The sequence below is a fragment of the Mesonia aestuariivivens genome (genome assembly GCF_019311235.1).
Lineage (GTDB): Bacteria > Bacteroidota > Bacteroidia > Flavobacteriales > Flavobacteriaceae > Mesonia > Mesonia aestuariivivens.
Window position 1 is genome coordinate 1 of sequence record NZ_JAHWDF010000014.1, and the last position, 84498, is coordinate 84498.

The following is an 84498-nucleotide window of genomic DNA, read 5'->3' on the forward strand; positions in this document are numbered from 1 at the left end:
TGCTGCCGTAAAAACCTCGAGTAAGATCATAGAGAAAATCTAAGTTTAAGGCTTCTTTCAATCGGCGGTAGAAATTTGTGGGCGGTACGCGGTCACTCAACCGAAAACTGTTGAATAACTGCTCTTGCTATACTTTTTTGCCTTGCATATCATGAAATTAATCTTTTTTAGTAAATTGTGCAACAGGCACAATGGCTATAAGTAATTGCTTGTTCTCGCCTACTTCTGAAAATCCTTGAGGTTTTCAGTTTGGTGTGTACTTGTTAAGTTAACTACTAAATCCCGCAACTACTCATAGCTGAAACAGTTAGCTGTAATTTAACTAATCTTCGGAGTTCTTTTTTTGAGATTTTTTCCCTAAAACGAAAACTGAAACTAAATTTACAACTGTTCCTCCTGCTATTATGCCTCCAACCACATCTTGACCTATTGAAGCAAGATAAGTTCCACATCCTATTCCCGCCAATCCAATAATCAGCCCAAAAACTTGACCTAATTTACTTTGAGATGATTGACTTGAAACTAAATTACTTTCAATTGAAATTCTATGATTTTGCTGATTTTCAGCCATTTTCATAATTCGGTCTGCTCCTTCTGGAATAACGGAATCGTATCTAATAAGTGTTTCCGCATCTGGCAAAGGACCTGAATGAGATTTTCTTGAATTAAAGTGAAAGATAAACTTTGTAAAATTTCAAGTTTTTAATTTTTTGGTAAGCCTTCAAAAACTTTTGGATTAATGTTTTTAAGCTTCTTCTTCTAATTCCTGTAATTCTTCTGGGATTTTTACTTTCGTCGGCTTATTATTCTGTTGTTTATTGCTCAATTTAAAGTTACTTTAGACAAAGTTTGTTGGAATTCTTTTTTTTAAATACTTTTTTTGCGGATTTGAAATCATCACCAACATTCATCCAATCTGAAATTAAAGCCTTCTTATCAGCATCCGCTGCTGATTTAGAATAGTTATAGTCAAAATAAGAACCCGCAATATTTAAAACACTTCCCATACCCACCAAAAAATCATTTTTAGGTAATAAAAAATCAGTTTTATATTCTATTTTTCAACAATGACGTGAAAATTTAGACAAATTTAGTACTTAAAAAAACTACAGCTAACAAAGAACTGAGGTGAAAACCAACTTTTTTCTACAATAAATTTGAGACATAAATTACCTATGTCAAAATCTTTATAAACAGATTTTAACTGTACATCTATTTCTTGATCTACCCTTTTGTTAGAACAGATACATAGTTTTCATCATAAGGCAATCCTGATTTAGCAATAGCGAAGGCTTTTTTTAAAAACTTGTTGGCTACTGCTATCAAGGCTAGTTTCTTATTGGTGTCTTCCTCTCTTTTATACCTCCAAATTAAGATGGCTGGCAGTACACTACAGGATGGAAGACTTTCTCTTAAAAATTACATTTGAAAAGCTTTAATAGATGTAACAAAATTTAAAATGGAAAAAACTTTTCAGTACGTAGACTATCTCTGGGATGAAGCGAAAGCTGCCGAATTGGGTGACGATCAGGTAGCTTTATTTTTATACCGATCGAATATATTAGGTGCCGATCTAAGAATCACCAATTATGGCGGTGGAAATACCAGCTGTAAAACCATCGAAAAAGATCCACTTACCAATGAAGATGTCGAGGTGATGTGGGTTAAAGGCTCTGGTGGTGATATTGGTACGCTTACCCGAAAAGGAATTGCCGGTTTATATACGGAACGCCTTAGAAACTTGAAAAATGTTTACGGTGGTTTAGAAGATGAAGACCGAATGGTAGGACTTTTTAATCACTGTATCTACGATCTGGATAGTAAAGCACCTTCCATCGATACACCCTTGCACGGTTTATTGCCTTTTAAACATATCGATCACCTACACCCCGATGCGCTTATCGCGGTTGCAGCTGCAAAAGATAGTGAACAGGTGACCAAAGAAATTTGGGGAGATACCATGGGTTGGGTACCCTGGCAGCGTCCTGGTTTCGATTTAGGGCTTCAGCTAGAAAAATGTTTGGAAGAAAATCCCGGAATTCGTGGAATCGTATTGGGTAGCCACGGTTTATTTACTTGGGGCGATACTTCTTACGATTGCTACATAAATAGTCTGGAGGTTATTGAAATGGCTTCTGAATATATTGAAAAGAAAATCAAAGAAAACGGAGAAGTTTTTGGCGGACAAAAACTAAAATCTTTACCTGCGGAAGAACGTAAAGAAAAGGCTGCCGAGTTAATGCCGTTACTACGTGGACTGGCTTCTTCAGAAAATCAAATGATCGGCCATTTTACCGATAGCGATACTGTCTTACATTTTATTAATAGTAATGATCTGGACCGATTAGCACCAATGGGAACTTCCTGCCCCGATCATTTTCTGCGCACAAAAATTCAGCCGCTCATCCTAAGCTTAGATCCATCAGATGAGGTGACCGATACCGAAGCTACGCTGAAAAAATTAGAGCCTTCTTTTGAACAATATCGTGAAGAATACCGTCAATATTACGAAAATCATAAACACGATAATAGTCCGGCAATGCGTGATCCTAATCCGGTGATTATCATTTATCCCGGCGTAGGAATGTTCAGTTTTGCCAAGAACAAGCAAACCACCCGTGTAGCTAGTGAATTTTATGTAAATGCCATCAACGTAATGCGTGGTGCTGAAGCGATTACTGAATATACTTCTTTACCAAGACAAGAGGCTTTTGATATCGAATATTGGTTGTTAGAAGAGGCTAAATTACAACGAATGCCTGCGGAAAAACCACTTTCACGTAAAGTAGCCGTTGTTACAGGTGCCGCCGGTGGAATTGGTAAAGCAATTGCCGATAAATTAATTCTCGAAGGAGCTAACGTAGTGCTCACCGATATTAGTCAGGAGAATTTAGAGGAAGCTTTATCGACTTACAAACGTGACGAAGCTGCGATTGCCATTTGCGATGTTACCAATGAAGATTCAATAGAAAAGGCCTACAAAGAAGCAAATCTTGCCTTTGGAGGGGTAGACATCGTGGTGCATTCAGCAGGATTAGCGATTTCAAAATCCTTACTGGACACAACACTGAAAGATTGGGAACTATTACAAAACGTATTGGTAAAAGGGCAATTCTTAATGGCGCAAAAAGGCGTTGAAATTATGCGCAAGCAAGGTTTAGGTGGCGATATCGTAAATATTGCCAGTAAAAACGGACTCGTTTCTGGACCTAACAATGTAGGCTACGGAACGGCAAAAGCGGCGCAACAACATATGACGCGCTTATTAGCTGCGGAATTAGGTGGCGATCATATTCGTGTGAATACCGTGAATCCAGATGGAGTAATCGTAGGTAGTAAAATATGGGAAGGCGATTGGGCTGAAGGTCGAGCAAAAGCTCACGGAATTAAAGTGGAAGATCTTCCGGCGCATTACGCTAAAAGAAATTTATTAAATGAAATTATCTTACCAGAAGATATCGCTAACGGCGTATTCGCCTGCGTGGGTATTCTGGACAAAAGTACCGGAAACACCATTAACGTTGATGGTGGTATGGCAAATGCGTTTGTGAGATAAGATTTAGAAGAGAGTAATTGGATTTTAGAGTATAGATGCTAGAATATAGATTTTAGAACTTAGAGAATAGACAAGAGAAGTAAGAAACAAGATTTTTGTTTCATCCTGAATTTATTTAAGGATCTCATCCAGCTGAGATCGTGATGAGGTTCCGTGTCAAGCACGGAATGACAAAAGAAAAAGCTTTAAATTGATAATATTGTCCTACTTTTTTGTTACTTTTTTTGGGCAATGAAAAAAAGTAGGGAAAAGTAAATTGAATTGAATAAGAAATCAATAAACCTCACAGTTTTTAGAAACCTGTGAGGTTTACAAAAAAATCTAAATTCTAAAAGGCGAAGCGATCTAAAATCTTAAAATAATAAAGATGAAAATAAATACTGATCAACTATCAGAATTCAATAAAAAGCAAAACGATTCGTTTGAAAACGAAATCGATTTCTTAGAAAATAAGTTTGCCAAAAAAGGAATCTCGATAGCTAAAATAATACAAAAATTAGCCGATTTTCAGGTGGCGATACCGAGTTGGGCTTTAGGTGCCGGTGGTACGCGATTTGGTCGTTTTTCTTACGGAGGAGAACCTTCTTCTTTAGAGCAAAAGTTAGACGATATTGGCATTTTACACGCGCTCACCAAAACGGCAGGCGCGGTTTCATTACATATTCCGTGGGATATTCCTGAAGATGTAAATGCGATTAAAGATATTGCTAAAAGTCACGATATTGTTTTTGATGCGATGAATTCGAATACCTTTCAGGATCAACCTGATGCGAAAGAAAGTTATAAATTCGGTTCACTCAACAGCATTAATAAAGCTTCTCGTGAATATGCGGTGAAACATAATAAAGAGGTGATTCGCATTGGACAACAATTGGGTTCTAAAAGCTTAACCGTTTGGTTAGCTGACGGAGCAAGTTTTCCGGGGCAATTGAATTTTCAAAAGGCTTTGCAAAATACCGAAAAAAGCCTGAAAGAAATCTACGTTTCAATGCCGGAAGACTGGAAGCTTTTTATCGAATACAAACCTTACGAACCTAACTTTTATAGCACGACCATTCAGGATTGGGGAACTTCATTTATGCTAGCCAATGCTTGTGGAGATCGTGCTTTCACGTTGGTCGATCTAGGTCATCATTTACCAAATACCAATATCGAGCAAATCGTAGCGACTCTAATGTATAAAGGAAAGTTAGGTGGATTCCATTTTAACGATAGCAAATACGGAGATGATGATTTAACGGTTGGTTCCATCAAACCTTATGCGTTATTTTTAATTTTTAATGAATTGGTGTACGGAATGGAAAACAATCCGCAAAATCCATATCCCGCCTGGATGATCGATGCCAGTCATAATATTAAAGATCCGTTGGAAGATTTATTACAATCACTGGAAGCTATTTTGATTGCTTACGCTCAGGCGCTGTTAGTCGATCAAAAAGCATTAAAAGAAGCGCAGCAAAATAATGATGTTACTAAATGTCAGGAAATTTTGCAAGACGCCTATAGAACTGATGTTCGACCGATAGTAAAAGCAGCAAGAGCGAAAAGCGGTGCAGCGGTAAATCCAATTGACGCTTATCGTGCGTTTGATGTTCGTAATACGCTTATTGAAGCTCGCGGACTGAAAACGGTTGCAACGGGACTTTAGACTTTAGTTAGTATTGAGTAATGAGATTTGAGATATTAGAGCTTAGATGCTAGAATGTAGAAAATAGAGTAGAGAAATTTGAAACTTGAAAATGTGTTGATTTGAAAATGAAGGCGAACTGTCACTTCGATTGATTTTATTGAAGCGCAAGCGGAAATAAAATTGTATCGAGAAGTAATTAGGAATGAAATTTTAGAAATTAGACTTGGAGAAATTAGAATCAGGAATCAAGACGTTGGAAAAAAGACAATCGTCATCCTGAACTTCTTTTAGGATCTCATCCAATTAAGAACGTGATGAGATTCCGTGTCAAGCACGAAATGACGAAAGAAAATCTAAATTCTAACAGCGAAGCGATCTAAACTCTAGTATCTAAAATGCGCGAGGGATTGAAGCGAAAATCCCGGATTGCGACCGTAGGAAGCAAACGGAATTGTAGCGTAAAGCCCGACCTGAAAGGTGGCGCCCAAAAAAACTAAAAGTTTTCTCTGGGAAAGTCCGAGAGATTAAATACTACTAATTTAACTTCGAATAGTTTCAGCATTGAAATGAAAAAGAAGTTTTAAATTCTCGATGATCGAGATGAATAAAAAGAAAGTAACGGCTGTTTTTGATATTGGGAAAACCAACAAGAAATTTTTCCTGTTCAATAAAGATTATCAGGAAGTTTTTCGGGATTATACGCGTTTGCCGCTAACGGTAGATGAGGATGGTTATCCTACCGAAGATATTACGCTTTTACGGCAGTGGATTAAAGATACATTTCATTCGATTTTAGAAAGTGAAGAATATGAAGTAAAATCGATCAATTTCTCGACGTATGGGGCGAGTTTGGTGCATTTAGATCATCACGGAAATGTGTTGACGCCTTTATATAACTACACGAAACCGATTGAGAAGGAAATTACCGATGAATTTTATGCGAAATACGGTGGCGAATTGAAAATTGCGGTAGAAACAGCATCACCACAATCGGGAATGTTGAATTCTGGACTGCAATTATTTTGGTTGAAGAAAAAATATCCTGAGATTTTTAATAAAATCAAGTATACGCTGCATCTTCCGCAGTATTTATCGTTTTTATTTACTGGTATTCCGGTAAGCGAATATACCTCGATTGGTTGCCACACCAATTTGTGGAATTTCGATAAGGAAGATTATCACGATTGGGTTTATACGGAAGGTTTCGATCAATTATTTGGTCCTATAGTTCCAACCGCGAGTAGTATTAACACTTCTTACAAAGGGAAAAAGATAAAAATTGGTGTTGGGATTCACGATAGTTCTTCGGCATTATTACCCTATATTTTAAGTAAGAAAAAACCGTTTTTACTGCTTTCTACCGGAACCTGGAGTATTTCGTTGAATCCGTTTAATGAAGAGAGTTTAGGAGAACAAGATATTAAAAATAATTGCCTGAATTACCTGCGTGTCGATGGAAAGCGTGTAAAAGCTTCTCGTTTTTTTATGGGGAATGAATATCGAATTCAGGTGGAGAAACTAGGCGAATACTACGGAAAGGAATATGGTTATCACCGCGAAGTGAAATTTGATCAGGAGTTGTATATACGGTTGATAGAAAAGCCTTCGATTTATTTCAAATTTGAAGGAATATCCTTACAACGAAAAGAATTACACCAAACCGATTTAAAGCCTTTCCCTACTTTTGAAAAAGCCTATCATCAATTAATGATTGAGTTGATGGAGTTACAGATTCATACGATTAAAAATGCTATCGGAAATTCACCCATCTATAAAATTTATATCGATGGTGGTTTTACCGATAATGATGTGTTTATGAAATTAATGGCACATCATTTTAGTGAATTTAAGGTTCTATCGACGCATTCACCTTTAGGTTCAGCCTTAGGTGCGGCGATGGTGATTTCCAACAAAAAGGTAGATGCTAAATTTTTAAAAGAAAACTATCGAATGAAAAAATTAGTTCCGCTATTGTTAACGAAGTAGTTCTTAGTATTGAGTAGTTAGAATTGAGATTATAGAATATAGAAAATAGACGAGAGATTATAGAAGCAAGAATCAGGAAACATCTAAATTAAAAATCAAGTTCGTCATACCGGACTAAGTGTAATCTCATCAATCAAGCGCAGGATAAGATTCTGAAACAAGTTCAGAATAACAATAGTAGAATAAAACAAAAGCTAATAGCTAAATGCTTTAAGTTATAAAAAACAACCCTATGGCCTTTCCTTTTAATACCGAATATCCGTCGATTGAGTCTTTACGTGAGCGCGCTCAACAGCGTATGCCGCGTTTTGCTTTTGAATATCTGGACGGAGGCTGTAACGAGAATATCAATATCAAAAGAAATACCGATGAAATTAGGGAAATTCAGCTAAAACCCAGATACCTCAAAAACTACAGTAATTCAAAATTAGAAACCGAGCTGTTCGGTGTAAAATACGATGCCCCTTTTGGCATTTCGCCCATCGGTTTGCAAGGCTTAATGTGGCCCAATGCCCCGGAAATTTTAGCCAAAGCCTCTTTAAAACATAACATTCCTTTTATCTTAAGTACCGTAACCACCACTAGCATCGAGCGTGCCAGCGAACTCACCGAAGGTCGCGCCTGGTTTCAGTTATATCATCCTACCGAAGATTGGTTGCGTGACGATATTTTGAAACGAGCTGAAGCGGCTGAAGTTCCGGTTTTGGTGATTTTATGTGATGTTCCCACGTTTGGTTATCGTCCTAAAGAAATTAGAAACGGACTCGCAATGCCGCCACAAATGAATTTTAGAAATGTATTGCAAGTAATGGGAAAACCAGCTTGGGCAATGCAAACCCTAAAACACGGTGCCCCCAACTTTGCCACGATGAAAAAATATATGGAAAAAGGAATGAGCATTAAACAGCTTGGTGCTTGGATGAATGCTACTTTTTCCGGTCGGTTAAACGAAGAAAAAATAAAACCACTCCGCGATCTTTGGAAAGGTAAATTAGTATTAAAAGGTGTCGTTTCCTATGAAGATGCTGAAGAAGCCATTCGTTTAGGTTTCGACGGAATTATCGTTTCTAACCACGGCGGTCGCCAATTAGATGCCGGCGAATCGACTATTAAACCCCTTGCTCATATCGCTGAAAAATACAAAGATCGCATCACTGTAATGATGGATAGCGGAATCCGTTCTGGTCCCGATATTGCTCGTGTAATGAGCAGCGGAGCCGATTTTAGCTTTTTAGGACGATCGTTTATGTACGGCGTTGGCGCGTTAGGTGATGAAGGTGGCGACCATACCATCGCAATGCTAAAAATGCAACTACAACAAGTATTAGAACAAGTCTGCTGCGAAAAAGTAACCGATTTGCCGAAGTATTTGGTGAAGAAGTAACTACTAGTAGTGAGAAGTTAGAAAAGAAAGCGTCAAGAGCTAAGAAACAGGACAATATATATTGAAAACTAAACAGTAACAGCGGCTGAGTGATTGCGAGGTAGGAGCAATTGTATCGAAACCAAAGCGGAAATTGAAGTGAGAAAAGAGAGAAGAGAAAATAGACTATAGAAATGAGATAATTTGAAAATGTGTTGATTTGAAAATGTGTTGATTTGAAAGTGAATAAACAAGGTCCTACTTTTTAATTCCGTAGTAATTGTAGGGAAATAGTGCAGCGATGGATGGAGGAGCAAGGGACTAGTGCAACGGTTTCCCTTGCGCAGGATAAACTATTTTTCTAACAATTCAAGGAAATAAAAATAAGACTAGACTTTTTTGCTACTTTTTTTGGCAATGAAAAAAAGTAGGGATAATAAGATTAGAATTGAGGATGTAGAATGAAAAACTAAAAATAAGGAACCAAGACAACTGTCATCTCGATCATTGAATGAGATAACAGTTTTAAAACCTACCCACTTTTACGAAAACGATTAAAAAAAAATATTAGAAAAACAACAGCTACAAGCTGATAGCTAAAAGCTTAAAATAGAAAAAATGAGTCAGGCACAAATTGAAGAAGAAGTATTAACCGAAGAAATTTCGGGAGAATTTGAACGCGAACGTGTACCAGAATCCAAGCTAAAAAGCTGGAAAAGCTTTTTAGGAATGTATGCCGGCGAACACGCCGCAGGAACCGAATTTGTCATTGGTCCGCTTTTTTTAACCACCGGCGTAAGTGCTTTCGACTTAATTATCGGATTGCTTTTAGGAAATTTAATGGCCGTGTTAAGCTGGCGTTTTCTTACGGCAGAAATTGGTACCAAGTTTAGATATACACTTTACTACCATCTAGAAAAAATCTGCGGAAAACGTTTGGTTACGGTTTATAATTTGGCCAACGGAATTTTATTCTGCTTTTTAGCTGGAGCAATGATCACTGTTTCTGCAACGGCAGTTGGTGTTCCTTTTGATATGGAAATGCCCAAACTCACCGATACTATGCCTAATAGTGCGACTTGGGTAATTATTGTATTAGCCATTGGTGGCGTTATATCTATTGTGGCAGCAAAAGGTTACAGTACGGTGGCCAAAGCTGCCAATTGGATGAGTCCGATTATTGTAGCTGCTTTTGTGATCTGCGGAGTAGTTTCCTTGGTGAATTTAGACGTACATAGCTTTTCCGATTTTTGGAATATTTGGGGCGAAGGAAGCGAGCCTTTCCCCGGACAAATAAAATATACGTTCTGGCACGTGTTTTTATGGTCTTGGTTTGCCAATGCCGCGATGCATATTGGGATGTCAGACCTTTCCGTGTTTCGATTCGCTAAAAAGGCAAGTTCAGGTTGGACTACCGCTGCCGGAATTTACATTGGTCATTATATCGCGTGGATTGCCGCAGCCTTATTGTATGCGGTATATTTAAAATCTCCCGAAGCCCAAGCTGTTTTAGCCAGCGGTGAAGCACCTTCGGTAGCGCCCGGACCTTTAGCTTATAATGCGATTGGTGTCTTCGGAATTATCGCGGTCATTCTTGCCGGATGGACCACAGCCAACCCCACCATTTACCGAGCCGGATTGGCTTTTCAGGCCATTATTCCGAAAGTCTCTACCGCCTGGGTCACCATTATCGCCGGAACCGTCGCCACCATCGCCGGATTATTCCCTGCTTTTGCAATGAAATTATTAGGTTTCGTAGCCCTTTACGGATTTATATTAGCCCCCATTGGCGCCATTATTGTTTTTGAATACTTCTTCGGAAAAAAATTCGGCATCCAATCTTTCTACGCTGAAAAATCGGGTACTAAATTTAATCAGGCTGTCTTTTGGGCTTGGGTAATTAGCTTCGGTGTTTTTTACTTCATCTCCGTTCAATTTGATGTTTTCTTGTCTTTTGTAACGCTGCCTGCTTGGCTATTGTGTGGCGTTTTGTATTTGGTGTTTAGTAAAGTTATGCAGAAGAAGAAAAGGTAGATTACAACTTTAACAGGTAAGTACAGGATGTATTTAAAAATCATTGATGCTAATATTGTTTTATTCAATTATATTTTTTCTCATTTTAACTAAAACTTTTCAGAATTACGGTTTTAGTCTTAAACCATCACTTGGTGTGATGGTTTTTTTATTCAGGTATGTACAGGATAGAATTTTACTTGATTTCTTAGATCTTAGCGTAAAACTAATTTCATTCATGAAAAATCAAATTTTAACGATCTTTATCCTAATTATAGTACTGGTTTCCTGTAAAGAAAATACGAGGGTAGATAAACCTAATTCAGGGAAAATTTCAACAGCAAGTTTTGAACCAGATTGGATTGCTAAGGTAGGGGCTAAAGCTTTTCAGGTGAAAGAAAAAACCTATTGGGTAAACGATTATGGCGTTAAGAACGATACTACCGTTTTAAATACCACAGCTATTCAAACAGCAATTGACGATTGTGCTAAAAATGGGGGAGGAACGGTGAGTTTTCAACCGGGAGTTTATCTGTCGGGTTCTATTTTTGTAAAAGAAGGCGTGCATTTAGAAATCCCGAAAAATGTTGAAATTCGCGGAAGTGAAAATATCGAAGATTATCCTGAAATCGATACCCGTATAGCCGGCATCGAGATGAAATGGCCAGCGGCTTTGATAAATGTACGAAACCAAAAAAATGTAAAGATAGATGGGGAAGGTTTGGTTAACGGACAAGGAAAGGTGTTTTGGGATTACTACTGGAACTTACGTAAAGAATATGAACCAAAAGGTTTACGCTGGATTGTAGATTACGATGCGAAACGTCCGCGGACCTTTTTAATCGCTAATTCTGAAAATGTCTTTTTAGAAGATTTGAACATTCAGAAAGCCGGTTTTTGGACGGTACAGGTGCTCTATTCAAAATATATCACTGTAGATGGATTAACAATCAGAAATAATATTGGCGGCCACGGCCCGAGTACCGATGGTGTCGATATCGATTCTTCTCAATGGATTTTAGTGCAAAATTGTGATATCGATTGTAATGATGATAATTTCTGCTTAAAAGCGGGACGCGATTGGGATGGGCAGCGTGTGGATAGGCCTACTGAATATGTAGTGATTCGTGATTGTATCGCTCGCGCCGGTTCCGGACTTTTTACCATTGGGAGCGAAACCGCCGGAGATGTTCGTCACGTCTATGCTTCAAATATTAAAGGTTTAGGGACTAAAAACGGACTTAACGTCAAATCGGCCATTACCCGTGGCGGAACGGTGGAAGATGTGTATTTAGAAAATATCGAGATGGATAGCGTGCGTACGTTTATTGAGGTTTCGATGAATTGGAACCCGAGTTACAGTTACTCTAAATTACCAGAAGGCTATGATATCGATTCGGTACCACAACGTTGGCGAACTTTACTGAAAGAAGTAAAACCTGCCTCAAAAGGAATTCCGACCTTTAAGGATATTTCATTGCATAATATTAACGTTAGAAGAGCTAAACGGGCGATTAATGTGAATGGTTTGGAAAATTCTTACATCACCAATTTTAATTTAAAAGATGTCCACATTCAAGCAGCTACCGCCGGACAAATTAATTACAGTGAAAATTGGAATTTAGAAAATGTAAGCCTAAAAACCGAAGATAATTCTAAGGTGAAAATAGAGCATTCGCCGGGCGTAAAATTACCAGATTCGCTTTATATTCAATAATCTCAGATACTTTTTTTATGCGGAGTGTTCTAAGAAACATTAGCTTATTTATACTTTTTGTTTTTTCAATAGGAGTTGTTGCACAAGAAAATTATTGGCACAACCAACCTCGAAAAATCCATTACCAACCCAACGGAAAGGCTTTCGAGTTGGTCAACGGCACTCGAAAATTTAATCGGGCACTTTATGGAACCAATACCGGATTTCGGGTAGAAGCCGGTGATTTACCAGAGTTTGCGATGTATATGCCGGGAATGGGCGGTAATTTTCAATTGGGAATTTTTGCTGCGGAAAATAGCAAATGGATCACCGAAGCCGATAAGATAAAGACATCCTATATTCCCGGAAGAATGGAATATACGATTGAAGACGAAATCTTGAAAGGCGGAAAACTTCAATTACAAATCCTCGCTTTAGCCGATGCGGAAGGTTTTATTTTAAAAGTAATTCCTGAAAATATTCCTACGGAAGTCAATTTGGTTTGGTTCTATGGAGGCGCTAGCGGAAAGAAATTTCATCGAGATGGCGATATTGGCGCCGATCCTGAATCTGTTTTTTACTTGCAACCCGATTATTGCGAGCATAATTCTTTTAAAATTGCTGAAAATTCGTTTCACTTAGATTACGCCTGGGATAGCAAAAAAAACGAAACCCAAAAAGTAATGAAGGGCGTCTTTCCTGATTCGGAAGTAAAATTAGCCAATGTAAATCATTTGGAAAATCCTATCAATTTATGGAATTCCACTGCGGAAGATTTACCAGTGTTGGCAGGAAAAATTTCCAATTTAGAAACTGAACTTTATTGGGAAATCGGGAATCAATTGCAGGTTGGAAATAACTCGCAAGCCGATCTTCAACAGGATTTTGAAAAGGCTTTATCGAAGGCAGAAGAATTAGCCAATCGAGTACAACTAAAGACACCTGATCCTTATTTGAATACTTTGGGCGGAGCTTTAGCTACTGCTGCCGATGGTATTTGGGAAGATCCTGCTTTTTTACACGGTTCGGTGGCCTGGCGAATGCACCTCAACGCCTGGCGTGGCGCGTATGTAGCCGATCCGCTAGGTTGGCACGATCGAGCGAAAACACATTTTTCAAGCTATGCCAATTCACAGGTTTTACAACCTGAAACCGGTCCGGTAGTTCCCGATACGTCGAGACATTTTGCTCGGCAAAAAGAGAAAATTGGGACTTCGATGTTTAGTCGTGGCTATATTTCCAGAAGACCTAATAACAACACCATAGCGCATCATTACGATATGAATTTGGTGTTTTTCGATCAGTTACTTAAGCATTTTCAATGGAGTGGCGATAAAGAATATATCAAGGAAATGTGGCCGACTTTAAAACGGCATCTTGCTTGGGAAAAGCGAAATTTTGATACCGATGGCGACGGACTTTACGATGCTTACGCCGCTATTTGGGCGAGCGATGCCTTGCAATATGCTGGTGGTGGCGTGGTCTACACGTCGGCTTATAATTATAGCGCCAACAAAATGGCTGCGAAACTGGCGAAAATTGTTGGTGAGAATTCACAAGCTTATGATGAGGAAGCTGAAAAAATTATGAATGCACTTCAGCAAAAATTGTGGATCAAGGAAAAAGGAATTTTCGCGGAATATAAAGATCTACTAGGCGAACAAAACCTACACGAACAACCCGGAATTTGGAGTATTTATCACACCATCGATGAAGCAGTTCCTTCCCAAAAACAAGCTTTGCAAATGCTGAATTATGTTTCGACTGAAATCCCACACATTCCTGTAAAAGCTGAAGGTTTAGATCGAGAATTAGAACTTATTTCTACTACCAATTGGCAACCTTATACTTGGTCAGTGAACAATGTGGCGCTAGCTGAAAACCTACATATGGCTTTGGCCTATTGGCAAGGCGAAAATCCCGAAAAAGCTTATGATCTTTGGCAAAGTGCGCTGGTGGAAAGTATGTATTTAGGCGCTTCTCCGGGAGGATTTCAGCAGCTTTCTTTTTACGATGCGATTCGTGGAGAATTGTACCGTGATTTTGCCGATCCAATCGGGATGGCGGCTCGCAGTTTGGTGGAAGGTTTATTCGGAATTCACCCTGATGCCCTAGAAAATGAATTGAAAATTACTCCCGGTTTTCCTGAAGATTGGAATGAAGCCTCTTTGCAATTGCCTAATATTTCGGTGGAATTTCAGCAGAATGGGAAGTCGAAAATCTATAAAATTCAACAAGATTTTACGAAGGAATTGGCTCTAAAAATGGAAGTGGGAATTACTTCAGAAAAAGTGGAAGAAGTGTTGGTCAACGGAAAATCAATTCCGCTCAACTGGAAAAAAGAAGCCTATAATTCACCAAAATTAATCATTGAAGTTCCTTATGCTGAAAATTATACCATTGAAATCAAGCAAAGCGGAAATAACTTAGAAAAACCTGAATTTCCTGACAAAGTCGCTTCCGAAGAAACTTTAGAATTAAAGCTGAATAAAGCTAAAATTATTGCCGTTGACGATCCGCAAGAGATCATTAAAGACTATGATTTAAATTCGGATGAATTTCAGCTCAATTCTGTTACCGGGAATAAAAGCTTTTTTGTGCAATTACAACAAGGTGAACAACGCTGGTGGAAGATAATTCCTATAGAGATCTTACCAAAATTAGAGGTCATTGAACAAAGAATTACAGGAAATCAATTGCAGCTGAGTTTACAAAATCATACTTCAAAAACTATTGATGCTCAATTAATACTGAATTCCGCGAAAAAGAGTCAGCAAGATTTGAAACTTAAAGCTCAATCAACAGCTATTGTTGAAGTTCCGTTAGCCTATGCAGTTTCAGGAAGCAATCAGCTTCAATTAGTATCAAAAAGCGAAACTTATCACTTAGCTATTCAAAATTGGGAAGTAAAAACTTCAGCAAAAGCTAAGTTTGAAATGGTTGATTTAAGTTCCGTTTTTAATAGTAACGTTAGTGATATTTTTACCGATCAATACCAGGAGCCGCGACCCTTACGACCAACCTTGCAATTACCCACCACAGGAATTGGCAACTGGTGTTACCCGTGGATCGCTGAAGAAGTGCATATCGACGATTCCGGTTTGCGTAAAAAAGCAGGCGAAAAACAGCAACTATCGACTCCGCAAGGTATTCCGTTCAAAACCCCTTCCGCAGAAAATAAACAGAATATTGCTTTCGTATCCCAATGGGAAGTTTATCCCAAAGAACTTGAAATTCTGCTTTCAGGGAAAGCTTCACACGCCTATTTGATGATGGCAGGAAGTACCAATCCGATGCAAAGCAGGTTTGTAAATGGGGAAGTAATTGTCACTTATCAAGACGGTTCAACAGAAATTCTGAAACTCAAAAATCCGGAGAATTGGTGGCCAATAGAGCAGGATTATTTTGTAGATGATTACGCGTTCACCACCGATGCGCCCAGACCACCGCGTGTTTACCTAAAAACTGGAGAAATTACGCGTGATTTTAAAGATTATCACAACATTCACGGCTATTCTGACAAAGGAATTGATGGCGGCGCAGCTACGATTTTAGACCTTCCACTTAACCCGAAAAAAAAGTTGAAAAGTCTCTCTTTTAGAGCAAAAGCGAATGATGTGGTAATTGGCTTAATGAGTTTAAGTTTAAAACGGAAGTAATGAAAAGAAGAACTTTTGTACAGCAAAGTAGTTTAGCGGCTATTGCAAGTTGTTTGCCTTGGCAGTCGATGTTGAGTTATGGCAACGATCCTGAGTTATCGACTTTCGAAAAGCGGTTAAGTCCGGTAGGAAGAGCTTTAGAGTTTGAAGATCAATATGTTTGGTGCAATAGCCCGATAGAAGGACCCGATGGAAAAATTCACGTATTTTATTCTTGTTGGCCAAAAAGCGAATCGATGAGTGGATGGACACACAAATCGGAAATCGCTCACGCAGTAGCCGAAAAACCGGAAGGCCCTTACGAATATGTTGATACAGTTTTGTATCCGCGAGGCAAAGGTTTTTGGGATGCGACAACTTGCCATAACCCAAGCATTCATTTTGTAGACGGGAAATATGCTTTGTTTTTTATGGGGAATTCGAATGGTAAATTGAACACGCAACGCATTGGTTTGGCAACAGCAGATTCACTTTACGGTCCTTGGGAACGACCGGATAAGCCACTTTTATTTCCTGGGAAAGCTGGAAGTTGGGACGATCACTGTACAACCAATCCTTCCTTTTTAAAGTTTGAAGATAAATATTGGTTGTATTATAAATCTTTTGATTCAGAAGGTTATTTATATCCAAAATTCAGTATTCGGGGTAACCGAAAATACGGGTTGGCGGTGGCCGATCGATTAGAAGGACCGTATAAAAAATATGAAGGCAATCCGGTCATCGATTTTTCAGGAATGGGAAATAACGAACAATGTGAAGATGCTTTTGTCTGGCGTGAAAATGGTAAATTTAAAATGCTCGCACGCGATTTAGGAACTTTTGGAATTGATAATGGTTTGTATATGGAATCTGAAGATGGTAAGCATTGGAACGATCCAAAAATAGGATACCAACCTTTAGACAAATATGTGAAGCAGCCACCTGCTCCTAAACATTTAAATAGATATGGTAGGGCAGAGCGACCGCAAATCTTATTTCAGAATGGAAAACCAACGTATCTGTTTACCGCTTCACAAGGTGGGAAATATGAAACCGCTTCCTCTTTTATTTTTAAAATTGATTAAAATAGTTAGCAGTAAACAGTTGGCCGTATTTAGTAAAAGTCACTTCGAGTGATGTTGTTGAAGCGATAGTGAAATAACATCGTATCGAGAAGCATGAGGAAGAAGATCTCGATACAAATTTCAATTCAGGAATTGAAATTCACTCGATCTGACTGGAAACTATAAATTATAAAATAAATGATAAAAGCAAAACGCGTGACCCAGGATTACATCACGAAAATCTAGCAGGATGAGATTCCGTGTCAGGCACGGAATGACGAACGAAAAGTTACTTCGAGTGATTTTGTTGAAGCAATAGCATAAATAAAATCGTATCGAGAAGTCAATTTAAAAATTGAAACTCACTTGAGCTGGCGGGAAGTTGGAGAATAGATAGGAAGCTCGAATAAGGAAATAAGAAACAAGACAACTGCCTTTAAGTAGGCCGAAAATGATGAAATTATATAAATGAGCCGAAAATAAAAACCTAATAACCTTCTCTCTATGAAAAAATATATCTCTTTATTTTGTTTAAGTCTGTTGTTCTTTAGTTGTGCTGAAGAACAAAAAACAGAAGAAGCATCTTCGGAGGAACAACCCTCTAAAATCGACCGAAAGGCCGTGATTACCCGAAATAGTGTACACGTGAATCAATTAGATACGTTAGCCTCGTTAAGTGTTGGAAATGGAAGTTTTGCGTTTACCGTTGATGGTACGGGATTGCAAACTTTCCCGGATATGTATCAATATGGCGTTCCATTAGGAACGGAATCGGAATGGGGTTGGGATTCGTTCCCGAATACCGAAAATTACAAGTTTGAAGAAACCATTGAAAATTATGACCAAAATGGACGTAAAGTCAGCTATTCGGTACAGCGGAAAGGACCAAGAGCCAAAAAAGCGGTGGATTATTTTAGGTCGAATCCGCATCGTGTACAATTAGGGAATCTCGGTTTTGATTTGATCAAGAAAAATGGAGAAAAAGTGCAGCCGCAAGATATTACCGATATTCAGCAAGAACTAAACGTATGGACGGGTGAAATTACCAGTACATTTAAGGTGGAAGGAATTCCGGTGGAAGTCAAAACCCTTTGTCATCAAGAAGAAGATATTATTGGAGTTGAAGTGAATTCTGAATTAATTGAAAACGAACAATTAAAAATAAGACTTCGATTGCCGTATCCTACCGGTGGTTGGACCGATTTGGGAACAAAATGGGAAGCTGAAAATTTAAATTATCCCAGTGAAATTTCAACAGATGAAAAAAATCACGCCGTAGTCACTCGACAGATGGATTCGCTCAAATACGACATCGGTTTTAACTGGAAGGGCGAAGCGAAATTCGAAAAAAAAGAGGATCAATATTTTGAATTGATTCCGCAGCAAAACAACTTCTCGTTTACGTGTCAGTTTAGCAATGAAGCGATCAATAAAGAAGCTGATTTTACTTCCGTAGAAAAAAGCAGTAAAAACGGGTGGTCAGCATTTTGGAATAGCGGTGGCATCGTCGATTTTTCTGAATGTACCGATGAGCGTGCCCCGGAATTGGAACGTCGGGTGGTGTTATCTCAATACCTGACCAAATTGCAATGTACCGGAGAAATTCCACCCCAGGAAACCGGATTAACCTATAATTCTTGGTATGGAAAACCGCATTTAGAAATGCACTGGTGGCACGGAGTTCATTTTCCGTTATGGGGAAGACCAGAATTGCTCGGGAAGAGTTTACCTTGGTATGATCGTGTTTTTAAAAAAGCAAAAAAATTAGCAGAGCGACAGGGTTTTAAAGGAGCGAGATGGCAAAAAATGACCGATCCTTATGGGGATGAAGGTCCATCTTCTGTCGGCGCATTTTTACTATGGCAACAACCACATTTTATTACCTATGCGGAATTGATGTATCGTGCCGATTCAACTTCAGCAACTTTAGAGAAATATAAAGAACGCGTATTTGCCACGGCCGATTTTATGGCTTCGTTTGCCCATTTAAATGAAGAAGGAACTTACGATTTAGGTCCGGGAGTGATTCCGGCGCAAGAGCGTTTCCCGAAAATGGAAACGTTTAACCCAACCTATGAGTTAGCCTACTGGAATTGGGCACTCACCACCGCTTTAGAATGGAAAAAACGCTTAGGAGAAGAACAACCTGAAGCATGGAAAAAAGTAGCTGAAAATTTATCGCCACTTCCCGTTCAGGAAGATTATTATTTGGCTACCGAAAGCGCAACTGATTCTTATACCAATCCGGAATATTTAACCGATCATCCTTCGGTTTTAGGAACTTACGGAATGTTACCGGTTACCCCACTGCTTGATAAAGAAATTATGAACAATACCTTTAATAAAGTTTGGGATATCTGGTCCTGGGAAGATACCTGGGGTTGGGATTTCCCTATGACGGCAATGGCTGCGGCGCGATTGGGAAAACCTGAAAAAGCAGTGGATGCACTTTTTATGGATGTACAAACCAACACGTATTTAAAAAACGGACATAATTACCAAGAGGAGCGTTTAACTTTATATATGCCAGGGAATGGAGGTTTATTAACCGCAGTAGCGATGATGTGTGCCGGTTGGGATGAAACTACAGAGAAAAACCCCGGTTTCCCTAATAATGGCAAGTGGAATGTGAAGTGGGAAGGCTTGAAAAAAATGCCTTAACAGGAATGCACAGGATACCGAAATGGTTTAGAAAGTCTAATTTTCATTTTTAGAAATGGCGTCATCCCGGACTTGATCCGGGATCACATCAAAGTAGGATAAAATGCTGAATCAATATTTCAACTTTGCTCAGTGTGACATTTAAACCTGACAATCGTGTCAGCAGTCACTTCGAGTGATCTTATTGAAATTCACTTAATCTAACGAAGGTTGGAATTTTAAAATTTGGTTACAAATTAATAAAGCTAGAAATGACAAAAAAACGATCTACCTATTTACTAATTGCTTTTTTAGTAACGTTTCCAGTTTTAATTTCTTGTAAAGAAAAAACTGATAAAAGTGAAAAATCAGCTTCAGAAGAAAAGAAAGATGCTATTCCTGTTTTAATGACGGGTGAAGGAAAAATGCCTTCGACTTGGATCGATAAAACAACCGGACATCAGCTTAAGAAATTAACTTCCGAAGGAGATAATCGAAGTTTTTACTTTCATAACAATCCGTTTGTGAAAGCTAAAAATAGTCAAGACTGGTTAATGATTTTTTATAAAACTACAGAAAGCGGAAATCAGCTGTATTCTTTAAATTTAACCACGCAAGAGCAAAAAGCCATCACTACCCAACCGGGCAAAAAACGTGGCGAGATTCTGGGAACTCAATCAAGAAAAGTATTTTACACGTTAAATGATAGTGTTTTTGCAAGTCATATTGATACACAGCAAACCGATTTTATCAAAAAACTTCCCGAAGGCGTAAGCGTAGGCACTAATACCTTAAATGCTTCGGAAGAATTGCTGGGCGGAGTGGTCGCTACGGAAGAAGAAGCGGAACTATTCAAAAAAAATCCAAAAAAGTCAGATTACTTCAACTTAATCTATGAAGCACATTTGCCTCGGCATTTAATGACGATTGATGTAGAGAACGGAGAACTTTCAAAACTATATCGTGAAAATGCCTGGCTTAATCACGAACAATTTTCACCTACAGATCCTAATTTATTAATGTATTGTCACGAAGGTCCTTGGCATAAAGTAAATCGTATTTGGACGTACGATTTATCGACTGGCGATACGACGCTAATTCATAAAAGAACGGTACATCGTGAAATTGCCGGACACGAGTTTTTTAGTCCCGATGGAAAAACCATCTGGTTCGATTTGCAAATTCCACGGGGAGAAACATTTTACTTAGCAGGGAAAAATATTGACACTGGCGAAGAAACACGCTACCAATTAGAAAGAGACGAATGGTCTATTCATTACAATATTTCACCTGATATGAAAACATTTGCCGGTGATGGAGGCGATAAATCTCAGGTAGCGCACGCTGAAGACGGACAATGGATTTATCATTTCACCCCTAACGGAAAAGAGTTGGATTCTGAAAAACTCGTAGATATGAGTAAACATAATTACGATTTAGAACCCAACGTGCATTTTTCACCTGATGGAAAATGGATTATTTTTAGAGCTAATTTTGAGGGAAGTACTCAAATTTATGCCGTAAAGATAGAAAAACACAAAGCTTAAGCATGAAGAAATTACTTATACTTAACTTATTATTATTATTAATAGGAAGCACTGCTTTCGCACAAAACTCTTTTTCGGGATTACCGGAAATGACCAATATCCAAAAACCTTGGACGCGTTGGTGGTGGATGGGAAATGCGGTTGATAAAGAAAATTTACGTGATAATTTAATTCAGTTAAGTGAAGCCGGGATAGGTGGCGTTGAAATCACTCCGATCTACGGCGTAAAAGGTGAAGAAGAAAAATTTATCGACTATTTATCTCCGAAATGGATGGAAATGTTGGATTACACCCTCCAAACTGCAGATAGTTTAGGCATTCAGGTCGATATGGTTTTAGGAACCGGTTGGCCGTATGGTGGTCCGCAAGTTTCCCGCGAAGATGCTGCTACTAAATTGATCGTAAGAAAATATGAAGTAAAGAAAAACGAGCGGATCAAAGAGAAAATTCAACCTAATGACAAAGAAGATTATGCAAATTTGAAATATCTCGTGGCTTATGGTCACCAAGGAACTTACTTGGATTTAACCGATGAGTTAGAGGGTGATGAACTGAACTGGAAAGCTAAAAAAGAACATTTTACGCTTTATGCTATCTTTGTAGGGAAAACCGGGCAGCATGTGAAGCGGTCCGCACCGGGAGGAAAAGGCTTTACTTTAGATCATTATTCAAAAAAGGCCTTTGAAAATTATGCACAACCTTTTGATGAGGTTCTACCACCTTTTAAAAATAGAATCCGAGCGATTTTTAATGACAGTTACGAAGTTTACGGTAGTAATTTTACTCCCGAATTTTTTGAAAAGTTTGAAACATACCGCGGTTACGACCTTAAAAAACATTTACCGGAACTTTTTAGTCGAATGAATACTGAACTTGCTAATCGCGTAAAAGGAGATTACCGAGAAACATTATCAGATTTATTGTTGAATGATTTTAATAAACCTTGGACGGATTGGACGAATGGTTACGGATTTAAAACCAAGCTGCAAGCACACGGTTCTCCTGGGAATTTAATTGATTTGTACGCTTCTGCCGATATTCCAGAATGTGAAACCTTTGGTTCGATGCCATTTGATATTCCCGGTTTACGCAGAAAAGCTGAAAACATTAGAAATGGCGATGCCGATCCAGTTATGCTAAAGTTTTCTTCTTCCGCAGGGCACATTGCTGGCCGACCTCTGATCTCTTCCGAAAGCTTTACGTGGTTACGCGATCATTTTAAAACCGCTTTATCGCAAACCAAACCCGAGGCAGAAGAATTGTTGCTGAATGGCGTTAACCATATGTTTTTTCACGGAACAACCTATTCCCCTGAAAGAGCCGCTTGGCCGGGTTGGAAGTTTTATGCTTCGGTAAATATGAGTCCGAATAATACCATTTGGGAAGACGCGCCAGAAATGTTCTCCTATTTAGCCAACTCGCAGCAAATTTTACAAGCCGGAAATCCTGATAATGAAATTTTAGTGTATTGGCCTATTTATGATGTTTGGAACCGTCAGTTAAACAATCAATTGTTCTTTCAGTTTAAAATACATTCATTGGAAGAATGGTTACACGGCACTTCTTTTTATGAAATAAGTACCAATTTGATGAAAAAAGGCTACGGAATCGATTTTATTTCAGATGCGTTTATTGCGGAGGCGAAAGTGAAAAATGGGGAACTTCAGTTACCCGGCGGAAGTTTTAAAGCGTTAGTCGTTCCGGAAGCGAAATACATTCCATTGGAAACGCTTGAAAAATTACTTCAACTTAAAAAAGAAGGCGCCACTATTATTTTTAAAGCTTTGCCTCAACATGTTCCGGGGCTAAAAGATTTCCGCAGTAAAGAAAAGCAACTCGTTCAATTACTAAAGTCGAATCGAATTCAGCCTCAGCAAAATATAGATGAAGCTTTACAAGCAGCGAATGTGAAGCCAGAAGCATTGGTAAATACCGGATTAAAATATATTCGAAGGGAATTGAACGGAGAAAAACTTTACTTTTTGGTAAATCATACCGCTAAGAATGTCGATAAGTTTATTTCTATCCAGCATCATGCGAATCAAGTCACATTATTTGATGCGTTGAATAATATCAAAGGAAAAGCGAGAATTCAGCAAGATGGAACAATTACGAAAGTTTGGGTGCAACTGGAACCAGGTGAAAGTATATTCTTAAAAACTGGTCGTGAAGATGATATAGAAGATTGGTTATATGTGGAAGAAGAAAACGAAAGTTTTGAACTCACCGGAACATGGAAGATTGATTTCTTACGAGGAGGGCCAACATTACCGTCTTCTGGAGATATGAAAACGTTAACCTCTTGGACAAATTTAGGGACCGATGCTGAAAATTTTTCGGGAACGGCAAGTTATGAACTGGAATTTGATGCTCCAAAATCTAACGTAAAGCTTTGGAGATTAGATTTAGGCGAAGTACGTGAAAGTGCTAAAGTTTGGTTGAATGGGGATTATGTAGGAAGTAGTTGGTCGATTCCGCACCAATTGATTTTGAAAAATTTAAACGAAAAAAATAATACCCTAAGAATTGAAGTCACCAATTTACCGGCTAATCGAATTCGAGCTAAAGAGAATCGGGGAGAAGAATGGAAAATTTTCTACGAGATCAATATGGTCAACAAAGATTATAAAGAATTCGACGCCACCCAATGGGAGGTAACGCCATCCGGATTGGTCACTCCTGTCAAATTAATTCCGCTTAAAAAGAAATAATTTATATAAAATGAAGAGATTATATTTTGCTTTTGTATTACTATTTGTTTCAACGATATCGATTGCGCAATCTACCATTGATAGAAAACAAGTTTTAGAAGAAATGATGTTGGCTAATCAATATTTTATGGATAAATGGCCTGATACCGGGAAAACCATTATTACGAATAAAGAACGGCCAAGTAATATCTGGACGCGTGCGGTTTATTATGAAGGTCTAATGGCTTTGCATGAAATTTATCCCAAAGAAGAATATTATCAATATGCCTTAGATTGGGCAAATTCTCATCATTGGGGTTTTAATGGAGGTAACACGACGAGAAATGCCGATAATTATTGCGCGGCACAAACGTATATTGATTTATACAATTTACAACCTAATCCAGAAAAGTTAAAGAATACCCGAGCTTGTATGCAGAAGTTTTTAAACACCCTACAAAATGACGATTGGGATTGGATTGACGCCATACAAATGGGAATGCCGGTCTTTGCTAAAATGGGTGTTTTAGAGAAAGATGAGCGTTATTTTGAGAAAATGTACCAGATGTATATGGCTTCTCGAAATGAAATAGGAGAGAAGGGGTTATTTAATGAGAAAGACGGACTTTGGTGGAGAGATGCTGACTTCGATCCGCCTTATCAAGAGCCCAACGGAGAAGATGCTTATTGGAGCCGTGGGAACGGTTGGGTAATTGGTGCGTTGGCAAAAACGCTTTCAATAATTCCTGAAGATGCTCCGCATCGCAAGCAGTATATCGACGATTTAAAAGCAATGGCAGCTGCTTTGAAGAAAGTACAACGTAAAGATGGGTTTTGGAATGTGAGCTTGCACGATAAAAAACACTTTGGCGGAAAAGAACTATCAGGCACCGCTTTATTTGTTTACGGAATGGCTTATGGGGTCAATAATAATTTATTAGATCGAGATGAATATTTACCGGTTATACTAAAAGGTTGGAATGCGATGGAGGAAGAAGGTTTACACGATAATGGCTTTTTAGGTTATTTACAATCTACCGGAAAAGAACCAAAAGACGGTCAGCCTCTTTCTTACGACAAAATTCCAGATTTTGAAGATTATGGTTTAGGCTGCTTTCTATTAGCGGGCAGTGAGATATATCGATTAGAGTTTTAAAACTTTTTAATTGATTTTTTAGATTTGGTTTGAAGTCCTGTTTTTCTACGATGAGAACAGGGCTTTTTTTGTATAAAAAATCCTTCAGTTCAATTGAACTGAAGGATTTTAATTTTAAAACTTAAAGACTTTTATTCTACTATTAATTTTTCGATTTTTATAGCATTTCCTTTTTTAAACTGAATTAGATACATTCCTGATTTCAGTGAAATATCAATTTGATTTTCTTCTTCTCTAAGCTTAAAGTTTTGTAATTGTTTTCCCGTTAAATCTAATATTGTGATGCCTTCTAATTGCTGAGTATTTTCAATAAATAATTTGTTCAAAGCAGGATTAGGATAGAAAGTAATTTTTTCTAATTCAATTTTATTTATATCCATAGCTTCGCAGTCTACAGGATCATAAAGTACTTCACCCAAACTGCTATCATCAGGTTGATGAAAGATTACACTTTCAGCATCTGCAAGCGTATTTTCCTGTCCTTCAATCCAACAGTTGTGTAAGGCCGTGATCGTATTTGGTGTATTATTATATAAGGCGTAAGTTACTCCGCCATTTTCGTTATTGGCAAAAACATTACCGCCGGGATTTTCATCGTTATCACCTAAATTGATAGAAGCTTCACCAATAACAGTAATTCCCCACAAATTTCCTCTAACTTCATTATTGGTAGCTATAATTTCTTGAGTATTAGAAGATGAATTTAAAGAAATTCCGCTACCGCCAAGATTGGGAATTCCTTGCGTATTGTTATCTTCAATTATATTATTTCTGAGGTAAGCAAAAGAATTTCCGCCTACTATAGTAATTCCATAGCGATTATTGGTAATAGTATTGTCGTCTATAATACACCTAATTTCAGATCCTGTTAAGTTTGCAACAGCAATACCGCCAACTTGATCTAATTCAGGATCTCCTATAATTGTATTTTGAATAATTTTTAAGGTATCAATACCAGAAGGTCCCATATTAATCTGAGGTCGGTTTTGGTTACTTTGTCCATTACCTTCTAAATAATTACCAGTAATAATTGCTGAAACTTCTTGATTAGCTCCAGAAGCCACCGCAGGTAAATCATTTTCAATAAAGGTGTTGTTTTTAATAATTGGAGAACCATAAGAAACAGAAACCACGGCTCCTGTGGTAGCTCCCGTCACATTATAGGCTAAATAACTATTGGTTAAAGTAAAATTATCGGTAAGTACACGTAAACCGCCACCATTTTTAATTACTGTATTATTAATATTTATTTCTGAATTGTCTTCAAATCGAAAGCCTTCATATGGAGTTAAACTATCGGTGGCTGTAATCACCATTTCTCCTGTAGCTGGATGACTCGAAAAATATCCAAAAACTTGAATAAGCACATTTTCGTCTATATATAATGACTCAGCTGAAGAAAGCTGAAAAGAATCGTTCTCCGCTATAATTAAATCATCCGTTAAGGTGTAATTTGTTCCGTCAAAAATAAGAGGAGAGTTCGTTGTATTAAGTAGGTCTGTGAGGGTCCAACTGACCCCTGTATTTGGTGTGGTGTATTGTGCTTTACTTCCTATAAAACATAAAAAAGCAAATAAGGCGAGGGTAATTTTTTTCATAATTATTCTATTAAGGTTTGTGTTGAAAAACTTTGATAATTAGAAAAATACTTAAAATCTTTTGAGATAAGAAATAATCTTAAATAAAAAAAGCTCCTCGAAAAGAGAAGCTTTTTTGGTGCGGGCGGGGAGACTCGAACTCCCACACCTTGCGGCACTAGATCCTAAGTCTAGCGTGTCTACCAATTCCACCACGCCCGCATTAAAACTTAGCAACAAACTTAGGATAGTTTGCTAAGCGGTTGCAAATATAAATAAACATTTTAATATTCAAAGAAAGTATCCCATAAAATTTCAATTTTTAAAAACATCTTGTTATCTTGTCACTTGAACAAAAAAAAGTTTTCATGAATAAGAGCAGAGCTTATATAGAAGAGCATAAAGAACGTTTTCTACAAGAACTCATAGAGTTATTGAAAATCCCTTCCATAAGTGCAGATTCAGCCTACAAAGCAGATGTTATTAAAACGGCAACAGCTGTAAAAGAGAGTTTAGCAAGTGCGGGTTGCGATCTAACAGAAATTTGTGAAACTCCTGGCTATCCAGTAGTTTACGGAGAGAAAATGATCGATAAAAATTTGCCAACGGTCTTAGTTTACGGGCATTATGATGTGCAACCTCCAGATCCTATTAACTTGTGGGATTCTCCGCCATTTGAACCCGTAATTAAAAAAACCGAAACTCATCCCGAAGGTGCTATTTTTGCACGAGGTGCCTGCGATGATAAAGGGCAAATGTATATGCACGTGAAAGCCTTAGAATACATGGTAAAAAATGATGATTTACCATGTAATGTGAAGTTTATGATTGAAGGCGAAGAAGAAGTAGGAAGCGAAAATTTAGGTTGGTTTATTGAACGCAATCACGAAAAATTAAAAAATGATGTGATTTTAATCTCAGATACGGGGATGATTGCTAAAGATGTACCTTCAATTACTACTGGTTTACGCGGATTAAGTTATGTAGAAGTAGAAGTTACGGGGCCAAATCGTGATTTGCATTCTGGACTTTATGGAGGCGCTGTCGCTAATCCTATTAATGTCTTAAGCAAGATGATTGCTTCGCTTCACGATGAAAATAACCATATTACGATACCAGGCTTTTACGATAAAGTAGAAGAGCTTACGCAAAAAGAGCGAGCAAAAATGGGTGAAGCTCCTTTTGACTTAGAGAATTATAAAAAAGCCTTAGATCTTCATGATGTGTATGGTGAAAAAGGATACACTACTAACGAGAGAAACTCAATTCGTCCAACCTTAGATGTGAACGGAATTTGGGGTGGTTATACAGGTGAAGGTGCTAAAACCGTTATTGCTAGCAAAGCGTTTGCAAAGATATCTATGCGTTTGGTCCCTCACCAAGACTGGAAAGAAATTACTGAGTTATTTAAAAAACATTTTGAAAGTATAGCCCCAAGTGGAGTTACGGTAGATGTGAAACCACACCATGGCGGGCAAGGTTATGTAACCCCAATCGATGGAATTGAATACCAAGCCGCCAGTGAAGCTTATCAAGAAGTTTTTGGGAAAGAACCTATACCACAGCGCAGCGGCGGTAGCATACCTATTGTTTCTTTATTTGAAAAAGAATTACAAAGTAAAACCATCTTAATGGGCTTTGGTTTAGATACCGATGCGATTCACTCTCCCAATGAACATTTCGGAATTTGGAATTATTTAAAAGGAATAGAAACCATTCCTTTTTTCTATAAACATTTTGCGAAATTGAAAAAATAAGTTTATTAAAAAACCTCTTCCAAATTTTGAAGAGGTTTTTTAGTTATAGCATTTTTTTAATTGAAATTTAATTTCCTTTAAGTCTCGACCATAATTCTTCAACTAACTTTTTAGCTTGTTCAGTGTCTTTTTCTTTTTCTGTGATAATAACATTTCCGTTTTGTTTTTGCAATTGAAAACTAAAAGCGAAATTTTTAGCTGAAGGAGAAAAGCCTAATAAACCAAAGCGTAAATCATTCAAATATAATTTATCGTTTTCTTTGCTAATGGTGTACCAACCTTTAGTAATATTAATAAGTCGTTGTACTTTTTCTTTATGTTTAAAATCTCCCAGCCATTCGTGGTGTTTAGGGTAAGCGGTAAATTGTATAGGCTGAGAATCGAACAATGAATAATGACCTATTAGATAAGCACTCTCTGTATCGACATTTGCTGTCCACAAAATAGTATTGAAGGGAGAAGGTTTGGTCTCCATTTCTATATATGAAATGTGTTGTTGCTGAAGCGCATCTTCAAATTTTTGATAGGTAATCCATTTAAACATCAGAGTGATCATCATATAAGCTGAACTGACGATGAGTCCCAGATTATTTAATTTTCTTCGTTGAGCAGAACCTCTTTTTTGCCGCATGGCTAATATCACAAAAACCAAAAAAGGTAAGGTGTATAGGGGATCGATCACGAAAATATTCTTGTAAGCTAAGCGCAGATCGAGTGGCCAAAATAATTGTGTACCCCAAGTGGTGTGTGCATCTAAAAGCGGATGCGTGAGAAATCCCCAAAAAAATAACCAAGCCCAAGCTTTCCAGTTTGCTTTGGTTTCCCATAAAGAAACAAGCCAGCCAAATATGGGGGCAAAAACAATAGAGAATAAAATAGAATGGGTAAACCCACGATGAATTTCTAAGGCGGTTACCGTATCGACGAAATAGGAAGCAAAAGTATCCAAATCTGGAATTGTTCCAGCAATAGCTCCGTAGAGCATCGCTTTATTGCCAACTTTTTTACCAAGAACCGCTTCACCAACGGCAGCACCCAAAACAATTTGCGTTAAAGAATCCATTTAAATAAGTTTTTCTCCTACAATTCCTATTAAAAAACCTAAACTAGCTCCTAAAGAAGTAATGTAGTTATTATCGAGTTTACTTTCAGGTATAATTTCTTGAATTAATAAATACAAAATACCACCACTAGCAAATGTCATTAAATGGGCGGTAAGGCTAGGAAAATCTCTTAACACAAAATGACCTAAAAGTGCGCCTAGAATTCCGCAAAAACTTAAAAAGAAAAAAATAATTAATGTTTTTTGAGCAGAATAGCCGCTTTGCACCATGTCTCTATAGGCATTAAAAGCTTCGGGTAAATTTTGAAGACCAATGAATACGGCAAGTAAAGTTCCCATGTTGGGGTTAATGGCAAAAACGGCCCCTAGTGCAATAGCTTCAGGAATAAAATCCATAAGCATGGCTAAAAGCGTAGCGGTCTGGCCTCCTTTTTTAGATAAGTACCTGTCAATGAATAAAAAAACTAGCGTTCCTAAAATAAAAGAAAAAGCCATTTCAGAAAGACTTAAATCTTCCATTCCTGTGGGGATTAACACCAATGCGATGGCTGATAAAATAATGCCTGCTCCAAAAGACATGAGAAAATGTATGATTTCATATTTTACTGGAGTTTCTTTAATGTGATGATTAAAGAAATTAGCTAAAATGCCTCCCAGAAAAACGGTAAATCCAGCAAATGCTGAATGTAGAATTAATTTAATTAACATAGCATAAAAAGTTATTCATCTACAATATTCATTTTTCTTAGCAAAAAGGAAGCATTCATATTTTGGCAAATTCCATCTTTAAATTTGTAATCAAAATGTAATTCATCGTTAATGATTTCTGCATCAAAATAATGATTTTTTACCTGAGGTAATTCATTCGCTACTTCGCATAAACTCAAATCGTGCGTGGCAATAATTCCGGTAGAGTGGGAGTTAATGAGTTTTTCTACAAACTTTCTAGAGCCAATTGCTTTATCGGTAGAGTTGGTTCCTTTTAAAATTTCATCAAGAATAATAAAATATTTGTCACTCTTAATTTCATCTACAATAAATTTTAGTCGGCTTAATTCTGAATAGAAATAAGAAGCTTCATCGGCAAGCGAATCTACCGTTCGCATACTGGTAATGAGTTTTATGGGCGAATATTCACAAGTTTTTGCACATACAGGAAGCCCTATATTTCCCATGACGAGTTGCAGAGAAACTGTTCTTAAAAATGTACTTTTTCCTGCCATATTAGCGCCAGTAATGATAAAAAATTCTTGCTCATCAATCTGGTAATCATTCTTCACCGCATCTTTAGGATTAATCAATGGGTGTACCGCTTCTGTAGTTTTTAAAATAACATCATTTTGCTGAATACTAGGATAGGTGTAAGATTGATGATTAAAAGCAAAACCACCTAACGAATTATAAGCATCAAAATAATCAATCGCTTCAAACCAGTTTTCAGTGCGATTAGCATATTTTAAGATCCATTGTTCAAGCTCGTAAGCTTTCCACAAATCCCAAAGCATAAAACCACTTATTACTTGACCAAAAATCATAAAATTCTTACGTTCTAGCCCGTCTATAATTTTTGAAAATTCTTTCACTAGGTTAGATGCCTTTTTAGCTTTAATTTCAATTTGTTTTTGATGATTTTTATTAAGTTCAGCTTTAAAATCTTCATTTTCAATTAAACCTAATAATAAATGATATTGCTGAAAAGTACTTTGTATTTCACTTACATAGCCCGAAAGTTCATTTACCTTCTTAGCAAATCTGCTAATAATAATCCACCCGATAATAAACCAACCTGCTAAGTAAAACCAAGGTATATAATCTAAGGATAAAGCGATAAATAAAACTAACGAAACAGCAGAAAATACTTTGGGTAACCACTTAAAAACCGAAGGGACAAATGTTTTATAATCTTTAAACCATTGCAAAATAATCGGAGCTTTAATCTTTGCTTTTGCCATTTTAGCGATGGCAGTAAACTCTTGTCTAAAGTTTAATTTTTCTGCAAGCTCTTGAATGCTATGTTGCTTTTTTTCAATATGCTCAATATTGTTACCACTTAATAAATTAGCTAATTTTTGTTTACCTGAAGCCAATGCGGTACGGTTGAGGTATTGAAAAAACGAACGCTTACCAAACAAATCGATATCTTGACTGAACTCGTGCTGCGGGTCTACAAATTCTTCCCCATTAGGCAAGTGATGAAAATTACGATTTAAAACGCTTATTTCTGTTTCATTTAATTGAATGAGTTGTTTTAGCTTTTCTTTATCCTGTTGAAGATCGGTATGTCTAGATACTAAATAAAGAAAAGAAGCAATTCCTAAAAAGACAAAAAGTAATACTAACGATGTAATGCTCGAATAGAAATAAATTAAAAAGGCAAAAAGTAAAAAAGCCGTTAACCGAAGCATACTCGATGCAAATAGTTTTTTCTTAAGACTGTTTAGTGCCGTTTGGTGTTGCTCAATTTTATCTTGATAAACCGATAAAGGTGATTTCATGAATTTCTTATTGAAAGTATATGTAGTGCTAAAATACAGAACTTCTTTAAGAATTTAGGATTGCATTTCTTTTAATTCTTGCTTTTGTTTTTGGGTAAGTTTACTTACTACCAATTCGTAGCTATGCGTAATAAAATGCTTAAGTTGTTGGTCGTTGAGTTGCGAACCATTAACGATTACCGTATTCCAATGTTTTTTATTCATATGGTAACCGGCGTAAATTTCTTCTGGATATTTTTCGCGAAGTTCTAGCGCTTTTTCAGGATCGCATTTTACATTAATAGCCGGTTCTCCTAATTCCCATTTTTCTAACGAGACTAACCCAAACATTTTCCCCATAACTTTAAAAACCAAGGTGTCTTCATTAAACGGGAAGTCTTCTGTGGCTCCTTTAAAATTTAAAAAATATTCGCGTAGTTCTAAAATATCCATTATTATTTTTCTATTTCTTTTTTAAATTTAGCTGAAGACAATTGTTGCGGATTACTATTAATTTCTAAAGCCGAATAGTCTAATTTCCAATTGATAGTTTCTACTAATTTTTCGATGAGATGAATGGTTTCTAAGGCTTGCGAAGAAGCTTCTTTTAACAAACCGCTGTTTGGTATTTTATCTACAATATGTTGCTTGGCTTCACGGTTAATATCGGTTAAATCTGAAGAAGTAAAAGGGTTAGCCCAGCCTTCACGTTTGTCGTAATATTTAAAATCGGTTTCTATCGTTAAGAGTTCTGGTTGTGGGAAGTTGCTTAAGAAAATAGTTTTCTTTTCAACATCAGAATTTAATTTTAATTTGGTTAAATCAAAGCCTACGTGGGCTTTCGCTTCAATGAGGATAAGTGCTTTTTTACTCCCTAAAAACAAATTTAACCACTTATCTTTCATATTGTGGTAATGGTAAATTTCAGAAAAGTCACCTTCAACGGTAATAAATTTACAAACTGCTCTTATTTTTTCCATCAATACGATAGATTGATGTTCTTCATTCTCTTTTCGCTTCGATTTATTAAAGAATGAATATATAAAATATGCTACAATTGCGCCGGCAGCCAAGCCTATAAATAATAATTCCATAGTTAATTTCCTATTTCTCCCAAATGTGTAAATTTAAAACCTTTTTTCAATTTAAGGCCATAACCGAGAATTCTATCAAAACACGAGTGAGAAAAAAACACAATCCCTAGCATTTGAATGATTTCAGAAGTTATTAAAATTCCGAAGAAATAAATAGTAATTGCCACAAATTTATGATGTAATAGGTTGTACGTTATTGCTCCAATTTTTTCGTTTAAAACATAGCCCAGCATTCCAATATCAGGTGCAAAAAATAAAGCCACAAACCACCACCAAGAGAGTTCAAGTTGATAAAATAAAAATACGCCAAGCATTAACATTGCGAGTTCTTCAAGTTTCAGTGATGTTTTTATGTTAGATAATTTTTAAATAGAATACTCAAAAGAACGCTTTGATAAGATTAATATGACAATTCTTTAAAAAGTTTAGACTTCAACTTCAATTTTAGAGTATTTTATAAAGCACGGGTTTACTAGGTGTAGCATCATTTTTTATTGAAGCAATTTGTAAATTAATTAAATAATTACCGTCTTCAATTTTATTAGAAACGTAAATAAGTTCAGTAATGGTGGCATTTAGACGTGTGTTTTCAGGATAATTCCAAAAGGCACGATGGGCTAACAACTCTCCGTTATCTTTCTCTTTATCTACCGAGGGTAAATCTATTAAAAGATGATTTATTCCACATTCTCGAATGTAAATAGCAGCTTCTTCTAATAAGTAAGGCCAATTGGTGTGGCTGTATTTTTGGTGTCTTTTCGCTTTGGTGTTAGGTAGGGTTCTAATCACTAAAGCCTCGGCTTCATTTTTGGTTAAATAATGTTGTAATTGTTTTTTAGAAATGGCAAAGTCTTTTTTATAGTTTTCGGGTACTAAAGAAATGACTTTAGCTTTAAAGAAAAATTGTTTTAAGGCTTTATTTACGCTATAAAATTTTTCAGAAATATGTCCTACAGATTCGGTGTGGGTTCCGTGAGCGTGAGGGTTAAATTGAATATTATTAAAGTTTACAGAAGCACCTTCTGAGACTTTGGCGATCCATTTTCCATCTTTTACCGGTTGTATAGCGGGCTGATCTACATACCAAGCAGTAGGATTATTTTCATCTCCGCTTAGTGTGATAGAAATATCTAGCGGTTGAGATAAATCTACGGTAATCTCATCTTTTTCGAGCTGAATTTTAGCAATCATAAGCGTAATTTGGTTTAGCTCTAATGTAAATAATTCAAACTAAAACAATCTGAAACTTGGGTTGTTTTAGTGTAAAGAAGTTTTAATCAGAAAGAGAATACCTATAAAGGCTAAAAACCCTATTAAAATTAAAAAACTCCATTTATAATATTTTTTGTGAAGTTTGGCATCTTTGCGATAACTAATCACCATGATGATGGTAAAAGCAATCACAAAAAAAACAGCGAACATCCATTGGCCTTCGGTAAACATTTTTTCTATTTTTAGACAAAATTAATCTATTATTATGAAGAAACGTATTGACGCTGTAAAAGAATTTCATACCGCTTTTGGTTTAGGCTATCAAGAAGAGTTAACCGCTAGTTTGGGAAAGGCCAAAAATTTACTTCGCTTTAATTTAATGAAAGAAGAAAACGAAGAATATTTAGAAGCTGCGAATAATGAAGACCTAGTAGAAGTTGCCGATGCCCTTGGCGATATGCTTTACATACTTTGCGGTACGATTATAGAGCATGGTATGCAGCATAAAATAGAAGAGGTTTTTGAAGAAATACAGCGCAGCAATATGAGCAAACTAGGCGCCGATGGAAAACCTATTTATCGAGAAGACGGTAAAGTTTTAAAAGGGCCAAATTACTTTAAACCCAATATTAAAGAGATATTAGAAAAGTAAAATAAGGTGTTGCCTACGGCCGGGCTATCTGTTGCAAGTCCGCAGTAAAAACTTCAAAAAACTAAGCGTCTAAAAAGCTTCTTAGGTCGCTCTTTAGACGCTTGTTTTTTGATAAGTTTATTTCTTTACGGGCTTTCCACGACTATCCCTAACACAGATGTAGAGGGCTATAGCTTTAACTTTAAAAATACCTGTTTAGATTACCTGTATTCTAGAATATGAGGTTCGCGGTATTCATATTCATCTAACCTAAATAAGTTATCAAAATTACCATCGAAGCGCATGATATTTTCTCCTCTTCCGGGAACTTTCGGGAAAAATGAAAAAGAGAGCTTTATACTTTCAAAAACAAAATAATCATTACTAATTAAAAAGCCGAAACCAAATCTCGTATACAAATCATTTTTAAAAAATGGTTGAGGTGCTTCACCAATAAAACCTAAATCAAACCCAATAAACGGACTCATACGAAAACCCCACCAACTAAAGGGAACATAAGATTGAGTCTGAAAGTTAAAGACAAACTTTCGGGTCCCAAAAACTTCATTGCTATTAAAACCATCTATACCATAATAGCCGCCTAAATTTAAACGATCTTTAATAATATCTTTTCGATTAATCCCAACGGTCATATTTGTTTTTACAAATTGACGCATATACCAATTGCCAAAATGAAATATAGGAGTAAAATAGGTGCCTTGGGCTTTAAATAATGATTGTCTAGTTTCACCATTTCTAAAATAACTTCCGTATTGTAAATTAGCAGCTAAGTAACCAAAATCTGCAAAATAATTGGTAAGCGTGAGGTCTACTCCTAAGTAAAAATTATTTTCACCATTTTGACTTTGTACTCCAGAATTAATAAAATAACTGTGTCCCACACCAATATCTTCAATATCTCCGTTTCTAAAAATATAACGATCTCGAACATAGTTTACTTGTCGAATACCAATAGAACCCAATTTGATGTTTTGATTAGAGAAAAATGCAACTGAATCTACTTTTTCGTCAGGTTTTTCTAAAAATTTCTGAGTAGAATAGCGTGCGGCAATAATAATGTTGGTAGGTAAATCTCCTTTTTCTGTTCTTTTTTGAAGTGGAATCGCAAGGCCTCCCCAGGTATCAAGCCCCTCTGTCTTAATAGGTTTTCTAACAATAGTATCTAAAACTTGATTATAAAAATTTTCATAGTATTGGCGTTTATATAAACTTACTTCTCCCGCCCAACGTGTGTAGGGAGAATAAAAATTTCTATTTATTCTAGCCGTATTAAGGTAAGATTGATCTACTTCTACATCTCTAAACACTTCAGCGTTTATATAAGTGTTGTATAAGTTTTGAGCTTTATAACCTAATGTAAAACCTGTGTTTTCTTTTTGATCAAAGTCTTGTTTATAAGCGGTAGTGTATTGATGACCTAATCCAAAGAAATTATATTCTCGAAGCCTAATTTCTCCTTTGCTGGTAGAAATATCACCATCAATTCCTAAGCTCCAACTGTCTAAAACATAAATATGTAAATCTATAGAGTCTGAAGATTTTGTAATTTCTTCGGGCCTAATAAGGGCTCTTCTTATAAATTTTCGACTTCTTAATAAACGCTCAGATTCTAAAACTAATAAAGAGTCTAAGGGTTTGTTTTTTTCTAATAAAATTAAACCTCGTACTGTAAAAGGTTTAGTTTTGGCGTGTAGCACATTACCATAATTATCAATACGCTTCGAGGGTTTTACGGTGGTATCTTTTTCACTATACCCAAAAGGATCGTAAGTAGTGATTTTAATTTTTCTAATTATTTTACCCTGATGGTCTGAAAAATCACGTTGAAGTAAATCTTCAATTTTTTTATTTGATTTTTTTTTATTGGAAGGGTTTACCGGTTCAAACATTAAACCGTGTAAAAGCTTAGTAAACTTACTACCTTTAGATTTGTTTTGTAATTTTTTATAAAAGGCTTCACTTCTTGCGAGTTGAATAGAGTCTCGCTTACCAATGGTAGACAATGTATCCTTTTTTTGCGCAAAAAGGGGCAGACAGACAAAGCAATATAAAAGAAACACGTACCTCAATTCGAAACCATCATTTGTGTAAGAAACAAACATAGATATTTTTTCTTAATCAAGATTAATAGTTAACGCTTAGCTACATAAAAAAATGCGTTACTTTTTAGTAACGCATTTTAATTGATAGAAGAACTGAATTATTTCACTTCGTAAGTCCATCCAAATTTATCTTCAGCCAAGTTATATTGAATATCTTGAAGCATTTTTTTGAATTTAGCGCCATAAGAGTTTTCTATTTCTGGTAATTCGTAATAATTATCATTAAAGTCAAACCCTAAAAACGGAACGATAGTCGCAGCAGTTCCTGCTCCAAAAATCTCTTTTAATGCTCCATTTTTTGCAGCTTCTACAATTTCTCTAACAGCTACTCTTCTTACTTCTACATCTACACCCTCTTCTTCGGCTAGGGCAATAATACTTTTTCTAGTAATACCATCTAAAATACGATCATTGGTTGGGGCTGTAATTAATTTATCACCCACTCTAAAGAACACATTCATCGTTCCACATTCTTCTAAATATTCGTGGGTGTTTGCGTCTGTCCAAATCACTTGATCGTAGCCTTTTTCTTTTGCTAAATTAGTAGGGTAAAACTGAGCAGCATAGTTTCCGGCAGCTTTTGCATAACCCACACCGCCATCTGCTGAACGGCTATATTTTTGAGCAATGGTAACTTTTACCGGATTAGAATAATAAGCTTTTGCTGGGCAGCAAATAATAATAAAACGGTACTCGCTAGAAGGAGAAGCCGATACTCCATTTTCTGTACCAATAACAAAGGGTCTAATGTAGAGAGAATTTCCTTTTCCCTTTTTAATCCAATCTTTATCGAGTTCTAAAATAGTTTCTAAAGCTTCAAAAAAGTATTCTTTAGGGAAAGCAGGCATTGCTAATCGTTCTGCTGAAATATTAATTCTTTTAAAGTTATCTTCTGGTCTAAATAACCAAATTTTATCATCTTCATCTTTAAAGGCTTTCATCCCTTCAAATACCGCTTGACCGTAATGAAAAACTTTAGCAGAAGGTTCCATAGGTATTGGCCCATAGGGTAAAACCTGTGGAGTTTGCCACTTTCCATCTTTATAGTCACAAATCATCATGTGGTCAGAACAATGCTTACCAAATGCTAAATTGTCAAAATCTACCTCATTTATCCTAGTGGCAGAAGTTTTTGTGATGTCTAAAGTGGTCCTTTGAGTTTCCATTATTTGTGTTTTAAAAGTTTTTACAAAAGTATTAAATTAAAAATACTTGAAGAAATTCTAATATTCTTAAATTTGTATTAAATTATCATCAGTTAAAACCTATTAAAATTATGAAAAAAATAATTTTCACCCTTTCCATTTTAGCTATGCTAAGTTGTAAAGATGATTCTAGTAAAAGTTCTCAAAAAAATGCCCAAGATTCCGACGATATGTCAATTTCGACCTCTGAAGATTTTACCAGTTTTGGAGATAAAATAGATCAAAAAAATGTGTTGAGCGCTTCAGTAATGAAAGAAAAATTCCAAAATCTAAAAGTTGGAGATACCTTAGCTGTTAAATTTGAATCTAAAGTAGATAAGGTTTGCAAGAAAAAAGGATGCTGGATGACTTTAAAATTAGACGATTCATTAACCACCTTCGTAAAATTTAAAGATTATAGCTTTTTTGTACCCTTAAATGCAGAAAACAGAACAACTATTGTAGAAGGTAAAGCTTATGTGACAGAAACTTCTGTGCAAGAATTACAGCATTACGCCAAAGATGCAGGTAAATCTGAAGAAGAAATTGCAGCCATTACCGCGCCAGAACAAGAATATGCAATCATGGCAACTGGAGTGTTAATGCAAACTCCAAAGGCAAATTAATGAGACCTTATCTTTTATATAGTTTTGCGGCTTTACTTTTTATAAGTTGCAATCAAACTAAGAAAGAAAAAATAACGTTAAAGGATAGTGAAAATATAACTACGCCATTTCAGCTTTATCAAATGTCTGAAATGGCTTCTTTTATGGAAGAGATGTACAATGCTCATCAACTCTTAAAGCGTGAAATTTTAAAAGGCGAAACCCCAGATAGTTTGAGCTATAATTTACTAAAACTTCATACCGCAAAGATGACCGATAGTGCTGCTTATGATGCACAATATAAAATGATGGCTGATTTATTTATTGAGTATGAAGAAAAAATAATAGCTGAGCCAGAGCAGGTAAAGCAAAATTATAATCAGGCGATTAACATGTGTATTTCTTGTCATCAACTAAAATGTACCGGACCTATACTTCGAATTAAAAAATTACTTATTCCTTAATATTGAAAAGAGAAATTATAACTACAGACGATGGCTCTACAACCATTCACTTACCCGAATGGAATGAACAATATCATTCTAAACATGGAGCTATGCAAGAAGCCTATCATGTGTTTATAAAAACGGGACTTTCATATTTAATAGAGAAAGAGAAATATCCTGCTATACATATTTTAGAAATTGGTTTTGGTACTGGTTTAAATGCTTTTATTACTTTACTGGAAGCAGAAGAAAAACAACTAAAAGTTAATTATAAAGGGATAGAGGCTTACCCTGTAAAGAAAGAAGAACTTGAGAAGTTAAATTACGCGGCTCAATTTAAAGAAGAAAAAGCAGCTGAGTATTTTGCTAAAATTCATCAAGTCGCTTGGGAAAATTCAGAGCAAATAAGCACTTATTTTAACTTAACTAAAGAAGAGAAATTTTTTAAAGATTTAGATGAAAAAGAAAGTATTCATTTAATTTATTTTGATGCTTTTGGAGCTAGAGTTCAGCCTGAATTATGGGAGCAACCAATTTTTGAGCTGATGTATAAAGCTTTGAAAAAAGATGGAGTTTTAGTTACTTATTCTGCTAAAGGAAGCGCAAGAAGAGCAATGCAAGCTTGTGGTTTTTTAGTAGAAAGATTACCTGGACCCCCAGGAAAAAGAGAAATGTTAAGAGCAACAAAAACTTAAAAATCACATCAATTAAAATTAATAATTTGGGCTGTTAATTCTGTACTAATTACAGATGCAGGTTCTTATATTATTTATACCTTCAAAATAAAAAAATGAAAGTTCTAATAACAGGGGCAACCGGTCTAGTTGGTTCTGAGATTGTCAAGCTTTGCCACAAAGAAAAGATTGCTGTAAATTACTTAACGACTTCAAAAGATAAAATAGAGAATCAATCTAACTATCAAGGTTTTTATTGGAATCCTAACAAGGGAGAGATAGATGAAAGCTGTCTAGAGGGAGTTACAAAAATTATTAATCTTGTAGGGGCAAGTGTTTCTAAACCTTGGACGTCTTCTCACAAAAAAGCAATTATAGAGAGTAGGGTAAATTCTGCTAACTTACTTTTAAAAACCTTAAAAGAAAACGAAAATCAAATAACGCAAATTGTTTCTGCAAGTGCGATAGGCGTTTATCCCGATTCTTTAACAAATTTATATCATGAAGATTATACAGGGAAAGCAGCTGATAATTTTTTAGGAGAAGTAGTTAATTTATGGGAAACAGCAGTAGATCAATTCGAGCAAGAAGGTTTAGAGGTTTGTAAAGTAAGAATAGGGTTAGTCTTATCTGATAAAGGTGGTGCTTTAGAGCCATTACAAAAAGTGATAAATAACTATATTGGCTCGCCATTAGGTAGCGGTAAGCAATGGCAATCTTGGATTCATATAGAAGATTTAGCAAGGATATTTATTTTTGCAATTCAAAAAAACATAGATGGGATAATTAATGGGGTAGCTCCTAATCCCGTAACCAATAAACGATTAACCTATATTATAGCGAAGAAGCTTCATAAGCCTATAATAATGCCAAAAGTGCCTAAATTAGTTTTAAACACGGTTCTAGGCGAACGTTCTGCTTTAGTATTATCGAGTCAATTGGTGAGTAATTCTAAATTAGATGCCTTAGGCTTTATTTATTATTACAGTTATGTAGGTCCTGCACTTGAAGATTTATTGTAAAAAAAATCCCTCTAAATTTCTTAGAGGGATTTTAATTGTATGCTTACAATTAATTTATGCTTTGTTAGCCACAACTTTTAGCTCTAACTGAATGTCATCACTAATTACATTGTCACCTACAAGACTATCAAATACAGATTTAGATCCGTAATTTACATCCCAATCAGTTCTGTCGATAGTGAATTTTTCACTTTTAATAACTAATTTGTCTCCTTCCATAGAAGTAGTTGCAGGAATGTTAACATTTTTAGTATTTCCTTTTAAAGTTAAATTTCCTTTTAACCAAGTTTTGTTATCCTTGTTCTCTACACCTGTTAATTCAAAAGTAGCTTCAGGATATTCTTGTACGTTAAAGAAGTCTCCTTCTTTTCCTTCTACCGTTCCCATCAAGTGAGCTTCTAAATTTGTTTTTTTGTCACCTTCTAAGTCGGTAGCTTTGATAGATTTCATATCAATCACTATTTTTCCACTTTCAAGTTCTTCACCTAACATAGAGAATGAACCTTCTTTAATAGAAATAGTTCCTTCGTGACCACCTCCAACAGGTTTAGTTCCAACCCACATAATAGTAGATTCTTCAGTAGCAACATTAAAATTTGCTGCTTCATCAGTTGCTGCTACAACTTCTTCAGCTTCTTTAGCTTCAGTTTCATTTTTTGCTTCATTCTTACAAGAAGTAACAGACATTCCTAATGCTGCAACAACGAACATGTTTAAAAATACTTTTTTCATTTGTGATGATAATTTGGTTTATAAAATAACAAACAAAAGTAATTTAACTATAATTTATAAATCTTAAATTTTTATTAAATCTTTCGTGTGACATTTTGGCATTTTAATAGAATTGGCAATACATTTGCCAATTATTGAATCGTAATAAAGTAAATAGAAAATGAGCAAAGATAAAGATCAACATAAGGAAGAAGAGGTTTTAAAAGAGAATTTGGAAGAAACCATAGAGCAAGCTATCGATGAGGTAGAGGCAGATCAAGAAAAAGAAGAAATTTCTGAAACAGATCAGCTAAAACAAGAAGTAGAAAAAGAGAAAGATAAATTTTTACGTCTTTTTGCTGAGTTTGAAAATTACAAAAGAAGAACGAGTAAAGAACGTGTAGAACTTTTTAAAACTGCAGGTCAAGATGTAATGGTATCTATGTTACCAGTATTGGATGATTTTGATAGAGCTTTAAAAGAGATCGAAAAATCTGAAGATGAAAATCTTTTTAAAGGAGTAGAATTAATTAATAATAAGCTTAGAGAAACACTTAAAAATAAAGGTTTAGAGCCTATGAGTGTAAAAGCTGGTGATAAGTTTGATGCAGATTTGCACGAAGCTATTACGCAGATTCCTGCCCCAGATAAGAAGATGAAAGGAAAAATTGTAGATGTGGTAGAGAAAGGATATACTTTGGGAGAAAAAATTATTAGATTTCCTAAAGTAGTGACAGGAAAGTAAACCAATTTTAAGAATTTTAGAAATTAGTATTGATGAAAGAAGATTATTATGACATATTAGGTATTAGCAAAGGCGCTAGTGCTGCAGAGATTAAGAAAGCATATCGTAAAATGGCAATCAAGTACCATCCAGATAAAAATCCAGATGATGCCAAGGCAGAAGATATGTTTAAAAAATCTGCAGAAGCCTATGAGGTTTTAAGTGACCCTGACAAAAGAGCACGTTATGACCAAATGGGACATGCTGCTTTTGATGGTTCTGGTGGCTTCAGTGGCGGAGGTATGAATATGGATGATATCTTTAGTCAATTTGGAGACATTTTCGGTAGCGCTTTTGGCGGCGGTGGCGGCGGTTTCTCTGGGTTTGGCGGTTTTGGTGGCGGCGGTCAGCGAAGAGCTAAAGGCAGTAACTTGCGTATTCGCGTTAAACTTACCTTAGAAGAAATTGCTAATGGGGTTGAGAAAAAGGTAAAAGTTAAACGTAAAATACAAGCTCCTGGTACAACTTATACGACTTGTACTACCTGTAATGGTACTGGCCAAGTGACTAGAATTACCAATACCATATTGGGTAGAATGCAAACCGCTTCACCTTGTAATGTTTGTGGTGGTAGTGGTCAAATGATAGATAAAAAACCTACCGATGCAGATGCTCAAGGTTTAAAAGTGCAAGAAGAAACCGTTTCTATTAAAATACCAGCAGGTGTGGTAGAAGGAATGCAGTTAAAAGTAAGTGGTAGAGGTAATGAAGCGCCAGGTAATGGTATTGCTGGAGATTTATTGGTAGCTATCGAAGAAAAAGAACATGAAAGTCTTCAGCGTGAAGGTGATAACTTGCATTATGATTTATATATAAGTTATTCTGAAGCGGCTCTTGGAGCTTCTAAAGAAATACAAACCGTAAGCGGTAAGGTGAGAATCAAAGTTGATGCTGGTGTACAAAGCGGAAAAATACTAAGATTAAGAGGAAAAGGAATCCCAAGTATAAATGGTTATGGAACTGGTGATTTATTGGTTCATGTAAATGTTTGGACACCTAAGACCTTGTCTAAAGAACAAAAAGAATTTTTTGAGAAGATGCAGGGCGATGAAAATTTTGAACCTAACCCAGAAAAAAGCGATAAGTCATTTTTTGAAAAAGTTAAAGATATGTTTTCATAATCTGTTTAATTAACAAAATTTTATATATATTTGAATATCACTATTTAATTATAGTGATATTTTTCTTTTTCATAGCAATTTTTTTCCCATCCTTAAGCTATAAATTTAAGGGTGGGTTTTGTTTTTAAAATGGGTTTATAAATCTTTACACTAAAATTTCTATTTTTGACGAATAATACAACTTTATGCAAAACCTATTAGTAGCCAAAAACGTTTCTAAAAACTATGGTGACTTTAAAGCTTTAAATAAGCTATCTATAGAAATACCTAAACAAAGTATATTTGGTATTTTAGGTCCTAACGGCGCGGGAAAAACCACTTTTATAAGAATTGTTAATCAAATTACCATGCCAGATGAAGGAGAAATTTTTTTGGATGGTGAGCCTTTAAAACAGGAGCATATTCAATATATTGGATATTTACCAGAAGAAAGAGGTTTATATAAAAGCATGAAAGTAGGAGAGCAAGTTTTATACTTAGCTCAGCTCAAAGGTTTGTCTAAAAAAGAAGCTACCAAACGTCTAAAATATTGGTTTGAAAAATTAGAAATCGGTGATTGGTGGGACAAAAAAATACAAGAGCTTTCTAAAGGAATGGCTCAAAAAATACAGTTTATTGTCACCGTATTGCACGAACCTAAATTGCTAATATTTGATGAGCCTTTTAGTGGTTTTGACCCTGTAAATGCTAATTTAATTAGAGATGAAATTTTAAATTTAAGAGACCAAGGTGCAACTATACTTTTTTCAACCCATCGTATGGAAAGTGTAGAAGAACTTTGCGATTATATGGCATTAATTCACAAATCTAATAAGCTGTTAGATGGTAAAGTTTCAGAAATTAAAAAGCAGTTTAAATCTAATACCTACCAAGTAGGGATTGAGGTTGCTCAAGAAGAAGTTTTTCTTCAATTGTTGAAAGAAAAATTTGAAGTAGAACCAACCTTTTTTCATAGCATACATCAAGATTTACAGTTAAATATTAAAATTGAGCCTCATTTTTCTCAAAATGACCTCTTATCTTTTTTAATGAGTCACGGAAAAATAAATCATTTTGTAGAAGTGATCCCTTCTGTTAACGATATTTTTATAAAAACCATTCAATCGCATGCGTAACTTAAAACTCATTATTGTTAGAGAATATTTAGCACGTGTTCGCAACAAGACTTTTATGATTATGACTTTTGTAAGTCCGATTATAATGGTTGGCATGGTGGTGCTTATTGCTTATCTAAGTAATTTAAATAGTGACGATAATAAAGTAGTTGCCGTTTATGATGAAAATAGCACCTTTTTCGAGGAGTTTAGTTCTGATGAAAATATTAGTTATTTAGATTTTTCTGAAATGTCTAAAGAAGCTGCGATGGATACCGTAGAGCAAAGAGATTATTATGGACTATTATATTTTCCTCGTTCAAACGATTATCAATATTTAGCAGAGCATACAGAGTTTTTTGCCAATAAAGCGCCTGGTATTTCATTTATATCAGATATTGAAAGTAAAATTTCATCTGTATTAACGGTAAAAGAATTACAAAAGCGCGGGGTAGATCCTAACGCTATTAGCGAAGCTAAAAAGAAAGTAAATCTTCAAATAGAGAATTTTTCGGGAGAAGAAACTTCTAAGCTTTCTAATTATGTGAAAATGTTTTTTGGTGGAGCTGCTGGTTACCTGTTAATGATGTTTATTATTATTTATGGTAATATGGTTATGCGTAGTGTAATTGAAGAGAAAACCAATAGGATTATAGAGATTATTATTTCATCAGTTAAGCCTTTACAACTTATGATAGGGAAGATTCTAGGGACGAGTTTTGCTGGAATCACTCAGTTTGTAATTTGGATTGTTTTTGGAGGGATTTTACTTTTTGTGATTACTTCTATTTTTGGGATCGATGTTTATCAAAGTTCACCTGTAAATGCCCAACTAGATGCAGGATCTCAAGATGAAATAAGAAAGTTATTAGTAGATATTGTAAACCTTCCGTTAGCTAAAATTATTTGCTGTTTTCTTATTTATTTTATTGGCGGCTATTTTTTATACAGCTCAGTTTATGCCGCCATTGGGGCAGCCGTAGATAATGAAACAGATACCCAGCAATTTATGTTTCCTATTATTATTCCTTTAATGTTAGGGATTTATGTAGGTTTCTTTTCGGTTATCGATAATCCGCACGGCTTGGTAAGTACCATTTTTTCTTATATTCCGTTAACATCACCTGTAGTGATGCTTATGCGAATTCCTTTTGGAGTGGCGTGGTGGGAAATTTTAATCTCTATGCTTATTTTAATTGGGACTATTTTCTTATTAATCTGGGTGGCAGCAAAAATATACCGTGTAGGTATTTTAATGTATGGTAAAAAACCTACTTATAAAGAGCTTTATCGCTGGCTGAAGTATTAAATTTTAGCTATCTAAATTAGAGTTCCCCAAAATAACGTTAAGAATGATATTTTTTTAACGCTATTCTATTAAATTGGCTCGAGTTGTTTTTTTAGTAAAAACACAATTAACAATAAGATATGGCCAACCAAATTAGAAGTATTCTTTTTATATGTTTTTTGTCGATTCCTGCTTTTTTATCTGCACAAACCACAGATCTAGCGAGAATAGAATATATGAGAATTCCGTTTTCTAATGGAGCTCAATCTATGAATAGGTTTAGAGGTTTTATACAAGCCCCAATACCTATTAAAGAAGATTATTTAATTATTGGTGCAGAGTACAGGTATTTAGATTTAGATTTTGAAGATGAATTTCCTTTTGATCCCAAACGAATAGGAAATACCCAACGCATAGAAGCAAGTCTAGGTTATCTAAAAAAAATTAAAGAAACCAACTGGAGAATAGCTGTTAAGGGAAGCGTTAGAATCTCTTCTAATTTTGAACGTTCTCTTGTTAGTGATGATTTTATATATAATGCAGCTGTTTATGCCATTAACGATGTAAAAAAATACGATGAAAATAATCAAATTATAGGAAAACCTTACCGTTGGATTTTCGGACTTATTTATACCACCACACCTGGAAGAAATTTTCCAATTCCCTTAATCAATTTTCACAAAGAAATTAATAGAACTTGGTCATACACGGCCGGAGTTCCAAAATCACTGGTTAGATACAGTTTTAATGAAAAAAAACACGTGCAGTTGTTCGCTATGTTAGATAGTTATTTTTCAAACATTCAGAACAATGTTACGGTCGGTAATACTAATTTAGTAGGTGAAAATATATCGATGACAAACGTAACTATTGGTTTAGGTTTTGAACATTATTTTACAGAACATTTACTTTACTATTGCTACGCTGGTCATACCGTTTTTAACGAATATAGAATAAGAAATAATAATAGAGATGACGTTTATGTGATTGAAAATGATAATACATTTTATTTACGTAGCGGCATTAAATTTAAAATTTAACCCATGTCTAAAATACTAGTTATTGAAGATGAAGCCGCCATTAGACGCGTGCTTAAAAAAATATTATCTGAAGAAAGTGATACCTATAGCGTAGAAGAAGCTGAAGACGGTCTCGCTGGAATGGAAAAAATTAAAGAGGAAGATTATGATCTGGTGCTTTGCGATATTAAAATGCCAAAAATGGATGGTGTCGAAGTTCTAGAAGCTACAAAAAAAATAAAACCAGAAACTCCCTTTGTTATGATCTCAGGACATGGCGATTTAGAAACCGCTGTCACCACCATGAAAATGGGAGCCTTCGATTATATTTCTAAACCTCCAGATTTAAACCGTTTGTTAAACACGGTAAGAATTGCTTTAGATAGAAAAGAATTAGTGACAGAGAATAAGCGACTTAAAAAGAAAGTGAGCAAAAACTATGAGATGATTGGCGATTCTAAAGCTATTGGTCAAATCAAAGAAATGATAGAAAAAGTTGCTCCTACAGAAGCTCGTGTGCTTATTACTGGTGAAAATGGTACGGGTAAAGAATTGGTTGCGCACTGGTTACACCAAAAAAGTGAACGTTCTAATGGTCCAATGATAGAAGTAAATTGTGCAGCTATCCCTTCAGAATTAATAGAAAGTGAATTATTTGGTCACGTAAAAGGAGCCTTTACATCTGCCAATAAAGATAGAGCTGGGAAATTTGAAGCTGCTAATGGCGGTACTATTTTTTTAGACGAAATAGGAGATATGAGTCTACCCGCGCAAGCAAAAGTATTGCGGGCATTACAAGAAAATAAAATACAGCGCGTTGGGAGTGACAAAGACATTAAAGTAAATGTACGAGTGATAGCTGCGACTAACAAAGACTTGAAAAAAGAAATAGAAGATAAAAAATTTAGAGAAGATTTATACCATCGATTGGCGGTGATACTTATTCAGGTACCTCAATTAAACGAACGTCGAGAAGATATTCCGCTGTTGGTAACTCATTTTACTACAAAAATTACCCAAGAACAAGGAGTGCCTTCCAAGCCATTTAGTGAAGAAGCGCTTCAGCTTCTTAAAGAATATGATTGGACCGGAAATATTAGAGAACTAAGAAATGTGGTGGAACGTTTAATTATCTTAGGGAGTGAAAAAATAGAGAAAAAAGATGTGCAACTTTTTGCGAGTAAATAACATGCGCTCAATTGTAATTTTTTTCTTAACCCTCTTCGGAGGGTTTTCTGCTTCTGCTCAACATGCGCTAGATTTTGGGTTGGGAGCAAGTGTTAATGTAGGTTTACAAAACGAATGGGCGGTACAATTAAAATCTCAATATCATTTTAATGAAAAATGGTCGCTATTCGCAGATTATAATTTATTCTTTAGAAGAGATGTAAATACTCAAAATACAGAAAAGTATCATGAAATTGCTTTAGGCGGAAGCTATCATGTTATTCATTACCAAAGCATAAAAATTTATACAGGATTAGCTTATGTATTCAATGATTTTCCTATTCAAGAGAATAATCCAGACACCTCTTCGCTTTATAAAAACTCAGGCACTGTAAATCACTTGGCTAAAATTCAACTTTTAGGAACGCTTCCGTTAGGTGAAAAAGTATTATTATTTTCAGAAATTAATTTAAAAAGTGCAGGTAGGCGGTATGACACCTTTTCATTTGGATTAATTTATAGATTAAATTCTTAATCTTCCTTAGCGTTTTTGGCTTTTAGTTTTTCAGGAAGATGCTTCATAAAATACATGGTGTTTCCGTCTGGTCTATTCCAAGTATGAAAGAGCTCAAAACCAAATTTCTGATACACAATTGTATTTCTTCTAGTTTGGGTTTCAGCATAAAGCGCCAAGTTTAAATCTCTTGAGCGTTTTAAAAACTCATCTTTCATTTGTTTTCCTACTTGAGTGTCTGCTCCTCTAGCTTCTTTAGAAATACCCCAAAACCAACAGTAAAGGTAATCTTCATTTTTAGGACGTTGGCCTTTTATATAATTTTGATTCCGTAAAATCTTACTAACATTTTTAAAGCCTGTCACATTTAAGACGAGTTTAATATCTTCGATGGCTTCTTTCAAAAAGCTATCTTTGCTCTTGCTATTTTGAAAAACGATAGCAATACCCATTTCATTTTCAGAAAGAACTAAGGCATCTTTTTCTATAGCTTTCTCAACCATATGTTTGGCTAAATAGTGAAAACGACGATCACGATTTCCTCCTTTTTTTACAATTTGCATCGCTGCAGGAGTTTCTTTTAAAATCTCAGCAACTCTTCTAATAATGACTTCTTTATCCAACTTCTTAGCTTTATTTGGCAAATATAATAATATGCAGGGATTTTTAAATTTATTTTGTAATCTATCGTTGTGTTTCACCTCAATAGCTTAAGTATTAAGTATCAATTAACAAACTTTTAGGGCAGCACTTTTTCTTTCAATTACATTTCAAATTATATTTGAAAGCATAACTAAAATATGTACACATGGCAATCATAGGGTCTCTCATAAAGAGCGCAATAGATGTAGCGGGAAATTTTGCATCAGATACAAATCACAGCGATGAGCAAAAGAAAGTTTTGAAAAATTTGTTAGAAAAAGCAAAAGATACCGCTTTTGGTAAATACTATGGTTTTCAGAAAATATTAGAAGCTAAAAATGTTGAAGATGCTTTTCAAAAACAAGTACCTTATTTTGATTATCACCAAATGCAAGAACAATGGTGGTATAAATTACATGAAGGCTTAGAAGATATTACCTGGCCAGGAAAACCTTCTTATTATGCGTTAAGTTCTGGTACTACGGGTAAATCTAGTAAGCGTATTCCTGTAACAGACGAGATGATAGAAGCTATAAGAAATGCAGGAATTAAGCAAGTAACCGCACTTTCTAACTTTAATATGCCTTCAGATTTTTTTGAAAAAGAAATTATGATGTTGGGCAGTAGTACTAATTTGCAAGAAAAAGATGGTTATTTAGAAGGTGAAATTAGTGGAATTAGTGCGAGTAATATTCCGTTTTGGTTTGAGGGGTACTATAAACCTGGAAAAGAAATTTCTCAAATTGATGATTGGGATGAGCGCGTTAAAAATATAGCAGAAAATGCTAAAAATTGGGATATAGGCGCTTTAAGTGGTATTCCTTCTTGGATGGAGTTAATGATGAAAGAAGTGATTAACTATCATAAGGTTGAAAATATTCATGAAGTTTGGCCTAATTTACAAGCTTATACCTCTGGAGGCGTTGCTTTTCAGCCTTATGCGAAAAGTTTTGAAGCCTTACTAGGCAAGCCCGTTACGGTAATAGATACTTATTTAGCATCAGAAGGTTTTATTGCTTGCCAAGTAAGACCAGAAACTTCTTCTATGCAATTAATTACAGACAACGGGATCTATTTTGAATTTGTACCTTTTGAGCCTGAATATATTAAATCTGATGGCTCTTTAGCCCAAGATGCTCCCGTGAAAACTTTAGCAGAAGTAGAAAAAGATAAAGATTATGTTTTATTAATGAGTACCGTTTCTGGGACTTGGCGTTATTTAATTGGTGATACTATTGCTTTTACAGATGTAGAAAGAGCAGAGATTAAAATTACAGGTAGAACTAAATTTTTCTTAAATGTAGTAGGTTCTCAGCTTTCGGTAAATAAAATGAATAAAGCCATTCAAGAATTAGAACAACAATTTGATATTAAGCTGCCAGAGTTTACAGTTGCTGCAGTTAAAATTGATGGAGAGTTTCACCACGTTTGGCATTTAGGAACAGCTCAGGAAATTTCAGTTTCTGAAGAAGAATTAGCCAAAGCCTTAGATGAAAACCTACAAGAGGCGAACAAAAATTATCGTGTTGCGAGATCTAAGGCTTTAAAAGGAGTGAAAGTGAAGTTATTACCCATGGATGTTTTTTATGAGTGGAGTGGTGCCAACAAGAAAAAAGGCGGACAAGTAAAAATGGAAAAAGTAATGGATGAAGAGAAGTTCAAAGATTTTACAGATTTTGTAAAACAAAATTCTTAATCATAGTTAAAAAATGAACAAGATGTGGAGGTTATTTTCGACATCTTGTTTGTTTAAAATGATATACCCTTTAAAAAGTCAGTAAGTAAAATTTTAGAATATTACCATTAACTTAAGTGAAAGTTCTTTGCCTAAGAGCCTTCTTTTTGTAATTCTTTCTCAACTTTTTTCTCTACATCTGCAATATCTAGATGATTCACCAATTCCATAATTTCTTCGGGAGACATATATAAACGTTTGATACGATTTTTATATTTAGGTGAAATACTGGTATTATTTAAAATAAAATTTTTGGTGGCTAAAATGTATTGGTACATCCCATGTTTAACCGCGTAAGTATCGGCTGCACGTTCTACTTCTTGAATATGGGCCGTAGAAAATAGGTACTTTAAACCGAATGCTGCCATTCCTAACGTACTGCGCTCTCTATAATCCATCACATGACCTAGTTCATGACCAATCCAACCAATTAGAACTTCATCTTCTACATTTAAGATTGAAAATTCTTCTTCTTCAATATGAAATTTTTCAGAAATTAAAATGACATAAGCTCTATTTTTTCTGCTCTTTAAAAAACTCACAAAACTGGGTTGCGCCTGCATGGTCGATTTTTTAATCTCTTTTTTAAACTTAAAAGCAATGGGAGTATCTTTAAGTTGCGGGTAGTAACTAAGGGCAACTTCTACCTGATCTTTGATGGAAAGCGGTATTTCTTTATTGGTATACTTCATTTAAATAATTAATTTTTTACAAGTTAAAAGTTCATAAGATGAAACGCTACTAAAGTACTCTTAAAACTTCCTCTAATTTTAAAATAGAATTCTTTATAAATCCAATATCTTTGCACGCCATTAAAGAGCTTACAATGCAATTTACAGCCTATACTCAAGAATTTAAAAAGAATCTAAATATTGCCTATCCAGTAATGTTAGGGCAATTAGGTCATGTGTTGGTAGGCTTGGCCGATAATATTATGGTCGGTAGGTTAGGTGCCGCTCCGCTGGCAGCAGTTTCGTTGGGTAATAGTTTAATTTTTATCGCGCTGTCTGTAGGTATAGGTTTTAGTTTTGCGATTACCCCATTAATTGCTGAAGCCGATGGCGGTGGAAATATAGAAAAAGGAAGAGCGTATTTTCAGCACGGGATTATCATGTGTACAGTAATAGGTTTGTTACTTTTTGGAGTAGTTTGGTGGTGTAAGCCAATTTTATTTCATCTTAATCAACCTGAAGATGTAGTAGATTTAGCTTTACCTTATATCGATATTGTTGCCTTTTCTTTATTGCCAGTAATGGTTTTTCAGGGTTTTAAGCAATTTGGCGATGGCCTCTCGCAAACCAAATACGCCATGTATGCAACTATTCTTGCCAATTTGGTGAATGTACTTTTTAATTATTTACTAATTTATGGGGTCTGGATTTTTCCGAGATTAGAATTAGAAGGTGCCGCTATAGGAACGTTAATATCGCGTTTTTTTATGTTGGGATTTTTGTATGTTATTTTAAAAAAGAAAAAGAAATTCAGCACTTATTTTATTTGGGCTAAAAAATCACTTCAGCAAAAAATATTTAAGCGTTTGTTTAATTTAGGCTTTCCTACCGCATTACAAATGTTATTTGAAGTAGCTATTTTTACAGCTTCTGTTTTTCTAGCAGGAACGTTAGGAACGAATGCACAAGCTGCCAATCAAGTAGCACTTAATTTAAGTTCGATGACGTTTATGATTGCTGTTGGTATTGGTGTTACAGCTACGATTAGAGTTGGTAATCAAAAAGGGCAGCATAATTATAAAGAATTAAGGAGAATTGCTTTTTCAACATTTTTTTTAGTATTTATTATTGAAGCTTTTTTCGCGTTAGGATTTATTTTGCTGAAAGATATTTTACCTGTTTTTTATATTGATAATTTAGAGGTAATTCAACTAGCCGCACAACTGCTAATTGTAGCCGCTTTATTTCAGTTAAGTGATGGCTTGCAAGTGGTGATTTTGGGAGCTTTGAGAGGTTTGCAAGATGTGAGATATCCCACATTAATTTGTTTTATTTCGTACTGGATTATTGGTTTTCCGGTTTCCTATTTCTTAGGTAAAGAAGGTGCTTTGGGCAGTATGGGAATTTGGTTTGGTTTATTGGCAGGTTTGTCAGCATCATCAATAATGTTGTATATTCGATTTAATTATTTAAGTAAAAAACTAATAGAAAGAGGTGAAATTAAAGACCTCTTATAAAAAATATAGTATGCAGTTTCCAAGATTTATTTTAGGCGATAATACCGATTATCCAGAAGCTATTTTTGTGATTCATACAGAATTTCCTCGATTTATCATCAATTTACAAGACGATGAGGTAGAATGGTTAGAAGATTTTGATAAAAATGATGAAGAAGAATTGGAAAATGAAGCAGAAAATTTAATTGTTGAAGCTTCAGAATTTTATGATCGTGAAGTAGAACGCTACCAAGAAAATGATTAATGGAAGAATTGATTCAGTTAGATCAAGAGTTATTTTTATACCTTAATAACTTAGGTTCTTCCACTTGGGATTGGTTTTGGGTATTTATAACGCATAAATTCGCATCGATTCCGCTTTATGCATTTTTGCTCTACTTATTGTATAAAAATTATGGATTAAAGCCTACGCTAATCACTGTGGTTTTAGTGGCAGGTTTAATTACATGTACAGATCAGCTGGCTAACGTTTTTAAAGATTATTTTCAGCGACCAAGACCTTGCAAAGAAGCATTTATAAGTCAAGGTAGAATGTTATTAGATTATTGCGGCAGTTATGGTTATTTTTCAGCACATGCCGCAAGCTCAATGGCTCTAGCTTTTTACCTAGGTAATATTTTAAAACAATGGTATAAATATGCACTTGTTGGGCTTGTTTTTTGGGCTGCTGTAGTAGGTTATAGTAGAATTTATGTAGGAAAACACTATCCGGGTGACGTAATCACCGGAATGCTTATTGGAGCTTTATTGGGCTGGTTGTTTTATAAATTACAGCAATATTTATTAAAACGATTTTCTTAGTCTTTTCTTTCTAGTAGGTAGAATTTTCTAATCAATCTACTTTTGTAACCTTTTTTATCAGGATGTACATAATTTAAATCATAACGATCTGAACTTATGACTTTATAATCTATAAATTTTTGGATATAGTTAGAGTCTTTTTCAGCCATTAAAATACCAAATTTATTAGCATTTGGTATATGTATACTGTCTTTAGAAATTGTGAGGATAGGTTTTCCGTACGCCCAAATAATTTCAGGAGTTTTCCCGCCATAATCAAAAACTTCAAAATTTTCTTTTTCAGCTAACTCTTGAAGCTCATTAAAATTATGAAATTTAGGGTTGTCTAATAAAGTCTTTACTAACGGAAATCCAAAAGACATAATCACGCAAACAAATGCTATTGTGCTATAAAATACGCGGCTGTAGTGTTGCTTTTTAAGGCTCTGAAGCATTATCCAGGCGGTACAATATAAACCAACTGAAGTAAGTATAAAATAAACCCAATAGATGCCATGAAGATCAAGTAAGAAATATCCTGCTATAGGAAAGGCAAAGCCAATTAGCGCAATTAAACCATGGTTAATATAAACAGCTCCTTTCTCTTTAATAGAGAGTGTGCTAAATTTTCTAATAAGGTATTCGATGTAAAAACTGGTATTAAAAGCCATCGGAATTAAAACAGGAAGTAAATACCTTGATTTTTTCTCGGGGATAATAGAAAGTAAAAGTACAGCTATAATAGTCCATAAAAATGAAAATAAATAAGCTTTTTTATTACTTACTTTATTTTTTAAGTAGGGGTATAATAAAGCTACAAAAGAGGGAATTGTCCAAATACCACTCTGTGTAAAAAAACTCCAATAGTAATACCAAGGTCTAATGTTGTAGCTTCCCCAATTTGAAGTTTCTTTTGCAGCAATTTTTAAAAATGCGGCAGGGTCTGCCCAGCGTACATAAAAAAACCACCAGCCTCCGATTAGTATACCTGCCAAAAGAAAAAGTAATAAAGGTAACCAACGTCTTTTAAGGTTTTTGTACTTGTAAACAATTCCGTAACTAATTAAAAAGGGCAAAAGCAATGCGTATAATGAAACAGGACCTTTGCTTAATAATGAAAAACCGAAGAATATAGAGGCTAGAAGTGCATAACGATATAGGTTTTTGTTGGTATTGAAGAATTTCCATAGGTAATAAATAGAAATCATCATAAAGGCATGGGTAAAAATATCCCATTGTCCATTTCTTCCAGAAAAAATAATATAGAAGGAGGTCGCTAAAATTAGAGCAGCTTGAAAAGCTTGGGTTTTAGTAATCTCAAATTTAGGTAAGGTTTTGTAAAAGCCAATTATGAGTAGTAAAGAGCATAAAGCAGCAGGAAGTCTTAATAATATTAAACTTTTAAATTGATCTAAACTTCCAAACAAGGCAGTTAGCCATGTAGGTAATGGGGGTTTTTGGTAACGCGGAATATTATTTAAAGTCGTTAATAACCAATGGTCAAGACGAACCATTTCTCTGGCGGAAATAAAATTTCTAGCTTCCATAATATTCACATAGATCACATCAAGATTCACAAAAAATATTAATCCAATGATGATCAGTAAATAGTAGGTATAATGTTTTTTCTTATTCATGACTATTACGACTTAATATAATATTACGAATGTAAATGAAACTGCCTGTAAAATGGCCTATAAAAAGAATAGGATCTTTTCGTAAAAAGGCATAAACCAAGATTAATAAAGCTCCAATTAAACTAAGTATCCAAAAACCCAAAGGTAAGATGGATTGCTTTTTTTTTTCAGAATAAATCCATTGGTAAAAAAAACGCAGGTTGAATACAAGTTGAGCAATAGTCCCTAAGGTTAATAACCAAAAGGGAATCGATGTATTGTGAAATAAATTTTCAATGTCGTAGGCATTATTGTTGAAAGAAAATACAACAATGAATAATGGGAAAATATAAACTAAAATTCTTAGTGGTAAAGCCGCTTTTTGCCATTCCCCCTGTAATTGCAAATTTCTAATATAAATATAATACGTGATGGCTTGTCCTAACATGATTGCAAAATCATCTCTTAAATATCCATAAATATAAAGTAAAAAAGAGGCTAGTAAACTTAATTTCCAAAATAGGGAAGGTGTAAGTACTTTTTTGTGTTTTTCAGAAATTAACCATTGCAAAAGTAACCTTCCAGAAAAAAGAATTTGAGCAATTAGGCCTATAGCATAAATTTGCCAATCGCTCATGCGTTTTCGTTTACTTTATAATTAATGTATTTTTTTTTCATCCATAAATACGCAAAGCAGTCTAAAAAAGGACCCACTAGTCTATTTAATAAATGAAATTTTGCTTTTCCGGCAATTCGCGGATAATGCCTAACGGGTACTTGAATTATTTTTCCGTGCTGTAATAAAATCATGGCGGGTAAAAAACGATGCAGACCTTTAAACATAGGAATTCGTTTGGCATAATCTGCACGAATAACTTTTAAAGGGCACCCCGTGTCATCCATTTGATCGTGCGTAAAACTTCTTCGAATACCATTTGCTATTTTGGAAGACATATTTTTGGTAAAAGAATCTTTTCGGTTAGAACGAACACCAGTAACAAGATCGTAATCTTTTATTTTAGCAAGCAATAAATTAAAATCTTCAGGATCTGTTTGTAAATCAGCATCGATGTAGCCAATATATTCTGTGGCAGCATAATCAAAACCTGCTTTAATAGCGGCACTTAAGCCTTGATTTTCAACAAAAGAAATATAATGAAAATGAGGTTGCCTGTCGCAAATATCTTTAATTATGTTTAAGCTATTGTCTTGAGAACCATCATCTACAAATAAAATACAAGTCTCTTTTGTAGCAATTTTAAGGTAATTAGAAAGTTCTTTCTCTACTCGTAAGAGGTTTTCTTGTTCATTGAAAAGAGGAACAACTATAGTAAATTCGTATTTCATGCATTTTGTAATGGAGTGCAAATGTATTAATAATTATAAGTTTTATATATAACTTTTTATTTTACTACATTTTTTTTAAATCATTACTGTTTGTATTTTGCACACTCAAAAACACAAACTAACCTATTATTTAACTGAATGAAAATGTTAATCACTGGCGCAGCTGGATTTATAGGTTCACATGCCGCAGAACGTTTTGAAGCAGAAGGGCATGAGGTTGTCGGAGTAGATAATTTTAATGATTATTATGCGGTAGAATTAAAAAAACTTAACGCTGAAGATCTTGTAAAAAAAGGAGTAGAGCTTATTGAGGTAGATTTAAGAGTAGAAGAAAGCTATAGGCTCTTGCCAACCGATTTTGATTTTATCATTCATTTTGCTGCACAACCAGGAATTTCCGAAAGTTGCACCTTTGAACAATACTTAACCAATAATATTATAGCGACAGAAAAGCTTCTCAAATTTGCACATCAAAATAAAAATCTTAAACATTTTATAAATATTGGTACTTCTTCTATTTATGGTTTAGAAGCCACATTTTCTGAAGATAGAGAACCTAAACCAGCTTCAAAATACGGAGTAACCAAGCTTGCTGCAGAACAATTGGTTTTAGCAGAATCTAGAAGCAAAAAAATGAGTGCTTGTAGTCTTCGTTTATATTCTGTGTATGGTCCTAGAGAGCGACCTGAAAAACTCTATACTAAATTAATTGCTTGTGCTTTTAAGAAAGAGCCTTTTCCATTATATGAAGGCAGTGAAAGGCATTTAAGAAGTTTTACCTATGTTGGTGATATTATTGATGGAATTGTAGCGGTAATAAATAGTTATAAAATTACAAATGGAGAAATTATTAATTTAGGAACAACGGTAGAACATACGACGCAAGATGGGATAGAATATGTAGAAGAATTATTGAGTCTGAAAATTAAAATGAAGGTTACAAATAAACGTTTGGGTGATCAATGGCGAACCAATGCCAATATAGATAAAGCTAAAAAATTACTAGATTATAATCCCACTACAGGTTTAAAAGAGGGACTTCAACACCAAATTGATTGGTATAAAGAGAAGTTTTTATAAATGTTTCATTAGGTTAAATAAAAAATTAGCCGCAACAAAAGGAGTAGTTTCATTATTTTCTATTGCTGTGAGTTGCTTTTTGAGTTCAGCTTTAATTTTAGGCTGATCATAAAAATTAGCTTTTAAGCGATTGTTAATGGTTTGTAATAGCCAAAATTTATTTTGTTCTTGCCGCTTATGCTGAAAATAGTTATTTTCTTTCGTTGCTTTTTCATAACTAGAAATCATTTTTTCAATCTCTTCAATTCCTTTATGATGTAGCGCACTCGCTAATTTTACTTTGGGTCGCCAGCCACTTTCCGTTTCGGGGTAGAGGTGGAGTGCTTTTTTAAATTCAGCTTTGGCTTGTCGCGCAGGTTGTTGGTTTTCGCCATCTGCTTTATTAATGACGATGGCATCTGCCATCTCCATAATGCCGCGTTTAATGCCTTGTAACTCATCTCCAGCACCCGCTAATTTCAGCAATAAGAAGAAATCAGTCATGCTATGTACTATGGTTTCACTTTGACCTACACCAACGGTTTCAATTAAAATAGTATCAAAACCTGCGGCTTCACATAAAATAATCGATTCTCTTGTTTTTTGAGCAACACCCCCTAAAGAATCTCCAGATGGGGTTGGTCTAATAAAAGCATTTTCTTGCTTTACCAATTCTTCCATCCGGGTTTTATCTCCTAAAATACTACCTTGAGATATAGAACTTGAGGGGTCTACTGCCAAAACAGCGACCTTTTTCTCTAAGCCAATTAAATAATTTCCGAAAGCTTCAATAAACGTACTTTTTCCAACTCCAGGAACTCCTGTAATTCCTATTCGGATTGATTGATTTGCGTAAGGAAGACATCCTTCAATAATAGCGTTTACATCGTGTTGATGTTTGGTTTGCTGACTTTCAATTAGCGTGATTGCTCTACTTAACGCAGTTTTATTTCCCTGAATAATCTGTTCAACTAAATTTTCAGGATCAATCTTTTTCTTTCGAAGGTTTTTAATACGTTCAGCACTTTTAAGGCTAATATTTTTAGCAGGTGAAGTTTCTTGGGCTTCGTTCAATGCGGTATTTATTTTCTTTTTAGCCAAGTGTGAAATTTATTTAGCACAAATTTATGAATTCATTTTTGAAAAGCACTCATGAACTCTTTATATTGGAAGAGTAAAAAAATAAATTTTAGACATTATGAAAACACTGTATACCGCAAAAGCAACTGCTGCTGGCGGAAGATCTGGAGAAGTAAAAACAGATGACGGTAAAATAGATAAATCTTTAAGTGTACCTAAAGGTCTTGGTGGCGATGGAGGTGAAGGGACTAACCCAGAACAACTTTTTGGCGCTGCTTACGCATCTTGCTACGGAAGTGCATTAGAGCTAATTGCAGAAAAAGAAGGCGTAGATCTAGGTGATTTTAGTGTAACCGCTTCTGTAAGTATTGGTAAAACTGAAGATGGAGATTTAGATTTAGCGGTAATTTTAGATTCTTATTTACCAGGGGTAGATGTAGAAACAGGAGAAAAGCTAGTGAATAAAGCTCACGAAGTATGTCCATATTCTAGGGCTACTAGAGATAATATTGATGTAACCTTAAATTTATTATTAGACGAAGACGAATAGCATTCTTTTAAGAAGTAAATTATATAAAGCCTAAAGTTATCTTTAGGCTTTTTCTTTTCTATTTCTCAGGTTCTTTAAATGGAATTTTAATTACGCTATGATCCCAAGCTAAATACATAACGTTTATGTTTTGTTGCTGGTCAAAATAAATAGTGAACTGTTCTACAGTTTTTAGATTTTTGTGGACAGGGAGTTCAAGTGTTAAGACATCATATTTTGGATCTCTAGCTGCTTCTTTGGTGGTTAAATCAATTCCCCAAGTATACATTTTTTCATTAAAAATAATTTTCCAAGAATCTTTATTAGGGATGGTCCATAGCGTGTATTTTCCAGATTTTAAGCGTGAACCATCGACTAAAATATCTTTATTCACCTCTATGGTGGTCGCTTCATTAGCGCCTGTTCTCCAAACTTGTCCGTAAGGTACTAATTCTCCAAAAATTGCTCTTCCTTTTTTAAACGGTCTATTGTAAAAAACTTCTACTTTTAAGCTTCCTTGTTGATAATTGGCAGTACCTTCAGGACTATAAGATTTAGTTTCACCTTTCCATAAATTAAAACCAATAACACCGCCTAATACAATGACCATGAGTATGATGACTGTCCATTTTACCTTTTTACGCATAAAATTATTTTTCTGCTAAATTTAAATAATAATTTTTGCAACATTAGCGATTTTAAGAGGTCTTTATAAATGAATAGCAACTAACCAATATTATTTTGTTACAAACAAAACTCATAGAAGCTTGCAAGCGAAATGATAGGAAAGCCCAGATGCAACTTTACAATAAATATTGCGATGGGATGTACTATGTAGCATTGCGGTTTTTAAAAAATGCTCATGATGCTGAAGAAGCGATGCAAGAAGGGTTTATACAAGCCTTTTTAAAATTGCATCAATTTACAGGAGAAGTCACTTTTGGAGCTTGGTTAAAGCGTATCGTTATTAATAAAAGTATTGATATGCTGAAAGCAAAGAAGATGAATTTTACCGCTATTAATGAGCAGACTTTAGGGACTGTAGAAGAAGATAATAACTGGTCTATTGGTGATGAAGTGACCATAGATTTGGTGAAAAAGGAAATTGAACAATTACCGGAAAAGTATAAGTATCCAGTAATGTTATTTTTAGTAGAAGGTTACGATCACGAAGAGATTTCAGAAATATTAGGCATTACTGCTGTAAGCTCAAGAACTCTAGTGCATCGTGGAAAGAAAAAATTGCAGAAAAAGTTAAAATCATTTTACCATGGCACAGGATCTTAGAGAAATATTTAAAGAAGAAAGAAAAGGCGTGCAACAAACAAAGATGTTAAACGGTCACGAAAAAAGATTTGAGCAGTTGTTGTCGCAACATATGCCAGAAGAAGAGAAAAGTGTAACTACAACTCAGTTTTATTGGATGAAAATTGCGGCGGTATTTATACTGGCAGCAGGTATATGCTCTTGGTTTTTATTTCAAAACCCTAATCATCAAGAGACAGATGCAGTAGTAGAGGCTCATTCAAAAGTACAAGAAAATCAAGCAGAAAAAGAGCTGTATTTGAGCGATGTTTCTCCAGAATTTAAACAGATTGAAAATTACTATTTAGCAAATATCAATACAGAATTATCACAGTTAACCATTACCCCAGAAAATAAAGATTTAATAGATTCATTTATGGTGCAATTGGCTCAACTAGATAAAGAATACCAACGCTTAAATTCAGAAATTAAAGAAACAGGTATTGACGAGCAAACCGTAAGCGCCTTAATTAACAATTTAGAGTTGCGTTTAGATCTTTTGTTTAAACTAAAAGATAAATTAAAAGAAATTAAAAAAGAAAATTTAAAAAATATTCAAGGAGAGCAAATTTAAAAGAAGATGAAAAAGAAGATTATACAACCCCTTGTAATTGCAATACTACTTTTAGTTCAGACCGTAGTGAATGCTCAGACTGAAGTAAATAAACTTCAAGAATCATTTGATGTAGAGAAAGATGTTTTTATAGACTTAAACACAAAAAGAACGCATGTAGTTTTTGAAACCTGGAATAGAGATGAGGTGAAAATAGAAGCTAAAGTTTTTTCAGATGAATTAGCTAAAGAACAGTTGCAAAAAATTGCAGAATTATGGAAATTAGAAATTTTAGGAAACAGTCATAAAATAGCGATCGCTTCAAATGGAATAGAGGCTGGTTTTGGTAGTTTTCCTGAAATGGGAAACCCTATAACAGTGATGAATCTTAATTCAGACATGATAGCTCCCTTTATGAAAAATATGGTAGGGCCTATGCTTAAGCAAATGTCTAATCATCCTTTACCGCCAGAATTTGCAGAAGGCTTAAGTAGTTTGAAATTTGATTACGATGCTTATCAAAAGGAAGGAGAAGCTTATGTAGAACGTTATGAACAAGAAGTAGAGGATAAATTTGGAAAGAATTTTGAAGCTGTAATGCAAGAATGGGGCGGTAGTTTTGAGAAAGATGCACAAGTTTGGGCAAAACAGTTAGAGCGAAAAATGCAAGCAATGGAACGTAGCGGAGAAATGAAAAAACGAGAAGAAGCTGTTGAAAAAAAAATGGAAGAATGGAGCCAAAATTTCACACAACAAATAGAAGCTTGGGCCCAACAATTTGAGGGAAGTCAGGGGAATATGACAAAAACGGTTACTACAACTCCTAATGGGAAAATTGTAAGTATGCAATACTCTGGCGGCAATAGAATGCCGATGCCTTCGGTAAGAAATGCAGAAGAGAAGGTGAGAAGAACAATAGTGATTAAAATGCCTAAAAACGCAAAAGTTCATTTAAACGTAAGGCATGGTAATTTAACTTTTGAAGATGATGTAACTAACCTTAGAGGAAACATTGCTCACACTAATTTTAAAGCAAAAAATATAAATGGAAAAGAAACAGCGTTAACTATTTCTTATTCTCCTATTTATATTGAAGGTTGGGAACACGGCAGTATAAACACAAGTTACGTCAAAGATTGCAAAATTGAAAAAGCAAAGAGCATTAAATTATCTTCAAATGCCAGTGATGTAGTAATTGATGAGTTGGAAGAAACAGGTATTATTTCAGGTTCTTTTGGTGAATTAACCATTAACCATACAGGAGATCACTTTAAACGTTTAGAAATTAATTTAGAAAATAGTGATTTAATATTGAAACTCCCTAGTTCTTCTTTTAATTTCACCTATAGTGGTTCTCGTAGTGAGGTAAAGTATCCTAGTAAATTAAAAACAAGCGTGATGGATAGTTACGGTAATCAATTAATTGATGGTTACCATAAATCTAGAAACACCGATAGTAGTATTCGTATTAATGCACGTTTTAGTGATGTGCTTATTCAATAAAACAGGAAGTAGATTGATAAAGTTTGGTTTAAGATTGAGTTAAGGTGTATAAACGCCTCCTGTTTTAGAAAATGTTTTGCTCGAAAGAGCAAAACATTTTTATTTTTATATTAAAAATAAATCCATGCTATTTACAGAATTTTTAAATACGCTTACTTCCCAATTCACACCTATTATTGGAGGTTTTGCAAAAAAGGACTATTTACCTTTAGACCTTTCAGTCACTAATAAAAGCTTATCGAAGGTAGATGTTACCTCTTCAGCTTCAATGGAGAAATATATTCAACTACAGTTAGATAAACATCAAAAAAAAGTAGCATTTGGTGGCTATTTAGAAAAAAGAAATCTCTACCGTAGGAGTGAACATTTTGGTAAAGAACACATTCAAGATAGAGATGTACATATAGGGTTAGATTTGTGGGCAAAAGCTTACACTTCAATCTTTAGTCCTTTAGTGGGCGAGGTGCACAGCTTTCAAAATAATACTAATTTTGGAGATTATGGCCCCACCATTATTTTAAAACATAATTTTAATAAGGTTGAATTTTATACGCTTTACGGACACTTAACTTTAGATTCTATAGCCTATTTAAAAGTAGGAACTTCTATTGCAAAAGGACAAAAAATAGCAGAGCTAGGAAAAGCTGATGTAAATGGCGATTATGCGCCACATTTACATTTTCAAGTCATTAAAAATTTAGCGAATACTATAGGAGATTACCCTGGAGTGTGTAGTATTGAAAATTTATATTTTTATCAACAAAATTGTCCTAATCCTAACCTGTTGTTAAAACTTACTTAGGCTCTTTTTTTACAAAAATAGAGACAATGGCAGAAGTTACAATTCCCATCGCTAAGCTAAAAAAGATCCCTTGAATTAAATAAGAATTAAAATTATAGTAAGCTTCTGCGCCTTTTTGGCTCATTCTACCAGATTCTACAGAATAGGTAATTATATGATGAAAATAATCTGGAGTGATATAATCTGAAATTACAAATTGAACTATAGGGGAAAGAACCGCTATAAATGCTGAAATAATGGTCCCTGAAATGAGACCTTGTTTCCAAGACATCACTCCATTAAAATCTTTTTCACGCTTATTAATTAAAGCTATTGTGAAAATAATAAGATAAGGAATGGCGATCAAATTGGTATAAGCGGCTTGTTTTGAAATCAATTCATCATGCCAGCCCATACTTTTTTCGAAATACATCCATAATAAGGTGAACATACTGAAGATAATTGCCCATCTAAATTCTATTCTGAATTTTTTCATTTATGATTTTCTTTTAATGGCAGCTAAATTACTAAAACCTCAGTTATTTTAAGGGGTATAATTTTCTTTAAATAGTTATCTCATCTATAGCGCGCAACCTAGCGTACCGAAAAACATTTCTAGATATGAGTTGATTGAGATTCCTCCTATCGTCGGAATGACATTTTTTGAGAGAATGATTTTCATACTGTCATTTAGAGCGCAGCGCAGTGCAGTGAAAATTGTGGGTAATTGAAATTCTTCTTTTGTTGGAATGATGAACGTTATTGGGTTTAAAACAAAAAAATCCCAAACATAAAGTTTGGGATTTTAATAAGTTAACCTGTTTACTAATTAATGTTGGGTAAGCACCCAAGTTCCATTTTCTAGTAACGGAATAGCTTGTTTATATTTTACAGTTTTAGATGCTCCGTTAGCCACGTTTTTAATGGTTACCTTATCATTACGCCCAATTTTTGGTTGGTCTCTTTTAATGGTCTCGGTAACTTGTGGTTGTTGAGGTTGAGTTTGACCGGCTGCTCTCGATTGTGCTGCACGTTCATCTATATTTTTAATCTCTTCCTTACGCGTTTCAACTTTTTCTTTTGGAGCTTCTTTTGCTTCTTGAATGTTAGATTGTTGCTGCTGAGGGATTTCTCCTTTAAATAAGAAAGAAATTACATCTTTGTTCACTTCACTTAACATTGCTTTAAACAATTCAAAAGCTTCAAATTTATAGATTAGTAAAGGGTCTTTTTGTTCGTGAACCGCTAACTGTACACTTTGTTTTAACTCATCCATTTTTCTAAGGTGAGTCTTCCAAGCGTCATCGATAATGGCTAAAGTAATGTTCTTTTCAAAATCTGTGATGAGCTGTTTTCCTTCTGTTTCGTAAGCCTTTTGTAAATTTGTACCTACATTTAGCGTTTTAGAGCCATCTGAAAAGGGTACGGCAATTCTCTCAAATCTAGCACCTTGCTCTTCATATACATTTTTAATTACTGGAAAAGCTAATTCAGCATTACGCTTCATACGTTCCTGGTAATTTTCGTAAGCAACTTCATAAACTTTAGCGCTAAGACTTTGAACGCTCATTTTCTCAAATTCTTGCTGCGTAACGGGAGCATCCATAGAGAAATAGCGAATCAGTTCAAACTCAAAGTTTTTATAATCGCTTGCCATTTTATTGGTTTCTGAAATCGCTTCAGAAATATCAAAAATCATGTTGGCAATATCTACTCTTAGGCGTTCACCATATAGAGCGTGGTAACGACGCTTGTAGATTACTTCACGCTGAGCATTCATCACGTCATCATATTCTAATAAGCGTTTACGAACCCCAAAGTTATTTTCTTCTACTTTTTTCTGCGCACGTTCAATAGATTTTGAAATCATTCCGTGTTGAATCACTTCTCCTTCTTCTAATCCCATTCTATCCATTAATTTGGCTATTCTTTCAGAACCAAATAAACGCATTAGGTTATCTTCTAGAGAAACGTAGAATTGAGAACTTCCAGGGTCTCCTTGACGACCAGCACGACCTCTTAACTGTCTATCTACACGACGTGAGTCATGACGTTCGGTGCCAATAATGGCTAAACCTCCGGCTTCTTTTACGGCTTTACTCAATTTAATATCTGTACCACGACCCGCCATATTGGTTGCGATGGTAACGATACCCGATTTCCCCGCTTCTTCTACAATATCTGCCTCTTTTTTATGCAGTTTGGCATTAAGTACATTATGCGGTACATTTCTAATTTTAAGCATTCTACTTAATAATTCAGAAATTTCTACAGAAGTAGTACCAATTAATACTGGACGGCCCGCTTGTGAAAGTTTGGTTACTTCTTCAATAACCGCGTTGTACTTTTCTCTTTTTGTTTTATAAACTAAATCTTCTTTATCGTTTCTCGCAATGGGGCGATTGGTAGGAATTTCAACTACATCTAATTTGTAGATTTCCCAAAGTTCACCCGCTTCTGTTACCGCCGTCCCCGTCATTCCTGATAACTTCCCATACATTCTAAAATAGTTCTGTAATGTTACGGTAGCAAAAGTTTGCGTAGCATCTTCAATTTTAACACTTTCTTTGGCTTCGATCGCTTGGTGAAGACCGTCACTGTAACGACGCCCGTCCATAATACGACCAGTTTGTTCATCTACAATTTTCACTTTATTATCCATCACCACATATTCGGTGTCTTTTTCAAATAAAGTGTAAGCTTTAAGTAATTGGCGAAGCGTATGAATACGTTCACTTTTTACACTAAAGTCTCTAAAAAGTTCTTCTTTTTTCTCTGCTTCTTCTTCCTTAGGAAGATCTAATTTTTCGATTTTAGAAACTTCAATTCCCATTTCAGGCATCACAAAGAAATCAGGATCTTCTTTACCCGAAAGAAATTCTACACCTTTATCGGTTAAGTCTATCTGGTTGCTTTTTTCTTCAATCGTAAAGTATAATTCTGCATCAATTTTATGCATATCACGATTGTTGTCTTGCATGTATTGGTTCTCTGTTTTTTGAAGTAATTGTCTAATTCCTTCTTCACTTAAGAACTTAATTAAAGCTTTATTTTTAGGTAAACCACGGTATACTCTTAATAAAAGGAAGCCTCCTTCTTTGGTATCGCCGCTTGCGATTAATTTTTTAGCATCTGCAAGAACACCTACTAAATATTTACGTTGTGCTTCTACAATTTTACTTACCTGTGGTTTAAGAGCATCAAATTCATGCACATCTCCTTTAGGAACCGGTCCCGATATAATTAAAGGGGTACGCGCATCATCTACTAATACAGAATCGACTTCATCTACAATAGCGTAATTATGTGGGCGCTGTACCAAATCGTTAGGTGAGTGGCTCATATTATCACGCAGGTAATCAAAACCAAATTCGTTGTTGGTTCCGTAAGTGATGTCTGCATTATAAGCTTTACGACGTGCCGCAGAGTTAGGACGGTGATAATCTACACAATCAACACTCAATCCATGAAATTCAAAAATAGGCGCCATCCAAGCGCTATCACGTTTCGCTAAGTAATCATTAACCGTTACTAAGTGTACACCACGACCGGTTAATGCATTTAAATAGACAGGAAGGGTGGCTACTAATGTTTTTCCTTCACCGGTTTGCATCTCTGCAATTTTACCTTGATGCATGGCTACACCACCAATAAGCTGAACGTCGTAATGGATCATATCCCAAGTGACTTCTTTACCAGCAGCATCCCAAGAATTTTTCCAAAGGGCTTTGTCTCCTTCTAGCGTTACATTTTCTTTTAAAGCTGAAATTTCTCTATCAAATTCTGAAGCGGTTACTTCTAAAGTTTCATTGTGAGCAAAACGTTTAGCTGTTTCTTTAACAGTAGCAAAGGCTTCGGGAAGAATTTCGTTTAAGATTTCTTCAGAAATAGCATAGGCTTCTTCTTTAAGTCCATCTATTTGAGCGTAGATATCTTCTTTCTCAGCAATATCTTCAGAATCTTCTGCCTTTTGGCGAAGATCTACTATTTGCTGATCTACCGATTGGGTAGCTTCTTTTATTTTTTGTTTAAAAGAAGTAGTTTTATTTCTTAATTCGTCTAAAGAAAGTTTTTCGAATTCGCTTTCTAAAGCTTTTATTTTGTCGACAATAGGCTGAATGGATTTGACATCCTTTTCAGATTTATCTCCAACAAACATTTTTATTACAGAGTCTAAAAAACCCATAGTGGTTATTGTTTTTATTTAAAAATAAGCAAAAAAAAAGCCTCTAGAAGAGACTTTTACTTATTACTTTTTGTTTTTTAATATTCATCCTCATTCCAAAGATAATCTTCATCGGTAGGATAATCTGGCCAAATCTCTTCAATAGAATCGTAGGAGTCGCCTTCGTCTTCTATAGACTGTAGGTTTTCTACCACCTCTAAAGGGGCACCTGTTCTAATTGCATAATCTATTAACTCGTCTTTCGTAGCTGGCCATGGAGCATCGCTTAGGTAAGATGCTAATTCTAAAGTCCAATACATCTTATTGTGTTTTAGTTTTGTGCAAAAATAAATTTTTTGACGTAAAAGTCAAGTAAAAAATCTATTATTTCATCATTATTTTTAAGAACTTGTTTTTCAGGATAATAAACCCTAATCATTTAGGGGCTAAAGTTAAGAAATCTTTTTAGGAATCCACTTTACTTCTTCTACCTGAAGGGATTTAGACAACATTCGTGCCAGTACAAATAGGTAATCTGATAATCGGTTTAAGTACTGTAAAATATATTCATCAAAAGGTTCTAAATCGTATAATGCTGTAGTTAAGCGTTCTGCTCTTCTGCAAACACACCTTGCGATGTGACAATATGACACCGCTTGGTGCCCCCCAGGTAAAATAAAGTGTGTCATTTGTGGCAAAGTCTCATTCATACGGTCTATTTCTTGTTCTAAACGTTCTACCTCTTTTTGTTGAACTTTTTCAATAGCTAATCGTTCTTTACCATTTTTGAGTTTAGCTTTTTTGGGATCGGTGGCTAACTCTGCGCCAAGCGTAAATAATTGGTGCTGAATATCAAAAAGAATCGTTTTAAACTCTTCTTCAATTTCTTGATCTCTTAACATACCAATGTAGGCATTTAACTCGTCTACACTTCCATAGCTTTCAATACGAATATGATGTTTTGGGACTCTGGTGCCTCCAAATAATGCGGTGGTGCCTTTGTCTCCGGTTTTTGTGTATATTTTCATAAGCTTATTTAAGGCTTAAAGATAAAAAAAGAATGCACAAGCTAATAATTTTTAATCCCTCTGAAATTTAATGATTTTTATGGTTGGACTTACCACAAAAAACTGGACTTTAAGTTGAGTGACTATGCTGCTAGTTTATGATGATACATCTCTAATCCAAATTCTTTACTAATTTTGTTTCCTAAATAGGAATGACTTCTGTTGGTATTTCATCAGGTCTCGATTGAAAGATGGATGACTCTGCCTTAGATCTTAATTTATAGCTGTTCTTACTTATTTTTAATCTTTATACATCATCTCACCAAGAAATACCTTAAGGTATTGTTTTACAAATTTTTATTTTTCTTTTCACTCGTAGAGAAGATACCAACTGCCTTTTTTTAATTTTCACTTTTATTTACGTCTTCTTTAGCTGTTTTTAAAAACAGTCTACTTCTTCTTGCTCATCAGTCTAGGATTACGCGGACTGGGAAAAGATGCTTCCTAAATTATTTTATTCTTCATGTTTAGCGGTAAAACACCGCAGGCAGAATGTTCCGTTTTTTCAATACTGTAACCACTTTTTAGGCATAACTTAATTCTAATGCTTTTTGTTTGATTCAGTTTAGCGTCACTAATCCATCCATAAACTTCGGGGCCGTATAATTTAAAGGCTTAATAAGTATAGCTGCAATACAAAGAGCCCGAATGGATTTTAGCTGTTGGTTTTTATTTTACAAACTCTAAAGCTTTAAGTGTTAATTCTTTTCTTAGTTTAAGAAATAATTCTTTGTTTGTGTTTTCATTAGGTTCAATATTGGTAGCAAAAAAGTAAGTGTTATTTTTTGTTTCTACATAACCTACAAACCAACCATTGTAGGTTGCGTTTCTAATAGATAATCCAGTTTTTCCGTATAACTTATATTTTTCATTGTCTTCAATAAAAGAGATTCTTTTTAGAATTTCTTCTGTTCTTTTAAAAATTTTTAATTCAGAATTCACCAGACGTTTTAAAAAATCTATTTGTTGAAATTGATTGATTTTTGAGGTTCCTTCTAGCCAGAATACGTCTAAATTTTTAGAAGTAACATTCATCTCTCCAAATTCTAATTTTTTGAGATATTCATTCATTCTTTTTTCTCCAATTTTATTGGCAATTTCTTGGTAACATGGAACGCAGGAGTATTGAAAAGCATCTCTTAACATTAAATCTTGCTCCCAAATTTTATAGGCTCTTTTTTCTCCATTCCATTTAAATAATGTACTGTCATTTTCTACAACTTTAGTTTCTAAAGCAATTATAGAGTGCGGAATTTTATAAGTAGAAGTAGGCAAACGACCTGTTTTAGCCCAATCAAAGTTATTTGAGTAAAACACATCTTTTTGTGTATCATAAATCAGTATGGAACCTTCTACATGATTTGAGTTTATTATTGATTGAAATTCGGACTTCAGTATTTCTTTTGTATTGTTTTTTTTGATGACAAGAAATTAAAATACCTACCGTTAAAATAATATCTAATATTTTCATAATGTTACTGCTGTTAACCACTTTGTATAAAGAGTGACAAAAGTAAATAATAATGCAAAAAAACGGTTTGGATAAGTGTTCAAAACCATTGTTTATTGTTGCTAAATATTTAGGGTGTTTACTTTATTTTTTTTCCTAAGTTGAATATTTTATCCAACCACTTTTTTCTAAAATCAGGGCTTGAATTTTTAATGGGTGAAATATAAGTTACTTTAACAGGATTGATGCCGCAAAATTGCAAAGTCCCTTTTTTAAATTGATTGATAGTGGGGCTTTTCATGATTAAATAATCATACCATTTTGGGGTGTCAGCCGTAATAATTAAACGTGCCGATTTTCCTTTTAAGAGTTTTTTAGGCAATGGTTTTCCCTCAATTGGCTGATAAGTGATTCCAGGTAAAAATGTTCTGTCTATAAATCCTTTCATTAATGCAGGATAACCATACCACCACATTGGAAAAAACCATACTATATGATCTGCAATTTTTATCTTATCAATGGCCTCAACCAAATCGGGTTCTAACTCCATTCTTTTTCGATACCCAAATTTTAAATTAGGATTAAATTCTAATTCAGAAATGTTCATTTGAGTTATTGTCGCCTGTGTATTACTGACTCCTTTTACATAAGCTTCGGATAAAGCATTATTAAAACTCTCTTTGTCAGGATGTCCATTTATGATGAGTACTTGTTTCATGTTTGTTCTGTTTTTTTACAAAGAACTACACTATTAAATTTCTTTAAAAGGACATTTGTCTAATTTGAAATGGACTTTCTTATTCGACTCAAATGTCTTTGAGTAATCCCCAAATATGAAGAAAGAAAATGAAGAGGGATGAACTGTAAATACTCTGGTTGATTGGTCAATAAATCGAGATAACGTTTTTCAGCACTTTCTCTTTGTAACATAAAAATTCTTTTTTCCAATTTGATATATTCTTGCTCAGCCATCATTTTTAAAAATGTTAACCAATTAGTACTTGATTGTTCTAATTTTAAAAGCTGATCTTTAGATATTGTTAAAATTTCAGTATCGGTTAAAGCTTGGATGTTTTCTACCGTTTTATTTTGAGACAAAAATGAAGAATAGGCACTCACAAACGAATTAGAAAAGGTAAAACAATAGGTAACTTCTTCTTCTTTAGAGGAATGATAAAATGATCTAAATAATCCAGAAACGACAAACCCTACTTCTTTGCAAGTTTGACCTTCTTTGATGAAAAATTCTCCTTTTTTTAGTTTTTTACGAACTACTTTTTTTTCAAAAAAATCAATTTCATCCTTGGTAAGCATATTAAATGTTTCTAAATATTTTTTCATTATTGCTAACGAGTTTTTATATAGCTTATAACCTAGATTTTTAAATTTTACTATTTATTTTATCTCATGGTAATCGTCAAATTTAATAACTTGGCCACTTTCCAAAAATCCCCAAACCCTTGTGTTACCAATGACTTGCGCTATTTGTTAAATACGTTTTTGTGCGATCGTACTTTTACAACATTTTTTTATGCTTTTTAGCCCAATTTTCAAGTTCTTTAATTATTGGTTTCAGCTCGTAACCAATGCTCGTTAATTCATATTCAACACGGGGTGGAACTTCTGCATAAATTTTACGGGTCAAAACTTTATTTTTCTCCAATTTTTTTAGTTGTAACGTAAGCATTCGTTCCGTTATGTTTGGTAAAACCTTCTTTATTTCTCCAAATCTTAATTTACCACTCAACAACGCATAGCAAATTGGTAGTGACCATTGTCCACCAATAATATTTGTAGAATACACTTCCAGGCATTTATTAGATAAAGCTTGTTTATTGGCAAAGTTGGTGGATGTTTCCTTGATTTTAGACATTACTTACATTTTTGTATGTATCCTACAATGGGTTGTGATCTCAAATAATTAAATATAGGAGTTTATTTTTGTATCCGAAATTTAAAGATATAAAATATGAAAACCTTAGTCATTCTGATTCATCCAGATATAGAAAATTCAGTAATTAATAAAAGATGGATTGAGGAATTAGAAAAGTATCCAGATGAATTTGATATTCATCAATTATATAAAGTTTATCCAGATGAAAAAATTAATGTGTTGGCAGAGCAAAGATTAATGGAAAAGTATAATGCAATTATTTTTCAGTTTCCTTTATATTGGTTTAGCTCTCCACCGCTTTTAAAAAAATGGTTAGACGAAGTGTTAACTTATGGGTGGGCTTTTGGGAGTAAAAGCGGTTATAAATTAGAAAATAAAAAAATAGCTCTAGCTATAAGTGCAGGGGCAATAAAGGATGATTATTCAATAGAAGGTGATTACAAGCATACTTTAAAAGAAGTATTAGTACCGTTTGAACTTACTTTTAAATATGTAAAAGCTAATTATCGACCATATTTTGCAAATTATGGATCTGATTCAAATACACCGAGCGAACTTATTGAAGAAAGTACTCGTAAGTATTTCTTTTTCGTTAATGCTTTCTAGGTGAATTTACTACTTTTACTCGGACATAAATTTAAGACCATTTGTTATAAAACAAATATCTTAAAACTATGAAAAAACGCTATTATAATCCTGAATTAACGGAGCAGGCAGTACGATTAAGTGACCAAAGCGACAACATAAAGGAGCTAGCAGATGAACTGGGCATAGAGGTACAAGGGATTTATAAATGGCGCAAGGCAGCTAAAACCGCTATTTTCGAATATATAGAAATAGGGTATAACAGGAAACAATTACACTCCTTTTTGGGATACAAAACTCCCTACGAAGTAGAACAAGAATTTTATCAATTTAAAAATGGGGTATAGGTATTAAAAAAATTGTCCGACTTTTTCTTGCAAGTCCATAGGTGATGTATGTCTCAAATTTAATGTAAAAAAGAGTTGGTTTTTACCTCAGTTCTTTGTTGACGGTATTTTTTATTCTGCTTTTTCAATTTCAATTATTTCTTTTCCCTGCTCACCTAAATAATGGGTTATTATTTTCTTGTAAATTTTATATCCATTATCCACGTTTGTGAAGATTATTAATCCCTTTTTTGTTTTCGGAAATATAAAAGCAATTGCTTGAACTCCATTGTCTGCTCCACTATGTGATAATGCGTAATCTCCATTTTTAAAATTATAAATTTCAAATCCGAGGCCGATGTGTTTTCCTTTTTTGGTTGTAACTTGATGAGTAACCATATCCTCAAATACTTTTTTGGAAAGCCCGATGCTGTTCATTACACTAACCAAAAACTTTCCATAATCTTCGACTGTTGTCAATAAATCGTCAGCACCATTTGCTGTTTTGTTTTTAACTGTTTCATAGGCATTTCCTTTGTTGTCATATCCAAGGGCTAATCGAGATTCGTCAATCTTATCGTCCCAAATATATTGCGTGTCGGTCATTGCCAATGGGTCAAAGATTAATTCTTTGGCTAATTGGTTTAAAGTTTTTTTAAATTTATTTTCTAAAGCCTTTCGCAAATATTCAAGCCCTTCGCCCGAATATTGATATTGGGTTCCTGGTTCAAATTGAAAATTTAATTTTTTTGATTTGTTTAAATATCTCCAATTTGGAAATCCAGTTTGATGACTTAAAATATGTCTTGTAGTAAGTTTTTTACTTCTTGGGTCATCTGCAACGTCTTGGTCAGTCCAATATTTATAAATAGGTTCGTCTAAATCCCATTTGCCCAAACTGACCAATTTTAAAGCAACTATTGCGGTTACTGGTTTTGTTAAAGATGCTACATTGAAAATAGTATTATAAGGAGCGCTTTCTCCATCTATAAGGTCGCCATATACTTTTATTTGTTGAAGTTTGCCTTCATTGATGACACCAAGTCCTAAAGCTGGTATGTTGTTTGATTTTAACCATTTTTCAATTTCCTTGTCGTTATCAAAAATAGAATTATCTATTTTTTGTATTTCGTATGCTTGATGTCCAAAGCTTAAGGATGTAGTCAATTTCCAATCACCGTTTTCCAACATCCAAACGTTTGAGAATTTTGCTGAACCAGGTTCACTTTCTTTATTTTCATAAAATAAATGTTTTCCGTTTTGAATAGCTCCATACAAAACTCCATTTCTGTAAAGCGGGAAAATCTCTGTACTTTCTTTCACTAAAAATCTTTTTACCTGACGTGTTTCGGGACTTTTACATAGTCCGTTTTTTAGGTCGTAAAGAAATTTTGTTTTATCAGAAATTCCATCTTTGTCGTGATAAAATTTTAAGTTATCGCTTAATAAATTTTCATACTGTTTGATATCGCAAGTATTGAACCCAACATTAAACAGCAAGCTGTCTTTTGATAGTATCGTTTTATAGAGTTTCGAATTTTTGTCTACTTGTGCTTTGCTAATTGCGAAAACAAAGAGGGTAATAATAAAGCTTAAGATATTTTTTTTTGTCATAATGAATTTTTTTTTGCTGTAAATAATTATTTTGCACAAAGGTTAAAAACTCATTTTCTGTATTCTAAAAATTAGCCCGACAATAACTCGACAAAAACCCGACAAGTATTATATCATATTGAAATTCAGCTTGTAATAAAGTCTTTTGTTCTTATCTATTTCAATTGCATTTCGAAGGATAATGAATACATTAGATAAAACGATTAGTATCATAAGGATTAAAGTAAACTTATTTCCAAGTTTTAAAAAAAGACCTAGCATAAATACAATAGGGGCTAGAATTGTCCAAAGTATTTGTAGTGAAATAAGCTGTTTAGTTAAAACGTTTTTTTGTTTCATTGTGAGCACCAAAATAAATGGAATGATGATATTCAATGGCGGAATAAGGATAAATGGAATTGAAGAAAGATTTATTAATTTTAGATAAGAATAGTTAATCAAAACCACTTGTTGGGGTTCTCCTTTATTAGCCAAAATTTTAGGTTTTTCTTGTTCGGATTCTTTGAGAAGCAATTCATTTTCTGATAATTCTAATGCTTTTGCCAAAGCCCGAAGTGTGTAACCTTTGGGTTCTTTTCCTGTTTCAATTCGCTGTATTGTTCTTGCTGAAATACCAGATTTTTTTGATAATTCTTCTTGAGTCAAATTTTGCTGTTCTCTTAATGCTTTTAATCTGGACATTTTTCTTTTTTAAATGTTCGCTAAGGCACATGGTTTACAAAGTTAAAGTCACATCCTTTACCGTACCGAAATTACCGCCAACGAGTTTCTTTACGCCTTACCTGTAAGTAGGCTTCCCATACCATTTCTTTGGTAATAGGTAATGATTTTGTCTTCTCAAATTCAATCATCCTCTTGCGAGTTGTAAAAATTGATAAAACAGAATAAGTCAGTCCCTTCGCTCCATTTCCATTACAGAAACTTGCGTCACTACTACAGACTGATCCGCCCCTGTGTCAAGCATCGCTATTCTGCCTCTAGTTTGCGCTATTGTACATTTCACTTTGCATCTTGGCACAGGTTCCCGAGTTCCGTAAATAAGCCCAAATACTGGTCATGCCTCCTAAATGACGCCTGCCGCCCAGCCAATAAACAGGTGACCGCTGGACTGATAATGTTTGTCATACTTCAAACACTTTTGACAGAAGGTTGCACGTTCTCGACACTTCATCAGAGGTTCATTTGCATTCATCTCCAGTATTCATACCTGACTAGCTCGTGGCATAGCCTTTTCCATAACGCTCAATACCTTGACTCTTTATCAAAGCACCTTATGGTGGTTTAACGCTCTCCCCTGTAGGACAACATTGGTGGGTCGGCTCCACCATCTTATAAACAGTTGCGTAACGACTTTCAGCCGATCGTTACTCTCGGCACACGTATGATTTCGTTGCGTGTTTAAGTACTAAAGTTAGCGAATAAATCACAGATAGAAAGTCCGCGAGGACTTTCGTAAGTAGGCTATAATTAGCAATGAATTATACACGTTGTGCTTGTTGCACAACCTCTTTCTTAATCAAATTTAAAATTAATAGTAGATTTCAATAATAACATACCCTTAGAAATCAAAAATTTAACTATTCCTAAAAATCAAAATAATCCTCTTTTCTTAGAAATTTAGACTTGTGCAACGGTTACCGGTGTTGCCAACTGGCTTATTTCTTTCGACTAATTTTTGCTGGATATTGTCTGGTGTCAAATACATCAGCTATTCTGATAAATCCTTTTTTCTCGTTAACAGAATAAATCAATTTATAATTTTTATAAACCAGATATCTGTAGTCAATTTTTCTATTTAGTAGTCGGATTTCTTTTTGTCCGATAAAAGGAGAATTTTTTAAATGCTCAGATTCAAGAATAATTTCACGAACAAGTTTATTAGCAATGTTCAAGCTTGCTTTTTCTCTGTAGTATTCAAAAATTTCATCAAGCTGCGTTTCTGCAAAATTAGACCAAATTACTTTCAGTTCCATTTACTCATATTTGGCTAATAAATCCGATGTTGATTTGAATCTATTATTTTTGAAATCAGATTCAGATTTTTCTATTCGCTCATTTAATTCTTCAGCGCTCATTGAATCGGAATGCTTATTTTTTTTCTCTTTCTTTAAGAGTTTTTCAAGACGTTCAATAGCCTCTTCGCTCTGAATTTTCAAAAATTCCTGTACAAATTCTATTTTTCTTGTCTGCAAATCCATTATTCAACTTTTAATCAAATATAATGAAATTTAACTTTAATTATTTTAGTTACGATATTTTTTTGCTTGTTGGCAACGGTTCGTATAACTGTCAGTTACGGGTTAATATGCGTTAATTTTCGGTTTGACACAGACTTTAACAATTCCGAGTGGATTCGGACGTAGTCGAATCCGCCGTAATTGCGGTTATACATTGTGTGTGCCCAGCATGGGCATCTTTATCATATCTAAGATATGATATTAATCTAGAGGGTGCAAGTCCCTTATGGGCAGGGGTAACCCTTCGACTAGGCTCAGGACAGGCTCTTTGAACCATTAGTAAGCTGCAAGCTTGTCTGTCGTGAGGCGGGAAGTGAAGGAAGCAGGACTACAAACCCTGGTACTGACGAACAGGAACCGGATAAGAGGCTGTGAGGTTGGATGAGCAAGCACATCATTGTAATGTCCTAAACACTTCTAAAGTGAAAACCGGAGCAGTAGATCTGGCAGGAATCGAGGGAAAGAAGATGTCCTTACCTGGAGGACGGAGCGTAAAGAAAATGTCTTGTAGACATTTTTAGCGAACGGGCCAGCATGTCGCGCGGGAATATCACGGGGTGGTATAGTGGAGAAGTCAGCAGAGGTCATAGTACCCATAGGGAACGAGGTGCAGCAAACTGCATAGGTCTCACAAATGGGAAAGGACTGAACATAATCCTTTCGGAAATTAGAATAGGAGCATTGTTTTTCATTCATTGGGTGAGCGAATCCCAAGAAAATCTGTAGCCTATTCATAAAGTACGAAATAGTTTCAATTGGTGTAAAGAGCGAGTGAAAAGATGGATTATGAACCGCCGTATACGAGACCCGTATGTACGGTGGTGTGAGAGGCGCACTCCGTCAGTTACTGGCGGAGCCGTCTACTCGATTGTAGGTAGTGCTTTAAAAGCTTTCGTTTAATTCTCTAAACATTTGGATTGTATCAATATGTCTAACATTAAATTGATTACAAACTTCAGGTATTTTTATTCTGTTTCTTCTTTCAGGTTGGCTTTTTTCATAAGTAACAATAGTCCAATTATTACTTATAGCGAAAGCAATAAGCCAAGGGTCAGCCAAGTCAGTTTCAAGAAATTCCTGAATCGCATTTGGTGTGAAATGATGAGACATAGAATTAGTCCAATTTACAATTGAAATGTAGTTTTGAAGAACAGCATCTGTATTGATGAAAAAATCTTCTGGTAAATTAGCATCACACCATATTTTAAGTTCATCTTCGTGAGAAGAATTGTCGTAAATTTCTTTTTTTACTTTATCAATACTTACTATAGTTCCATTTTGAGATAATGCATTAACTTTTACCCAAAAGCTTTGAACAACATCAAGAGGGTAAATTGAGCGATGAGCTTGTATAAAGAAGTTTGAATCTACAATGTATTTACTCATACTTGATATAGATATTCATTAATAAACTTCTCGTACGTATTTCCTTTTAAGCTAGTTAATTTATAAGCATCTCTGTATAAAAGATTGTTTTCGTTTACTGCATTATTAACATAACTAACAAACCTTAAACTAATTCTCTTTTTAGCAGTTGCATAAAAATTACCACCAGAACTTTGACTTTCTTTTTTGTTTTTAAATTCAGCTATATAATTGTTATAAAATTCAAAAAAAGAAGGTTTAGAAATTAAATTTAAATCTAATGCTCTTCTTGCAATTACAATAGGACTAACTTTAAATACTCTACTTAAATATTTTATGTTTTGACTGCTATTCCATTTTTCTCTAAAGAAAATTTCAGGAACTAAAAATTCTGCAGCAACTTTATCACATAATAATTCCGTTGGGTCATCAGCTGGAAGCATTTGTTTATTATCAAAACCAGCACTTTCTCCTAGCCAAATATGAGCAATTTCGTGTATTAAAGTAAACATTTGAGCAGCTTTAGCATCTGCGGAATTTATGAATAGAAAAGGTGCTTTATTATTTACTAAAACAAAACCTCTACATTCTTCAACTAAAATTTTTCTTCTAGTGTTGTTTCCAACAATTCCATTAAAATTGATAATTATCCCAATTTCCTCAATTTGTAATGTCAAATAATCTAAAGCTTGTTCCCAAGTACCAAGTTTGCTAGCCCAGTTAATAGGTAATTTTAAAGTATTCCTGATGTCATTTGCAATTTCTTTATAATCAGAACTATCGTTATATTTTCCAACAAAATCTAAATCAGGATATTGGCTTTCTTGTAAATAATTTGTCAACCAATTTTGTCTGTCTTTTATTATTTGGATAGTATGATAAACATTTAAAGAAACTTTATCTCTTGGTGCTGCTCCTGTTCTAAAAAAAGGTATAGGAATTTCCTCTTTAGGTGGCTCATTCATAAACATATACCCAAAAGGAACGTGAACTTTATGAGTGAAGTTTTCTAATTGTTTTAAAGTAGGTTTTTTATTTCCTTCTATCCAATCTAAAACATCAGGATTATCCGCATAAAATTCTTCTAGACTATTACCTGCTCGAGTAATTGCCCAGTTTATAATATTAGAATTTATATTTTCAATCCTTGTTGCCATTAGGCAAATATAATTTAATTAATATAATTAGCTGTTTTTATCTTTAGTCGGTTGTTTCTCGCATTACCTACAACGTTTATGTGTCGAGTAGGCAAGGGGATTTTCACCCCGAGCCTCTCACAGAACCGTACGTGATAGTCTCCCATCATACGGCTCTTCTAACTTGACATACAAAAATAGCTCATCCTTTTTTCAAGTTGGCAGTATGTACATCAAATTAGCTAACCCCTTTGCTCCACTCCCATTACGGGAGCTTCTTCACTACTACGAGTTAGTCCGCCCCTATACCAAGCATCGTTATTTTGCCTCTAGTTTGCGTTATTGTACATTTCACTTTGCATCTTGGCACAGGTTCCCGAGTTCCGTAAATAAGCCCAAATACTGGTCATGCCTCCTAAATGACGCCTGCCGCCCAGCCAATAAACAGGTGACCGCTGGACTTATAATGTTTGTCATACTTCAAACACTTTTGACAGAAGGTTGCACGTTCTCGACACTTCATCAGAGGTTCATTTGCATTCATCTCCAGTATTCATACCTGACTAGCTCGTGGCATAGCCTTTTCCATAACGCTCAATACCTTGACTCTTTATCAAAGCACCTTATGGTGGTTTAATGCTCTCCCCTGTAGGACAACATTGGTGGGTCGGCTCCACCATCTTATAAACAGTTGCGTAACGACTTTCAGCCGATCGTTACTCTCGGCACACGTATGAAAAGTTGCGGTTTAGTGTGCGAGGATTTTCCGTAGGAGAATCAGAAGCAAGTAAACGAGCAACTAACTTTGATTTAGCTAAAACAAGCAATTTTTTATACATGGTGTTACCTGCTGGCTTTATTTACTTTTTTCAACAATTCAGTTGCTGATAGTTTTCCAAATTCATTTGCTGCGTTAGGACTTGCACCAGTTAATAAATTTCTATCCTTATGACAAGTTTTATCTGCTTTTTTATTTATAATTTCAATGCCGAGTTCGGTTAGTTTTTCGCCAAATTTCCAAGGCAAATGTCCTGGCATATATCCTATTATTGGGGTTTGTTTGTCTACAGAATCAGGAAATGCTGCAATTTTGTAGTCTTTGTACAAAAATTCATTTTTGTTAGTATTTATATTTGCTGCCAACAAAGCGGCTGGTCCGTGACATATACTTAACATTAGCAAATCTTTGTTTTCAGACCAATGAATTAGCTTATTTAAGTCTTCATTTGTTGGTAATCCTAACATTGCTCCGTGTCCTCCGGGAAGGAAAACCGCAACATAACTTGTATTAGAGTTCATTTCATTTTTTACGAAATCTGATAAATTTTTCGGATTTTCAAACTGTATTTTATACTTTGAAAAAATTGTTTTTACATTTTCGTCTTTTTCGGGAAAAGCCCACATTTCAATTTTTGCAGATTGTCCTGTGGGTGTATAAATATCAATGTCGAAACCTGCATTGTTCAGATGTAACATAGGTAACAACATTTCCACAGGATGATTTCCAGTAGAAAAATAGTTTCCATTTGCCATTTTCATATTGCGTTCTTCTGTGCAAACCATTAACACTTTTAATTTGCTGTCTTTGTTTGCATTAGGATAATCTATTTTTACATAGTCCGTTTTTGAAGAAGTCGCCATTTTTAAAGCAAATGTTGATGGACTAAACGCTCCATCTTCTGTTGGTTTTGGTGCTATTCCTAAAAGTTTCTTAATCATATCAATATGTGTTAATTTATTTTTTTTGCTTGCAGGTAACGGTCTTGTCTAAGCGTCAGTAACGGGAAAGTGCGCGAGTACTTTCCGCTGACGCACCTAATTTAGCAAAACGAGTTGAATTTCGGGTTAGGAAATTCAGCCGTTATTGCGCTTACACGTTGTGCGTGTTGCACAATTTACTAAAAAAGATTAATTTGATGATATGCAAGGCAAAAAAGTATATCAAGAGCAGTTATTCAACAGTTTTCGGTTGAGTGACCGCGTACCGCCCACAAATTTCTACCGCCGATTGAAAGAAGCCTTAAACTTAGATTTTCTCTATGATCTTACTCGAGGTTTTTACGGCAGCAGTGGGCAAAAGAGTATAGATCCTGTTGTGTTTTTTAAACTCTGTCTGGTGGGCTATTTAGAGAATATCATCAGCGACCGCAAGCTTATTGAACATTGCAGTATGCGATTGGATATTTTGTACTTCATTGGTTATGATATTGATGAGGAGCTGCCCTGGCATTCCACCATCAGCCGCACGCGGCAGTTGTTCCCTGAAGATATTTTTGAAGCGGTTTTCACTAAAGTGTTCACGCTTTGTGTGGAGGCCGGGATGGTTAGCGGGCATACTCAGGCTATCGACAGTGCGCCTGTAAAAGCCAATGCTTCGATGGACACTCTGGAACTAAAAGTACCTGAAGAGGAGTTAGAATCTCATCTGCGCAGAGTTCGTCATATTAGTGCGATGGATAAAGAGCAGCCATTTCGTAAGAATAAAGGCGATAAATCAGATAAAGGTCAGCGCAGCATAACGGCTAATGAACAGGAACTCAAGGCGATCTCTAGCCGCAACAAGCGTTGGAGCAAAGATCAGGATCAGCGTCCGGGATCAGGAAATAAAGGCAGTAAGTATACCAGCAATAGTGCCTTCCTCTCACTCCGTTCGTCGGAGGCAAGATAGTCCTACCGATCCTGATGCCCGTATCAGTGTCAAGCCCGGGTAGCAAGCCCACAGGGCAGGTATATGAAAGGCAAACGACAAAGCACCGTAGAACCCGTTTTTGGAACCTTAACTCAGTTTATGGGGCTTAGAAAAGTAAACACCTTAGGATTAAAACAGGCCAATAAATGTATGCAGCTCTCCGCCATTGCCTACAACCTCAAGAAATACCTGAAGTTTATTGAAAAACGCACCAAAAGTGGAGCAGGAATGCTCGACTTGTTTTTAATACCCAAAATTGGATTAAAGCAAGCCTACAGATACATTTTAAAGGCACTTCATTTTGCTAATTTACAAACGATATAAAACTAGAAAACCGCTCTAAAGCGGTTTAAATGAATACGTTTTTTTTTAATTATGGGGTTGTGCAACGGTTACCGTTGTTCTACGCAGTTTTTATTCGCTTTAAGTTGTTCATCTGTTTTTCAAATTCTTTAAAAGAATGGTCTAAATTCTGTCCGTAAGGTTTGGAATTCCACTCGTTGTATAGTTGCAAATAATTTTCCATTTCGTTTGTGCCGTTTTGTTCATCAGTCCATTTCAATGCGCACATCACACCAGTTTGGTCAAAGTGCAAATCTTTTCGAGTAAGATAATATTCAAGATACTGTTTTAGATACTCAATTCCGCTTTGTGTATTAAATGTCGCCAATGCCAAACAATAACCATTTCCAGCATAACAAACTTGACTTTTTACGAGGTGAATTCCGATTATTTCTTCAACGCTTTTCAGTTCCAATATTGAAGCAAAGTAAGCTCCAACAATTCTCGTTCGCCAATTAAAATCGCCAAGTAGTTTTAGAACAACTTCCTCATTTAATTCTGCGCGAATTGGTTTGATATTTTTGATGAATTCATCCGAGTTATTTATTCCGAACATATAGAACGGCACGCACCATTTTTTTATAAATTCAGCCGTAATCTCTTTTTCATTCGAGTAATTTTCCAATTCTTCAAATGGACTTAAATGTCTAACTGTTGCACCAGCAGAATGTAATTCAATTTGTTTTTTGGTTTTTTCGTCCATTTTGTTGGTTCAAATTGCGTAGAACGGTCTTGCTATGGGCAGTAGCGCCAAAAAAGCCCAGATTGTCATTTTATTCAACAAATTTAGCAAATAAACCCAAACCTTCGTCATTCAATCCCGAACTCGAGCTATTGCCTATAGCTTTTGTTAGCTCGCGTATTTTTTCTACATAAAGTTTAGTTTTTCTTATTCAGTTTGTCAATGGTAGTTTTTATTTGTTCCTTATTTTTTATATCATCTAAATTTAACCTTTGCTTTGGTATTTCGTTACTATAATCGCATAAGTAAATCTCAAGATAAGTTGAATAATTATATCTTATTTTTTGCTTTACTACCGAAGTTTTTATGACCCTTTTCCAGGGTTCAAAATTTAATTCTTTTGTCCATATTCCTTCATTGTTTAAAACTAATTCTGGAGTCCTATTTAGTAATCCGTTTATTCCTTGATGTAGAACTAAAATTCCCACAGAAATTAATGATATAGTCAATAAAAATCCTGAATTTGGAAAAATGTATATTCCAGCAATAATTGCTATAAAGCCACAAATCAGTGAAACAACTTTGCTGTCTAATGAATTTCTAAATTCAATATTGCTATTAGATGTTTTTAAATCAAGTTGCTTATAACCAATTGAAGATTTGTGGTTATTATTAGAATTTTTAACTTTTAAATGCGAACCATCTGGTAAAGAAATCCAATTTATCTTTTTCCAAAAGTGAAAAAATAAACCAACACCTAAAGCTATAAAAAAATCAAATGAAGAATCACTTTTATTTAAATTCAAGTATTTTGAAAATACAGTTGAAATAGCTATTAGAAATATAATAACAAGGATAGGTAAAACATAAACTTCTAAAACTCTTTTGTTATTATTTTTATTATTATTCAATTTTAAATAGTGTTTTCAATATGTGAGCTAACGGTTAGTATATGAAAAGTAGGCGATTTTGAAGCACTAAACTTTCAGTTAAGCATAAAGTTTGATACGAGCCAGAAGCCTTGAATTTATTGCTATTTCGCCTATTTTTTATATACATTGTGCGTGTTGCACAATTTACTAAAAAAGATTAATTTCATGATATGCAAGGCAAAAAAGTATAGCAAGAGCAGTTATTCAACAGTTTTCGGTTGAGTGAACGGGTACCGCCCACAAATTTCTACCGCCGATTGAAAGAAGCCTTAAACTTAGATTTTCTCTATGATCTTACTCGAGGTTTTTACGGCAGCAGTGGTCAAAAGAGTATAGATCCTGTTGTGTTTTTTAAAC

76 protein-coding genes, 1 tRNA gene and 2 pseudogenes are annotated in these 84498 nt (G+C 34.9%); 39 read left to right on the top strand and 40 right to left on the bottom strand.

The features are described from left to right. Nucleotides 1-322: 322 nt before the first annotated feature. From KW502_RS15430 to KW502_RS15435, 3 genes and pseudogenes are all read right to left on the bottom strand, one after another. On the bottom strand, nucleotides 323-640 hold the full coding sequence (locus tag KW502_RS15430) for a DUF2335 domain-containing protein (protein WP_255554230.1): 318 nt from the start codon (nucleotides 638-640) through the stop codon (nucleotides 323-325). A 193-nt stretch (nucleotides 641-833) separates the two neighbouring features. Then, nucleotides 834-1007 (bottom strand): hypothetical protein, encoded by a 174-nt coding sequence (locus tag KW502_RS12155; RefSeq protein ID WP_255554231.1) that lies wholly within the window; start codon nucleotides 1005-1007, stop codon nucleotides 834-836. A 217-nt stretch (nucleotides 1008-1224) separates the two neighbouring features. Further along, a pseudogene (locus KW502_RS15435) lies at nucleotides 1225-1341 on the bottom strand (IS110 family transposase); the annotation flags it as partial. 118 nt (nucleotides 1342-1459) lie between these two features. Here KW502_RS15435 and KW502_RS12160 point away from each other — a divergent pair. The 12 genes from KW502_RS12160 (at nucleotide 1460) to KW502_RS12215 (ending at nucleotide 24979) form a co-directional block, all read left to right on the top strand. After that, a complete protein-coding gene (locus KW502_RS12160) occupies nucleotides 1460-3556 on the top strand; it encodes a bifunctional aldolase/short-chain dehydrogenase (protein ID WP_219040829.1) in 2097 nt (698 codons plus the stop codon). A gap of 367 nt (nucleotides 3557-3923) precedes the next feature. Next, nucleotides 3924-5204 (top strand): sugar isomerase, encoded by a 1281-nt coding sequence (locus tag KW502_RS12165; protein WP_219040830.1) that lies wholly within the window; start codon nucleotides 3924-3926, stop codon nucleotides 5202-5204. 582 nt (nucleotides 5205-5786) lie between these two features. Continuing rightward, nucleotides 5787-7172: an FGGY-family carbohydrate kinase gene (locus KW502_RS12170; protein ID WP_219040831.1), complete on the top strand. Its 1386-nt coding sequence runs from the start codon at nucleotides 5787-5789 to the stop codon at nucleotides 7170-7172. A 232-nt stretch (nucleotides 7173-7404) separates the two neighbouring features. Next, nucleotides 7405-8556, top strand: a complete 1152-nt coding sequence (locus tag KW502_RS12175; RefSeq protein ID WP_219040832.1) for an alpha-hydroxy acid oxidase — start codon at nucleotides 7405-7407, stop codon at nucleotides 8554-8556. A 597-nt stretch (nucleotides 8557-9153) separates the two neighbouring features. Next, complete coding sequence (locus tag KW502_RS12180; RefSeq protein WP_219040833.1) at nucleotides 9154-10569, top strand: purine-cytosine permease family protein; 1416 nt, start codon at nucleotides 9154-9156, stop codon at nucleotides 10567-10569. 217 nt (nucleotides 10570-10786) lie between these two features. Beyond that, entirely contained in the window at nucleotides 10787-12265 is a 1479-nt protein-coding gene (locus tag KW502_RS12185; protein WP_219040834.1) for a glycoside hydrolase family 28 protein, read from the top strand. Between the two features lie 17 nt (nucleotides 12266-12282). Then, a complete protein-coding gene (locus KW502_RS12190; RefSeq protein WP_219040835.1) occupies nucleotides 12283-15903 on the top strand; it encodes a DUF4450 domain-containing protein in 3621 nt (1206 codons plus the stop codon). Beyond that, entirely contained in the window at nucleotides 15903-16967 is a 1065-nt protein-coding gene (locus KW502_RS12195; protein ID WP_219040836.1) for a glycoside hydrolase family protein, read from the top strand. Before KW502_RS12190 ends, KW502_RS12195 begins: the two co-directional genes overlap by 1 nt. 483 nt (nucleotides 16968-17450) lie before the next feature. Further along, nucleotides 17451-19607: a hypothetical protein gene (locus tag KW502_RS12200; RefSeq protein ID WP_219040837.1), complete on the top strand. Its 2157-nt coding sequence runs from the start codon at nucleotides 17451-17453 to the stop codon at nucleotides 19605-19607. Between the two features lie 251 nt (nucleotides 19608-19858). Beyond that, nucleotides 19859-21133: an oligogalacturonate lyase family protein gene (locus tag KW502_RS12205; RefSeq protein ID WP_219040838.1), complete on the top strand. Its 1275-nt coding sequence runs from the start codon at nucleotides 19859-19861 to the stop codon at nucleotides 21131-21133. Nucleotides 21134-21135: 2 nt separating this feature from the next. After that, entirely contained in the window at nucleotides 21136-23844 is a 2709-nt protein-coding gene (locus KW502_RS12210; RefSeq protein ID WP_219040839.1) for a glycosyl hydrolase, read from the top strand. A gap of 10 nt (nucleotides 23845-23854) precedes the next feature. Next, entirely contained in the window at nucleotides 23855-24979 is a 1125-nt protein-coding gene (locus KW502_RS12215; protein ID WP_219040840.1) for a glycoside hydrolase family 88/105 protein, read from the top strand. 131 nt (nucleotides 24980-25110) lie between these two features. Here the strand turns inward: KW502_RS12215 and KW502_RS12220 are convergent, their stop codons facing one another. Together KW502_RS12220 and KW502_RS12225 are read right to left on the bottom strand one after the other, a co-directional pair. Then, nucleotides 25111-26577, bottom strand: a complete 1467-nt coding sequence (locus tag KW502_RS12220) for a T9SS type A sorting domain-containing protein (RefSeq protein WP_219040841.1) — start codon at nucleotides 26575-26577, stop codon at nucleotides 25111-25113. A 116-nt stretch (nucleotides 26578-26693) separates the two neighbouring features. Then, a tRNA-Leu gene (locus KW502_RS12225) sits at nucleotides 26694-26778 on the bottom strand. Nucleotides 26779-26924: 146 nt separating this feature from the next. On the opposite strand from KW502_RS12225, the gene KW502_RS12230 reads away from it, so the two are divergent. Next, nucleotides 26925-28313 (top strand): dipeptidase, encoded by a 1389-nt coding sequence (locus tag KW502_RS12230; protein WP_219040842.1) that lies wholly within the window; start codon nucleotides 26925-26927, stop codon nucleotides 28311-28313. A gap of 67 nt (nucleotides 28314-28380) precedes the next feature. Here the strand turns inward: KW502_RS12230 and KW502_RS12235 are convergent, their stop codons facing one another. The 8 genes from KW502_RS12235 to KW502_RS12270 form a co-directional block, all read right to left on the bottom strand. Further along, nucleotides 28381-29376, bottom strand: coding sequence for a metal-dependent hydrolase (locus KW502_RS12235; protein WP_219040843.1), 996 nt, complete (start codon nucleotides 29374-29376; stop codon nucleotides 28381-28383). Beyond that, entirely contained in the window at nucleotides 29377-30084 is a 708-nt protein-coding gene (locus KW502_RS12240; RefSeq protein WP_219040844.1) for a ZIP family metal transporter, read from the bottom strand. An 11-nt stretch (nucleotides 30085-30095) separates the two neighbouring features. Then, nucleotides 30096-31871 (bottom strand): MutS-related protein, encoded by a 1776-nt coding sequence (locus KW502_RS12245; RefSeq protein WP_219040845.1) that lies wholly within the window; start codon nucleotides 31869-31871, stop codon nucleotides 30096-30098. Nucleotides 31872-31925: 54 nt separating this feature from the next. Next, a complete protein-coding gene (locus tag KW502_RS12250; protein ID WP_219040846.1) occupies nucleotides 31926-32303 on the bottom strand; it encodes an MmcQ/YjbR family DNA-binding protein in 378 nt (125 codons plus the stop codon). A 2-nt stretch (nucleotides 32304-32305) separates the two neighbouring features. After that, nucleotides 32306-32944 carry a DUF4230 domain-containing protein gene (locus KW502_RS12255; RefSeq protein ID WP_219040847.1) on the bottom strand — a complete coding sequence of 213 codons (639 nt, stop codon included), beginning with the start codon at nucleotides 32942-32944 and terminating at the stop codon, nucleotides 32306-32308. 2 nt (nucleotides 32945-32946) lie between these two features. Beyond that, complete coding sequence (locus KW502_RS12260; protein ID WP_219040899.1) at nucleotides 32947-33297, bottom strand: DUF4260 domain-containing protein; 351 nt, start codon at nucleotides 33295-33297, stop codon at nucleotides 32947-32949. 91 nt (nucleotides 33298-33388) lie between these two features. Next, on the bottom strand, nucleotides 33389-34135 hold the full coding sequence (locus KW502_RS12265) for a cyclase family protein (protein ID WP_219040848.1): 747 nt from the start codon (nucleotides 34133-34135) through the stop codon (nucleotides 33389-33391). Between the two features lie 66 nt (nucleotides 34136-34201). Then, a complete protein-coding gene (locus KW502_RS12270) occupies nucleotides 34202-34387 on the bottom strand; it encodes a hypothetical protein (RefSeq protein ID WP_219040849.1) in 186 nt (61 codons plus the stop codon). Nucleotides 34388-34421: 34 nt separating this feature from the next. Between KW502_RS12270 and KW502_RS12275 the strand changes: the two genes are divergently transcribed. Beyond that, nucleotides 34422-34808, top strand: a complete 387-nt coding sequence (locus KW502_RS12275) for a pyrophosphohydrolase domain-containing protein (protein ID WP_219040850.1) — start codon at nucleotides 34422-34424, stop codon at nucleotides 34806-34808. A 200-nt stretch (nucleotides 34809-35008) separates the two neighbouring features. Here KW502_RS12275 and KW502_RS12280 read toward each other — a convergent pair whose 3' ends face one another. Together KW502_RS12280 and KW502_RS12285 are read right to left on the bottom strand one after the other, a co-directional pair. Then, nucleotides 35009-36811 carry a BamA/TamA family outer membrane protein gene (locus KW502_RS12280; RefSeq protein WP_219040851.1) on the bottom strand — a complete coding sequence of 601 codons (1803 nt, stop codon included), beginning with the start codon at nucleotides 36809-36811 and terminating at the stop codon, nucleotides 35009-35011. A gap of 197 nt (nucleotides 36812-37008) precedes the next feature. After that, a complete protein-coding gene (locus KW502_RS12285) occupies nucleotides 37009-38076 on the bottom strand; it encodes a branched-chain amino acid aminotransferase (RefSeq protein ID WP_219040852.1) in 1068 nt (355 codons plus the stop codon). 110 nt (nucleotides 38077-38186) lie between these two features. On the opposite strand from KW502_RS12285, the gene KW502_RS12290 reads away from it, so the two are divergent. The 4 genes from KW502_RS12290 to KW502_RS12305 all read left to right on the top strand — a co-directional run bounded on the left by KW502_RS12290 (nucleotide 38187) and on the right by KW502_RS12305 (nucleotide 40841). Next, entirely contained in the window at nucleotides 38187-38720 is a 534-nt protein-coding gene (locus KW502_RS12290) for a DUF4920 domain-containing protein (RefSeq protein ID WP_219040853.1), read from the top strand. Next, entirely contained in the window at nucleotides 38720-39163 is a 444-nt protein-coding gene (locus KW502_RS12295) for a hypothetical protein (protein ID WP_219040854.1), read from the top strand. The genes KW502_RS12290 and KW502_RS12295 overlap by 1 nt, the downstream gene beginning before the upstream one ends. 2 nt (nucleotides 39164-39165) lie before the next feature. Beyond that, nucleotides 39166-39840, top strand: coding sequence for a tRNA (5-methylaminomethyl-2-thiouridine)(34)-methyltransferase MnmC2 (gene mnmC2 / locus KW502_RS12300; protein ID WP_219040855.1), 675 nt, complete (start codon nucleotides 39166-39168; stop codon nucleotides 39838-39840). Nucleotides 39841-39935: 95 nt separating this feature from the next. Continuing rightward, a complete protein-coding gene (locus KW502_RS12305) occupies nucleotides 39936-40841 on the top strand; it encodes a TIGR01777 family oxidoreductase (RefSeq protein ID WP_219040856.1) in 906 nt (301 codons plus the stop codon). Nucleotides 40842-40895: 54 nt separating this feature from the next. Here the strand turns inward: KW502_RS12305 and KW502_RS12310 are convergent, their stop codons facing one another. Next, nucleotides 40896-41573, bottom strand: coding sequence for a YceI family protein (locus KW502_RS12310; protein WP_219040857.1), 678 nt, complete (start codon nucleotides 41571-41573; stop codon nucleotides 40896-40898). A 160-nt stretch (nucleotides 41574-41733) separates the two neighbouring features. Between KW502_RS12310 and KW502_RS12315 the strand changes: the two genes are divergently transcribed. The 7 genes from KW502_RS12315 (at nucleotide 41734) to KW502_RS12345 (ending at nucleotide 48560) form a co-directional block, all read left to right on the top strand. Further along, nucleotides 41734-42297, top strand: a complete 564-nt coding sequence (locus tag KW502_RS12315) for a nucleotide exchange factor GrpE (RefSeq protein ID WP_219040858.1) — start codon at nucleotides 41734-41736, stop codon at nucleotides 42295-42297. Between the two features lie 32 nt (nucleotides 42298-42329). Further along, nucleotides 42330-43457, top strand: coding sequence for a molecular chaperone DnaJ (gene dnaJ, locus KW502_RS12320; RefSeq protein ID WP_219040859.1), 1128 nt, complete (start codon nucleotides 42330-42332; stop codon nucleotides 43455-43457). 185 nt (nucleotides 43458-43642) lie between these two features. Beyond that, nucleotides 43643-44572: an ABC transporter ATP-binding protein gene (locus KW502_RS12325; protein ID WP_219040860.1), complete on the top strand. Its 930-nt coding sequence runs from the start codon at nucleotides 43643-43645 to the stop codon at nucleotides 44570-44572. Next, entirely contained in the window at nucleotides 44565-45860 is a 1296-nt protein-coding gene (locus tag KW502_RS12330) for an ABC transporter permease (protein WP_219040861.1), read from the top strand. Before KW502_RS12325 ends, KW502_RS12330 begins: the two co-directional genes overlap by 8 nt. 119 nt (nucleotides 45861-45979) lie before the next feature. Then, nucleotides 45980-46879: a hypothetical protein gene (locus tag KW502_RS12335; RefSeq protein WP_219040862.1), complete on the top strand. Its 900-nt coding sequence runs from the start codon at nucleotides 45980-45982 to the stop codon at nucleotides 46877-46879. 3 nt (nucleotides 46880-46882) lie between these two features. Beyond that, nucleotides 46883-48046, top strand: a complete 1164-nt coding sequence (locus KW502_RS12340) for a sigma-54-dependent transcriptional regulator (RefSeq protein ID WP_219040863.1) — start codon at nucleotides 46883-46885, stop codon at nucleotides 48044-48046. Between the two features lies 1 nt (nucleotide 48047). Further along, nucleotides 48048-48560, top strand: coding sequence for a hypothetical protein (locus tag KW502_RS12345; RefSeq protein ID WP_219040864.1), 513 nt, complete (start codon nucleotides 48048-48050; stop codon nucleotides 48558-48560). Here KW502_RS12345 and KW502_RS12350 read toward each other — a convergent pair. Further along, nucleotides 48557-49162 carry a hypothetical protein gene (locus KW502_RS12350; protein WP_219040865.1) on the bottom strand — a complete coding sequence of 202 codons (606 nt, stop codon included), beginning with the start codon at nucleotides 49160-49162 and terminating at the stop codon, nucleotides 48557-48559. The genes KW502_RS12345 and KW502_RS12350 overlap by 4 nt on opposite strands. A 185-nt stretch (nucleotides 49163-49347) precedes the next feature. Here KW502_RS12350 and KW502_RS12355 point away from each other — a divergent pair, with 185 nt between their 5' ends. After that, nucleotides 49348-50877 carry a GH3 family acyl-acid amido synthetase gene (locus KW502_RS12355; protein ID WP_219040866.1) on the top strand — a complete coding sequence of 510 codons (1530 nt, stop codon included), beginning with the start codon at nucleotides 49348-49350 and terminating at the stop codon, nucleotides 50875-50877. Between the two features lie 131 nt (nucleotides 50878-51008). Here KW502_RS12355 and KW502_RS12360 read toward each other — a convergent pair whose 3' ends face one another. Next, nucleotides 51009-51608 (bottom strand): hypothetical protein, encoded by a 600-nt coding sequence (locus KW502_RS12360; protein ID WP_219040867.1) that lies wholly within the window; start codon nucleotides 51606-51608, stop codon nucleotides 51009-51011. A gap of 134 nt (nucleotides 51609-51742) precedes the next feature. Here KW502_RS12360 and KW502_RS12365 point away from each other — a divergent pair, with 134 nt between their 5' ends. The 3 genes from KW502_RS12365 to KW502_RS12375 are packed head-to-tail and all read left to right on the top strand — an operon-like array spanning nucleotide 51743 to nucleotide 53905. Then, nucleotides 51743-53104 (top strand): MATE family efflux transporter, encoded by a 1362-nt coding sequence (locus KW502_RS12365; RefSeq protein WP_219040868.1) that lies wholly within the window; start codon nucleotides 51743-51745, stop codon nucleotides 53102-53104. 10 nt (nucleotides 53105-53114) lie between these two features. Then, a complete protein-coding gene (locus KW502_RS12370) occupies nucleotides 53115-53348 on the top strand; it encodes a DUF8828 family protein (protein WP_219040869.1) in 234 nt (77 codons plus the stop codon). After that, nucleotides 53348-53905, top strand: coding sequence for a phosphatase PAP2 family protein (locus tag KW502_RS12375; protein ID WP_219040870.1), 558 nt, complete (start codon nucleotides 53348-53350; stop codon nucleotides 53903-53905). Before KW502_RS12370 ends, KW502_RS12375 begins: the two co-directional genes overlap by 1 nt. On the opposite strand, the gene KW502_RS12380 is transcribed toward KW502_RS12375, so the two are convergent. From KW502_RS12380 to KW502_RS12390, 3 genes are read right to left on the bottom strand one after another with little or no spacing between them, the layout of a single operon-like run. Then, nucleotides 53902-55521 (bottom strand): ArnT family glycosyltransferase, encoded by a 1620-nt coding sequence (locus KW502_RS12380; protein ID WP_219040871.1) that lies wholly within the window; start codon nucleotides 55519-55521, stop codon nucleotides 53902-53904. The two genes, KW502_RS12375 and KW502_RS12380, sit on opposite strands and share 4 nt — an antisense overlap. Continuing rightward, a complete protein-coding gene (locus KW502_RS12385) occupies nucleotides 55514-56137 on the bottom strand; it encodes a lipid-A-disaccharide synthase N-terminal domain-containing protein (protein WP_219040872.1) in 624 nt (207 codons plus the stop codon). Before KW502_RS12385 ends, KW502_RS12380 begins: the two co-directional genes overlap by 8 nt. Then, a complete protein-coding gene (locus tag KW502_RS12390; protein WP_219040873.1) occupies nucleotides 56134-56847 on the bottom strand; it encodes a glycosyltransferase family 2 protein in 714 nt (237 codons plus the stop codon). Before KW502_RS12390 ends, KW502_RS12385 begins: the two co-directional genes overlap by 4 nt. Before the next feature lie 138 nt (nucleotides 56848-56985). Here KW502_RS12390 and KW502_RS12395 point away from each other — a divergent pair, with 138 nt between their 5' ends. Then, nucleotides 56986-57927 (top strand): NAD-dependent epimerase/dehydratase family protein, encoded by a 942-nt coding sequence (locus KW502_RS12395; RefSeq protein ID WP_219040874.1) that lies wholly within the window; start codon nucleotides 56986-56988, stop codon nucleotides 57925-57927. On the opposite strand, the gene meaB is transcribed toward KW502_RS12395, so the two are convergent. Further along, nucleotides 57922-59007, bottom strand: a complete 1086-nt coding sequence (meaB, locus tag KW502_RS12400) for a methylmalonyl Co-A mutase-associated GTPase MeaB (protein WP_219040875.1) — start codon at nucleotides 59005-59007, stop codon at nucleotides 57922-57924. The genes KW502_RS12395 and meaB overlap by 6 nt on opposite strands. A gap of 97 nt (nucleotides 59008-59104) precedes the next feature. Here meaB and KW502_RS12405 point away from each other — a divergent pair, with 97 nt between their 5' ends. After that, nucleotides 59105-59536: an organic hydroperoxide resistance protein gene (locus KW502_RS12405; protein WP_219040876.1), complete on the top strand. Its 432-nt coding sequence runs from the start codon at nucleotides 59105-59107 to the stop codon at nucleotides 59534-59536. A 58-nt stretch (nucleotides 59537-59594) separates the two neighbouring features. Here KW502_RS12405 and KW502_RS12410 read toward each other — a convergent pair whose 3' ends face one another. Continuing rightward, nucleotides 59595-60161: a DUF2911 domain-containing protein gene (locus KW502_RS12410; protein WP_219040877.1), complete on the bottom strand. Its 567-nt coding sequence runs from the start codon at nucleotides 60159-60161 to the stop codon at nucleotides 59595-59597. Nucleotides 60162-60256: 95 nt separating this feature from the next. On the opposite strand from KW502_RS12410, the gene KW502_RS12415 reads away from it, so the two are divergent. The 4 genes from KW502_RS12415 to KW502_RS12430 all read left to right on the top strand — a co-directional run bounded on the left by KW502_RS12415 (nucleotide 60257) and on the right by KW502_RS12430 (nucleotide 63678). Then, nucleotides 60257-60802, top strand: coding sequence for an RNA polymerase sigma factor (locus KW502_RS12415; protein ID WP_255554233.1), 546 nt, complete (start codon nucleotides 60257-60259; stop codon nucleotides 60800-60802). After that, nucleotides 60786-61394: a hypothetical protein gene (locus KW502_RS12420; RefSeq protein WP_219040878.1), complete on the top strand. Its 609-nt coding sequence runs from the start codon at nucleotides 60786-60788 to the stop codon at nucleotides 61392-61394. Before KW502_RS12415 ends, KW502_RS12420 begins: the two co-directional genes overlap by 17 nt. Before the next feature lie 6 nt (nucleotides 61395-61400). Further along, entirely contained in the window at nucleotides 61401-62876 is a 1476-nt protein-coding gene (locus KW502_RS12425) for a hypothetical protein (protein ID WP_219040879.1), read from the top strand. 124 nt (nucleotides 62877-63000) lie between these two features. Beyond that, the gene (locus tag KW502_RS12430) at nucleotides 63001-63678 is read left to right on the top strand and encodes a peptidoglycan DD-metalloendopeptidase family protein (RefSeq protein ID WP_219040880.1); all 678 of its coding nucleotides are present in this window, start codon (nucleotides 63001-63003) and stop codon (nucleotides 63676-63678) included. Here the strand turns inward: KW502_RS12430 and KW502_RS12435 are convergent. The 8 genes from KW502_RS12435 to KW502_RS12470 form a co-directional block, all read right to left on the bottom strand. Further along, on the bottom strand, nucleotides 63671-64153 hold the full coding sequence (locus tag KW502_RS12435; protein ID WP_219040881.1) for a DUF4199 domain-containing protein: 483 nt from the start codon (nucleotides 64151-64153) through the stop codon (nucleotides 63671-63673). The two genes, KW502_RS12430 and KW502_RS12435, sit on opposite strands and share 8 nt — an antisense overlap. A 333-nt stretch (nucleotides 64154-64486) precedes the next feature. Continuing rightward, nucleotides 64487-67843, bottom strand: a complete 3357-nt coding sequence (secA, locus tag KW502_RS12440) for a preprotein translocase subunit SecA (protein ID WP_219040882.1) — start codon at nucleotides 67841-67843, stop codon at nucleotides 64487-64489. Between the two features lie 77 nt (nucleotides 67844-67920). Next, nucleotides 67921-68142, bottom strand: coding sequence for a DUF2795 domain-containing protein (locus tag KW502_RS12445; protein ID WP_006989959.1), 222 nt, complete (start codon nucleotides 68140-68142; stop codon nucleotides 67921-67923). A 132-nt stretch (nucleotides 68143-68274) separates the two neighbouring features. After that, entirely contained in the window at nucleotides 68275-68850 is a 576-nt protein-coding gene (locus tag KW502_RS12450; protein WP_219040883.1) for a cob(I)yrinic acid a,c-diamide adenosyltransferase, read from the bottom strand. A gap of 708 nt (nucleotides 68851-69558) precedes the next feature. After that, on the bottom strand, nucleotides 69559-70311 hold the full coding sequence (gene blaOXA, locus KW502_RS12455) for a class D beta-lactamase (protein ID WP_439651408.1): 753 nt from the start codon (nucleotides 70309-70311) through the stop codon (nucleotides 69559-69561). 167 nt (nucleotides 70312-70478) lie between these two features. Further along, complete coding sequence (locus KW502_RS12460) at nucleotides 70479-71057, bottom strand: NAD(P)H-dependent oxidoreductase (protein ID WP_219040884.1); 579 nt, start codon at nucleotides 71055-71057, stop codon at nucleotides 70479-70481. A 59-nt stretch (nucleotides 71058-71116) separates the two neighbouring features. Further along, entirely contained in the window at nucleotides 71117-71680 is a 564-nt protein-coding gene (locus KW502_RS12465) for a Crp/Fnr family transcriptional regulator (protein WP_219040885.1), read from the bottom strand. 175 nt (nucleotides 71681-71855) lie between these two features. Then, nucleotides 71856-72212 (bottom strand): winged helix-turn-helix transcriptional regulator, encoded by a 357-nt coding sequence (locus KW502_RS12470; RefSeq protein WP_219040886.1) that lies wholly within the window; start codon nucleotides 72210-72212, stop codon nucleotides 71856-71858. Between the two features lie 96 nt (nucleotides 72213-72308). On the opposite strand from KW502_RS12470, the gene KW502_RS12475 reads away from it, so the two are divergent. Next, a complete protein-coding gene (locus KW502_RS12475) occupies nucleotides 72309-72839 on the top strand; it encodes an NAD(P)H-dependent oxidoreductase (RefSeq protein ID WP_219040887.1) in 531 nt (176 codons plus the stop codon). A gap of 68 nt (nucleotides 72840-72907) precedes the next feature. Then, nucleotides 72908-73165 carry a transposase gene (locus KW502_RS12480; RefSeq protein ID WP_219040888.1) on the top strand — a complete coding sequence of 86 codons (258 nt, stop codon included), beginning with the start codon at nucleotides 72908-72910 and terminating at the stop codon, nucleotides 73163-73165. A 111-nt stretch (nucleotides 73166-73276) separates the two neighbouring features. Here the strand turns inward: KW502_RS12480 and KW502_RS12485 are convergent, their stop codons facing one another. The 7 genes from KW502_RS12485 to hchA form a co-directional block, all read right to left on the bottom strand. Beyond that, a complete protein-coding gene (locus KW502_RS12485; RefSeq protein WP_219040889.1) occupies nucleotides 73277-74758 on the bottom strand; it encodes a serine hydrolase domain-containing protein in 1482 nt (493 codons plus the stop codon). Nucleotides 74759-74866: 108 nt separating this feature from the next. Continuing rightward, complete coding sequence (locus KW502_RS12490; protein ID WP_219040890.1) at nucleotides 74867-75439, bottom strand: helix-turn-helix domain-containing protein; 573 nt, start codon at nucleotides 75437-75439, stop codon at nucleotides 74867-74869. 974 nt (nucleotides 75440-76413) lie between these two features. Beyond that, on the bottom strand, nucleotides 76414-76731 hold the full coding sequence (locus tag KW502_RS12495; RefSeq protein WP_219040891.1) for a type II toxin-antitoxin system RelE/ParE family toxin: 318 nt from the start codon (nucleotides 76729-76731) through the stop codon (nucleotides 76414-76416). After that, entirely contained in the window at nucleotides 76732-76956 is a 225-nt protein-coding gene (locus tag KW502_RS12500) for a hypothetical protein (protein ID WP_219040892.1), read from the bottom strand. Nucleotides 76957-77877: 921 nt separating this feature from the next. Beyond that, nucleotides 77878-78381: a DUF4411 family protein gene (locus KW502_RS12505; RefSeq protein ID WP_219040893.1), complete on the bottom strand. Its 504-nt coding sequence runs from the start codon at nucleotides 78379-78381 to the stop codon at nucleotides 77878-77880. Next, the gene (locus KW502_RS12510; RefSeq protein ID WP_219040894.1) at nucleotides 78378-79517 is read right to left on the bottom strand and encodes an ImmA/IrrE family metallo-endopeptidase; all 1140 of its coding nucleotides are present in this window, start codon (nucleotides 79515-79517) and stop codon (nucleotides 78378-78380) included. The genes KW502_RS12505 and KW502_RS12510 overlap by 4 nt, the downstream gene beginning before the upstream one ends. An 822-nt stretch (nucleotides 79518-80339) precedes the next feature. Next, nucleotides 80340-81215 carry a glyoxalase III HchA gene (hchA, locus tag KW502_RS12515; protein ID WP_219040895.1) on the bottom strand — a complete coding sequence of 292 codons (876 nt, stop codon included), beginning with the start codon at nucleotides 81213-81215 and terminating at the stop codon, nucleotides 80340-80342. Between the two features lie 202 nt (nucleotides 81216-81417). On the opposite strand from hchA, the pseudogene KW502_RS12520 reads away from it, so the two are divergent. Continuing rightward, nucleotides 81418-82509: pseudogene (locus KW502_RS12520) on the top strand (transposase). 79 nt (nucleotides 82510-82588) lie between these two features. On the opposite strand, the gene KW502_RS12525 reads toward KW502_RS12520, so the two are convergent. Further along, the gene (locus KW502_RS12525) at nucleotides 82589-83230 is read right to left on the bottom strand and encodes a DUF6000 family protein (RefSeq protein ID WP_219040896.1); all 642 of its coding nucleotides are present in this window, start codon (nucleotides 83228-83230) and stop codon (nucleotides 82589-82591) included. Between the two features lie 176 nt (nucleotides 83231-83406). Continuing rightward, on the bottom strand, nucleotides 83407-84120 hold the full coding sequence (locus KW502_RS12530) for a hypothetical protein (RefSeq protein ID WP_219040897.1): 714 nt from the start codon (nucleotides 84118-84120) through the stop codon (nucleotides 83407-83409). Nucleotides 84121-84359: 239 nt separating this feature from the next. On the opposite strand from KW502_RS12530, the gene KW502_RS15755 reads away from it, so the two are divergent. Continuing rightward, a partial coding sequence (locus tag KW502_RS15755) for a transposase (RefSeq protein ID WP_500793355.1) occupies nucleotides 84360-84498 on the top strand: 139 nt, incomplete at its 3' end.

Excerpts from the sequence above, each read along its gene's own strand:
- KW502_RS12215 (WP_219040840.1), top strand. The coding sequence starts at position 23,855 with ATGAAGAGATTATATTTTGCTTTTGTATTACTATTTGTTTCAACGATA.
- KW502_RS12195 (WP_219040836.1), top strand. The coding sequence starts at position 15,903 with ATGAAAAGAAGAACTTTTGTACAGCAAAGTAGTTTAGCGGCTATTGCA.
- KW502_RS12330 (WP_219040861.1), top strand. The coding sequence starts at position 44,565 with ATGCGTAACTTAAAACTCATTATTGTTAGAGAATATTTAGCACGTGTT.
- KW502_RS12160 (WP_219040829.1), top strand. The coding sequence starts at position 1,460 with ATGGAAAAAACTTTTCAGTACGTAGACTATCTCTGGGATGAAGCGAAA.
- KW502_RS12430 (WP_219040880.1), top strand. The coding sequence starts at position 63,001 with ATGCTATTTACAGAATTTTTAAATACGCTTACTTCCCAATTCACACCT.
- KW502_RS12485 (WP_219040889.1), bottom strand. The coding sequence starts at position 74,758 with ATGACAAAAAAAAATATCTTAAGCTTTATTATTACCCTCTTTGTTTTC.
- KW502_RS12355 (WP_219040866.1), top strand. The coding sequence starts at position 49,348 with ATGGCAATCATAGGGTCTCTCATAAAGAGCGCAATAGATGTAGCGGGA.
- KW502_RS12335 (WP_219040862.1), top strand. The coding sequence starts at position 45,980 with ATGGCCAACCAAATTAGAAGTATTCTTTTTATATGTTTTTTGTCGATT.
- KW502_RS12395 (WP_219040874.1), top strand. The coding sequence starts at position 56,986 with ATGAAAATGTTAATCACTGGCGCAGCTGGATTTATAGGTTCACATGCC.
- KW502_RS12250 (WP_219040846.1), bottom strand. The coding sequence starts at position 32,303 with ATGGATATTTTAGAACTACGCGAATATTTTTTAAATTTTAAAGGAGCC.
- KW502_RS12450 (WP_219040883.1), bottom strand. The coding sequence starts at position 68,850 with ATGAAAATATACACAAAAACCGGAGACAAAGGCACCACCGCATTATTT.
- KW502_RS12475 (WP_219040887.1), top strand. The coding sequence starts at position 72,309 with ATGAAAACCTTAGTCATTCTGATTCATCCAGATATAGAAAATTCAGTA.
- KW502_RS12175 (WP_219040832.1), top strand. The coding sequence starts at position 7,405 with ATGGCCTTTCCTTTTAATACCGAATATCCGTCGATTGAGTCTTTACGT.
- KW502_RS12345 (WP_219040864.1), top strand. The coding sequence starts at position 48,048 with ATGCGCTCAATTGTAATTTTTTTCTTAACCCTCTTCGGAGGGTTTTCT.
- KW502_RS12365 (WP_219040868.1), top strand. The coding sequence starts at position 51,743 with ATGCAATTTACAGCCTATACTCAAGAATTTAAAAAGAATCTAAATATT.
- KW502_RS12205 (WP_219040838.1), top strand. The coding sequence starts at position 19,859 with ATGACAAAAAAACGATCTACCTATTTACTAATTGCTTTTTTAGTAACG.
- KW502_RS12220 (WP_219040841.1), bottom strand. The coding sequence starts at position 26,577 with ATGAAAAAAATTACCCTCGCCTTATTTGCTTTTTTATGTTTTATAGGA.
- KW502_RS12495 (WP_219040891.1), bottom strand. The coding sequence starts at position 76,731 with ATGGAACTGAAAGTAATTTGGTCTAATTTTGCAGAAACGCAGCTTGAT.
- KW502_RS12435 (WP_219040881.1), bottom strand. The coding sequence starts at position 64,153 with ATGAAAAAATTCAGAATAGAATTTAGATGGGCAATTATCTTCAGTATG.
- KW502_RS12155 (WP_255554231.1), bottom strand. The coding sequence starts at position 1,007 with ATGGGAAGTGTTTTAAATATTGCGGGTTCTTATTTTGACTATAACTAT.
- KW502_RS12465 (WP_219040885.1), bottom strand. The coding sequence starts at position 71,680 with ATGAAAAAATATTTAGAAACATTTAATATGCTTACCAAGGATGAAATT.
- KW502_RS12185 (WP_219040834.1), top strand. The coding sequence starts at position 10,787 with ATGAAAAATCAAATTTTAACGATCTTTATCCTAATTATAGTACTGGTT.
- KW502_RS12410 (WP_219040877.1), bottom strand. The coding sequence starts at position 60,161 with ATGCGTAAAAAGGTAAAATGGACAGTCATCATACTCATGGTCATTGTA.
- KW502_RS12510 (WP_219040894.1), bottom strand. The coding sequence starts at position 79,517 with ATGGCAACAAGGATTGAAAATATAAATTCTAATATTATAAACTGGGCA.
- KW502_RS12255 (WP_219040847.1), bottom strand. The coding sequence starts at position 32,944 with ATGGAATTATTATTTATAGGCTTGGCTGCCGGCGCAATTGTAGCATAT.
- secA (WP_219040882.1), bottom strand. The coding sequence starts at position 67,843 with ATGGGTTTTTTAGACTCTGTAATAAAAATGTTTGTTGGAGATAAATCT.
- KW502_RS12525 (WP_219040896.1), bottom strand. The coding sequence starts at position 83,230 with ATGGACGAAAAAACCAAAAAACAAATTGAATTACATTCTGCTGGTGCA.
- KW502_RS12425 (WP_219040879.1), top strand. The coding sequence starts at position 61,401 with ATGAAAAAGAAGATTATACAACCCCTTGTAATTGCAATACTACTTTTA.
- KW502_RS12470 (WP_219040886.1), bottom strand. The coding sequence starts at position 72,212 with ATGTCTAAAATCAAGGAAACATCCACCAACTTTGCCAATAAACAAGCT.
- KW502_RS12285 (WP_219040852.1), bottom strand. The coding sequence starts at position 38,076 with ATGGAAACTCAAAGGACCACTTTAGACATCACAAAAACTTCTGCCACT.
- KW502_RS12200 (WP_219040837.1), top strand. The coding sequence starts at position 17,451 with ATGAAAAAATATATCTCTTTATTTTGTTTAAGTCTGTTGTTCTTTAGT.
- KW502_RS12190 (WP_219040835.1), top strand. The coding sequence starts at position 12,283 with ATGCGGAGTGTTCTAAGAAACATTAGCTTATTTATACTTTTTGTTTTT.
- KW502_RS12235 (WP_219040843.1), bottom strand. The coding sequence starts at position 29,376 with ATGGATTCTTTAACGCAAATTGTTTTGGGTGCTGCCGTTGGTGAAGCG.
- KW502_RS12315 (WP_219040858.1), top strand. The coding sequence starts at position 41,734 with ATGAGCAAAGATAAAGATCAACATAAGGAAGAAGAGGTTTTAAAAGAG.
- KW502_RS12490 (WP_219040890.1), bottom strand. The coding sequence starts at position 75,439 with ATGTCCAGATTAAAAGCATTAAGAGAACAGCAAAATTTGACTCAAGAA.
- KW502_RS12305 (WP_219040856.1), top strand. The coding sequence starts at position 39,936 with ATGAAAGTTCTAATAACAGGGGCAACCGGTCTAGTTGGTTCTGAGATT.
- KW502_RS12180 (WP_219040833.1), top strand. The coding sequence starts at position 9,154 with ATGAGTCAGGCACAAATTGAAGAAGAAGTATTAACCGAAGAAATTTCG.
- KW502_RS12310 (WP_219040857.1), bottom strand. The coding sequence starts at position 41,573 with ATGAAAAAAGTATTTTTAAACATGTTCGTTGTTGCAGCATTAGGAATG.
- KW502_RS12370 (WP_219040869.1), top strand. The coding sequence starts at position 53,115 with ATGCAGTTTCCAAGATTTATTTTAGGCGATAATACCGATTATCCAGAA.
- KW502_RS12500 (WP_219040892.1), bottom strand. The coding sequence starts at position 76,956 with ATGGATTTGCAGACAAGAAAAATAGAATTTGTACAGGAATTTTTGAAA.
- KW502_RS12340 (WP_219040863.1), top strand. The coding sequence starts at position 46,883 with ATGTCTAAAATACTAGTTATTGAAGATGAAGCCGCCATTAGACGCGTG.
- KW502_RS12375 (WP_219040870.1), top strand. The coding sequence starts at position 53,348 with ATGGAAGAATTGATTCAGTTAGATCAAGAGTTATTTTTATACCTTAAT.
- KW502_RS12380 (WP_219040871.1), bottom strand. The coding sequence starts at position 55,521 with ATGAATAAGAAAAAACATTATACCTACTATTTACTGATCATCATTGGA.
- KW502_RS12505 (WP_219040893.1), bottom strand. The coding sequence starts at position 78,381 with ATGAGTAAATACATTGTAGATTCAAACTTCTTTATACAAGCTCATCGC.
- KW502_RS12480 (WP_219040888.1), top strand. The coding sequence starts at position 72,908 with ATGAAAAAACGCTATTATAATCCTGAATTAACGGAGCAGGCAGTACGA.
- KW502_RS12460 (WP_219040884.1), bottom strand. The coding sequence starts at position 71,057 with ATGAAACAAGTACTCATCATAAATGGACATCCTGACAAAGAGAGTTTT.
- KW502_RS12165 (WP_219040830.1), top strand. The coding sequence starts at position 3,924 with ATGAAAATAAATACTGATCAACTATCAGAATTCAATAAAAAGCAAAAC.
- KW502_RS12420 (WP_219040878.1), top strand. The coding sequence starts at position 60,786 with ATGGCACAGGATCTTAGAGAAATATTTAAAGAAGAAAGAAAAGGCGTG.
- KW502_RS12385 (WP_219040872.1), bottom strand. The coding sequence starts at position 56,137 with ATGAGCGATTGGCAAATTTATGCTATAGGCCTAATTGCTCAAATTCTT.
- KW502_RS12405 (WP_219040876.1), top strand. The coding sequence starts at position 59,105 with ATGAAAACACTGTATACCGCAAAAGCAACTGCTGCTGGCGGAAGATCT.
- KW502_RS12325 (WP_219040860.1), top strand. The coding sequence starts at position 43,643 with ATGCAAAACCTATTAGTAGCCAAAAACGTTTCTAAAAACTATGGTGAC.
- KW502_RS12230 (WP_219040842.1), top strand. The coding sequence starts at position 26,925 with ATGAATAAGAGCAGAGCTTATATAGAAGAGCATAAAGAACGTTTTCTA.
- KW502_RS12245 (WP_219040845.1), bottom strand. The coding sequence starts at position 31,871 with ATGAAATCACCTTTATCGGTTTATCAAGATAAAATTGAGCAACACCAA.
- hchA (WP_219040895.1), bottom strand. The coding sequence starts at position 81,215 with ATGATTAAGAAACTTTTAGGAATAGCACCAAAACCAACAGAAGATGGA.
- dnaJ (WP_219040859.1), top strand. The coding sequence starts at position 42,330 with ATGAAAGAAGATTATTATGACATATTAGGTATTAGCAAAGGCGCTAGT.
- KW502_RS12360 (WP_219040867.1), bottom strand. The coding sequence starts at position 51,608 with ATGAAGTATACCAATAAAGAAATACCGCTTTCCATCAAAGATCAGGTA.
- KW502_RS12210 (WP_219040839.1), top strand. The coding sequence starts at position 21,136 with ATGAAGAAATTACTTATACTTAACTTATTATTATTATTAATAGGAAGC.
- KW502_RS12265 (WP_219040848.1), bottom strand. The coding sequence starts at position 34,135 with ATGATTGCTAAAATTCAGCTCGAAAAAGATGAGATTACCGTAGATTTA.
- KW502_RS12390 (WP_219040873.1), bottom strand. The coding sequence starts at position 56,847 with ATGAAATACGAATTTACTATAGTTGTTCCTCTTTTCAATGAACAAGAA.
- KW502_RS12295 (WP_219040854.1), top strand. The coding sequence starts at position 38,720 with ATGAGACCTTATCTTTTATATAGTTTTGCGGCTTTACTTTTTATAAGT.
- KW502_RS12270 (WP_219040849.1), bottom strand. The coding sequence starts at position 34,387 with ATGTTTACCGAAGGCCAATGGATGTTCGCTGTTTTTTTTGTGATTGCT.
- KW502_RS12170 (WP_219040831.1), top strand. The coding sequence starts at position 5,787 with ATGAATAAAAAGAAAGTAACGGCTGTTTTTGATATTGGGAAAACCAAC.
- KW502_RS12290 (WP_219040853.1), top strand. The coding sequence starts at position 38,187 with ATGAAAAAAATAATTTTCACCCTTTCCATTTTAGCTATGCTAAGTTGT.
- KW502_RS12240 (WP_219040844.1), bottom strand. The coding sequence starts at position 30,084 with ATGTTAATTAAATTAATTCTACATTCAGCATTTGCTGGATTTACCGTT.
- KW502_RS12445 (WP_006989959.1), bottom strand. The coding sequence starts at position 68,142 with ATGTATTGGACTTTAGAATTAGCATCTTACCTAAGCGATGCTCCATGG.
- KW502_RS12275 (WP_219040850.1), top strand. The coding sequence starts at position 34,422 with ATGAAGAAACGTATTGACGCTGTAAAAGAATTTCATACCGCTTTTGGT.